The following is a 110,660-nucleotide window of genomic DNA, read 5'->3' as shown; positions in this document are numbered from 1 at the left end:
GCATTTTCTGATGGCAAACCCCGCTTATGTTGCGGTCGATTGGGGCACGAGCAGCTTCCGGCTGTGGCTGATCGGCGCAGACGGCAGCATCCTTGGCGAAAGCCGGAGCGACGAAGGCATGACGACGGCGGCCAGGACAGGGTTTCCCGCCGTTCTCGCAACGCATCTTGCAAAGGTCGCCGCGCCGGACACCACACCGGTGATCGTCTGCGGGATGGCCGGCGCCAAACAGGGTTGGGTCGAGGCCGGATATATCGATGTGCCGACCTCGCTGTCCGCCATTCTCACCGGCGCCGTCGCCGTTCCCGGCCAGAGCCGGGATGTGCGCATTCTGCCTGGCCTCGCCCAGCGTGCCAAGGCAATGCCCGACGTCATGCGCGGCGAGGAAACCCAGCTTCTCGGTGCGCTCGGCTCCGGCAGCAAGGGATCGCAGGCCGTCTGCATGCCGGGAACGCATTCGAAATGGGTGCACGTGACCGACGGCAACGTCACGGGCTTTTCAAGCTTCATGACCGGCGAACTTTTCGACGCGATCAGCAAGCACACGATCCTGGCGCATGCCGTGGCAGGCGCTGACCAGTTGCCGGCGGACACGACCGCGTTCGAAGACGCGGTCCGCGCCGCCTTCGAACGCCCCGCCATGGCGACCAACCTGTTCTTCACCGCCCGCTCGGGACAGCTGTTGCACGGACTGACGGCCACCGGCGCGCAAGCGCGAATTTCCGGCACCCTGATCGGCATCGAGATCGCCGGCGGGCTTTCGGAGGCCGGCAAGGGCGTCAGCATCAGCCTTGTCGCATCGGGCAGGCTGCAGGGCCTTTATGAAACGGCCTTCAAGACACTATCTCTGTCCTACACAACCATTGATGCCGATACCGCGGTGCGCCGTGGCCTTGCGGCAGCCGCCAATGCCATCTGGCCGAATTGAGAAAGCGAAAGAGCGATGAACCGTATCCCCTTCCCCACCATGAAGCGTCCCCTGATTGCCATTCTTCGCGGCATCAAGCCGGAAGAGACAGAAGGCGTTGTCGGAGCGCTGATCGAAAACGGCCTGACGGCGATCGAGATTCCGCTGAACTCGCCTGAGCCGTTCAAGTCGATCGAGATCGCGGCGAGGATGGCCCCGGCTGATTGCCTGATCGGCGCCGGCACCGTGCTGACGACGGAAGCCGTCGATAGCCTGCATTCGGCCGGCGGCAAGCTGCTGGTCACGCCGAACGTCGAGCCCGACGTTATCATCCGCGCCCGCGGCTACGGCATGGTCACCATGCCCGGCGTGTTCACGCCGACGGAAGCGCTGTCCGCTGCCCGCGCAGGCGCCACCGGACTGAAATTCTTCCCGGCCAGCGTGCTCGGTCCATCCGGCATCAATGCGATCCGCGCGATCCTGCCGCCGGAACTGACGATTGCTGCCGTCGGCGGCGTATCGGACAAGAATTTTGCGGATTATACCAATGCCGGCATCATGGCCTTCGGCCTTGGGACCAGCATCTACAAACCCGGAATGACTGCCGCAGAGGTTGCCGAGCGCGCCAAGGCCACCATTTACGCCTACGACGCAGCGGTAGGAGCTTGAGGCGTATGACTGAAATCCATGAGTTCGACGGCAAGACACTTTGCAGCACCAATTCGGTGCTCGGCGAAGGGCCGACCTACGATCCCGATACCAATACCGTCTGGTGGTTCAATATTCTCGGCAAGGAATTGCACGAGCTCAATCTTTCCACGCAGAAAAAGAACGTCCACGCTCTGCCTGCCATGGCGAGCGTGCTGGCGCGCATCGACGCCGATCGGCAGTTGCTGGCGACCGAACAGGGACTTTTCGTACGTGACACGAAAAGTGGCAACCTGACGTTCCATGCCGCGCTCGAAAACGACCGGCCGGAAAACCGTTCGAACGACGGCCGTACGCACCCCTCCGGTGCGCTGTGGGTCGGTACGATGAGCAAGCGCGCCGAAACGCATGCCGGCGCGATCTACCATGTTGCGCGCGGCAAGGTGACGAAGATCTTCAGCGCGATCAGCATTCCGAATTCGATCTGCTTTTCGCCGGATGGTTCGATCGGTTATTACACCGATACCAGGCTCAGCCGTCTCATGCGCGTGATGGTCGATCCCGCGACCGGGCTTCCGGCCGGCGAGCCGATCGTCCTGGTCGACAGCATGGAAGAAGAAGGCGGCATCGACGGCTCGGTGGTCGACGCCGACGGCTATATCTGGAATGCCCGCTGGGGAGGCGGTTCGGTCGATCGCTACAGCCCCGACGGCCTGCGCATCGCCCGCTACAAGGTCCCGACCGCACAGCCCTCCTGCCCTGCCTTTATCGGTCCGAACGCCGACCGGATTGCCGTGACCACGGCCTGGGAAGGACTGGACGATCAGGCGCGCGCGACACAACCTGAAGCTGGCGCGCTTCTCGAACTCGGCGTCACCGTGAGGGGAATTTTCGACCCGGCCTACGTTCTCTGACGCAGGTATTCCAGAGCGTTTGGAAAGGGCGTCGCGGCTGGCGGCGCCCTTTTTCTTTGACCGAGAGGCATCTCCTCCAGAAACCGGTCTTCCGCAAAGTTCCTCTGATATTGTGCGCTTTTCCGTGAATTTTTCTCGGAACCAATAGCCAACCCATTCATTTCAATAGGGAACCGGCCAGGTCATCACGCTCGTTAATGGTGCCAGGCTAGAGGTCACCCAGGAACGTAAAGGTAGGTACGAAATGACACGCAAACTTTTGACCACCGTTGCCGCTGGCGCATTGTTTGCCACGGCCTTCGCACCGGCAGCATTCTCGCAGAGTGCAACCCAGCCGGCAACGCCGGGCGCTCCGGCAACACAGGCTTCCCCGGTCGACCCGGCTGCACCGCCGAAGGCACCGGATGCAATGGCTCCGGCAGGTGACGCGGCCCAGGCTCCTGCCCCGGCAGCAACGACCGATACCGCGCAGGCCGGCGCGGGCACCTATCTGACGGAACAGTCGGCCGACCAGGTCAGCGCGAACACCTATATCGGTCAGTCGGTCTATAACGGCCAGAACGAAAGCATCGGTAGCGTCAACGACCTGATCATGAAGAAGGATGGCGGCATCGTCGCTGCCGTGATCGGCGTCGGCGGCTTCCTTGGCATCGGCGAAAAGAACGTCGCCGTTCCGATGGAAAAGGTTACCATCGCTCAGAACACGCAGGATGGCAGCGTCAAGCTGACAACCTCGGAAACGGCGGAATCGCTGAAGGCGGCTCCCGAGTTCAAGACGCTGCAGATGCTGTCGGCCGAAAAGGCACCGGCACCTGGCGCGATGGACACCACTGCAACCGGTTCCACCACCAACAAATAGGAATGCTGCGTTCGAATACTGCGCAGTAAGTACCGCGTAACCGATAGCGTCCGAAAGGGCGCTATCGGCATTTATGCGATGGCCCGCTCGCCGGCGTCGTAATAATTCTCATGCAGGAAGCGCAATGTCGCGATGCTGTCGGCGGGTTTGCCGAAATGGTAACCCTGGCCCATGCCGCAGCCGAGCATGCGCAGCTTTGTCGCCTCGGCGTAATCCTCGATGCCTTCCGCCACGACTTCGAGATCGAGGCCCTCGCACATCGTCAAGATTGCCTTGATGATGTGTTCGGAGGCGCGGTCCGAATTGATGCGCGAGACGAAGGCCCGATCGATCTTGATCTTGTCGAACATGAAATCGCGCAGGCGCCCGAGGCTGGACTGTCCGGTTCCGAAATCGTCGAGCGAAATGCGGACGCCCGCCTGACGCAGGTCGGCAATGATGCGGTTGGCCGTATCGGCCGAGCCCATGACTGCGGTTTCGGTGATCTCGAGCTCGAGGCGATGGGGATCGAACCCGACACGGCCGAGAATGGAGAGCACGCTGCCGCTCGTGCCCGGATCCATCAACTGGGCCGAGGAGAGATTGAAGGAGAGGAAGAGCTCGCGCGGCCAGGAGAGGGCAGCTTCCGCCGCCTTGCGCAACAGGGCCTCGGAGAGCGCGTCGATGAAGCCGCGCTCTTCGGCAAGGGGCACGAAGACACCGGGAGAAACGAAGCCGAGGTCGGGATCGTTCCAGCGGGCCAGAGCTTCGAAGCCCACGACCTGGCTGTTGGCGAGCGAGACGATCGGCTGGAAATGCACGTCGATCGCATCGGAAATGATGGCGTTTCGAAGCGCCTGCTCAAGCTGCGTCGCTCGTTTCATTTCCTGGGCGATCTCGCGCGAATAGACCGTGATCTGGCTTCGACCGCGGCGCTTGGAACGGTAGAGCGCGGTCTCCGCGCTCTTTGTCAGTTCCTCGAACTCTTCGCCGGCAAAGGGGTAGATGGCAAAGCCGAAGGACGCCGAGAGGCGGACGTTGCGGTCGCCGAGATCGTAGGGGGCGGAGAGGACCTCGCGGATCATCTGCCCGAATTTCTCGGCGCTTGCCCGCTCGAAGATCAGCGGCAGAACGAAGGCGAATTCATCGCCATCGTGGCGGGTGACCAGCGCGCCGTCCGGAATGCATGCCTTGAGGCGATGGGCCACCTGGCAGAGAATTTCGTCGCCGGCGCTGGAGCCGAAGAGATCGTTGATCGGCTTGAACGAATCGAGATTGGCGATGCCGACGGTGAAGGGTGCCGGGTCGCTGGCGCGCTCCGCCGATATCTGCGCCACGCGGTCCCGCATGCGATAGCGGTTGCCCAGCCCCGTCAGCGAATCCGTATAAGCCATCCTCTGAAGATCATTCTGGCTTACGGGCACCAACGGCATATCAGCCAACATCATCGCTCAGACCCAGGAGTTTCCCCAATAGCCGGCAGGATGGCGGGCAAGTCTTAAAAATTCGATATTAGACGACCCTCATTGGAACCGTGTTCACTCCCAAGATCTTGGGAGTTGACGCTGGCGGCTATAGCCTGGCCTGCGCGCTGTCGATGCCGATATATTTCTGGAAGATCGTCTCCAGAATGTCCGGGCTGACGGGTTTCATGATCACGTCGTCCATTCCGGCGTTCGCGCATTCGGTTCGGTCACGCTCGAATGCCTGCGTCAGCACGCCGATGATCGGCGTTCTGGAGGGTCCGCCTTCCTCGACCTGCCGGATCAGGCGCGCCGCCTCGAAGCCGTTGAAGCCAGGCAGCGAGATGTCCATCAAGACGATCCGCGGCTTGTGCTCGGTCCACAGCCGCACGGCCTCATCGCCGCTGGCGGCGATCAGATACCGATAGCCGAGGCCCTCGAGGATCTGCGAGAAGACGATCTGGTTGATGTCGTTGTCTTCCGCCACCAGCACATCCAGCGCCCTCACCTCTTCGGTCGTCGTTATTTCCCACGCGGCGTCGATGCTGGCTGCCGTGCTGCCTCGATTGCTGCGGTTGAAGTGTCGCGCGATCCGGAAGGTCAGTTCGTTGGCAAGCTGAAACCCGTCCATCACCAGTGATGGAATGCCATACTGTTCGGCAAGTTCCAGGCAGCGCATTCCCATTTGATTGTCGACGATCAGCAAGTCCAGCGAGATTCCGGCCGATGTCGCGATCTCCAGGAACTGCTCCTGTTCGTCTTCGCAATGCACCGAACACGCCTCGAAACCATATTTCGCCAGCGTCCTCAGCGCTGCCGTCTCAGCGGCGATGTCGCCGGTCACCACCACGATCTTCCGGCCGGAGAAATTCTCCGGCACGATCGCCTCCATCGCAGCCGGTTCGCGGCGCTCGCCGTTTCCATTGGGAACATAGGCGCGCCGGTAGGAGCTTCTGCTGGACGTCGTGACCGTCGAAGCCAGTTCGAATTCATCGAGATCGGCGCCATCGCGGGGCAGATCCTGCATCGTCGAGACGAGGAAATAGCGTCCCGGCTTGCCGATGCGGTGCTTGCGGGAGACAATATCCCGCTCCGAGCCGTCGCGGGAAACCTGCCGCTGACGCGAGACCGACATCTCTCCGGTGTCCAGGACGTGGCGATCGCTCTCTTCGAAGCGCGCGGCGATCTCGGGCGAAAAGAGATCGGCGCTCTTGCGTCCCAACACCTCGTCCACCGTCGTCTGGAACTTCTCGCAGAAGGCGATATTGACGGCGACGTAATTCAGATTGCGATCCTTCACGAACAGCGGGAAAGGCAGATTGTCGAGGATATCTTCCGTCAACTGCACCCGTTCGAGGTCCAGTCGCCACTGTTCCTCGCGCTTCTTGTCCTCTGAAATGTCCGAGATGACGCAAACGCCGTATCCGCTCGCGAGGCGCCGCTTCTGGAAGCGTATCCAGCAATCGTTGGCGTGCCGCTCGACCGCTTCGAAACGCTCGCGCCAATGCGACGCGATCTTCTGAGACAGCCAATCCTCGCGGCTGATCGCGCCCTTGCTGCCTGTCGACTGGGTGCGGATGCCGCTATCGTAGATGGCGCCCAGAAAGTCGCGAAGCCGTGTGCCGGGCTTCAGCATCGCTGCGGAAATCGGAAAATAGTCCAGAACCTGCCTGCTGGCAAAGACCATATGATCGGCCTTGTCATAGACAATGAAGGCGGAGGAGAGACTTTCGCAAACCGCGTCGAACAGCGCTGTCTGCAGACTGGCTTCAGCCGGCAATTCGCCACTCATAGATGATGTGTCCGCTTTTTCGAAGCCGGCACCCATTCTCACGCGTCCTACATCTGTGCGATTACAATACATTACACCAAATATCGGCATAAAATGACAGGTTTGTCTTAAGGCGTGCTTAACAATAAGCATCCGCACATTTGGGCGGCACAAGCATTGAAGACCGCGCTTTCTCCCTTCCCTCCGGCCCGCGAATCCGCGAAAATGAGCGCATGACGATCAGACAGCTTTCCGAGACACTCATCAATCAGATCGCCGCCGGCGAGGTCATCGAACGGCCGGCGAGCGCTGCCAAGGAATTGATCGAGAACGCACTCGACGCGGGCGCGACCCGCATCGAAATCGCCACCTCCGGCGGCGGAAAGAGCCTGTTGCGCGTTTCCGACAACGGCGCCGGCATGGATGAGACCGATCTCGAACTGGCCGTCAGGCGGCATTGCACGTCGAAGATCTCGGACACGCTTGACGATATCCGGACGCTTGGCTTTCGCGGAGAGGCGCTGCCTTCGATCGGGTCGGTGGCGCGGCTCAGCATTTCGAGCCGCCGCAAGGACGGCGCCGGCGGCAGCGAGATCGCGGTTGCGGGCGGAAAGCTGCTGCATCTGCGCCCGTCTGCGTCCAATCCAGGTACGATCGTCGAGGTCCGCGATCTGTTTTTTGCAACGCCGGCACGGCTGAAGTTCCTGAAGACGGAAAAAGCCGAGGCTGCGGCGATCACCGAGATCGTCAAACGAATGGCGATCGCCTTCCCCGGCGTGCGCTTCGTGCTGTCGGGGACGGACCGGACGACGCTGGAGTTTCCCGCGACCGGCGATGACCATCTGGCGCGCATGTCGCAGATCCTCGGGAAGGAATTCCGCGACAACGCCATCGAGATCGATGCCGTACGCGAAGACGTCGCGTTGACCGGCTTTGCCGGTGTGCCGACGTACAATCGCGGAAACTCGGCGCATCAGTATGCTTTCGTCAACGGTCGCCCGGTGCAGGACAAACTGATCCTCTCGGCGATCCGCGGCGCCTATGCCGAGACCATCCCCTCCGGACGCTATCCCGTCGCGGTCCTGTCGATCGCGATCGATCCGGCTCTGGTCGACGTCAACGTCCATCCCGCGAAATCCGATGTGCGTTTCCGCGATCCTCAGCTGGTGCGCGGCCTGATCGTCGGCGCGATCCGCGAGGCGCTCGCCCGCGACGGCAGCCGCGCCGCGACCACGGGCGCCGACGGCATGCTGCGCTCGTTCCGTCCCGGCTTCCAGTCGCGTCCGCAGCAGCCGTGGTCAGCCGAGACATCGCCTTCGCGTCCCTATCACCAGCCTGCCAACAACGGCTTCGGCGAGCGCCCGCAGGCATCCTTCGACGGCCTCGTGACACCCACAGCGCGCAGTGATGTCTCGCAGCCGACCTGGACTTCGCCGCCCCCAGTGTCCGAAACGCCGGCGCGCTTTCCCCTAGGCGCCGCGCGCGCTCAGATCCACGAAAACTATATCGTCGCGCAGACCGACGACGGCCTTGTCATCGTCGATCAGCACGCCGCGCATGAGCGCCTGGTGTTCGAGGCGATGCGCAAGGCGCTGCACTCCAAGCGGCTGGCTTCGCAGGTTCTCCTGATCCCCGAGATCGTCGATCTGCCGGAAGAGGATTGCGACCGGCTGATGCAATTTTCCGCCGATCTCGGCGAACTCGGCCTTGCCATCGAGCGCTTCGGGCCCGGCGCGATCGCGGTCAGGGAAACGCCGGCGATGCTTGGCGAGGTCGATGCATCCGGGCTCATCCGCCAGCTGGCAGACGAAATTGCCGAATGGGATACGGCATCCGGCCTGTCGGCGAAGCTCGAATATGTGGCCGCGACCATGGCCTGCCACGGATCCGTGCGCTCGGGCCGGCGCCTGAGGCCCGAAGAGATGAATGCGCTTCTGCGCCAGATGGAAGTGACGCCGGGTTCCGGGCAGTGCAATCACGGACGACCGACCTATATCGAGCTGAAGCTTTCGGACATCGAGCGGCTGTTCGGCAGAAGCTGAAAAATGCTGGCAATGGCGTCTGCGCCGGGTTATGGGGAAACGATAGGCCGCAAGGAACGGAGCGAATGAATTTGTTTGAAGGAAATGGAAACCGCGAGGCACAGATAAAGTATCTCGACGCGGACTTTCAGATCCTGTCGCCGGGCTCCTATGTCGTCTGCGCGATCAGCGGCAAGGCGATTCCGCTCGATGAACTGCGCTACTGGAGCGTTGCACGGCAGGAGCCCTATGCCGACGCCATGTCGTCGCTCGAAGCCGACAAGCGCGCGGGCGTGCTGCCGAACCAGAAGCGGTAGCGCGCTAGACCTTCTTCTTTTCCCTCAGCCGACGCTCACGGCAGGCTTCGATGGCACGGTCGACGATTAGGCTCGGCGCGAGGTGATCTGCGAACGCCATCTCCACCTCGATGACCCTGCAGCGCGCGGCAAGCTCCTCGGCCTTGCCGTGATGGCCGGCCAGCCGCACGAAATCCTTCGACGTCGTGACGATCTGAAGGCCTTCTCGCTCGGCGGTCCCGAGAATATCGTCGATCTCATCCTCAGTCAGGTGTTCATGATCGCCGAATGCCTGCTGGACTGCGATATGCGCGCCGACGGATTCCACGGTGCGAAAGAACTTCGACGGGTCGGCAATGCCCGCGAAGGCGAGAACGTTGCACCCGGCGAGATCGGCGCCCGCCGACACCTTCAGGGCTGCGGTAAAGTAAGGCTTCGCGGCACGCGCTGCGATGCGGACGATCTTGTCAGCGGCAGACCCCGTACCGACCTTCAGCAATGCGGTGGCATAACGCAATTGCTGGCGGATCGGCGCGCGAACAGGGCCGCCGGGGACGATATGGCCATTGCCGAGGCCGCGGGTCGCGTCGATTACCAGCAGCGCATAGTCGATTGCGACGCGTGCGCTCTGGAAGCCGTCATCCATGATGATCAGGTCAACGCCTTCCTTGACGAGGCGCTGAGCGCCTTCGATCCGCCGCCGCGAAATGACCGTCAAGGCCTCGCGGGCCAAAAGCAGCGGCTCGTCGCCCACGGCAACGGCGCGGTGATGTGCCGGATCGACGACGGTGGTGACGTCCAGTGATCCGCCGTAACCGCGACTGAGGAAACCGGGCTTCAACCCCTTGGCTTTGGCGGCGCGGGCGATCGTCAGCACCGTCGGGGTCTTGCCCGCTCCGCCGACAGTGAAATTGCCGACGCAGATGACCGGAACGGGCACTGTCGCCCGCTTGCCATTCGCCATGCGATAGCCGGAAATTCGCCCGTAGAGAAAGGAAACAGGATAGAGCGTCCAGGCACGCCAATCGGCCTTCGTCCACCAGAAAGGCGGCGCTTCGGATACCATTCTTGCCGTCCTGCGTTTCGCACCGCGGCGCTGACGCCAGCGGTTCTCATCCCCAACCGGGCAGAAAGAGAAGGCAATTTTCAAGAAAAAGCAAGCCTTTGGTCGGTCAGGCGAGCTGAAGATCGGGCAACAGCCCCTCAAGCTCGGTGATATCGTTGAGGCAATAATCCGACGCCGCGGCGAGCGACTCGCGCGAGCCGGTGCCCGTCAGGACCGCAACCGTCACGCCCGCCTTCGCATTGCGGCCCATATGAAGATCGTGGTTGTTGTCGCCGACAACGGCAATCTCGGTGGGGTCGAGGCCTGTCGCGGCACAGAAGCCAAGCACCATACCCGGCTCAGGCTTGGTGCCGAAGCCGCTATCGTAGCCTGCCACGTAGTCCACGAACTCGGCGAAGCCGAAGCGCTGCGCCGTCTGCCGGATCGAGCGTTCGTTGTCGCTCGACGCTATGCCGAGGCGAAAGCCGCGGGCATGCAGGCGCCGGAAAAACGCCGACAGATCCGTCACGGGCACGGAAAACTCGGCGGCGTTGGAGAAGAGCTCATCGAGCTTGATCGTCAGTTCGACGGCATCGACGCGGGAACCGGCCGCGACCAGCCCGTCAGCGATCTGCCGGGTATTGCCTGCGGCCAGCAGACTGTCGGGAACGATATGGCCGGTTGCCGGATCCATGCCGCATGCCAACAACAGACGATCGGCGAGCCGCGGATCACCTTCGGACGCAATGCGCGCCAATTCGCGGTTCACCGGCAGCCAGCTCTCGTCGTAGTCGAGAAGCGTGCCGTCCTTGTCGAAGAGAATACCTTTGATCGCCCGCATGCCAACCTGCTTTCAGCGTACCGCCGTCTTCGGCAGCAATCTTGCCTTGACCGTCAGCGGGTTGATGTAGGGTTCCAGCCCCTTCACCGTCGCCGTCAGTGCTCCACGCATTTCTTGCACGGCCACGACGCCGGCCTCGATCATATTGCGGCGTGCGTGGTCGTTGCTCAGCAAATAATGAACGCCCTTGGCAAGCATTTCGGTGTCGCGAACCATGCGCGCGCTGCCGCGTCGGGCGAGCGCCTGGTAGGCGTCGCGGAAATTCTGGACATTGCTGCCGGACAGGACAGCGCAACCGAGCATCGCCGGTTCCAGAGGATTCTGGCCACCCTCGCCGAACAGCGAGCGGCCGACGAATGCCACTTCCGTCAGGCGCAGGTAGAGACCCATCTCGCCGATCGTGTCGCCCAGAAAAACATCGACGTCAGGCGAAAGGATATCCTCGCGGGTGCGCCGTGCGACCTTGAGACCCTGCTTGACGAGTTCTTCCTCGACGGCGTCGGCGCGTTCGGGATGACGCGGCACGATGATCGTCAACTGGCCGTCGCGCTCCTTCAGGGTGCGGTGGACGATCCCGGCTGCCTTTTCCTCACCGTCGAACGTAGAGATCGCAGCCCAGGTCTTCCGCTCGCCGATCTGCTTCTTGTAGCGCGCAAAGACGGCCGCATCGTATGACGGCGCGTCGGTATCGACCTTCAGGTTGCCAGACATGATCACCTGGCGGGCGCCGAGATCGCGAAAGCGCTCCGCGTCGACATCCGACTGGGCGATGACCAGCGCCAGATTTTCGAACAAGGCTTCGGCCAGGGACGGCCTGCGGCCCCACCTGTCGAAGGAACGATCCGACATGCGGGCATTGACGAGGATCTGCGGAATGCGCCGCCGGCCAAGCTCCATCACGGTCGCCGGCCAAATTTCGGACTCGGCAATGATGACGCAATCGGGTTGCCAGTAGTTCAGGAAGCGGCTGACCGCCGGCTTCAGATCGAGCGGCACGTACTGATGGATTGCGTCGTTGCCGATACGCTCGGCGGCAAGTTTCGCGGACGTGACCGTGCCGGTCGTCAGAATGACGTGAATGTCGCGGCGCCTGATTTCACGGATCAGCGGAATGACGGCGTTCATCTCGCCGACGCTTGCGGCGTGAAACCATACAAGCGGCCCGGCGGGCCGGTCGGCGCTGGCATAGCCGGAGCGCTCCAACCGGCGCGCGCGCTCTTCCTTGCCCTTGGCGGCACGATAAGCCAGATATCCGCCGACAAACGGGGACAGCAGCGTCCCCGTGGTCTGATAGGCGCCCAGCGCGAACCGCGCCATGCGACCGCTCATCTGACATGTCTCCGATCAAGGATGACCGACATGAACCCATTCCCAATTATCGTTGCGGCCGGAATGACCGATCAGTTTGTTCAGAATGCGTCAGCTGTCGCCTCGGCGACCAGGAGCAGTGCGCCGCGATCTGCGATTACTTGCCCGACCTGTCTTCCGGATCCAGCAGGCGATGCATGTGGACGATAAAATATCGCATGTGCGCATTGTCCACGGTGGACTGCGCCTTGGATTTCCATGCCGTCAAGGCGGAGGCGTAGTCCGGGAAAATACCGACAATGTCCAGGCCGCTGAGATCGCGGAACTGAACGTCGTCAAGACTTTCCAGTTCGCCGCCAAACACGAGGTGCAACAGCTGTTTCTTCTCACCGGAATTCGTCATCGTCGTCTCTTTCGTTGTCTGCTCCTCCGCTGCTTCATCTGAGGGATTTTGACGGAAACGTCAACTGCCTCATCGTGGGCCGACGTGGGTTATCAAGTCGTTCAGACGCAGCTGCGAAGCGGCGCAAAGTTCGCCATGGCGAACCTCCGCCTTGTTGTAGACGAGCTCGTTCCCATCGAGATCGACGAGACGGCCGCCTGCCCTCTCCAGGATCAGATCGGCAGCAGCAAGGTCCCAATCATGGGAGTTGCGCTTGACGAAGGTGCCGTCGATGCTGCCGTCGGCAACCATGGCAATACGATACGCGAGCGACGGCACATGCCTGACGCGCTCGATCCGGCGCCGCAGCGTCTCCGGAAACCCGCCGAGCACATCTTCTGCGATGGCGAAACGGGCGGGCGTTTCGATCGGCGTTACAGATACGGCGATTTGCTTGCCGTTTTTCAGCGCCACACCGCCCGCCGTTGCTTCGTAAAACTCATCCAGTGCAGGCGCATAGAGGACGCCTGCGACCGGCCGCCCCCGATGGACGACGGCAACGCTCACGCACCAGAGGTTCTGGCCGGCCAGAAACGCCCGCGTACCGTCGATCGGATCGACGATGAAGAGCGTTGCCTCCGACAGCCGCTGCGTATTGTCGTCTGTCTCTTCCGAAAGCCAGCCGTAGTCCGGGCGTGCGCCGCAAAGGATCGTCTGGAGCGTTTCGTTCGCCGCGAAATCGGCGGCGCTGACGGGGGACCTGCCCTCGTTCTTCCACCACACCTCGGGCGACCGGTTGAAATGGCTGAGGGCGACGGTGCCTGCCTGCCTTGCGGCATCGGCGATCAATTCCAGATCGCTTTGCCAGCGGGCCATATCCACGTCGCTCATTCCATCAATCCAATCCGTCAGCGGCCAGCAAGCGTCATTCCTTCGATCGCCAGCGTCGGCGCGGCAACGCCATACTTGCGGTCGATGTCGTTTGCCGGCGTCACGCGCATGAACATGTCTTTCAGGTTCGATGCAATCGTTACCTCGGAAACGGCGAAGGTCAGTTCACCGTTTTCAATCCAGAAGCCGGTGGCGCCGCGGCTGTACTCGCCGGTGATCATGTTGACGCCCTGGCCGATCAGCTCGGTGACGTAGAAGCCATTCCCGACGCTTCGGATCAGATCCTCGGGCGATACGTTGCCCGGCTCAAGCGCAAGGTTGGTCGACGCGGGCGTCACCGCGTTGCCGCCGCGCACACCGCGTCCGTTGGTTTCCATTCCGATTTCGCGCGCCGTCGATGTCGACAGGAACCAGTGCTTCAGCACGCCGTCCTCGATCATCACCAGCTTCTCGCCGGAGATGCCCTCGCCATCGAAGGGGCGCGACGACGGGCCGCGCACGATCAGCGGATCATCGGTGATCGACAGCCCCGCCTTGAGGACCTGCTGGCCCATCTTGTCGCGCAGGAAGCTCGTCTTGCGGGCAACGGAGGCACCATTGATCGCGCCTGCGATGTGGCCGACGAAGCCGCGGGCAACGCGCGGATCGAAGATCACGGTGACATTCTTGCCGGTATCGACCTGGCGCGGGCTGAGACGCTTGATGGCCCGCTCGCCGGCACGCCGGCCGATATCCGCAGCGTCATCCAGCTCCGCGAAATAGATGCGGCTGTCGAAATCGTAGTCGCGCTCCATTCCCGTGCCCTCGCCGGCAATGACGCTGACCGAGCGCCCGAAACGAGACGCCATATAGCTGCCTTCGAAGCCATGCGACGTCACGAGGACGAGGCCGCCCCTGCCGGCAGACGCGCCTGCGCCCGACGAATTGGTGACACCCTTGACCGCCAGCCCTGCCGCCTCGGCGGCGAGAGCGGCTTCAGCCAGCTGCTCGGACGAGACCTCGGTCGTGTCGAGCAGTTGCAGGTCGGGATAGGACCTCGCGAGCTTGTCCTCGTCGGCGAGGCAGGCGAACGGGTCTTCCGGCGAAACCTTGGCCATCGCAACGGCGCGCTCGGCAAGCGCCGAGAGGTCGAAGCCGGGATTGGCGGAAACGCTGGCAACGCGCTGGCCGATGAAGACGCGCAGCGAGAAATCGTCGCTTTCGGACGATTCCGTTCCCTCCACCTTGCCAAGGCGCACGCTGACGGATTGCGAGCGGGAGCGCACCACGACCGCATCGGCGGCGTCGGCTCCTGCCTTCCTGGCGAGGTCGATCAGTTGGCTTGCGCGGGAAAGAAGCGTCGAGGAGTCGATTTCAGAGGACATGATTTGGCCTTTCCTTCGCGTTCCATTTATTGTGCGCTACGGAAAGCATCAAGGCCGTGAGCGCCGATTCTTTTCTGCATTGCCTGCAACGTCTTCCCGCCCAGAAAGAATGCCGCACCATGTCCGAGCCCAATGCGCTTTTTACCGAAACGATCCTGCTGCTCGGCGGCGCCGTTGTGTCAGCACCGATCTTCAAGCGCCTCGGGCTTGGAACGGTGCTCGGCTACCTCGCCGCCGGGGTGGTGATTGGGCCTATCTTTCATGGACTTACGGACGGCGAGCAGATCCTGAACGTCGCCGAGCTTGGCGTCGTTTTCCTGCTGTTCATTGTCGGCCTGGAGCTGAAGCCAAGCCGCCTGTGGCAGATGCGGCGCGACATTTTCGGGCTCGGAACCGCTCAGGTCGGGTTGACGGGGCTGCTGCTGACGCTGCTGACCTACCTTTCGGGCATTTTCGACTGGCGTGGCAGCATCATCGCCGGCTTCGGACTTGCGCTTTCCTCCACAGCATTCGCCATGCAGATTCTCGACGATGAAGGCGAGGTGAACTCCCGGTACGGGCAACGTTCCTTCTCGATGCTGTTGTTCCAGGACCTTGCGATCGTTCCGCTTCTGGCGCTGATCAACATTCTCGACACAGGCAAGGGGCACGGCGCGCCGGTTCTCGACTTCGCCCTGGCGATCGGCGCCATCGGCGCGATGATCATCATGGGCCGATATCTGCTGACGCCGCTCTTCCAGATCATCGCCCGCACCGGAGCGCGCGAGGCGATGATCGCCGCCGCCCTCTTCGTCGTCATGGGATCGGCGAGCCTGATGCAGGTTGCCGGACTCTCCATGGCCATGGGGGCGTTTCTTGCCGGCGTGATGCTGGCTGAATCCTCCTACCGGCATGAGCTCGAGGCCGACATCGAGCCTTTCCGCGGGGTCCTGCTTGCTATTTTCTTCATTGCCGTCGGGCTGTCGCTTCAGCTTCACGTGCTGCGGGACAATGCGTTGCTGATCTTCGTCACGGTGCCGATCATCATGGCCGCAAAGGCAATCGTCATCTATGCGCTCTGCCGCCTGACCGGCTCCTCGCACGACGATGCCATCCGTATCGCTTTCCTGTTGCCGCAAGGCGGAGAATTCGGTTTCGTCCTCTTCTCAGCGGCGGGCGCAGCCGGCCTGATGCCGTCGAGCACGGCGTCCCTGCTGATCGCGATCGTAACGCTCTCGATGGCCCTGACGCCGATCGGCACCGTGCTGTCGAAAAGGCTGCTGAAGGGGGAAGAGAAGGAGCAGCTCGACGAGGATTTCGCGGGTGCGGGTGCCGATGTCCTGATGGTCGGCTTTTCGCGCTTCGGGCAGATTTCGGCACAGATACTGCTTGCCGGCGGCCGGGCGGTGACGGTGATCGACGTTTCCGCCGACCGTATCCGCCAGGCCTCATCCTTCGGCTTCCGCATCTATTTCGGCGACGGCACTCGCAAGGACGTGCTGCGGGCCGCCGGCATCGACCATGCCAAGATCGTCGTCGTCTGCACGCAGAAGCGCGAAGTCACCGACAAGATCGTGGAACTCGTGCAGGCCGACTATCCGCACGCCAAGCTCTTCGTGCGCTCCTACGACCGCATCCATTCGATCGCGCTGCGCAACCTCAACGTCGACTACGAACTGCGCGAGACGCTTGAATCCGGTCTGCTGTTCGGGCGTCGGACGCTGGAAGCGCTCGGCGTCAGCGAAACGGACGCCTACGAGATCGGCGAGGATATCCGCCGCCGCGACGAACAGCGCCTTGTGCTGCAGGTCTCGGAGGGATTGCAGGCCGGACGCGACATGCTGTTCTCGCAGCCGGTCAAGCCCGAGCCGTTGGTGAAGCCCAAGCGCGCAACGGAATTCGACGATGACCTTCTGGCGGGCACGGCCGAAGCGACAGCGGACGCCTAGAGCATTTCCGCTTTTCTTCGAATCGCAAAAACGCTCTATCTTTTTGATTTTACGCAATTCCGGACGCAAAACCGCTACGCACTTTTGCTGGAATTGCTCTAGCCTAAGCCTTGAGACGCGCTTCGATCTCGCGATCGAGCGCGTATTTCAGCTCGTCCTTGACGCCGGCCGACATGGTGAGCACGTCTCGCGCCTTCAGGAAATCCATGACGCCGGTGCGGCCGACGACAGGGCGCAGAAAGATATGCGGTGCCTGCAGCCGCAGCTTCAGCGAGATTGCCGTCTGCATCATCAGCTGGCCGGAACCGAAGATACTCTCCATGCGGTTCGGTATATGGGTTCCGTCGCCTTCGGGCGCTCCGACCACATCGATGCCGATCACGATGTCGGCAAGGTCCATCAGGCACTCGTAAGGTACCGGATTGCTGATGCCGCCATCGATCATGACCCGGCCATGCAGGCGAACCGGCATGAAGACGGCGGGTATGGCGGACGAGGCGGCAAGGGCGGGGAAAAGCGCGCCCTCGCTGACCAACACCTCGGCCTGAGCGTAGTAATCGGTCGCGGTTACCGTCATCGGGATCTGCAGATCCTCGAAGCGCTCCGGCAGTTCCGACGGCAGGAAGGCCTTGAGGATGCGTTCGAGGTTGAACTGACCGATGCGAACTCCGTTGGCGACGGCGTCCCGCACCGTTTGCGGGCGCAGCCCCCAGAGCCGGCTGACGACGGCTCCTTTGTTGCCGACGGTCATCAGCGCATGTTCGCGGATGGCGGCACCCGTCATCCCGGCCGCCATCCCGGCGCCCATGATGGCGCCGATCGAGGAACCCGCAATCGCCACCGGGCGGATGCCGAGCTCATCAAGCGTTTCGATAATATGGATGTGGGACAGGCCGCGGGCACCGCCACCGCCAAAGGCGACAGCAACTCTCGGCAAGGATCCGCGCGCGCTATCTGGAGCAGCAGGCAACTCGGTACTGGTCTTTTCGGCCTGCTGCACCTCTACCCCCGCCATAATCCGCTGTTTACTGAGGCTGATAGCGGAAGAAATGAACCCTGGTATCGCCGAAGATCCGGCTTTCCAGGAAAAGATAGGAAGGATCGACCGAAACGGCAACGTCGGCGCGCTCCTCGAGCACGGCAATCGCTCCGGGCTCCAGCCAGCCACCCTTGGCCGCGGCGGCCATCGCCTTTTCACCGAGGCCCTTTCCATAGGGCGGATCGACAAACAGCATCTGGAACGGCTCGAGATTGCCGACGCTGCCGAGATCGGTCGCGTCTCGTCTCAGGATGCGCGTCTTGCCGTGCAGGCCGAGCGCATCGATATTCTCCCAGAGCAGCCCCCTGCCCTCGACGCTGTTCTCGACAAACAGCGCATGACGGCAGCCGCGCGAGACGGCCTCGAGCCCGACGGCGCCGGTGCCGGCAAACAGGTCCAGTATCCGGGTGCCATCGACGCACTCCGGATAGGCATGGCTCAGAATGTTGAACAGGCTCTCACGCGTCCGGTCGGCAGTCGGCCGGATGTCGTTCGATTTTGGTACGGCGAGCGGCCGTCCGCGAAACTCACCGCCGACGATCCGCACCGCGCGTCATTCCCTTCCCTTTAGGTCCACCGCGCGACGGTCCGCCCGAAGGTTTGCCGCCGCCACCCGGCCGATCGCCCGAAGGCTTGCCGGAGAAACTCTTTGCACCAGCCGGCTTTGCACCGCCGGGCTTGCTGCCGAAGCTCTTGCCACGCGGCTTGTCGCCAAAAGGCTTGTCGCCGTAGGGCCGGTCGCCGCGTGGTCTATCGCCGGCTGGACGCTCGGAGCGTGCTTCGCCCGAGAAGCTCTTGGCACGCGGGCGCTCGTCGCCCTCGGCACGCGGACGCCGCGGCTTGTCGCCGAAGGGGCGTGCCGGACGATCACCGGCCGGACGGTCGCTGCGTGCCGGACGGTCACCGAAGGAACGCGGGCGGTCGGCACCCTCTTCGCGCGGCTTGCGCTCGCCACGCGGCTTGTCACCGAACGGACGATCGCCGGCCGGACGGTCGCCATAAGGTCTGTCGCTGCGAGCCGGGCGGTCGCCGTAGGAACGCGGGCGCTCGGCACCCTCTTCGCGCGGCTTGCGCTCGCCACGGGGGCGGTCGCCCGCCGGACGCTCACTGCGGACCGGACGGTCGCCGTAAGGCCTGTCGCTGCGTGCCGGGCGGTCGCCGTAAGAGCGCGGACGCTCGGCACCATCCTCGCGCGGCTTGCGATCACCGCGAGGCTTGTCGCCGAACTGGCGGTCGCCACGCGCGGGGCGATCACCATGGGATCTTTCGCCACGTGCGGTACGATCGCCGGAAGGGCGGTCGCCGCGGGGAGCACGATCACCGAAAGGCTTGTCGCCGCGTGGCGGACGATCACCACGATCACCGGAGCGCTTGCGTCCGCCGTCGTCGTTGCTCACTTCGCTGGAACGGATCCACTCGCCTTCCTCGTCGCGGGCGCGGTTGACCTGGACACGCGGACCGGTGTCGTCGTGGCGGGTCGGCTGCGGCTTGGCGCGGCCGGGCTTCTCGCCGCGCTTGAGTGCCGTCTGGGCGTTCTTCTCTGCCTTGGCGGCTGCCTTTTCGCCGAGCGGACGAGCGCCGGGCGCCATCCACACATTGGCATTGCGACGGCTGCCGAGCGCCGGGCGCTTCGGACGGTCGTCGTCCTTGCGGGCGCCATCACGGCCACCGTCGCGACGGTCGTCACGCTTGTCGTCCCGCTTGGTATCGAGGCGGCTCAGGGCGCGTTCGCGCTTGTCTTCCGGCTTCCACGAGCGTTCGCGGCGCTCCGGCTTGGCTTCGATCTCCTCCTCGGCGGCAAGGGCCGGCGCATTGTAGATCGGCGCGTCGAAATTGGCCTTGGCGTCTTCGATCAGGCGCGGGCCGAGCTGGTCGCGCAGCGTGCGGCCGCGGACTTCCACGACCTCGCGCTCGGGCAGATCGCCGAGCTGGAACGGGCCGTAGGAAATGCGGATCAGGCGGTTGACGTCGAGACCGAGCGCGCCGAGCACGTTCTTGATTTCGCGGTTCTTGCCTTCGCGCAGGCCCATGGTGAGCCAGACGTTGGAGCCCTGGGTGCGGTCGAGCGTCGCTTCGATGGCGCCGTAGAGCACGCCGTCGACGGCAATGCCGTCCTTCAGCTTGTCGAGCGCATCCTGGTCGATATCGCCATGGGCGCGTACGCGGTAGCGGCGCAGCCAGCCCGTCGTCGGCAGTTCCAGCGCGCGGGCAAGGCCGCCGTCGTTGGTCAGCAGCAGCAGGCCCTCGGTGTTGATGTCGAGGCGGCCGATCGACATGACGCGCGGCAGATCGTCCGGCAGATTGTCGAAAACGGTGTGCCGACCCTCCGGATCGGAGTTCGTGGTCACGAGACCGGCCGGCTTGTGATAGAGCCAGAGGCGCGTGCGCTCGATGCCGCGGATCGGAACGCCGTCGACTTCTATCTTGTCCGTCAGCGTGACATTGACCACGGGTGTGTCGAGCGGCTTGCCGTTCAGCGTGACGCGGCCTTCCATGATCATGCGCTCGATGTCGCGGCGAGAGGCAACGCCGGCGCGCGCCATCACCTTAGAGATGCGTTCCGCCTTGGCATCGCCATCGGACGCGCTCGCGTCGGCCCTGGCGAAGGTTTTTGCGGGTTTCGCGCCGGATTTCGGGGCGTCATCGCGCGGAGATGGCTTGCCGCCAGGCCGTTTTGGCTTGTCTTTGAATGTCATTTGTTGTTTGCCTGCCTTTTGGGCCTGTCTATCAGGTCGCGCCCCTGCGGTTAAGTGGAAATTGTCGACTCGTGAAGACAAATCAATTTATGGATCTGGCGCTCGATGAGGCGCGTGCCGCGGGCGCGCGCGGCGAGGTGCCGATCGGCGCCGTGCTGGTGCTCGACGGCGCCGTCGTCGCTCGTTCCGGCAACCGAACGCGCGAACTGAACGACGTCACCGCCCACGCGGAAGTCGCCGTGATCCGCATGGCCTGCGAAGCGCTGGGCCAGGAGCGGCTGACGGGCGCCGATCTCTACGTGACGCTGGAGCCGTGCACGATGTGCGCCGGCGCCATTTCGTTCGCCCGCATCCGCAGACTCTACTACGGAGCCGAGGATCCGAAGGGCGGCGCGGTCGACAACGGGGTACGCTTCTTCATGCAACCCACATGCCACCATGCGCCGGATGTCTACTCAAGCTTGCAGGAGACCGTGGCTGCGGATATCCTGCGGGCATTCTTCGCGCAGAGGAGAGAGACGCAATGATATTGCTTGCCTGCATCGTCCCCGCCATGCTTGCGCTGGCGGGTTTCGCCTACGCCAGGATCGCGCCCGACCGCAGGGCTGTGCCGATGCAATGGTCTCTGTCGGGGAACGTGAACTGGTCCGCGCCGCGCGCCCTGGCTTTCGCCTCGATACCGATGCTGGCGATCGCGCTGATGGCAGTCCTTGCCGTCACCGGGGCCGGGCATGCCAGGGATATCGGGATCGTGGGCATGCTGTTGTTCGCGTGCCAAGCGATGCACATCGGGCTCGTTTCCCGCTGGTCAAAAAGAAAACGGGGCTGACGCCCCGGCCGCCAAACTGAAATATGGAATCAGGTAGAGCGGTGTTTTGCGCACTCTGAGGTAGCGCCGATGATTTCGAAGAGACCGGCCATCGAAACCGACAAGCCTTTTCTCGTATGGCTGGAAGAGGCCTGTATGCGTGAATACGCCGTTGCACTCTGGGGCTCGTGGTCGCCTCATTTGAACGCGCGGAACTCCATTGATGACTGCCAGATCATCGCCAATGACGGCCATGATGTCGGCTGTGTCACCGTCGAGAAGCATAGCGACCACCTATGGCTCGACGAGTTGTTTATAGAGCCTGCATTTCAGCGGCGAGGGATTGGTTCTAAAATTCTCTGGAGCGTTATAGCCGACGCAGAGGGTCTTGAAACGCCGCTCCGCTTGAGCGTTCTGACCACCAATCCGGCCCTGGATTTCTATCTTCGGCACGGCTTTCGAATTCATCAAGAAACCGCGGAAAGGCAGTACCTTGTGAGGCAATGCGACCCGGCAGCAATTCGCGTAGTCACACAGCTATAGAAACGCGCGGTCGCAGGATCCCTCATCACCGCAACAGAATCGGCGCCTCTGAAAACCTACGAATTTGGGGGCCAACGAGCATTCCACATTTCAGTCGGACGGCAGGGCCGACGCCCCGCTCGATCCGGCTACTGAAGAAGATTCCACCACTGCTTGCCGGAACCGGCAACGGCGGCTTCCTTCTTTTTCTTCTTCTGCTTCTTGAGTTCAGGCTCGCCGAGATCGTCGAGCTTCGAAGGATCGTCGGCCTGGCGGTATTCCGTCGGCGGATCGGAAATGGAGCGGCGCTGATCGAGATAGGCGCCCTTCTGGAGGGCGCGTGCGTCGCGATAGGCCTGCGTCTGCTCCTGGGTGGTGCGACGACCGCCCTCGATCGCGTTGCTTGCCAGCGGCGAGCGGAAGCTCGACTTGCCGCTATTGTCGTCCGCATCCTTGACCAGGCGCGAGCGCGTTTCTTCCGGGGATTCGATCCACTGCGGATTGTCCTTGCTGGCGATCGACTGCTGCGGCTCGACGAGCGTATCCTTCTCCGCCGTCGAAGGCAGGACCAGACCCGGACGCGGCGTGTACTTCACGCCCTTGTTCTTTGGTTCGGCACCGGTGAGCGAAGTCGATTTGCCCAGGTCGTCCGTCAGCTGCTGGAACGCCGTCTTGTCTGTGCCGTAGCGCGGGCCGCTGGTGCAGCCTGACATCATCGAGGTGCCTGCCATCGCAACAGTCAGGCAGACGCCCAAATGGAACCAACGCTTCGGTAACATGAAAACCCTTCCAGCAATGCCGGTGCAATCATCGCCCAAAAACCGGACAACCGTCCCCCTGACGGAAAAATCCGGCCATTTTCAGGCAGCTTTTACCGGATGAACCGCGAATGCGCAATTCACCCGGCAATATTCTTCAGTTTTGCACCGCTAGTTCGCGAAGCGCTGCAGCATCGCGGGCAGAGACGTCCGGATATTCGGCATCGGAGCCGACATCGGTCGTGATTCGCCACGAGCGGGCGCATTTCGTGCCTTCGGCGAGCTTCGGCTCGACGCTCACCTGCGGCACGTCTGACAGACGGAACGCATCGGCAGGGCCCTCGGCGCCATCGATCAGGATGCCCGAGGTGATGCAGATCTCCTCGAAGTCCTGACCTTCCAGCGCCTTCAGCAGCGCGGGATCGGCGATGTGCACCACCGGGGCCGCTTCCAGCGACGAGCCGATGCGCTTGTCCTTGCGTTCGATTTCGAGCGCGCCGGTGACGACGGTACGCACGGAACGGATCTTCTTCCACTTTTCCGCCAATGCCTCGTTCCTCCACTCCGCCGGAATGGTCGGGAACTGCTCGAGGTGGACGGAAACCGCCGACGGGTTGCGCGACAGCCAAGCCTCTTCGGTCGTGAAGGGCAGCATCGGTGCCAGCCAGGTCACCATGCAATCGAAGATCGTGCGGATGACATGCAGGCTGGCGCGACGTCGCAGGCTCGACGGCGCGTCGCAGTAGAGCGCGTCCTTGCGGATATCGAAGTAGAAGGCCGAGAGCTCGACATTGGCAAAGTCGATGAGCGCACGGGCGATCTTCTTGAAGTCGAAGGCGTCGTAGTTTTCCCGGACCAGCTGGTCGAGCTCCACCAGACGATGCAGCATCAGCTGCTCCAGTTCCGGCAGATCGGCGAGCGCGATGACTTCGCCCTTGTCGTGCGCGAGGGTGCCAAGCATCCAGCGGACGGTGTTGCGCAGCTTGCGATAGGCGTCGACATTGGTCTGGATGATGGTCTTGCCGACGCGCAGGTCGTCCGCATAGTCCGAGGTCATGACCCACAGGCGCAGGATATCAGCGCCGGCGTCCTTCATGATTTCCTGCGGCGACGTGACGTTGCCCTTGGACTTCGACATCTTCTCGCCCTTCTCGTCCATGGTGAAGCCATGGGTGAGGACGGCGTCGTAAGGCGCACGGCCGCGCGTGGCAGCCGATTCCAGCAGCGAAGAGTGGAACCAGCCGCGATGCTGGTCGGAGCCCTCAAGATAAAGGTCGGCAGGCCATTTCAGGTCCGGGCGGTCTTCCAGCGTGAAGGTGTGGGTGGAGCCAGAGTCGAACCAGACATCGAGGATGTCCATGACCTGCTTCCACGGCTCGTTCGACTTCTTGCCAAGGAACCGCTCGCGGGCGCCTTCGGCAAACCAGGCGTCGGCGCCCTCCTTCTCGAAAGCCTCGAGGATGCGGGCGTTGACCTCGTCGTCCTGAAGGATATCGCCCTGCTCGTCGACGAAGACGCAGATCGGCACACCCCACGCCCGTTGACGCGAAAGGACCCAGTCCGGGCGGCCTTCGATCATGGCACGGAGGCGGTTCTGGCCGGCAGCGGGCACGAAGCGCGTGTCGTCGATGGCATTCAGCGCGCGCGAGCGCAGCGTCGTGCCGTCCGCAAGATTCTTGTCCATATAGACGAACCACTGCGGCGTGTTGCGGAAGATGACCGGCTTCTTCGAACGCCAGGAATGCGGATAGGAGTGTTTCAGGCGACCGCGGGCGAAGAGCGCATTGCGGGCGATGAGCTCCTTGATGACGCGTTCGTTGGCATCGCCCTTCTTGCCGTTGTCGTCGATGACGCGCGCGCCTTCGAGACCCGGGGCATCGGCCGTATAGAAGCCGGCGTCGTCGACGGGGAACGGGATCTTTGTGTCGATGCCCCGAGCTTCCAGCGTGCGGGCAGCCGACGTCCAGGCGTCGAAGTCCTCGCGGCCGTGGCTGGGCGCGGTGTGCACGAAACCGGTACCGGCGTCATCGGTGACGTGGTCGCCGTCGAGCAGCGGAACGTCGAACTCGTAGCCGCCGCCGAAGCCGTTGAAGGGGTGGGCGCAGGTGATGGATGCGAGTTGCTCTGCCGAAACGTCGTGCAAGCGTTTGAACTGCAGCTTCGCCTTGGCGAAGGCGTCTTCGGCCAGCTTGTCGGCCAGGATCAGCTTTTCGCCCGGACGCGGACCGAAATCGTTAGCGGCTTCGGTGACCTCATAAAGACCGTAGGAAACACGCGACGAGTATGCGATGGCGCGGTTACCTGGGATGGTCCAAGGCGTTGTGGTCCAGATGACGACCGATGCTCCCACAAGCAGGTCTGGATTTTGAAAATTACCATCGGCAACCTTAACCGGTCCCACCATCTGCGCCACCGGGAATTTCACCCAGATCATGTCGCTCTCGATGTCATGGTATTCCACTTCGGCCTCGGCCAGCGCGGTGCGCTCGACAACAGACCACATGATCGGCTTTGAGCCGCGGTAGAGCTGGCCTGTCTTGGCGATCTTCAGGAGTTCGCCGGCGATGCGGCTTTCCGAATGGAAGGCCATTGTCGTGTAGGGATTGTCGAAGTCGCCCTCGATACCGAGGCGCTTGAACTCTTCGGACTGGATCTTGATCCAGCCGGCGGCGAAGTCGCGGCATTCCTGGCGGAATTCGTTGACCGGAACCTCGTCCTTGTTCTTACCCTTCTCGCGGTACTTTTCCTCGATCTTCCATTCGATCGGAAGGCCGTGGCAGTCCCAGCCGGGAACATAGTTCGCGTCGAAGCCGCGCATCTGGAACGAGCGGTTGATGACGTCCTTGAGGATCTTGTTCAGCGCATGGCCGATATGGATGTTGCCGTTGGCGTAGGGAGGGCCGTCGTGAAGGACGAACTTCTCGCGTCCTGCAGCGGAAGCGCGCAGCTTCTTGTAGAGTCCCATCTGCTGCCAGCGGGCAACCGTTTCCGGCTCCTTCTGCGGCAGGCCGGCGCGCATCGGGAAATCGGTTTCGGGCAGATAGAGGGTCTTCGAGTAGTCGATCTTTTCGGCTGTATCGGTCATGTCTAGCAATCGTCTCTGGCGCCTCGGGACGGGCGCAACGGGCTTGAAAATGTTTGGCGACGGAGGCGCTCGTTTGCCGGGCGCCAAAAACCCGGACCTTCCGGCCGCTTAGCGCGCGCGGAAGGCCGGGCCGATAATTCGTATCGTGATCGCCAGCCGGAATTTATTCATCGCGCCGGTTCATAGGCGCTTTTGCCCGGAAAAGGAAGAGGGAATTGGGCTTGAAACCGTCGGCGCGAAAGTGCCTGAAAGTCACGGAAAGCAGATCTTGCGGTCCAGCTCGCCAAGCGGCTGCACGCCTGACAGCAGCGCCCTCGCCTCCTCTTCGTCGAGCTTGATCTGCTTGACCAGCGGCTCCAGGCCGTCGAATTTCAGCTCCGGGCGGAGAAAGCCGAAGAAGGACACGCAACAGATCTGGCCGTAAAGATCGCCGCTGAAATCGAAAAGATAGGTTTCGAGAAGCGGTGCGCCGCTATCGGTCACGGTCGGGCGCCGCCCGTAGCTCGCCACCGCATCGTGCAGCGTGCCATCGGCCAGGCGGAAGCGGACGGCGTAGATGCCCGCCTTCAGTTCGACTTCCGGCGGCAATCGCATGTTGGCGGTCGGAAAGCCGAGCTGGCGGCCGAGTTTCTCGCCGTCGATTACCTCGGCCTCGACGGTATAGCGATAGCCGAGCAGGCCGGCGGCCTCACTGACATCTCCGTCCTTCAACCGTTCGCGGATGCGGCTCGACGATACGACGTCGGCATTTTCGTCGCGAAACGCATCGATCAGCGTGACGCCGAAACCGTATTTGTCGCCGGCATCCATCAGGAACGCCGGACCGCCTTCGCGTCCGCGGCCGAAGTGAAAATCGACACCGGTCACGACTTCCGACGCACCCAGCCAATCCTTGAGGATCGAATGGATGAAATCATCGGCCGAACGCTGCGAGAAGGCGAGGTCGAAGGGGTACTCGATGACCGCATTGAAGCCCATGGCCTCGAGAATACGCGCCCGCAGCGGCGCGGGCGTGATACGGAAAACCGGGGTTTCCGGCCGGAAGACGGTGCGCGGATGCGGCTCGAAGGTCAGCACGAGCGCCGGCACGCCGCGCTCCCGGGCAATATCCAGAGCCCGGTTCAGAACCGACTGATGGCCGCGATGGACACCGTCGAAATTGCCGATGGCGATGACGCCGCCGCTGAGGTGGGCGGGCAGGGGATCGCGGGTTTCGTTGCGGTGAAAGACGGTCATCGGCTGGCTTTTCTTATGCGGGCTCTTATGCGAGGCGGGGCATCCACCACTTCGGCGTCGCTCTTTCCCGCTCCAGGTAGGCCGCGAGGATCGCCTCGTCGGTCTCCCCATTCAGCGTGTACTCCTTCGCATGAATGCCGCCGCTGATATAGAGGAGATCAAGGCCGTAATCGAGAGCGCCGCGCACGTCGGTCGGCATGCCGTCGCCTATCGCCAGAACGCGGTCCAGCGGAAAATCGCCATGAGCCTGCAGGGCAACGGACAGAACCTCGTCGTAGATCGGCTTGTGCGGCTTGCCGGCGATGCGGGTCGTGCCGCCAAGCTGCGTGTAGTAGGCCGCCATGGCGCCGGCGCAGGGAATGATGCGGTGACCGCGCTCGACGACGAGATCGGGGTTTGCGCAGATCATCGGCACCTCGCGCTCCCGGAAATCGGTCAGCATTTCGGTGTAGTCTTCCGGGGTTTCCGTCTCGTCGTCGAAGAAGCCGCTGCAGACGACGCAGTCGGCATCCCGGGCGTCGACGCGTTCCACACCGAGGCCTTCGATCAGCGCCACGTCGCGCTCCGGGCCGAGCAGAAAGACCTTCCTGGGGCCTTCCGCAATCAGACGGCGGGTCACGTCGCCGGAGGTCACGATCCGGTCATAAGCGCTGTCCGGTATCCCGATCTGTTGAAGTTGGGTCACCACCTGCGGGGCGATGCGCGGGGAGTTGGTGATAAGGACGACGGTAAGGCCCTCGCCGCGGGCTGCCTCGAGCGCCGCAGCGGCCTTCGGGAACGGATCGATGCCGTTGTGCACCACACCCCATACATCGCAGAACACCGCGTCGTACCGGCTGGTGATTTCCGCAAGGTTCTCGATCCGCTTGGCCATTCCGATGTCCCGATTTGCGTAGAGTGACGGCTGACATCGCAAAGGGATGGCGCGATGGCAAGGCATTTTGCGGCGGGTGATCGCAAAAAGTCCGCCGGGCGGCCGTTACAGGAATATCTCGCCAGCCTTCACGAGCACGCCGGCCAGCGCGCAGAGCGCGAGGATCTTCACAATGCCGACCTTGAAACGAAAGAGCAGCACGCAGGCCGAGAGAAAGAGGCCGAGCGCGGCGACATCGAGCGTTCGCCACTCCGGCCAGGCAAGGCTGACCAGCGGCAGCCCGCCTCCTCGCGTCAGCAGTGCGACACGTCCCACCTCGGCAAACAGCACGTGCAGACCGAACCAGAGCGCCAGATTGAGAATGACGCCGACGACGGCGGCGGTGATTGCCGACATGGCCGCGGAAAGCGTCGCGTTGTCGCGCAGCTTCTCGATGAACGGCGCCCCGGCGAAGATCCAGATGAAGCTCGGGACGAACGTTGCCCATGCCGCGAGCGATGCGCCGAGCAGGCCGCCGGCCAGAGGTGCCATGACGAGCGGGTTGCGGAACCCGGCAAGGAACCCCACGAAGCAGAGCACCAGCACCAGAGGGCCGGGCGTGGTCTCGGCGAGCGCCAGGCCATCCAGCATCTCGCCGGGCTTCAGCCAGGCGTATTGTCCGACGGCGACCTGCGCGACGTAGGACAGAACTGCATAGGCGCCACCGAAGGTGATGACCGCCATCTTGGAAAAGAACACGAAGACGGCGCCGAACACGTTCGTCTCGCCGGTCAGCGTCTCGGCGATCAGGTCTGCCGGCGCATCCAGGCTGCGCACAAGCAGCAGAGGCGACTGCCACACGAGCACCCAGAACACCAGGACGATCAAGGGTTTGGCAATGGAATGCGTCGTCAGCGGCTGGAAATAGGGGCGTCTTGCAGGGTGTGCCGGCGGGTCGTTGCGCTGCCTGTACCGTATCCTCGCGAAGCCGGCAGCACCCGCCAGGATCACGACGAGGGGGAACGGCAGGTTCAGGAGGAACAGAACCAGGAACGAGGCGGCAGCGACATAATGGTGAAAGCGGCTCGTCAGGGCTCGGCGCGCCAATCTCAGCAGAGCTTCGACGACGATGGCGAGAACCGCGGCCTTGAGCCCGAAGAACAAGGCCGAGAGCCAGGTCGCATCCTGAAAATACGCGTAGAGGCCGGAGAGTGCCAGAATGACGGCGAAGCCCGGCAGGATGAAGAGCAAACCGGCCACCAGCCCGCCGCGAATACCATGCATGAGCCAGCCGATATAGGTTGCAAGCTGCTGCGCCTCCGGTCCCGGCAGCAGCATGCAGTAGCTCAGCGCATGCAGGAAACGCTCTTCCGAGATCCAGCGCTTTTCCTCGACGATGACCTTGTGCATCAGCGCAATCTGCCCGGCGGGCCCGCCGAAGCTCAGACAGCCGATCCTCGCCCACACGCGCGTTGCCTCCTTAAGCGACGGTGCCGCCACGACGTCATCGGCCGGGGTCATTTGATTCACGGTCCTCTGCCCCTCGCCCGGCCATCGGCGCAATCGTGTTTCCTCGGCGCCAGCCTGCTCGATATCATTGGCACGGATATGCGACAATCCCAATGCGGTGGCCCAATGCGGTGGCCAAATGCCGTGGCCCGTTGCCCTGGTCGAATGCCGTGGCCCGATGCGACGAGAGATCCGCAGCTTCGGCTGTGCGCCGGGGCAGCCGATAAGCGATTGTTTGTCCAAGACTATCTGAAAAGCTGGATGATTTTTCGCGGGATCGCGCTTTTTGCCATCAAAAAGTTGCACAGCCGCCTTATTGAAAATTGCGACGTTATCCTTGACTCCCCTACGAGCCATCCCTAAATGCAGGCCGCTAGCACTCACAACAGGCGAGTGCTAACATCCATCCGTGCGGGCCGTTTCGGCCCGCGAGTGTCATTTGATCGAGGGATTAGACAATGGCAAGCACCAACTTCCGCCCCCTTCACGATCGCGTCGTCGTTCGCCGCGTTGAGTCCGAAGCCAAGACCAAGGGCGGCATCATCATTCCCGACACCGCTAAGGAAAAGCCGCAGGAAGGCGAAATCGTCGCCGTCGGTTCCGGCGCTCGTGACGAGTCCGGCAAGGTCGTCGCTCTCGACGTCAAGGCTGGCGACCGCGTTCTGTTCGGCAAGTGGTCCGGCACCGAAGTCAAGATCGACGGCGAAGACCTTCTGATCATGAAGGAAGCCGACATCATGGGCATCATCGGCTGATCAGCCGACTGCCTTTCCGACATAGCCGACGGGTCTAAAACCCGGACAACTCGAATTCAGGAGTTTCAATCATGGCAGCTAAAGAAATCAAGTTTGGCCGCACCGCGCGCGAAAAGATGCTGCGTGGCGTCGACATTCTCGCTGACGCAGTGAAGGTAACGCTCGGCCCGAAGGGTCGCAACGTCATCATCGACAAGTCCTTCGGCGCTCCGCGCATCACCAAGGACGGCGTTTCGGTCGCCAAGGAAATCGAACTTGAAGACAAGTTCGAGAACATGGGCGCCCAGATGGTCCGCGAAGTTGCTTCGAAGACCAACGACATCGCCGGCGACGGCACCACGACCGCAACCGTTCTTGCCCAGGCGATCGTTCGCGAAGGCAACAAGGCTGTTGCAGCCGGCATGAACCCGATGGACCTGAAGCGCGGCATCGACCTCGCCGTTGCAGACGTCGTGAAGGATCTCCAGGCCAAGGCCAAGAAGATCTCCACCTCGGAAGAAGTCGCACAGGTCGGCACGATTTCCGCAAACGGCGACAAGCAGGTCGGTCTCGACATCGCTGAAGCCATGCAGCGCGTCGGCAACGAAGGCGTCATTACGGTTGAAGAAGCCAAGACCGCCGAAACCGAACTCGAAGTCGTCGAAGGCATGCAGTTCGACCGCGGCTACCTCAGCCCGTACTTCGTGACCAACCCGGAAAAGATGATCGCAGACCTCGAAGACGTCTTCATTCTCCTCCACGAGAAGAAGCTCTCGAACCTGCAGTCGATGCTCCCGGTTCTCGAAGCCGTCGTTCAGACCGGCAAGCCGCTCCTCATCATCGCTGAAGACGTCGAAGGCGAAGCTCTTGCGACGCTCGTCGTCAACAAGCTCCGCGGCGGCCTGAAGATTGCTGCCGTCAAGGCTCCCGGCTTCGGCGATCGCCGCAAGGCAATGCTCGAAGACATCGCGATCCTGACCGGCGGTACGGTCATCTCCGAAGACCTCGGCATCAAGCTCGAATCCGTAACGCTCGACATGCTCGGCCGTTCGAAGAAGGTTTCGATCTCGAAGGAAAACACCACGATCGTCGACGGCGCTGGCGCCAAGTCCGACATCGAAGGCCGCGTTGCACAGATCAAGGCTCAGATCGAAGAAACCTCTTCCGATTATGACCGCGAGAAGCTGCAGGAACGCCTTGCCAAGCTCGCTGGCGGCGTTGCCGTCATCCGCGTTGGCGGTTCGACGGAAATCGAAGTCAAGGAAAAGAAGGACCGCATCGACGACGCCCTCAACGCGACGCGCGCTGCCGTTCAGGAAGGCATCGTCCCCGGCGGCGGTATCGCTCTCCTGCGCTCTTCGACGAAGATCACCGCAAAGGGTGTGAACGACGACCAGGAAGCCGGCATCAACATCGTTCGCCGCGCCCTGCAGTCGCTGGTTCGCCAGATCGCTGAAAACGCTGGTGACGAAGCCTCGATCGTTGTCGGCAAGGTGCTCGACAAGGACCAGGACAACTACGGCTACAACGCCCAGACGTCCGAGTATGGCGACATGATCGTCATGGGTATCGTCGACCCGCTCAAGGTTGTTCGCACGGCTCTTCAGAACGCTGCTTCTGTCGCATCGCTGCTGATCACCACCGAAGCGATGATCGCCGAACTGCCGAAGAAGGATGCTCCTGGCGGCATGCCTGGCGGCATGGGCGGCATGGGCGGCATGGACATGATGTGATAGGCGAAAGCCTATCGCAGGAATGCCCATAAAGCTTCGCCCATGCACTCGGAATGGTTCAGCGCCTCAAGCGCGCTGAACGGGCGGCATGGACATGATGTGAGACTGAGGTCTCGCATCTGAACCACCGGTTCAGTCAGGAAAGGGCGGTCTTCGGGCCGCCCTTTTTCATTGTCCGATTCGCCGGCACGGCAACCGGAATTCCCTCCGCTTCGAGCGTAAACGTTTCATCAAGCGGAGGAGAAGCACTCGCCCGACGCCAAACTTGCGCCAGGCTTGCTACGTCGCGCTTTTTTTCAACGCTGGATATTTTGAAGATAGCGTCCGATTGTGAGGGCTTGTCGGGTTTGATGGCTGCTGCAATCGTTTTCATTTCATTATTTCTTGGTTATTTAGCGATTTTTTTGAAATTCTGCGTGATTTCGCCCAGGTGGCGCATTGCCCGGACAAAACGTGGGCGTGCAAAAAGCGATTGCCGTTTGCGAAAAAATTCCTATAAATCCGCGCTGCGTTTCACGCCTCGTTGGACAGCGAGATTCCTGCATTACAGGCCATCTCGATCACGCGGCGATGTCGTCAAACTCAGAAATATATTTTCAATATATAAATTATAAGTTGTTTATTTTCTTCCGGAAAAGTGGGCGCGGTGCCGCCAAAAAGGAACCGATCGTCCATACCCCCTTTTCCGGGCTCCCCCGAGCATGACGCACGGGTGGCATAAATCTGTCCATATTTGTCGGGAGCGCAGCAGGGGAATGCTGCCCCCAAAATGGGGAAAAAATTGTTCAAAATCGCCAAGACCACCGCTACCGCTACACATCTGCCGGGATCGCTGGAACTCAACGACAACGACCCTGAGATGCTCGCTCAATTTTCCGTCGCTGAAACATGGGTCGGGGATTTTTCCAGCGGGGTGATCAGCCTCAAGGAGCGCAGCGCCAAACTTCACGGCTTGTCGACGCCGGAATGCGGCCTTCTGAGCCTGATGCGCTGCTATGACCGGAGCGATCACAATCGCATCCTGGAAATCTTCGAACAGGCCGCGACACTGTCGGCGTCCTTCTGTTTTTCGACGACGATCACCATGCCGAACGGATATCGCCAGCCGCTGTTCTGCATGGGTGAATCCAACGGCTATGAAGACGGGTATGGCGGCAGCATGCTTGGCATGTTCGTCTTTCCACGCCTCAAGAACAATGTCGGCGGCGCTTTCGCCCGTCGCCAGTAGGTGCTTGGAGAGAAAGCCGGCCGCGAGGCTGGCTTTCTCTGATCGACCGTGTCAGGCAGGGCGCGATCAGGCAGGACGCGCGGGAATGTTGAGCCCCTTTTCGCTGGCCGGGCGCGCGATGCAACGCTCCAGCCAGTCCATGACGGCCGGAAACTTCGCGTACTCCAATATCTCCCTGCCGCCATAGAAGACGTCGGCGCCGCGGATCCAGGGAAATGTGGTGATATCGGCAATCGTGTAGAGATCACCCATGATCCATTGGCGGCCCTTCAGCCTTTCCTCCAGAATGCCGAGAAGGCGTTTCCCCTCGTCGCGATATCGCTCCACGGGATAGGAATTGTTCGCCACCTTGTCCGCAGCGAACTTGTGGAAGTGGCCGAACTGTCCCAGCATCGGGCCGATGCCGGCCATCTGGAAGAACACCCACTGGATCGTCTCGTAGCGGCCGGCCGCATCCGCAGGAATGAGCTTGCCGGTTTTCTCCGCGAGATAAAGCAGGATTGCCCCCGATTCAAAGAGGCCGATCGGCTTTCCGTCCGGTCCGTTGGGATCGATGACGGCAGGGATACGGCCGTTCGGGTTGAGCGACACGAACTCCGGAGACTTCTGGTCATTGGTACCAAACGAGATCAGATGCGCCTCGTATGGCAAGCCGAGCTCTTCGAGCGCGATCGAAATCTTCACGCCGTTCGGTGTCGGAAGCGAATAGAGCTGGATGATATCGGGATTTTCGGCCGGCCAGCGGCTAGTAATCGGGAATGCGGAAAGGTCTGCCATCGTGTTCTCCGGGTTTCGGCGGCCGACCATAGAAGGGGGCGGCTAGTCATGACAAGCTGCGGCCGTCCGGATTGTTCGTTCAACAATTGCGAACAAAGCGTCTGCGTTCGTTTATCTTTCCAAGACGAGGAAAAAAGGCGACAACGTGTCATCCGAGGTCGACAGTGCCGGGGGCACAAGACCTTAACCACCGTTCAACCGGAGACACCGTCCCATGTCGAATACCAACAACATCGCTATTCTCGTCGCCCGCGTGCTGCTCTCCTTCATGTTCATCATGGCAGGCTTCGGCAAGCTCACGGATCCTGCAGGTACCGCCGGCATGATCGCCGGTGCGGGCCTTCCGGCCTCTGCGGCCCTCGCCTATCTCGCCGGCGCGTTCGAGCTGGTGACCGGCCTTGCAGTCCTGCTCGGCTACCAGACCAAGATCATCGGCTTCCTGCTGGCTGCCTTCTGCATTTTCACCGCGCTGGTCTTCCACCTGCCGGCCGTCAACGTTCCTGATTTCCCTGCCGCGGCAAACGGCTGGATCAATGCCCTCAACCAGATCATGGTCATGAAGAACTTCACGCTGGCCGGCGCCTACATCTTCCTCGCCATCGTCGGCCCGGGCGTCTACTCGCTCGACGCACGCCGCGGCGCCTATGTCGCTGCCTAAGCGATAGGAGCTTCTTCCCAAGCATACGACCCGCCGTCACCAGACGGCGGGTTTTTTCGTTCGTTCACCCATCGCCCTCTGCGCCGGGAAGCGCTGCGATATCGGGCAGCCACGGCACGGCCGAACTGCACCAGACCTGCCTGCGGGGTTCGAGTTCGGCGCGCTGGTCGATGCTGCCCCAGCGAATGCCCCAGACATCCGCGTCCTCCCCCTCACCTGTTGTGAAAAGCGGAGAGCCGCATCGCGGGCAGAAGTGCTGCTCGCGGATTCGGCCGCTGTCGCCGCGCTTGCGATAGATATTTGGCGGATTGCCTGTGAGCTGGATGGCATCCCGACCGACCCGCGCCGTTACGCGAAATGGCGAGCCGGTCAGCCGCTGGCAATCGGTGCAATGGCAGATACCGACCGCAAGCGCGTCAATCACCGCCTGGTAGGTCACGTGACCGCAATGGCATTGTCCGGTGATGCGCATGCCTCATCCCTTCTGACGGGGCGGATGCCGCCATTGACCGATTCCGGACTATGATATCCGCTTCGCGAGCCATACCGTCGCGCCGCCGCATTGCGGATCTTGCGACATCTGCGCGACGACCGCAAAGCCATTTTCCGACAGCAGCGCTGTATACTCCTCGGACGACAGGCTGGCGTGATAGAGCGGCTCGCCGGCGAACTCGCCCATCGCCACGCCGTCGAAATGGCCTGACGTGAACATCAGCGCCGCACCGGGTGCCGCAAGCGCTGCGAAGCGCGGGAACATCGCCCGCTGGTCGTTCTGGTTCAGGTGGAAGAAACTGTGCCAGGCGAGAATGCCGTTATACTTCGCCGGCAGAGAGAATTCCCGCATATCGGCGACGAACCAGGACCGATCGGGAAAGCGCTGGCGGCAGAGACCAATCAGCGTCTCCGACGCATCGACCCCCGTGACACGAAAGCCGTCACGGATCAGGTCGGCTGCAATCGGCTCCGCTCCACCGCAGCCAAGGTCGAGAATATCGCCGCGTGGCGGCACGAGTGAGGTGAACCGGTCCAGCCATGGCCTTTCGAACAGATTGCGGCCGCGAAGTTCGTCGAATGCCACGGCGTTGCGCTCGTAAAGCGAAATGATGTTGTCGTCCTCGCCGCCCATTACAGCGCGGCGCGAACGGCGTCGATCAGCCGTGCGACCGACGGCTGATCGGCGTGGCTCTCCTTGCGGGCGCGCACCAGGCAAGCCTCCGAACGCAGGATGACGCCATCGGAGAGAACCTTCAGATGGTTCGCCCGGAGGGTCGAGCCCGTCGAGGTGATGTCGACGATGATGTCAGCCGAACCGGATGCCGGCGCGCCCTCCGTAGCACCCAGGCTCTCGACGATGCGATAAAGCTGGATGCCGTGCTGGCTGGAAAAGAACTGCTGCGTCAGGCGCCAGTATTTCGTGGCGATGGCCAGGCGACGGCCATGGCGGGCGCGGAAGTCGCCGGCGACATCCCCCAGGTCGGCCATCGTATCGACATCGAGCCAGATCTCGGGTACGGCGACGATGACATCGGCGTGGCCGAAGCCGAGGCGGGCGCAGAATTCCACGCGCTTGTCGGCTTCCGCGAGACCTTCGCGGATCAGGTCCTCGCCGGTGACGCCGAAATCGACGGTGCCGTTTCCGATCTCGCGCGAGATTTCCGACGCGGACATGAATGCGACTTCGACATCATCCCAGCCCTCGACCCGGCCCCGATAGGAGCGATCGTTGCCGACGGCCATGATCGGCATGCCGGCGCGTTCGAAGATGGCAGAAGCGTCTTCCTTCATACGGCCCTTGGAGGGGAGCGCGATGGTAATGGTCATCGGGCGGTCCTCTCGGTTTCGATGCGATCCAGCCAGAGTGAAAAGCCGACGGCCGGAATGCGATCCTTGGCGCCGAGGAGGGTCATCAGCCTGTCGAACCTGCCACCGCCGGCCAGAACCTGCTGCGAACCTTCCACGCCGATCTCGAAGACAAGGCCGGTATAGTAGTCGAGCGGACGGCCGAACGCAGCGCGATAATCGATCACGGAAAGATCGACGCCAGCGTTTGCAAGTGCCGCCACGCGACCGTCGAACCGCGAAAGCGCGTTTCCAAGCTTGAGACCCGCCGCATCGGCAAAACCCGAAAGGGCCGCGGAAGCATTGATGAGCGGCACGTTGAGGGACAGGAAGCTTTCCAGCACGCCGAACGCCGCGTCGTCGAGGCGGGTCTCGGAGAGGATAAGCTTCTCCTTCAGGCGACGCGCGATTTCCTGGGGCGAACGGCTGGCGTTGGAGGAATAGCCGGTCCGGTGCATGGTCGCGTCGATATGGGCCACCAGGGCCGTCTCGTCGTCGGCGCCAACCAGGCGGGCGACATCGTCGTCGAGGCCGGTGACGAATTGGGGACTGACGAGGCTTGCCAGCAGCGTTTCCAGCTGGATCATGTTGCCGAAGGCGTGGATCAGGCGCTTCTGCCAGCCGAGCGGCAGGCCGAGAGCCTGGACGACGGCTTCGAAGACCGCCTGATCGCCGAGCGTCACCGAGAGGCGCTTTCCAGGCAGAAGACGCGAGAGAATACCGGTCGCATCCCCGATCGCACGCGCATCGGCGCTCGAGATGTTGATATCGCCGAGATCCTCGATGCCCGCCTGATAGAATTCGCTGCCGCCTTCACGCCGTTGGCGGAAGACTTCGCCAAGATAGGAATAGCGCTTGGGCGTGCCGGTCGCGGTCTCGATATGCTGCAGGCAGACGGGGATGGTGAACTCGGGTCGCAGGCACAGGCTCGCGCCCGTCTCGCTCTCGGTCATGAAGATGCGGCGGCGAAGGTCTTCGCCGGCAATATCAAGGAAGGGTTCAGCCGGCTGGATGACAGGCGTATCGACCCGCTCCGTGCGGCGCGCGGTGAATTCCGACAGCAACTCGTCGGCAAAGTCGGGGAGGTTGATCAGGGGCATGGTGTCGAGCTCCCGCTTCTCCCCCGCGGGGAGAAGATGCCCGGCAGGGCAGATGAGGGGGACGATGAGTGTAAACGACTGACGTCCTGAGCGGCCAGCGAAGGACAAACCATGCCGTGCCGCCCCTTCATCCGGCCCTTCCGGCCACCTTCTCCCCGAGGGGAGAAGGGAAAATCGTCGCCGGTCGCACTCACGGCTTTGCCCCAGCTCGATTCCGGTCCTCAGCCTGCGCGGCCAGGATTTCCTTCACCTTGGCGACAAGATCGGCCTCTGGAGCGGTTTCCTGCGCAACGCGGGCTTCGCGCCAGCTGGCGTTGTCCTCGATCTCTCCGGACAGGCGCTTGCCCTCGATCAGGTCCTTGATCTGGACGACGCCCGTGGCGCGTTCGTCGCCGCCCTGGATGATGGCGACCGGGCAGCCGCGGCGGTCGGCGTATTTCAGCTGGTTGCCGAACTTCTTCCAGTTGCCCTGGTACATTTCGGCGCGGATGCCGGCAGCGCGCAGCTCCTGCGTCATGCGCTGGTAGCGGCCCATCGCCTCGACGTCGCCGTCCATGACCGTGACCAGAACCGGCTCGATGACGTCGCTCTGGCCAAGCTTGCCGAGGTTCTTCAGTGCCGTCATCAGGCGGGAGACGCCGATGGAGAAGCCGGTCGCCGGAACGGGCTGGCCCATGAACCGTGAGACGAGACCGTCGTAACGCCCACCGCCGCCGACGGAGCCGAAGACCACCTTCTCGCCCTTTTCGTTGGTCACGTCGAACAGGAGCTCGGCTTCGTAGACGGGGCCAGTGTAGTATTCGAGGCCGCGGACGACGGATGAATCAAAGAAAATTCGACCCGGGCCATAGCCAGCTGCGCGACATATTCCCGCCATCAGTTCTAGCTCAGCCACACCCTCGCCACCTGAAGAGGAACCTTCGACGGCTTGATGCCAAAACCCAAACGTCATGGCATCATCAGGAAAAGTGTCTTCTCCTTCGAAATTAAAGATCGGCGAGCTTTCCCCGGCAGCAAGAGCCTTTTCTGTCGTCTCAATAGATCCACTTCGGAAGCTTGTCCCGAGATAGGATGTCAATAGACGCAAAATCTGCTGTTCATTAAGACCGGCGCCCTTGGTGAAATCACCCGACTCATCCTTTCGGCCGGGGCCGAGCAGGAGAGCAACTCCCTCGGGGCCGAACTTGTCGAGCTTGTCGATGGCGCGCAGGACGTTGAGCCGCTGGCCCACCTTGTCGTCGCCGCCGAGGCCGATCGCTTCCAGCACGCCGTCGAGAACCTTGCGGTTGTTGACGCGGATGACGTAGTCGCCGCGTCGGATGCCGAGGGCTTCGAGCGTATCGGCCATCATCATGCACATTTCGGCATCGGCCTGGACGCCCGGCGCGCCGACTGTATCGGCATCGAACTGCATGAACTGGCGGAAACGGCCCGGGCCGGGCTTTTCGTTGCGGAAGACATAACCGGCGCGATAGGTGCGGTAGGGAAGCTGGATCTCGTTGAAGTTTTCCGCCACGTGGCGGGCGAGCGGCGCCGTCAGGTCGTAGCGCAGCGACATCCACTGGTCGTCGTCGTCCTGCAGCGAAAAGACGCCTTCGTTGGGCCGGTCGGCATCCGGCAGGAACTTGCCGAGCGCATCGGTGTATTCGAACAGCGGCGTCTCGACAGGATCGAAACCATAGTGCTCATAGACTTCGCGGATCTTCGCGGTCATCTCGTTGACGGCGCGAATATCGGCCGCCGAGCGATCGACGAAGCCGCGGGGAAGCCTGGCCTTGAGCTTTTGTGGTTTCTTCTGCTTGTCGTTCATTTCCAACGTCTTCCGCTCACTGTGACAGTGGCGGTTTCCTAGCGGATTGGGCCCGGTGCGGCAAGGGCGAAGGCCCTTGATCCGGGACACAGAATCGATTGATCGAAGGATTGGGATCGAATGGCGGGAGCTACATCATGATTGCCGAGGCGCTTGTCTATGCCGCGACCGTGCCGGTGACGCAAAAGGCGCACCGCAAATTCATCCGATACTCTGTCAATCTCTGGTCGCGCGCCGGACGCTGCAGCGGGCCGTGGGCCGAGCACGAACAGAACAGCCGCAACGCAATCCTGCAAGCGATGGCAGGTCTTCGCCAGAAGCGGACGGCGGTCGTTCTCGGCTCCGGACTGCTTCGCGACGTTCCGATCAAGGAACTCGCGGAGGCCTTCGATACGGTCGTGCTCGTCGATCTCGTGCATCTCGCGTCGGTGCGGCTGTGGCTCAAGCTGAGGGGCTATCGCAATGTCCGGCCAATCGAGCGCGACCTTTCCGGCTATGACGAACTGGCCGGCTATGACAAGCTGACGACCGGCAACGCGCCCGAGCCGCTCGGCTTTCTGCGCAGCGTTCCCTATCTCGATTTCGTCGTCTCCGCCAACCTCCTGTCGCAGATCGGCCGTGGCGTGATGCGGCGCTTCGAGGCCGAGGAACAAGGCCGGATGCCCGGCGATACCGTCGCACGGCTGATCGGCGCCCATCTTGCCGATTTGACCGCCCTGCCCTGCCGAACCTATCTTCTCACCGATATTTCCTACGCCGTCATCGACCGCACCGGCAAGGTCCATGACGAAGCCGACCTGCTGCACGGCGTTGCGCCGCCGCCGGCGAAAGCCTGGTGGTCATGGCCAGTGGTGCCGATCGGCGAGGAAAGCGCCGACTACCAGATCGTCCACCGGGTGATTGCCGCCTATTGAATTGCAGGGTACTGTCGATGCAATCAAAGATTTATTGTATCACTTTTATTTTGCGGTATTCTGACTATGGAAATTGTCTGGGATGAGCCGAAACGGCTCGCAAATCGTGACAAGCATGGGCTCGATTTTGCCGATCTGGATGTCGCTTTCTTTCTGGTCGCAATTCTGAGGCCGGCAAAACAGGGACGCATCATGGCGATCGGACGTTTTGCCGATGGAACGATCGCCGTCATCTTTGCCAGGTTGGGCATCGAAGGGGTGGCGATTGTTTCGATGAGACCCGCGCGCAAGAGCGAAAGGAGGCTGTTGAATGACATCCAGGAAAATTGAAGGTCAGGCCGAATTTCGAGAAGGTCGAGGCTATTCCAAGCAGGATTGGGATGATGTTTCCGACAATCCAGAATGGACCGAAGAGGATTTCAAAAACGCCCGGCCCTTTGCCGAGGTCTTTCCCGAACTTGCCGAGAGCATTCGCCGTTCGCGCGGCCGGCCTGCCGTCGAGATGCCGAAGCGGCAGATTTCGTTGCGGCTCGATCCCGATGTGATCGATGCCTTCAAGGCAACCGGCAAGGGCTGGCAGGGCCGGATCAACGATGCGCTGCGCAAGGCGGCGAAACTCTGAAACCGGATACGGGGCGACGCCTGCGGCTGCTCGTCTCACACCTGTTTCTGCCGATCGAATTCCATTTGTCAGGCTGAGGAAGAAAATCGATGTCTCTTCATATCCGTGCCTTTGTTGCAAGCTTGGTCCTATCGACAGTGCCCGCCGTGGCGGAGGACATGCAGATGGACATGACCAAGCCGATGGGCAATCACAGTGCGTCCAGTCATGCCTTCACGGAGGCAAACACCAAGATGCACAAGGACATGATGATCGAGTACAGCGGCGATCCGGACGTCGACTTCGTGCGCGGCATGATCCCCCATCACCAGGGCGCCATCGACATGGCCAGGATCGAACTCGAATACGGCAAGGACCCGGAAATCCGCAAGCTGGCAGAGGGCGTGATCAAGGCGCAGGAGGCGGAAATCGCCGAGATGCAAGCCTGGCTGAAAGCTCGCGGCAAGTGAACACATCAATGTGGGATGCCGGCGCATTCACGCCGGCATCCCACATTGTCAGGCCTTGGGGTCGAATGGCGCCGGGCGCCGCCCGCTGCCCTGTCGTGAAAGCATCCAGCCCGGATATTCCGGTGCAAGGGCGCTTACCTCGTCAAGCTTCGTCAGGTCGTCCGCGTCGAGCGTCAGGCTGACCGCCGCCAGATTCTGGTCCAACTGCTCGACGCGCTTGGCACCGATGATGACGGTGGTGACGAACGGCTTGGCGAGAATGTAGGCGAGTGCCACGGTGGCGACGCCGACCCCGTGTTTAGCCGCAATCTCGCGCATCGCGGCAACGCAAGCCCAGGCGCGATCCGTGTCCACCGGCGGAAAATCGAACGTCGCGCGGCGACCCTCGCCGTTGCCGGGTGCACCCGGCCCGTATTTGCCCGAGAGAAGTCCACCGGCCAGCGGCGACCAGACCATCAGACCGAGCTTTTCCTCCTGCATCAACGGCACGATGTCGCGTTCGAGATCGCGCCCGGCGATCGAGTAATAGGCCTGAACCGTCTCGAAGCGGGCAAAGCCCCGGCGCTCGGAGATCCCCAGCGCCTTGGCGATGCGCCAGGCCTGCCAATTGGACACGCCGACGTAGCGCACGAGACCCCGGGACACGAGATCGTCCAGGGCCCGCAGCGTCTCGTCGATCGGCGTCACCGGATCGGTGGCATGAATCTGGTAGAGGTCGATATGATCGGTCTGCAGACGCTCCAGGCTCGCTTCGACGGAATCCATGATGTGACCGCGAGAGGCGCCGCGATCATTGGGCTTGTCACCCATGACGCCGTAGACCTTTGTGGCGATCACGACATCCTTGCGGGGGACGCCGACGTTTTTCAGGGCCTGGCCAAGCAATCTTTCCGACTCCCCGAAGGAATAGACGTCTGCGGTATCGATGAAGTTCACGCCGGCTGCGAGCGACCGCTCGACGATCCGGTCGGCGGCCTGCTGATCGACGTCGGCGATGGCGCCCCAGGGGCTGCCGGCGTCGGCGGCGCCGAAAGTCATGGTACCGAGGCAAATTTCAGAGACGAACAGTCCCGTATTTCCAAGCTGGTTGTAACGCATGGTCGACGTTTCCTTATGAGGGCCGCGAGCAGAGGCTGGCGGATCGGTGACTTCGATTTTTTGCTATTGGCCTGCGGATGACAGGAGCAACCGGGCGGCTGCATGGATGAGGCAATCTGGATTTAACGCGCAATACCGGTTTTTCAACGGGGCCGCGGGCATGCAATTGGCACTCGCGATCCTCTTGTTTCGCGGCGGCCATCGAATAGATTCACGTCGAATGCCCCGGAGAGGACCGATGACGACCCGCACCCTGACAACGATCGGTTTCGACGCTGACGATACGCTCTGGCAGAACGAACAGTACTACCGGCTGACCGAGGCCCACTTCACGGAGCTGCTGTCCGACTTCGCCGAGGGACCGAAGATTTCGGAACGGTTGCTGGAAGCCGAGAAGCGCAATCTCCGGCACTACGGCTTCGGCATCAAGGGGTTCACGCTGTCGATGATCGAGACGGCGATCGAAGTGACCGAGGGCAAGATTCCGGCCGCGGTGATCGCCCGCATTCTGGACACCGGCCGCGATCTCCTGTCGCACCCGGTCGACACGCTGCCGCATGTCCAGGAGACGCTGGCGGCGCTGTCGGAGAGCTACCTGCTCGTCATGATCACCAAGGGCGACCTCTTCGATCAGGAAAGGAAGCTCGCCCAATCCGGGCTCGGCGATTTCTTCCACGCGGTCGAGATCGTATCCGACAAGACGGCCGTCACCTATCGGCGCATCTTCTCCAGGATCGGCGGCGGACCGGAGCGGGCGATGATGGTCGGCAATTCGCTGAAGTCCGATATCGTTCCGGCCATCGCTGCCGGAAGCTACGGCGTCTTCGTGCCGCACGAACTGACCTGGGTGCTGGAGCATGTCGAGGAACCGACCGGGGCGCCGCGGTTTCGAAAGATCGAACATTTCGGCGAGTTGCGCAGCGTGATCGAGAGCCTCGGCTAGTATCTCCCTAGGGCCGTGCCGGGAAGAGCGGCGATGGCTTGCGTTCCTCGGCCGGCGCCGCAGGGGCCGGCGGCGCCGCTGCCTGCGGCTCCACGAGAATGCTGTAGGGCGCACCAAGACCGCGACGCGGCGAGGCCTTCGAATAGTAGGGACGGAGCAGCCAGGTGGTGCTGTTCTTCACGGTTATGTTGTAGGTTTCCCCGTCTTCGTCCGTGCCGAAGACCGCCTCGTCGTCGGGGGCGGCAAGATCGAATATCGCGAGAAAGGCGAACTTGCTCTTCGTCGAGAAGCTTATTTTCACATGCTGGCCAGCCTTGACGGGCAGCGTATAGACGCGGCCCTTGCCGAATTTCGTCCAGCCCTTCAGCTCCATCGTCGCGGCTGGAAACTGCAGCGTCTCCAACTGCTCGCCCGGCTGCAGGTCGGGCGTCTGGGCGGCTGCCGCGCCGGCCAGCAGCATCAGGGCCGCGGCCATCGCTATCGACTTTCTCATGGACGTACCAACGCGTCGCGCATCGCCTCTACCTCCGAGCGGCAGAAGCAGCCTTCGAAATGATCGTTGACGAGACCCATTGCCTGCATGAAGGCATAAACTGTGGTCGGACCGACAAAGGTCCAGCCGCGCTTCTTCAGATTCTTGGAAATGAGTACCGAGGTCGGCGTGGTGGGGTTGGCCATGATCACGGCGCGGTCGACCACGCCAGGGCGTTCGTTGTGGCCAGGCTCGAAGCTCCAGAAATAACGCGCAAGCGAACCGAATTCCCGTCTGAGCTCGATCGCGCGCCCGGCATTGTTGATGGTCGAGACGATTTTGCCGCGGTGGCGCACGATGCCGGAATCGGCGAGGCAACGTTCGATATCGGCATCGTCGAACAGCGCGACTTTCTCGAAATCGAAGCCGGCGAAGGCGGCGCGGAAATTCTCGCGCTTGCGCAGGATCGTCAGCCAGGAAAGGCCCGACTGGAAACCCTCCAGGCAGACCTTCTCGAACAGGCGGATGTCGTCGGTGACGGGCCGGCCCCACTCCTCGTCGTGATAGCGCATGTAATCCGGCAGATTGGCGTGCCAATGACAACGATGCTTGCCGTCGTCGCCGATGATGATGCCTGTTTCGCTCATGGGGTCCGCTTCGTTTCTCCGCTGCGATTCCGGCTTTACCACTTAGAAACCCTGTTTCCAAACCGAACGATAACCCTGACGAAAAGTTTATTCGACCCTTTGGCCTTTAGTGAATTCGAATTTACCATTCGCTGGCGAGCGCGGTGGCAGCATGATTGCAGGCGGTGTGTGCCGCCAGCGCATTTTCGGCCATTTGTAGAGAGTCCGTCCGATGATGAAATCCGTATTGCTCGCCGCAGCCCTGCTCGGCGTCTTCTCCACGGCCGCCCTTGGCGACGACCGTTATGCGACGCGTCCGCCTGTCGTGCTCAGCCCAGACCTCGCTGCCCCCTGGATCATGCAGCTCGGCGGCGGCAAGGTGCGCCCCGTCGTTTACCAGCGCCCGGTGCAGCAGCGCGGCCTTTTCGCCCCGCGCGCCGTTCGACGCTTCCCTCCTGCGCTCACCCAGCGGGTCTCGGCGATCAATCCCGGGGTTCCCGTGATCCGCCAGCGGCTCGAGCCGCAATTCCTGCCGCAGATCGTCGGTTACGAGACCAGGGAACGTCCCGGCACAATCGTCATCGATACCAACAACCGCTTCCTCTATCTCGTCATGGACGGCGGCAAGGCGCGGCGCTACGGCGTCGGCGTCGGCAAGCCCGGCTTCGAATGGGCGGGCGCGCACAAGATCACCCGCAAGACGGAATGGCCCGACTGGACACCGCCTTCCGAGATGGTAAGCCGAGAAGCTGCAAAGGGGCACTATCTTCCGGCGCGGATGGATGGCGGCCCGGAGAACCCGCTTGGCGCCCGCGCCATGTATCTCGGCTCGACGCTCTACCGCATCCACGGCACCAATGCGCCGTGGACGATCGGCAGCGCTGTCTCGTCCGGTTGCATCCGGCTGCGCAATGAAGACGTCGTTGACCTTTACGAGCGCGTAAAAGTCGGAACGCGCGTAATCGTCATGTAGTCGGACGGGCAATACTGCCACGGAGCAAGAATAGACGCTGCCCGGCGCCGAAATGGCTCCAATCGGCATCCAACACCTTGAATCGGGTCGAAGTTCGGGTAGCTTCGGTCCGATTTTGCTTTGAGGGAATCAGATATGACGAAAATGACGACGGCTCTTGCAGCCGCCGGGCTAATGCTCGCCTTGCTTTCTACCGCCGCAATGGCTCAGCCGAACACACCCGCCCCGCAGGGCACTCCGGTGGTTCGCGTGGCCCAGATGCCGAAAACCGTGAAGCCGCAATTCAAGCGCCAGCGCGTCCGCCTGCTGACGACCGAAGCGCCGGGCACCATCATCATCGACACCAACCACAAGTATCTTTACCTCGTCGAAGGCGGGAACCGTGCGACGCGCTACGGCATCGGTGTGGGTCGCGAGGGCTTCGGCTGGTCAGGCGTCGTGAAAATCGGCCGCAAGGCTGAATGGCCGAGCTGGACACCACCGGCCGAGATGCGCGTCCGCGAAGCCGCGAAGGGCCATATCATTCCTGCATTTCAGGAAGGCGGCGAAGACAATCCGCTCGGCGCACGCGCCATGTACCTCTATCAGGGCGGCAGGGATACGATCTTCCGGATCCATGGAACCAACCAGCCGTGGACGATCGGCCTCAACATGTCTTCAGGCTGCATCCGCATGATGAACCCGGATGTGACGCACCTCTACGATCGCGCGCCTGTCGGTACGAAGGTCATCGTCGTCGGTCCCGGCAACAAGCAGGGCGAGGTCAGTTTCGAGGACCGCGGCATCGACGTCCTGCGCACGATATTCGGCGGCTGAAGCCCGACGATCAACAACGGTGGCGGCTGACGTGTCGGCCGCCTACTTGGAGCCGCAGCTGACCTTGCCGCCGGCGACGACGGGCTTTGCGCCACCTTCAACCACCAATTCGTAGCTCCCGGAGAACGCCGGGGACTTTCCGGGCTGCTCGGCCGCTATCGCGAGGTTCAAGGTCTGCCCGCTCGCTTCATCGCCGCCATCGTAGAAAATCTCGAGCCGCAGCTCACCGCGATGCGACCAGTGGTGCGTCAGATTGGATGACGTGAACACGATCTTCCCGAAGGCCGGCGCGACATCGGCGCTCTTGACCTGGATGGCGCCGCGAAAATGATTGAGCTTATGCCCCTCGTCCGCCTTGAAGCCGCTTTCAATCGTAAAGCGCACATCCTTGTCATCTGCCGAACAGAAGAACCGGCTGTCGGCATGAGCGAGCTCAGTCGCTCCACATAGAACCGTTAGCGCGAGGATTGTGCGACGCATTGCTGAACTCCCGGGACTGCCGGACATCCGGCGGCGCTAACCTAGCGGCAGATCTCTTAATTTTTCCGGTATGTTGCCGCCGTAGGCCCAGTCGAGCAGCTGGACCGTGTGGACGATCGGAATTGCCGTTCCAGATGCGATCTGGGTCATGCAGCCGATATTGCCGGTCGCGATGACGTCAGGCACCGTCGCCTCGATGTTCTTGACCTTGCGCGTTTTGAGCGCCTCGGAAATATCCGGCTGCATGATGTTGTACGTGCCGGCAGAACCGCAGCAGAGATGGCCTTCGGCCGGATCGCGGACGGTAAAGCCCGCGGCCTTCAGGAGCAGTTTCGGTGTCGTCGTGATCTTCTGGCCATGCTGCATCGAGCAGGCCGAGTGATATGCGACCGTCAGGCCCTTCGGCATGTGCGAGGGCAGATCGAGCGTGGCAAGATATTCGGTGATGTCCTTTGCCGCCGCCGATACGCGGGCCGCCTTTTCGGCGTATGCCGGATCCAGGCGCAGCATGTGGCCGTAGTCCTTGATGGTCGTGCCGCAACCGGATGCCGTGATGACGATCGCGTCGAGACCGCCGGTTTCGATCTCGCGTGTCCAGACGTCGACATTGGCGCGCGCGCTCGCGAGGGCCTGCTGTTCCTTTCCCATATGATGAACAAGCGCGCCGCAGCAGACCTCGCCTTGCGGGACGACGACCTCCACGCCGAGGCGGGTGAGCAGCCCGATCGTCGCCTCGTTGATTCCAGGATCGAGCACCGGCTGCGCGCAGCCCGTGAGAATTGCGACGCGCCCGCGCTTTTCGACCGCGGCCCGATGGGTTGCCGGTGTGGAATAGGCGGAGGTGGCCGGTATGCTGCGTGGCGCCAGTGCCAGCATCGCCGCAAACGGCTTGAGCGTCGGATTGCGCCGCAGCAGACCCGCAAACGGCCTTCCGAGACGCGCCAGGCCGAGCGCCAGACGGAAACGGCCGGGATACGGCAGGACCGCCGCGAGAACGCCGCGCGTCAGTCGATTCATGAACGGACGCTTGTAGGTCTTCTCGATATGAACCCGGGCATGATCGACGAGATGCATATAGTCGACGCCGGAGGGACAGGTGGTCACGCAGGCAAGACAGGACAGACAGCGGTCGATGTGGGTGACGACCTCGGCGTCCGCGGCCCGTCCGTTCTCGAGCATGTCCTTGATGAGATAGATGCGCCCGCGCGGACTGTCGAGCTCGTTGCCGAGCGTCACATAGGTGGGACAGGTCGCGGTGCAGAAGCCGCAATGCACGCATCTGCGCAGGATCTGTTCGGACTCCGCCACATCGGGATCGGCAAGCTGGGCCAGCGTGAAGTTCGTCTGCATCGCCTAGGTCCCTGTCATCTTTCCCGGATTGAAGATGCCGGCGGGGTCTAGCTTTGCCTTTACCCTTGCAGACAGCAACTCCACTGCCTCCGGCTGCGGCTGGAAGGCACTGGTTGCCGCCCTAACCTGCTCAGGGGCGCGGATCAGCGTCGCATGACCGCCGCCAAGCGCCTTGAGGAACCGGCGCAGCAGATCGGCTTCGGCATCTGCTTCCATCCGCATCCATACGAGACCGCCCTGCCAGTCGTAGAAGGCGTCCACGCCCGTTTCGAGGCGAAGTGCCGCCACAAGCTGGTGGCCGACGCTCGGGGCAACTGAGACGCGCCAAACGGGACGGGGCGTGCCGTCTGCATATGGCAGGGCATCGCGCACCTCCCGCCAGAGTTGGGTGCTGTCATTGCGATCCAGGTGTGACACACGGCCAAACCCGGCCATTGCGGCAACGAGCTTTGCCGCCCTCGCTTCCACGGGACCGGGCAGGCCTTCTATCCTGAGGACGGTGGCCTCGCTCGGCGGCAGGGTTCCGTCGAGAAACTTCCACGAGACCGTCATCGGCAGATGGGCCGCGGCCGAAACCTCCAGCGGCAGCGCCATCGCCGTCGCCATGGCATTTGCCGCCTCTGCGTCGTTGAGCCCTTCGACGATGATCGTCGTTTCCGCCTTGGGCCGTGGCGGCACCCGGAACGTCACTTCCGTGAGGAGGCCGAGGGTACCGTGCGAGCCCGCCATCAGCTTGACGAGATCGAGGCCGGTGACGTTCTTCATAACCCGGCCGCCGGACTTGATCAGTTCACCCCTGCCATTGACGAAGCGCACGCCGAGCAGGCTGTCGCGCGCCGCACCCGCGATAACGCGGCGTGGTCCGGACACGTTGGCGGCGAAGACGCCGCCAATCGTCGGTTCGCCCTCCGTCGCCATGACCGGCCGGTGGTCCATAGGCTCGAAGGCCATCATCTGGCCGTTTTCGGCCAAGGCTGCCTCGATTTCCGAGAGCGGAGTGCCGGCGCGCGCCGTCAGGACCATTTCGCCGGGATTGTAGGCGACGATGCCTGTAAGGTTTGTGGACCGAAGGCGGCTGACGGCGGTGACCGCGTTGCCAAAGCCGGAACGCGTGTTGCCGCCACAGATCGCAAGCGTCTTTCCCGCCTGTGCGTGCGAGCGAACGATATCGGATGCATCCTCTTCTGTCGTCGGAAAGAGTTCGATCATGCGACAGAGCGTCCATCGAGCGGGAAGACCTTGGATGGATTGAGAATCCAGTCCGGATCGAAGGCCGCCCGCACGGCCATCTGTTGCGCGAGGTCCGCCTCGGAATATTGGTGGCGCATCAGGTCGCGTTTCTCGATACCGACGCCGTGCTCGCCCGTCAGGCAGCCGCCGGCATCGACGCAGAGCCTCAGAATGTCCATTCCCGCAGCTTCCGCCCGCGCCGCATCCTCGGGATCGTTTGCATTGAAGAGGATCAGCGGATGCATGTTGCCGTCGCCGGCGTGAAACACGTTGGCGACGCGCAGGCCGTAATGCTCCACGATTTCAGCGGTCTTCTTCAGGACATAGGAGAGCTGGCTGAGCGGCACGGTGCCGTCCATGCAGATGTAATCCGCGATGCGCCCGGTGGCGCCAAAAGCGGATTTGCGGCCTTTCCAGATCAGCGCCGCCTCGGTTGCCGACTGACATTCTCGCACGGTCTTCACGCCGTGCTTGCGGGCGATCTCGACGATGCTTTTCAGCATGTCGTCCATTTCCTTGTCCGCCCCTTCGACTTCGACGATCAGCAGCGCGCCGACGTCAAGCGGATAACCGGCCTTGGCGAAGGCCTCGCAGATCTCGATGGCCGGCTTGTCCATGAACTCGATGGCAACGGGAATGATGCCCGATGCAATGACATCGGCAACGCAGGAGCCCGCTTCCTCAGACGTTTCGAAGCCGAAGAGAACGGGACGCGCGCCTTCCGGCTTGGCGATCAGGCGGACGGTCGCTTCGGTGACGATGCCGAGCTGTCCCTCGTGGCCGCAGACGAGGCCGAGAAGGTCGTAACCCGCTGCATCGAGCCCCTTGCCGCCGAGGTCGATCACCGTGCCATCCGTCAGCACCATCTTCACACCAAGCAGGTTGTTCGTCGTGACCCCGTATTTCAGGCAGTGCGCGCCACCGGAATTCATGCCGATGTTGCCACCGATCGTGCAGGCAAGCTGCGAGCTCGGATCGGGTGCGTAGAAGAAACCGTCCGCCGAGACGGCTTCCGAGATATTCAGATTGGTAACCCCCGCCTCGACGACTGCAGCGCGGTTGACAAGGTCGATATCGAGAATGCGGTTCATTTTCGACACGCAGACCACGACGGCATCCTCCTGCGGGATCGCGCCGCCCGACAGCGAGGTTCCTGCGCCGCGCGGGACGACGGGAATTCCGTAGCGGTTGCAATACTTCATCACCGCGGCGACTTCCGCCGTGCTGCGCGGCAGCGCCACGGCCAGCGGCACGCGGCGATAGGAGACAAACGCGTCCGTCTCGAAGGGCACCAGTTCGCGCGCCTCGTGCACCAGACATTCCGGCGGCAGCAGATCGACGAGGTCCGCGACGATCTGCCGGCGGCGGGCGATCACATCGGCGCGCGGGGCGAGAAACGGAATGGCGTCGGACATGGCTCTCTCCCTTCGCCGGCGGCGGCGAAAACCGGAGGCGATCCTCCTTGCCGCCGATGGCATCGGCTTAGCACTTTCCCTGATGTGGCGCAAATGCTAAGCACTTAGGATAAAAGAAGAATATATCAGGCTCGCATGACCAATCTGGGTGATCTCGAAATCTTTGCCAAGGTCGCGGCAACCGGCAGCATGTCGCTGGCCGGCCGGGCACTGGGTTTCTCGCCAGCCGTCGTTTCCAAGCGCATCAAGCGGCTGGAGGACAGGCTCGGTACGCGGCTCCTGCAGCGCACGACAAGGCAGATTTCGCTGACCGAGGCGGGCCAAGGTTTCTATGACCGCGTGCTCGGCATCCTAGCCGGGCTGGAGGAAGCGGAGTTTTATATTTCCGGCCGGTCGGCGCAAATGCACGGGACGCTGAAAATCTCGGCACCGACGTCATTCGGCCGGATGCACATCGCCCCGCATCTCAAGGCCTTCATGGATGCGCATCCGGAACTCGCCATCAATCTCGTTCTGAGCGACGAGTTCAGCGACATCGTCGGCGGTGGGTTCGATCTCGCGATCAGGATCGCCGAGCTGACCGATTCCAGCCTTGTCGCGCGGCGGCTCGCACCGGTGCGGCGCGTGCTGTGCGCCTCGCCGGCCTACCTCACAACCCATGGGGCGCCAAGCAGCATCGATGACCTGAAGCATCACCGCTGCCTGCCGGCGCACAACAACGACATCTGGCGCCTGGAAGGGCCGGACGGCGCCTTGTCGATCCGTCCCGACGGAATGCTGATCACCAATTCGAGCGAGGTCATCCGCGAGGCCGTGATCGCCGGGCTCGGCATTGCGCTGCGCTCCACCTGGGATGTCGGCGCCGAACTGAAGACCGGCCGGCTCGTGCAGGTGCTTCCGGCCTATGAGGGCTCGCGCAGCGTGACCCTTTCTGCGGTCTATCCAAGCCGTCAGTTTCTGCCGGCGAAGGTGCGCCTGTTCATCGACTATATCGCCGAGCTGTACGGACCGGTCCCCTACTGGGAGCGCTAGCACGGCCGCTACCGCATCAGATCGAGGTAGGCGCTCGCGACCATCGCATCAATATCCGCCGGCACCGGGACGATGCAGGCTTCGGCGCCGACCTTGCGTCTGGCGACCCTCTCCAGGCAACGTACCTGGAGGGTGAAGCCGAGATCCATCGACTCAACCGAGTTTCCGAGCGGCCGTGGACCTGCAAGATTGGCCATATGGCCGCCGCCGAGAATGTGGATGGCGCGGCCGTCGTTCAGATGCAGCGTCTCGATACCGTCGGCTTCGTATCGGTCGACCCCGATGACATCGGCATGCTGCCTGAAGGCCGCAACATCGATCTCATTGGGAAAATGTCCACCGTTCATCAGGATCGCGCCGTTCCTGATCAATGGCAGGTCATTGGCGGTCACGATATCCGGATGGCCGGTGACGGTGACAAGGACGTCGGCCGATCGGATCGCGTCGACCCGCAACGGCGTCACGAAGCCGTCGAGATGAGCCTCGAGCGCTACCACGGGATCGATATCGACGACGCTGACCTGAGAGAAGGCATTGCGGAAGCAGGCGGCGGTACCCTTGCCGCAGGCGCCATACCCGAAGACCGTCACGCGCTTGCCGTTCGTCGAGCGGTTGGTGAAGCGCATGTAGCTTTCGAACAGGCTCTGGCCGACAGCGTGCCTGTTTTCGGCGAACTGCTTGATCGGGCTGTCGTTGATGACGAGGATCGGCATGTTCAGTGCCTCGCGCATCGGCAGGAGGCGCGTGCGGCCGGAGGTCGTCTCCTCGGTGCCCCCGAGAAGATTGGCATAGGGACGCTCCGCCGCGATGGCGAAGAGATCGCCGCCATTGTCCAGCAGCAGATCCGGCTTTTCGGCGACAACCGCCTCGAGGCTCTGGCGGTGCGCGGCGGGATCGGTCGTCTGCGTCGCGAAAACGGTCATTCCTTCGGAACGCAGGTAATCCACGGTCGAGGGCTGCGTGCTGTTGAGATTGCCGGTGCAGACGAGACGTGCGCCGCCGGCGCGCAACGTCATCAGAAGCGCCACGGTCTTCGGCTCAAGGTGGATGCCGGTGCCGATCGTCAGGCCTTCGAAGGGTCTGGTCTGGCTGAACTCCGCGGCTGTTGCCTGCAGCAACCGGCAACCGCTGCCGATCCAATCGATGCGGGTCGCATGTCCTGTCATGAGTTGGTCCTTTCGCTCTGTCGCATTGCTTAGGCCGAATGCGGCCCCGCGAACACGGACATATTTCTACGATATGCGCAGAAAATCTGCCTGGCCTCCCGACTGAGTGCGACCGAAAAGGAATGTCCGAGGCGCATCGAAACAGCCGCCCCTAATGTTAGCCGGCAATCTTTTTTGTGCATTCCGGACGCACAATCACCACAGTGCCCACTTAACAGTGCACGACATGCCGGCGTCATTGATTGCAACGCGATGGAAGCGCATATTCATTGGTGTCCGGCATGACGGAATCAGAGCATTTGATGACGGTTTCCTTGACCCGAGACCAAAACGAAAGGCTCTATTGGTAATAGATACTTTCGCGAAAGACTGCGACGCATGGATCGCGCAAGCTTTCCATAAGATCTTGATAATATAACAGACCTACGAGACAAACGATAAAGGTGACCCGACCGTTGACTCTTCTTGCCCGCCTGGCCTCCGATGTACAGCTGATGTTCCGGCGCCCACCGCGCCAGCAGTATGCTGCGCTGTGTTACAGGGTGAAGGAGAAGACCGGCGCTCTCGAGGTGCTTTTGCTGACAAGCCGCGACACCGGCCGCTGGGTCATTCCCAAGGGTTGGCCGATGGACGGGCGAACCTCCTACGAAGTGGCTGCACAGGAAGCCTTCGAAGAGGCCGGCGTGCGCGGCACGGTGGAGAGCCAGACGATCGGCTGCTATCACTATCCCAAGATCCTCAAGAACGGGCTGAAAGTGACCTGCAAGGTTCAGGTCTACGCGCTCGAGACCACGACCATCGCCAAGAATTTCAAGGAGAAGGGCGAACGTCGCTTCGAATGGGTTTCCTGCGACGAGGCCGCAAAGCGCGTTCACGAGCCCGAACTTCGCGATCTCTTCCTGCTGTTCAAGCGCCGCATGACGGAGCAGTTGGCAGGACGGTTGCCCAGGCAAATTCCGGCGGAATGAATCCTGCCGTCTTGCGTTGTCGAACGGGACGGCGCTAAAGCAGGATTCAGCCACAAGGAACAGCATGCCGGACCGCCCCACCACACTCACGAAACGAACGCTCGACAAGGATCTCGACAAGCTTACGCAGGTCGAGGACGCGGCGAAGCATGTTTCGCGGAAGCTTGTCGCGCCCGGCATCGGGCTGGTGTTCCTCGGCATTGCCATGCTGTTTGCGGGCGTCTACGTCTTCGATCGACCCGGCGCCGTTCTCGTTATCGCCGCCGCGGCGCTCGCCGCCTACATGGCCATGAACATCGGCGCGAACGACGTGACGAACAACGTCGGCGCGGCCGTCGGCGCACGTGCCATGACGATGGGCCAGGCGCTGGTCATCGCTGCGATCTTCGAGATTCTCGGCGCCACCATCGGCGGCGGCGAGGTGGTGAAGACCATCTCCTCCAGCATCATCGATGCCGTCCAGATGCCGGCCGGCGTGCTGGCGTGGATCATGATGTCGGCGCTGATGGCGGCCGCGTTGTGGATCAATCTTGCGACCTGGATGAACGCGCCGGTCTCGACCACCCACTCGATCGTCGGCGCCGTCATCGGCGCCGGCATCGGTGCCGTCGGTCCGGGTCCGGTGAATTGGCGCGTGATGCTCGAAATCACGTCCAGTTGGGTGACGTCGCCGCTGATCGGCGGGATCATCGCGGCCGGGATGCTCTTCCTGGTCAAGACCTTCATCATCTACCGCGAGGACAAGATCGACGCCGCGAAGCGCTGGGTGCCGGTTCTGATCGCCATCATGGTCGGCGCATTCAGCGCCTACATGATCCTCCAGCTCGAAGCTCCCGGAACGTTCTCCTCTCCATTCATCCTCCTGTTGGGCGTGATCGCGGGGTTCATCGCCTGGATCGTCGGACGACCGCTGGTGCACCGGCGGGCGCGGGGCCTGGAGAACCGCAACAGCTCGCTTCGCGTCCTTTTCCAACTCCCGCTGATCGGATCGGCGGCACTGCTGTCCTTCGCCCACGGTGCAAACGACGTCTCGAATGCGGTCGGACCGCTGTCGGCGATCGTGCGTGTTTCCATCGGGCAGCCGCTCGGCGAGAACGCCCCTCCACCGCTCTGGGTGATGCTGATCGGCGCGCTCGGCATCTCGGTCGGCCTGCTGCTGTTTGGCCCGCGCCTGATCCGGCTGGTCGGCGAACAGATTACCAAGCTCAATCCGATGCGCGCTTATTGCGTGGCGCTCTCGACGGCATTCACGGTGATCGTCGCCTCGTGGCTCGGGCTGCCCGTCAGCACGACGCATATCGCCGTGGGTGCCGTGTTCGGCGTCGGCTTCTTCCGCGAGTGGTATACCCGCCACTCGAAGCGCCGGATCGAATACATGCGCCGAAAGGCGGAGGTCTGGACGGTCGACGAACCGGACGATCCGAATTCGCATGAGGTTCGTCGCCGCTACCTCGTTCGCCGCTCGCACTTCATGACGATCATCGCCGCCTGGATCATCACCGTACCGGCGTCCGCCGCGCTTGCGGCGATGATCTATTGGGCTATGTCAGCGCTCTTTGTTTAGGCAGGACTCTCGATGCGTGCCAATTTCCGGATGCAACGCCTGTTCGTCGACGCGCCTCTCGCCGCAGGGGAAGCTGTCGAGGCCACCGCGGACCAGTTCAACTATCTCGCAAACGTGCTGCGGATGCCTGATGGTGCCGAGATGCTCGTCTTCAACGGCCGCGACGGCGAATGGAAGGCCCGCCTCTCCTTTCCGACCCGCAAGCGCATCCTGCTTGTCGCCGAGGAGCAAACGCGGCCGCAGCCTGGCGCCTCGGATCTGCACTACCTGTTTGCGCCGCTGAAGGTGGGGCGGCTCGATTATCTCGTGCAGAAGGCCGTCGAGATGGGCGCCGGTGCGTTGCAGCCGGTGCTGACGCAGCATGTGCAAGGCAAGATCACAAACCTCGACAAGCTCAAGGCCAACGCCATCGAAGCCGCCGAGCAATGCGGCATCCTCGGGATACCCGCGGTCGCAGAGCCGGTAAGGCTGTTCGATCTGCTCGACGGCTGGTCGCCTGAGCGGCGGATCATTTATTGCGACGAAGGCGATGCCGGGCAGAACCCGCTGCCGCTGCTCTCGAAGATCACCGAGCGCAAGCTTGCATTGTTCGTGGGACCGGAGGGCGGGTTTTCCGAGGAGGAACGCTTGCGCCTGCGCGGTCTCGACTTTGTGACCGCAATTCCGCTCGGCCCGCGGATCCTGCGTGCGGATACGGCCGCCGTTGCGGCCATGGCGGTGATCCAGGCCGCGATCGGCGACTGGAATTGACCCTGGCGAAGGTTCGTCGCGACTAAGTTGGCTATTTTTTTGATGAGCCGTTGAAACATTTTGACTTGCAACATACCTGCCAGCGGTCCTAATCACCCTTCCAATGTCCGCTCCCCCCGGGCGCTTCCCAAATACAGGTTACTTGCATGGCTCGCGACACCACCGACCAGACGCCGCTCTCTTCGGTTCAGGAGCTGACCGATTATCTTGCTGCGGGCAACAAGCCCAAGGAAAATTTCCGTATCGGTACGGAGCACGAGAAATTTGCCTTCTTCCGGACCGACAACAGCCCGGTTCCCTACTTCGGCGAAAGCAGCATCTCGGGCCTGTTGAAGGGCCTGCAGCAGAAGAGCGGCTGGGATCCGATCCTCGACGGAGACAATATCATCGGGCTTGGCGCGCCAAACGGCATGGGCGCGATCTCGATCGAGCCCGGCGGTCAGTTCGAACTTTCGGGCGCGCCGCTGGAAACGATCCACGAGACCTGCAAGGAATCGAATACGCATCTGGCAACCCTCCGCGAAATCGCCGAGCCGATGGGAATCCGTTTCCTCGGCATCGGCGGCAGCCCGAAGTGGACGCTCGCCGAGACGCCGGTCATGCCGAAGTCCCGCTACGAGATCATGACCCGCTACATGCCGAAGGTCGGCACCAAGGGCCTCGACATGATGTACCGCACCTGCACGATCCAGGTGAATCTCGACTTCTCCTCGGAAGCGGACATGCGCAAGAAGATGCGCGTGTCTATGAAGCTGCAGTCTCTCGCGACAGCGCTATTTGCCTCCTCCCCGTTCACCGAGGGCAAGCTCAACGGCCTGCTCTCCTGGCGCGGCGATATCTGGCGCGATACCGACAACCGTCGTTCCGGCCTGCTCGACTTCACGTTCCGCGACGATTTCGGCTTCCGTGACTATGTCGAATGGGCGCTCGACGTGCCGATGTACTTCATCGTCCGTGACAGCCGCTACCATGACTGTACTCACGTCACCTTCCGCCAGTTCATGAACGGTGCGCTGAAGGGCGAGGTTGCCGCCTGGGAGCCGACGATGGGCGACTGGACGAACCATCTCTCGACGCTGTTTCCCGATGTGCGGCTGAAGCGCTTCCTGGAGATGCGCGGTGCGGACGGTGGTCCGTGGCGGCGCATCTGCGGGCTGCCGGCGTTCTGGGTCGGCCTCCTCTACGACGACGCGGCGCTCGAGGCGGCAGACATGCTGACCAAGGACTGGACGTTCGACGAGGTTGATGCGCTGCGCAACGCCGTTCCGGCGGAAGGTCTGAAGGCGAAGTTCCGCGGCCATGCACTCTACGAGACGGCACGCGAAGTCATTGCCGTTTCCAAGGCCGGCCTGAAGGCGCGCGGCAAGCTCAACAAGGAAGGCCAGGACGAGACGATCTTCCTTTCCCCGCTCGATGAAGTCATGGCGAAGAAGGCGACGCTCGCCGAAGATCTGCTGGCGCTCTATCACGGCCGCTGGGGCGGTTCCGTGGAACCGGTGTTCGACGAGTATCAATACTAACCCCTTCTGCAAAAAGCGGTTTGCCCAACCCTTTTTCCGGCTATAGTGACAGGATAATGCGTCGCGAACCGGGGAAAGGGATTTCCATGCTGCCACTCTTCGACATGATGATGCAGGCGCAGAACGGCGCGGCGATGGATGCCGTCTCCAAGCAGTTCAACCTTGCGCAGGAGCAGGCGACGAAGGCGATGGCTGCCCTGATGCCGGCCTTTTCCGCCGGATTGAGGCGCAGCACCAGCAATCCCTACGACTTCATGGGGCTGATGCAGGCGGTTTCGTCGGGCAACTATGCGACGTATTTCGAGGACATGGGCCGCGCCTTCACGCCGCAGGGCATTTCCGACGGCAACAACATTCTTGCGCAGCTTTTCGGCTCCAAGGAGGTTTCCCGCGCGGTCGCCGCGCAGGCAGCCCAGATGACCGGGATCGGCCAGGAAATCTACAAGCAGATGCTGCCCGTCATGGCAGGGACGCTGATGGGCGGCCTGTTCAAGCAGTCGATGGGCCAGATGAGCGCCCCGGTGAACCCGTTCGTGAATACCGCGATGGGCGAAACCATCCAGAAATGGCTGGAGAGCACCGGCTTCGCCCCCAAGCACAATACCGCTCCCGAGCCCAGCATCTTCGACAACCCATTCACGCAGGCCATGCAGCTGATGTTCAGCGCACCGAAGGCGGAGCCCGCGAAGCCGGCCGCGAACCCGTTCCTCGACAATCCGTTCGCAAAGGCATTCCAGGAAATGATGGGCAACCTCGGAAAGCCCGTCGCGCCGGAGCCTGCCGAGCCGCCGAAAGAGGAGGCGAAGGCTGCGACCGAAGGTTACATGGACATGCTGAACACGATGTTCGACAGCGGCCTCGAAGTGCAGAAGAACTATCAGAAGAACATGGAAGCGATCTTCGAGACCTATATGCCGAAGGCGCCTGCGGCCCCTCCTCCAAAGGCATAAAAAAACCCGGAGACGGCTGGGAGGCCGGTCACCGGGCAAGAGGCAGGGCTATTGGCTATCACCCTGCGGGGAAAACTGGGCCGGCCCTACTCCTGGTGGGACCGGGAATTCGAATTGCGTCCGCGATTGCCCACGGTACGCGTCAGGTGGTCCGACGGGTCCTCAAAGAAGGTCGACGCCAGAAACGCCGAGGTCAGATCGGCCCTGCTGAGACCGATATCCTTCAATTGATTGTCGTCGAGTTCGTGCAGCCGATTGATCTCCATACGATTGCGGAACACGCGCAGTACGGATGCCAGCGTTGCAATGCCGTTTGCGAGACGCCGGGAAAACGTCATCGTGGTCTGGCTGCAGTCGAGTTCCAATATCCGGTCTGTCGTGCGCATGGGACGATCCTTTCATGGGCGCGCAACAACCCACCCCTCCCGCGAGGTCAATCGGGAAGAAGTCAGGCTGAAATCGGGGCGGACAGTCAGGGTGTCTGTCCATCACTTTGCTTGATTTGCATCCCGAAGATGCCAAACCCCTATTGATCAGTCCAACGAATGTTTCTAATGATTATCATCAGAGATCGTTATAGGTGAGATCATGGCCGCGCCTCTTGATATTGACCAGTTGCAGACCTTCATCGCAATTGTCGACTCCGGCAGCTTCACCAAGGCCGCCGACCGGGTCTACAAGACACAGTCGGCCGTCTCCATGCAGATGCGACGGCTTGAAGAGCGTGTCGGCAAGCAGTTGTTCATCAAGGACGGGCGCGGCAACAGGCTGACGGTCGAGGGTGAAAAGCTGCTCAACTACGCGCGGCGCATCATCCGCCTCAACAACGAGGCGATCGCGGCCTTCGACGACAACCGCCTCGAGGGCATGCTGCGTATCGGCACACCGGACGACTATGCCGACCGCTATATGCCGGAGATCATCGGGCGCTTCGCCAAGACGCATCCGAACGTGGAGCTCTATATCGTCTGCGAACCTTCGGTGGACCTTGCCGAGCGCATGCATCGCGGCGAGCTCGATATCGCGCTGGTGACGCACAATCCGCGCGAGCGCATGTCCGACGTGGTGCGGACGGAGCCGCTCTGCTGGGTCGGCTCTGCCAACCATCCGATCCGCGACGACGCGCCGGTGCCGCTTGCGGTGGGCCGTCGCGACTGCCAGTGGCGCCAGCTCGCCTGCTCGGCGCTCGATGCGGTTGGCCGCGAGCATCAGATCCTGTTCACCAGCTGGTCCTGCACGGTCGTCGCTGCTGCGGTTCTCGCCGGGATGGCCGTATCCGTCATGCCGGAATCGGCACTGCGCACCGGGATGAAAGTGCTGAGCCAGGCGGACGGCTTCCCTGCCCTGCCCCCGGTTCAGATCGGCATCATGAAGCGGCCGGGCGTTTCGATATCGCTGATGAACGCGATCACGGCGCACATCACCGCATGCCTCGACAACATCACGCCTGCTGTTGTCGACGACAATCTCGAAGCCGACCTGAAAAACGCCTATGGCCGGGGACAGCCCCGGCTGAAGGTCGCGAATACGGTGACCAGCTGGTAAGTTTCAGGCAGCTGCCGTCGAGAAGAACGACGAGCGGACGATGGCTTTCCACTCGCTCAGAATGCGCTTGGCCAGCGAAGCCTCGCTGACGACCGCAAGGCGGATCGATGCACCGATCAGGTGACTGAAGAGGTAGGTGCGCGCCTGCATGTCGACATCGATCAGGTCCGGCGCAACGCGCCGCACCGTATCGTGGAAAATGTCGGCAATTCGGGTGCTGTGTTCGATATTCAGCTGCAGCAGGTCCTGATCTGTCTCCGTCCCCATCCAGATGCCGAGATAGGTGGCGTCGCTGCGGCAATCGTCATAGTGCCAATCGATCGTTGCCGCGAGCACGTCGAGCGCGTGCTCGACGGACTGAACGGACGCAAAGGCTTCCGCTATTCTCGACTGGATGGCGGAAGCATACCGATCGAACAGGGCTTTGACGATCGCAGCCTTTTCCGGGAAATACTGATAGACCGAGCCGATGGGAACCCTGGCCGCGACGGCCAGTTCGGTCATGCGCATGGCGTTGACGCCCTTTTCGGCAATCAGCCCCGCCGCAGCGGATAAAATGAGATCCAATCTCTGGATACTGCGTTCCTGCTTCGGCTTCCTGCGAAGGCCAATGCGATCCAAACCTGCGACGTTCATGTCGTTCCCCATCCACCTTTATTTGCATTCAAATCGGTGCTTTTGGCCGATATGACATGCAGGTCTTCATGGTGGGTAAACGATAACGGTCGGATTTTAACGGTTGCAAAAAGCATATACAAATCGGGGCGATACACCCCGATTTGGTCGTTCTCAGATGGTGGGCCTACTCGGCGGCGGCCGGCTGTGCGCTGATCGTATCGACCTTGTAGCCGTGCAGCTTCTCGAGTGCCGCACGAACCCCCGATTCATAGTCCGGGTGGACCAGCTTGAAGTGTGCGAGCTGGCGCTCGACGATCGCGCCCGGTACGCCGCCCATCGCCGCCGCGACGTTGGAGAACAGGCGGCCCTTCTGCTCGGTATCGAACAGATTGAACAGCGCCCGCACCTGACCGTAGTCGTCGTTGCCGTCGCGATGATTGTAGCGGGCAACGTCACCATCGACCTTCAGTGGCGGCTCCTTGGCGGATGCATCCTCGAAGGGGCTGCCGTTGACGGTGTTCGGCTCGTAGTAGGCATCGGGATTGCCCGTGCGGATGCCGCCATACGTGTTCATCTGGCCATCGCGGTGATAGTGATGAACCGGGCATTTCGGCTGGTTGACCGGGATGTTCTCGTAGTGCGTGCCAAGGCGATAGCGGTGTGCATCGGCGTAGGAGAACACCCGTGCCTGGAGCATCTTGTCCGGCGAGTGGCCGATGCCGGGGACGATGTTCGACGGCGAGAAGGCGGCCTGCTCGATTTCGGCGAAGTAGTTTTCGGCATTGCGGTTCAGTTCCATCACGCCGATGTCGATCGGCGGGAATTCACTGTGAGGCCAGACCTTGGTGAGATCGAACGGATTGTAGGACGTTGTTTCGGCCTGGGCTTCCGTCATGATCTGGACCTGCACCTTCCAGCGCGGGAATTCCCCCTTCTCGATGCCGCCGAACAGGGCTTCCTGGTAGCTTTCGCGGGTCTTGCCGATCAGGTTCTCGCCTTCGGCATTGGTGTAGTGCTTGTGGCCCTGCTGCGTCTTGAAATGGAACTTCACCCAATAACGCTCGCCGGCATCGTTCCAGAACGAGTAGGTATGCGAGCCGTAACCGTTCATGTGCATCGGGTCGATGGGCAGGCCGCGATCCGACATCAGGATGGTGACCTGATGCAGGCTTTCCGGCGACAGCGACCAGAAGTCCCACATCGCGGTTGCCGAGCGAAGGTTGGTCTTCGGATGGCGCTTCTGGGTGTGGATAAAATCGGGGAATTTCAGGGGATCGCGTACGAAGAACACCGGCGTGTTGTTGCCGACAAGATCCCAGTTGCCGTTCTCGGTGTAGAATTTCAGCGCGAAGCCACGAACGTCGCGCTCGGCGTCGGCAGCGCCCATTTCACCGGCAACGGTGGAGAAGCGGGCGAGCATGGGAGTCACGGCGCCCTGCTGAAGACAGCTTGCCTTGGTGTACCTGGAAATATCGCCCGTGATCGTCAGCGTGCCGAATGCACCCCAACCCTTGGCATGGACGACGCGTTCGGGAATGCGCTCGCGGTTCTGGTGCGCCAGCTTCTCAAGCAGCTGGTAATCCTGCAGCATGACGCCGCCGCGCGGACCTGCGGTGACGGAGTTCTGATTGTCAGGGACCGGCGAGCCAGCCGTCGTCGTCATAGTCGGGCGATCGGACATGAAATCCTCCTTCGTGGAAATGCGTTCGGAAAACCTCCTCGGCTTTCGGCATTGCAGTTGTCCCATTGACCTACGATAATTTCCAATCGTATTTATTGCGAACTTCAATCGGAAAAACTTATCATGCTCACCTTTCGGCAGATGCGCTATTTCGATGCGCTTGCGACCACGCGGCATTTCGGCCGCGCTGCGGAGATGGTGCATATCAGCCAGCCGGCACTCTCTGCCCAGATCATGGAGATGGAGGCTTATCTCGGCACCAGACTTGTGGAGCGGACCCGGCAGAACACCTTGCTGACACAGAAGGGTGAAGAGGTGCTTCGCCATGTGCGGTCCATCCTTCACCAGGTCGACCTCTTGGAACAGACGGCGAGGAAGGGCGGCGGGACGCTGGAGGGATTGATCCGCATCGGCATCATTCCGACAGTCGCGCCCTATCTTGTGCCGCAGTTCATCCCGCATCTTCGCGCCACGTATCCGAACGTCGAAGTCGAATTGAGGGAAGCCGTCACCGACCGCCTGATGGCGGATCTCTCCGCCGGCAAGCTCGATGCCGTCATCGCGGCCCTGCCGCTCGACGTCGAGGGCATTCAGACACGACCGCTGTTTGCAGACCGCTTCTTCATGGCGGTGGCCGAAAACGGCGACAACGTCCTGATGTCGCCGCTGACCGAGCACGAGGTGGACGTCGACCGGCTGCTGCTGCTGGAAGAAGGACACTGCCTGCGCGACCAGGCCCTCGCGGTGTGCAGCAGCGGCAAGCGCAGCCTCGTCAATTTCGGCGCGACGTCGATGGCGACCCTGTTGCAGATGGTATCGCACGACATGGGCATGACGCTGATCCCGGAAATGGCCATCGCCACCGAGACCAGCCGCAACTCGATTCGCATCGTGCCTTTTGCCGAACCCCAGCCCTCGCGCGACATTGGCCTCGCCTGGCGGCGGAGCAATCATCGCGGCAAGGAGATGGAGGCGCTGGCGGAGGCGATCATAGCGGTCGCCCCCGTTCCGTACGCCGTGGCGGCCTGATCAGGAGAGATTCTTCTTCAGGAACTCGACCGTGCGGCCCCAGGCGAGATCCGCCGCCTTCTTGTCGTAGCGTGCCGCCGAGGTGTCGTTGTTGAAGGCATGGTTGACGCCGTCATAGACGAAGATCTCGACGTCCTTTCCGTTCGCCTCGAGCGCTTTCTTGTACGCATCGATGCCGGCATTGATACGATCGTCCAGGCCTGCATAGTGCAGCATCAACGCGGCCTTGATGTTGGGCACCTCGGCTGCCGGCGGCTGCGCTCCATAATAGGCAACGCCCGCCTTCAGCTCGGGAGACTTCGTCGCGAAGCTGTTGACAAGCCCGCCGCCCCAGCAAAAGCCGATGGCTCCGACCTTGCCGTTTGCATCCTCCACCTTCGATACATAGGCAAGGCTCGCCTCTGCGTTGGCCACGGTCACGGCAGGATCGAGCTTGCCGAACATCTCTCGCGCCTGATCCTCGTTCTCGGGCGTGCCGCCGGCGGGCGACAGGAAATCCGGCGCAAGCGCGATGAAGCCTTCAAGGGCCATGCGGCGGGCGACATCGCGAATATGCGGATTGAGGCCACGGTTTTCGTGAATGACGATCACCGCGCCGAGTTTCCCCGAAGGGTTCTTCGGCTCGACGAGGTAGCCCTTCATCTCGCCGCCGCTGCCGGGGTATGTGACGTCCCTGGCCATCAACCGTTCGTCGCTGGCTGGTACCATCTCGGCGCTCGCCTTGCTCGCGGCAAGCAGCGGCGCAATCGCGGCGGCGGCGCTGGCGGAACCGGCAAGCTTGGCCAGCTTGTCCATGAAATTGCGCCGATCGAGTGTCAGATGCGTGTACTCGTCGTAGGCGTTTATCATCGCCTGCGTGATTTCGGGCTTGTTCATTTCAGCCTCCTCTTCCCTACCCAGGCATTTGCCTGAAAGAAGATAGGCCAGAGCGAAGTCACGCACGAACAAAACTGCGTTACTTAAGGCTGACGAAGACGTCAGCCGTGCTGACGAAGACGTCAGCCGTTCGGGAAGGCCATCCATACGGCAAGCCAGACCCACATGGCGCCGAGGACAATGTAACCGGCGGCAAACAGCGGACTGCGGTAGCGGATGCGGTTGCTGGTGACATGCACGAAAGCCTGGGCGTAGCGAAGCGCCACGAATATCCAGGCGAGGATCACCGCGACGAGGTTGTCGGCTTCCGTCATGTAGAGAAGAATGCAGCAGGCATAGAAAAGGACCGGCAGTTCGAACTGGTTTGCGATGCAGTTCTTGACGAACAGGCCTTCCGGCGGCTCATCGCGGTTTTCGCGGTAGTTCGAGATCCGGACCTTTCCGGACTGGACCATTTTCCGGCGGCGATAGCTCAGCAGCATGTAGAGGACATAGATCAGCGCCACATGGGCGACGATCGGCCAGAACATCTCGTAACCGGTCATTGCGCTCATATGGTCTTCTCCTTGCCGCTTCCGCTTTGATTTCAGAGCTGTAGAGGAAAAGATTCGGCCTTTCCAGTCCAATGCCCGCCGCTTGTTGCGCGGCGGGCATACCTCGATCAGACCTGCGCGATGCCGCCGTCTGCGAACAGTTCGGCACCCGTGACGAAGCTCGAATCATCCGACGCCAGGAAGAGGGCGGCGCTGGCGATCTCCTCGGCGCGGCCGACGCGACCCATTGGAACCTGCGAACCAAGATAGTCGAGGAGGCCCTGCTGCTGCGCTTTGTCCTTGCCGGCGAGTTCGACCAGGCCGGTCGTTTCGGTCGGGCCGGGGCTGAGCGTGTTGATGCGGATGCCGCGATCCTTCAGATCGAGAATCCAGTTGCGCGCGAAGCTTCGGATCGCAGCCTTGGAGGCGGCATAGACGCTGAAAGCAGGCGTGCCGGTCGAGCCTGCTGTCGAACCGGTCAGGATGACCGACGAACCGTTGCCGAGAAGCGGAAGTGCTGTCTGCACGGTAAAGAGCACACCCTTCACGTTGCGGCTGAACGTATCGTCGAATTGTTCTTCGGTAATCGCCCCCAACGGGACCATTGAACCGCCGCCTGCATTGACGAAGAGGACGTCAATGCGGCCGGCTTCCGCCTTCACGCGGTCGAAGAGGCGGTTGAGGTCGGCAAGCTTGGCCGAATCGGCCTGAATGCCGGTGACATTGCCGCCGATCTCGGCAACAGCTGCAGCCAATACCTCGGCACGGCGCCCCGTGATGAAGAGGCGTGCGCCTTCGGCGGCGAAACGTTTTGCGGTGGCGAGTCCGATGCCCGATGTGGCGCCGGTGATAACCGCGATCTTTCCGTTCAGTCTCCGTGTCATGGTCGTCGTCTCCTTTTGTTCGACTGAAGAGGAGATATGGACGGCGCTATCGTTTCGAAATAGAAAGACATGAAAACCATTGTTGCAGAAATGAAATGATGAAACTGCCCGATTTCGAAGGTTTGGCCATGTTCGCCAAAGTGGCGGAGGAGCGGTCCTTTGCGCGCGCCGCAAAGGCTCTCGGCGTTTCCGTCCCGACCGTCTCACGCGGCGTCGCACGGCTTGAACAACGATTCGGCGCCCGGCTCTTCAACCGCACTTCGCGGCAACTGGCGCTGACGGAATTCGGCCTCAGGCTCGCAGATCGCGCCTCGCGGATCTATTCGGATGCCGAAGAGATCGAGAATGCGGCGCGCGAACTTTCGACCCGACCCCGCGGCTTGATACGGCTGGCGACGCCGATGACATTCGGGGTTCACTGGATCGCGCCCATTCTGCCCGAGTTCTTCAGGCTCTACCCCGACATCAGTATCGACCTTCATATGAGCGACGCCAGCGTCGATCTCGTTGCCGATGGCTTCGATGCGGCGCTCAGGATCGCCGTCCTGCCGGACTCCTCGTTGGTGGCGCGGCGTCTGGCGCCGGTGGCACCCTTCATCCTTGCCTCGCCCGGCTATCTCGAGACAAACGGTTGCCCGCAGCATCCGCGGGAACTGGCCGCACACCATTGTCTCGGTTATGCCTATCGCCCAAAGCAGGACGTCTGGCGTCTGACGAACAAGGCGGGCGACGAGGAAGTCGTGACCCCGACCGGGCCCCTTCGGGCAACGAACTCCGAGGCGCTGGTGCCGATGGCGCTTAGCGGCCTCGGCATCTGCGAGCTGCCGGAGTTCATGGCCAGCGAGTATCTCGCCGACGGGCGGCTGACGGCTATCCTGACGGATTGGACCCTGCCGCGCGGTGCGCTCTATTTCGTGACGCCGTCTGCGCGGGCAAGGCCGACCAAGGTCGAGGTGCTGGCGGAGTTCATGGCGGCGCGGCTCTCGAACCCGCCGTGGCGGTGGCCGCGCTGATGGACTATGGCGCGCCCTGATCGCCTGGCGGCATCAAGCGGACTATAGCAAAGCGGATGATGACGATCAGCGATATGGCGAGGGCCGTGAATTTCAGACTGCTCGCCCATGGCAGGGCGGCTGCGGCGAAGCTCCAGGCAACGCCGTCACCGAAGACGTTCGTCGTCAGCATGTTCTCGGCATAGTCGGCGACAGCGTAGACGAACGGCACCGCGTAAAACGCCCCGATCAGCAGGGGATGCATCGGACGGCCGAAATAGACCCCACCCGGCTGCAGCCCGACGAGAACCGCGATGATCAGCGCCGTCAGCAACGCTGGAAAAACGAGCTCCGGCCCGGCATGCATGCCGAACAGAAGGTCGCGTGCCGCGGGCGTTCTGGCCAATACGCCGCGCATGGCGTCGATGTCGGTCGCATCGTAGCCGGCAACCCGCATTTCGAGCATCCAGGTTCTTGTCATTTCCCGGAAGGGTAGGACAAAACCGAAGACCGACCACGAGAGCACGGCCAGGCAGAGGGCTGCGAGCAGCGCGATAATCCAGAAAGGGATACGGCTGCCCGCGCTTGCCATCAGGCGCCGGAGCCCGGATAGTTCGGGCTTTCGCGGGTGATCGTCACGTCGTGCGGGTGGCTTTCGCGAAGGCCGGCGCCCGAGATGCGCACGAAGGTCGCGCGTTCCTGAAATTCCTTGAGGTCCTTGCCGCCGACATAGCCCATGGCTGCCTTGAGACCGCCGGCGAGCTGGTGCAGCACGCCCGAGACCGGCCCCTTGTAGGGAACCTGCCCTTCGATGCCTTCCGGCACGAGCTTCAGCGTGTCGCGCACTTCCGCCTGGAAATAGCGGTCCGCGGAGCCGCGGGCCATGGCGCCGACGGAGCCCATGCCGCGATAGGCTTTGAACGAACGGCCCTGGTAGAGATAGACCTCGCCCGGGCTTTCATCGGTGCCGGCCAGCAGCGAGCCGATCATGACGGCCGAGGCGCCCGAGGCGATCGCCTTGGCAACGTCGCCCGAGAATTTGATGCCACCGTCTGCGATGACGGGAATGTCCTGTGCACGCGCCGCTTCGACAGCCGACATGATGGCCGCGAGCTGCGGGACGCCGACACCGGCGACGATACGCGTCGTGCAGATCGAGCCCGGGCCGATGCCGACCTTGACTGCGTCCGCGCCGGCATCGATCAGCGCGCGGGTGCCCTCGGACGTCGCCACGTTGCCGGCCATGATGCGCACCGAATTGGAGAGCTTCTTGGCGCGGGTGACGGCTTCGAGAACGCGCGCCGAATGACCATGCGCGGTATCGACGACGAGCAGATCGACGCCCGCCTCGATCAAGCGCTCGGCGCGCTCGAAACCGTCGTCGCCGACGCCGATCGCAGCAGCGGCGCGCAGCCGGCCCTGCACGTCCTTGGAGGCGTTCGGGTTCAGCTGCGACTTTTCGATATCCTTGACGGTGATCAGGCCGACGCAGCGGCCTTCGCCGTCGACGACCAGCAGCTTCTCGATGCGGTGCGTGTGCAACAGGCGCTTGGCTTCCTGCTGATCGACGTTTTCCTTGACCGTGATCAGGCCTTCGCGCGTCATCAGTTCGTAAATCTTCTGTGACGGATCCGACGCGAATCGGACGTCGCGGTTGGTCAGTATACCGACGAGACGGCCGGACTTCTCGACGACGGGAATGCCTGAAATGCTGTAGGTTTTCATCAGCCCAAGCGCATCGGCCAGCGTCGCATCGGGCCCGATCGTGACCGGGTTGACGACCATGCCGCTTTCGAACTTCTTGACCTGGCGGACCTGCTCGGCCTGTTCGACCGGCGACAGGTTCTTGTGGATGACGCCCAGGCCGCCGGCCTGCGCCATGGCGATGGCAAGACGGCTTTCGGTGACCGTATCCATGGCGGAGGAGATGATCGGGATGTTCAGCTCGAAATCGGTCGCGATCCGCGTTGCGACGCTCGTCTGGCCGGGCAGGACCTCCGAATGACCGGGCTGCAGGAGCACGTCGTCGAAGGTCAGAGCGTCCAATCCGGTTGGCGTTTCAATGATGCGAGCCATTGCCAATTTCCTCAATTACGAAAAATGCGACGCCACCCGGAACGAATCGTCCGCACCGGCGGTGTGCAAGGGTTTCTTTGGAAGTTGGCGAGGGCTGGTAACACGTCTATGACACGAAGGGAATAGAAAAAAGGGGGTGTGTGGGGCTGGGACGCAGACGTCGAGAGGACCGATAACGCCCGCTTTATCGGGTCCGATAAACCTGAACGACCGCCGGCCTGCGTTCGGCCCAACCCTTTCAACGCCCTCATCCCTGTGCTCGTCACCGGGATCCGGCGCATCAAGCCATTGAATGCAAAAGACTCTTCCCATGGCGCGGACGCGCCGTCGCTGGTTTTCCGTGACAGGCACCGGAATGAGGGTGGGAGGCGAAGCGATCGCAACATCCATTGAACTACACCTTTCAACCACCGCAAGCACGGGTGCCCGCCGGGCTTGGTATGGCTGCCATGCGGCAGCGTCAAAGGTCGAACTGGTAGCTCTTCGGCACGAAGCGGTATCCTGCCTCGTAGGGCTCGACGAAACCGACGGCCGGGAAAGGCATGTGGTAGCCGAGGAAGGCGATCCTGTCGGTCGCAATCATGTCGAATACCTTTTTGCGCGAAGCGGCGGCCTCGGCCTTGTCCATGTCGAAACGGACTTCCCATTCGGGATTTTGCAGCGACAGTATGTAGTGGTTGGCGGTATCGCCCGTCGTCACGAGACGCTTGCCGTCGGATTCGACGTGGAAGACCATGTGACCCGGCGTGTGGCCGGGTGCCAGCATCGCCGTGATGCCGGCTGCGACCTTGTCGCCTTCGCCGATGAAGGTCGTCTTTTCGGCAAACGGCACGACATTGGCCAGCACCGCCTTGTGCCCGCCCTCCGCCGGCGTGCCTTCTCGCACCTTGCTCGTCCAGAAATCGTATTCGGCCTGTCCGACGACATAGCGGGCATTCCTGAAAGCAGGCGCGCCGCCCTCCATGAGGCCGCCGATGTGATCGCCGTGCAGGTGGGTCAGCGCCACCAGAGTTATATCGTCGGGCGCGTAGCCAGCCGCCTTCAGACCATCGCGCAGCAGGCCGACGCCACGGGCGCGCCCGCCTTCGCCGAAGCCGGTATCGATGAGAATGACATCCGATCCGGTGTCGATCAGTGCCGGCGCATAGGAGTTTACAAATCTGTCGGTCGGCAGAAAGTTCTTCGCCAGCAACGCCTGAACCGTTTCCGGTTTCTGATTGGTGCCGAAGGTTTCATAGGGCTTTTCGAGAACGCTCGCGCCGTCCTTGAACACTGTGAACCTGTAGGAGCCGAGCTTGAACTGATTGAACTGGGGCTGGGTCGTCGCATCCATCTTGGTCTTGTCTCCGCTTGCGGCCATTGCAGCCGTTTGTCTCAAAATCACCGGCGCTGCCAGCAGCCCGATGCCTGCCGCAACGAACGCCCGCCGTCTTATCCCCGTCGACACCGCCATATCCCATCCCTCCCATAACGCACGACACCCTCGCCGCACAGACCCCGCAGCAACCAACCAATGCCTTGTCGTCGCAACATCATTGCAACCAGCCGATGCGGGCATATGTCAATCTTGATCGTCGAAACTGCCGGGCAAGCGGCCTCACGCAGACGTGATGCAAACGTGTTTCCACAGCCGATTGAGGGGTTGGCAGAGACTTATACGAGGACTAGAGAGCAGTGGCTTTCCGAGCCGCCTTCGCCAAGACCTTCAAGGCATTCGTGTATGAACCGCATCGTCCCGCTGATCCTCGCCGTCGCTCTGTTCATGGAGCAGATGGACTCCACCGTCATTTCGACAGCCCTGCCCGCGATCGCCAACGACCTGCATGTCGGGCCGATCACCCTGAAGCTGGCGCTGACCTCCTACATGGTCTCGCTTGCGGTGTTCATCCCGATCAGCGGCTGGATGGCGGACAGGTTCGGCGCCAAGCGGATCTTCCGGTTGGCGATCTGCGTCTTCGTCATCGGCTCGATCTTCTGCGCGGCATCCTCCGGCCTCATCGAGTTCGTCTGCGCCCGATTCCTGCAGGGCGTCGGCGGCGCGATGATGACGCCTGTCGGGCGCCTGGTTCTGCTCAGAACGACAAAGCGAAGCGATCTCGTCTCGGCCATGGCGCTGCTGACAATTCCTGCCCTTGTCGGGCCGCTTGCCGGGCCGCCGCTCGGCGGCTTCATCACAACCTACTTCACCTGGCACTGGATTTTTCTGATCAACGTTCCCGTCGGCATCGTCGGCGTCTGGCTTGCGACGATCTTTCTGCCGGAGGTGGAGGCGATGGCGCCGCCGAAGCTCGATGTCACCGGGTTCGTACTGACCTCGTTTGCCGCCGCAGGCGTGGTCTTCGGCCTGTCCGTCGTCAGCCTGCCGGCGTTGCCGCCGATCATCGGCATCGGCGCTACGGCGATCGGCGTCGTCTGCGGTGTGCTCTATGTGCGCCACGCCAAACGGCATCCCGCGCCGATCCTCAACCTCAAGCTTTTCCGCAATCCGACATTCCGGGCTTCGACGACCGGGGGGACGCTGTTTCGCATCTGCATCGGCGCCATGCCGTTCCTGACGCCGCTGATGCTGCAGCTCGGTTTCGGGCTGACGCCGTTCCAGTCCGGCCTCATCACATTCGCCGGCGCAATCGGGGCGATCACCACGAAATTCATGGCGCGGCGCGTTTTTGCGGCCGTCGGCTTCCGCACGACGTTGCTTTCCGCGGCGGCCGTGACAACCCTGGTGACCGTGACGACCGGATTCTTCACGCCGGAAACGCCGCACCTCGTCATCATCGGCATTCTTCTCATCGGCGGCTTCTCGCGCTCGTTCTTCTTCACGGGCGTCAATGCGCTTGCCTATGCCGATATCGACGATGCACAGGCCAGCCAGGCCACCTCGATGAGCTCGGTGATGCAGCAGATCAGCCTGGCTCTGGGCGTCGCCGTCGCCGCCGCGATCCTGGAAACCTCGATCTATCTGCGCGGCGAACCGCTGCAGGTGGCGGATTTCCACGTCGCCTTCTACGTCATCGCGCTGCTGACCGTGGTCGCCACGATCCCGTTCATCCGGATGGACCGAAGCGCCGGCGCGCTGGTCTCTGGCCACCGCGCGACGCCGACGTCCGCCGCTGCGGTCGAGGCAGAGCAGCAGTCCGTGAAATAGACTATTCCGGCGTTTCGCAGACCGCGCTCAGCTTGTTGCCGTCCGGGTCGCGGACATAGGCGGCGTAGAAGCTCGCGTGAAACGGCCGGAGCCCCGGCTCTCCCTCGTCGGTACCGCCGGCGGCTATGGCAACCGCATAAAAGGCATCGACATCCGCTCTCGTTTCAGCCGCAAGCGCGACCATGGTACCGTTGCCGCTGGAGGCCCTGCGGCGATTGAACGGCGTGACGATCCAGAGCCGGCAACGGGTGTCGCCATCGGCCGCATAGCCGATTTCCTCCTCGGAACTGCGCTGGCGCCTATAGCCGAGCAGCGGCAGCACGACGTCGTAGAAACGCCGGGCCCGGTCGATATCGTTTGTTCCGAGAGTCACGTACAGCAGCATTGTCAGCGGGTCATTCCAGTCCTGGGAAGCTCATACTCCACCCAGAACGGCCCAAAGATCAAGCTTCCGTTGCCTCAGGTTGCGCTTTGCGGCCTTTGAAGCCCTTCGCCAGCAGGAACATCTCGACGGATTCGGCGCGCGACGATGCCGGCTTGACGTGCACCACCTGCCTGAAATGCTGCTTCAACATGGTCAAGAGCTCGCGCTCGGCGCCGCCCTGAAAGGTCTTGGCCAGGAAGTGGCCGCCTTCGCCGAGCACTTCGACGGCGAAATGGGCGGCGACCTCGCAGAGATGCATGGTGCGCAGATGATCGGTGCGGTGGTGACCGGTGGTCGGGGCCGCCATGTCGGAGACGACCAGATCCGGGGTGCCGCCGACCGCTTCCAAAAGCTGGGCCGGCGCCGACGGATCGAGGAAGTCGAGCTGCAGGATCCTGACGCCGGGGATCTGGGCCATCTCGAGAAAGTCGATCGCCGCGACGCGGATATCGTCGTCGGTCGAACCGGTGACCTTGGCGGCAATCTGCGACCAGCTCCCGGGTGCCGCGCCAAGATCGATGATGCGGCGGGCGCCCTTCAGGATGCCGTGCTTCTCGTCGATCTCCAGCAGCTTGAATGCGGCGCGGGCGCGGTAGCCTTCGAGCTGGGCGCGCTGCACGTAGGGATCGTTGATATGGCGCTGCAGCCACTGCCGCGACGACGCCTTCATCTTCTTGTTCTTGACGCGCTGGCCGAGCTTGCGGCCGGTGCGGTTGCCCGCAATCGTAGGCTTGGTCATGCTTGTCCCCTATTTGCCGCGCTGGCCGCGGCGGTTGCGGTTGCGCCGCCAGACGCCGTCGTCGGCCATCATGTCCGTCAGCAGGCCTTCCCTCAAGCCTCGATCTGCAACGCGCATGCGCGGGCTCGGCCAGCGGCGGCGGATCGCTTCCAGGATGGCGCAGCCGGCAAGAACGAGATCGGCCCGATCCGGCCCGATGCAGGGATTGGCGGCGCGGCTCGCGAAATCCCAGGAGAGCAGCTTGGCCTGCATCGCCGAGACCTCGTCGTCGGACAACCATATGCCGTCGACCTTGCGCCGGTCGTAGCGCGGCAGGTCGAGATGCACGCCGGCAAGGGTGGTGACCGTGCCGGAGGTGCCGATCAGGTGAAAGTCTCCCGATGGCCCAGCGTCGATCGCCGGGCAATCGAAACCGGAGAGCATGCCTGCAACCTCCAGCACCATGCCCTCGAACACGTCAGGCGTGACATCGCGGCCGCCGTGCCGCTCCGACAGGGTCACGACGCCGACCGGCAGCGACGTCCAGTGCGTGATGTGATTGGCCAACCTGTTGAAGCGGCTGTCGCCGATGCGGATGACCGCGATTTCGGAGGACCCGCCGCCGATATCGAAGAGAACGACGGAGCGGGTCTCACGGCCGACCAGCGAGGCGCAGCCGGAAACGGCCAGGCGCGCCTCCGTCTCGCGATCGATAATCTCGAGCTCGAGGCCGGTCTCCGCCACCACCCGCTCGAGGAACTGGGCACCGTTGCTCGCCTGGCGGCAGGCTTCGGTCGCAATCAACCGCATGCGGCGAATTTCGCGGTTCTTCAGCTTGGATGCGCAGACGCGCAGCGCATCGACGGCGCGGTCCATCGCGTCGTCCGACAGGCGGCCGCTTGCCGCCAGACCCTCGCCGAGCCGCACGATACGGGAAAAGGCATCGACGACGCGAAACTGGCCCGGCCGCGTCGGCTGAGCGATCAGCAGGCGGCAATTGTTGGTTCCCAGGTCCAGCGCGGCGTAGAGTTCGTCCGGCCAGGGATTTGCGGGGGCGGGCCGCGGCTCGCGCTCGGCCTGACGCGCCCGGTTGTCGTTTTCGCCGATCCGCACATCGTTCGCGACGCTGCGCGCGGCGGGGGCTGGGTGCTGCACTGCCTGGCCGACGGGTTTCGGCTGGGCGAGCGGGCGCCCCTGCAGGCCGCGCTTGCCGCGGTGCTTGCGACGGTTGCGCTTGCTGGAGGCCGACTCGACGTCGTCGCGGGGGGCATGACCCGCCGAAACGGCTTTCGTGCCTTGAGACTGCTTCGGCGCGGCCTCGCCCAGCCGACCGGCAGACCGACGACGGCGCTTGCGCTTGTGCGCTGTGTTTTCGGCGGCATTGTCCGCTGTCGTGTCCAATGGGCGCGCAGCCTCGCCGGCACTGCCGGAGGGGACCTGCGAAGCGGGCTGGCTCGCATTGCGGGATTGCCCGCCACGCTTGCCTTTGCGGCGCCTGGATTTTTTACCATCCCTGCGCCCTGCCGCCGACGCCCCGTCAGATTGCGGCTTCACGCCGCCTTCGGGGTCTTCCACGTTCTTTTTCCATCGCGCCGCGCAAGGTCCCAGGAGGTATGCAGCTGGCGCTCATTCGATTTTGCGTTGCGGCAAGAATATCAGTGCAAGGCGAAATCACCAAATTCTTTTTGTTTGCGCTCCCGAATCCCCTCCGCAAGCCCTGAAATGCACCGGTGATTTTTTTCAAAACAGGTATTTGCAATCCGCGAGCTTTTGGTTATAAGCGCCGCACAGCAGCCAAGCCGCACGCGGCAGCGCCTGTTGGGGAATAGTTCAATGGTAGAACGACGGACTCTGACTCCGTTAATCTTGGTTCGAGTCCAGGTTCCCCAGCCAATTGATTTTGCTCACGTTTTTCCCTCTTTAAAACAGAACATTGTGTGACAGTTGGAAACTCAGTTGGGCGTTTTTGTTCTCCCTTCGAGCTTCCTGATCGCCGTCATCGCCATTGCCACATCACGGTTTAGGTAGTTCGAATCGAGAATTGAGCGCACGTCGCGGAGCGTGTGACCGGTTAGCGTGGCGATTTCTGCCTCGGTGCATCCGGAGATGGCCAGGCGCGTTACCGCCGTTCCACGCAGGTCATTGAAGGTCACATCCGAGATTCCGGCCGCCCGGCACGCTCTACCCCATACGGTGCGAAAACCGTCCGGGCTCCATGGATTGCCGTCGCTGGTCAAAAGCACGTTCCCGGTCTTCTGACGCAGCGGATCGAGCATCGCCTTGAGCGGAGCTCCTACCGGTATTATCACCTGCACCTTAGTCTTTCCTTGCCGAAGGCGGATGAACTCGCCATCGTATTGCATCCACGTAAGCTTGAGCAGGTCACCCTGCCGCTGCCCTGTCCACAGCGCGAGGATCAAAGGCAGGTGCAGATGCGAGGGCGCCGAGGCAAGGAACGCCGCCTCTTGCTGATCACTCCAGACGAACTCATTTCGCGTCGCCCGATAGGTTCGACCGCCCTTTTCGCAGGGATTCACGTCGATCTCACCCCTGTCCTTCGCCCATGCGAGGATAAGCGCCAGAACCTGCCACCAATAATCACCCTGCCGGCGCGACTTGCGGGCATGTTCATCGCGCTTGTCGATGAAGATGGCCCGCGTCCGGCGATCGGAGAGCGCGGCAAGTGGAAAGCTGCTGAAATCAGCCTCGATACGCTTGATCTGCTTGACGTAGTCGCTTTGGGTACGCGCCGCCTTGTCGTCGAAGTCGGAGCTGCGCTGGTAGCCATCGAGCAGGGTCTGCAGCGTCCCGGCGCGAGGCTTTACCTTCGCGAGAACCGCCTCGTTGTAGGCGCGGTCGAATTCCGCCTCTCCCGGCTTGCCCGGCAGTGCCGGGCCGCCCTTAAATGCGTAGTAGTAGAAGACGATTTCGCCGTTCGCCAACGTCTTTTTGACGCGGTTGAGGCCCTTGTAGTTCTTAACTGCGCGCATTTGATTTCAGCCAGTTGTCGAGAGGGTTGGTGTCGGCGGCCGGCGCCGTCTCGCTTGCGGAGACGACGACGATTTTTCCGTTTTCAATTTCCACGCGCCCGATAGCAATGCCGCCGGCCCTTACGGCCTGAACAGCGCGCGTAACGTCGATCTTGCGGAACCCTGAGCGTGTCATTGAACCTCGCCCGCTGGCAGCATTGAATGCAGCAGCTTTCTCATGAGCAATCCATCCGGAGTGTCATTGTCGTTCTGACGCAAGAGTGCCTCGCCGAACGCAGCCTTTAGGAGCAGCATGCGCGTTGAAGTGCACGGCATTTCGCAGATGGCTCTTTCCATCGCCTCCTGCTCATCCTCCAGATCTTGAAGCTCTTCGCTCACCTTTTGGAACCCGGAATCATCGTACCAGTTATCAAGGGACGCCAAGCGCTGGCTATATAGCTCAAGAGCGCGAACGCGGTCACCGGCAACCCGTTTTCTAGCCGGGGCAAAGACGCCAACTTGAAGCAGGCCAATCACGCCGTTAAAGAGGCGTTCAATGGAACCGGGGTTTTTCAGAACGCGGCACAGATATTCGGATGGATAATCTTCGCGGCGCTCTACAACCTCCGCAACGCGAATTTCCGGTTCCGGACGCTCCTGACTATTTTCCCAAATATTATTCCGCTGTTTCAACACCACGGCGAGGCGCATCGAGACGGATGCATGCCGATTGATGGCGCTCATCAAGGCACTCTCCGGGTCTGTCAGCGAGCCGCCTAGAACAACGTTGGCGAGCGTGAGAGCGCGGCCCAGCGAGATGCTTGCAGTCTGACGATGTTCATTGCTATGTTCGATGTGCATTTTGATATCCTTTCCAAATGCATAAAAGGCGAAGTCGGTTTCCTAGGCCGAGACTTCGCCTTTTTCTTTGGATTGCGAGTAGATTTGCTCCAACTGGATAACAATCTCTGCATTCATGGATCGCAGATTCTTGTCAGCCGTCTCCCTGATTTGGTTCCGCAGCCCCTCGGGTAGGCGCAACGCGAACTTTTCACTTGCTCTGCCAATTCTCATTAACCGTATCTCCGGTTTGCCACCACTGAATCAGTAATAGCACGGTGGTCCCAATTGACGTCAAGCGAATAATATCACAGTGGTCCTATCCACAGGGAGAAAGCGCGGTGTCAGCAAAGTCCACAGGCAGAAACTCAGATCAGTTCAACTTGCGCCTCCCCGATGGCATGCGGGACCGAATTGCCGACGAGGCCGGTAAAAGTGGTCGCTCCATGAACGCTGAGATTGTTCACCGGCTCGCGAACAGCTTAGATTTCAATAGGAGTACGCTGGAAGACCAAGGGTTCGACTTTCCTGAGGATTTGAACCTTGATCTGGTAAATACCGCATCTCTCAATCGTCGCTCTGTGATGGAGGAAATCATTGATCGCCTCGATAAATCGTTTCGGTCACAGGGCACGGTTGTCGATCATCTCATAAGGGAAAATAGGCGCCTCAATCGGCGGCTTGACCGGTGGATGGACCTGGCTATTCATCTTTCGCCTGAGGAGCTGCGGTTGCTCGAAGAGCGCGCCGAGCTGGCCGAACAGGTTAAGAAGCGGCACATTGCGCCAGAGCGGTTTACGCGTTTCATGCAGCTCAACCCGATCGGCGACAAGAAACGCATTCACCTCAACCTAACGACTTCGCCGCAGCGCTATGATGTGCTCTTCGAGCACAAGACCTCCCATCGGGATATTGATGAGGAGTAATCGCCAACTCTGTCGGGTGCTGATTATTAACAGAAAAGGGTCTGTAGATTTGCCGACCCTTCATGAGTTGCCAAGCTGGCGACACACGGAAAGATTGACCGAAAATCATTCAAACCAGAGACCCGCCACGCCATGATTTATGAACTTCTCGGCTCGCGCTTCGTTCAGACCCTGCTGGTGACAACAGCCGGCATCATCCTCACCCAGCTCATCTCTGCCAAAGGAAAATTACGGTGGTCCAACCGACACGCCCATGTGTTTCTACTTCCGAACGCGGGGCCAAATGGATCTCAGCTTATCGTTCACACTAAAGAGATTTGGGTCACCAACCCCGGCCGATCGTCCGTGGAAGATGTGGAAATCGTATTTAATTGGAGGCCGCAGCATTTTGAGATTTGGGATCCACGGGCATTTGAACCGGTGGACCATCCTGATGGACGCTTTGCAATTCAGGTGCCAAACTTGGCCGCCAAAGAGTTTTTCTCGGTCTCGATATTATCAGTTGGACCAGGGCAACTTCCAGATATTGTCAACATAAGAAGCAAAGACAGCGTCGCGAAAATGATTCCGCTGTTACCCTCCCGGCAATACCCAAATTGGTTCAACCTCCTTGGACTTGTCCTTTTGATCCTGGGGCTCGCAACTGCGGTCTATGCTGTTCTATCGGTCGTGGCGCTGTTTGCGGACAACCTTCCACCGTCAGCGATCTAACGGCTCGACTGCTAAGATGATGTTGGAAAGCCCCTCATCCGATCGCCACAAAACCCGGATCTCCCCCGCCGCTCTAGCCCGTCGAATCGCGAGGCTTGCCGTCGAACGGCTGACCCCTGCCCGATCGACCATTTCAGCTAGCGACAAGGTGCACCGCCTCCGCTCGCGGATCTCAGCGCGGATCACATCGAGGACGTGGTATAAGTAAGCTCCCGCACTGAACCCTCCGAAAACATCCTCTACTGGAATGTTTTGCACTTAACCGAAAGCGTGGCCAGCGCCGCCTCTTGACCTTGTTATTTTATAGACCACAAATGTGGTAGCAAAAATTAACAAGGTGATTTGGCGATACGAACCGAATACCTCCAGTAGAACGCTTTCCATCAAAATCCGCCACCACCGCTGTTTGCGGGCCTATTCGCGCTCGGCGGCATCGTACGTCCGGTGTTGGCATTCACGTTCGGTCCCTGCTGCTGGCCGAGGCCGTTGATTTTCTTAATTCCGGAAACGATCGCTTCGAGAACGCGGCCAGCTATCGCGGTTGCGACCTGATCACCGGCCGCACTCAGCTTCATAGCCATGGCGTCGCCCGCCTTGGAGCCTGATTGCTCGATCGCGTTTCCGGCATCGCGGCCACCCTGGGCGAACCGCTCTTCGATGCCTTCGAAGGCGTTCGTTCTTGTCGCACCAGACGATGACAGGAAGCTTTCCGAAGCGTGCCGCCCCTCCCCGTATTGCTGGTATTGGGACTGCAAACTCTGGAGCCGATCGTTGACGTTGCCTTGTGTTGGCCTCGGCGTCGGGATCGGAACGGCGTTGGCGGGGATTTTTCCAGGTCGATAACCATGGTCGCCGCCAGGGAACTCTGCAGGACCGGGAGGAGACATTCCATGCGGTCCGCCTGTCGATTGCGCGACCTTGCCCGATGCGTACCGTCGCGCCCAGTATTGCTTCAGAAACTCCGGATCTCGATAGCCGCCCTCGTAGGCGAGTTCCCAAGGTTCGTCGCCTGTCATCACACCAAACGCTCGACGGACGGAACTCCAGCCGCGCTTCTCCATACCCTTCTGCCGCGCCGAGTGAAGGTCCATTTCCTTCGTGGCTTCGTCCATGATCGGGGTAATTACAGGCGCGATCGTGCCACCCAGCGCGTATTTCAGCTGCTGATAACTGGCATTGAATTTATCGATGCTAGCCTGCGTGCCGGCTAGAACGTTCTGCAGGTTCCGATAGGTCGTGCCGTTAACGCTCGGATTGCCCAGCTCGTCCATATAGTGCGCCAGGCGCTCGGCGCTGGTCATCAGGGAGCGCATGCCATTCTGAAGCTGGGTGTCTGCGAAGAGCTGAGGAAGCTTGCTGAGGTCGCCGTTGACGGCTTGCTTCGAAAGGCGAATGAAAGCGGTCAGCGTGTCCTCGCCGTTCTCCTTGGCTTTCTTCATCTCCTTTTGGAGATCGATACCAAAGTTCTTAAATTTGTTGATCGTCTCCCCCGAGAACATCTTCTGAAACACGTTCTCGGCGTTGGTCGCCGCCTCTTCCGAGGATCCGGTGTCTTCGCGGATCGTCTGCAGCACGGCCACCAGCCGTTTCAACCCGTCTTCGCCGGTATAGCCGAGAGCTGAAAACGCGCCAGCAAGGCGCGGAATGGCACCGGCCATATCGTTCAGCTCGTATTGCCCGGCCTGCCCACCTGCGACCATCAGGTCGAAGGCTCGCTGCATCTGGTTCGCCTGTATCTTGAAGGCCGAGGCGGCTTTCAGGCCGGCGTTGGCAATATCCTCGGTGGTCGCGCCAGAGGCCTGCGCCGTCGCGAGCACGGTCGGGAGAAAGGCCATGGCCTCTTTGAGGTTCATGCCGCTTGCCGTCAGTGTGTCGAGGGCGGAAATGGTCTCGCCGAGCGGCAGGGCGAAGTTTTTCGTTTCCTGCTGGAGCTGCGCGAAAGCGGCTTTCGTATCGTCGGCCGATGCACCCGCCGTGTTGCCGATGCGCGCCATCTGGCGCTCGATCGCGGCGAAGTCTACCAGGGCGGTTTTCGCACCGAAGGCGATTGCGGCGGCGCCAGCGGCAATCATCGCGCCAGATCGTTGCTGCACTCTGGCGATGGCGCCGGAGCGCTTGTTGTACTCCTCCGCGCGCGCATTGACGGTAGCCAGCTTGCCGGCGACGGACTTCAGCGCCGCGCCAGTCTTGTCGACGGCCGAGATTTTAAGCCTTGCTTCCACTTCCTTCATTTGCGCGGCGCCTTCTCAATAAAGCCGACACAGCGGCTTGCCCAATGACGAATTTCCGAGGCCGTCATTCCGCCGACGTGATGGGCTGCAAAACCGTAACGGAAGACGAGCCAGTCGGCGGTTTCGGCCACCTCGTCTCCTCCATAAAAAAATCACACACGGCGCTTTCGAGCCGCATCGAGTCCACTGCGGAAAGCTGGCCGATATCCTCGTAAGTAGGCTCGACGAGTAGCACCTTCACATATTGGTCGACGATGTGCGGATAGGTCAGAGACAGCACGCCGCCATTCTTCGCCGGCTGGTAGTCGAATGGCTTGCCGATAGCGTTGATATGCGTTTCTGCGTAGGTAGGCTCACGCAAGGTGATGGTGTCGAACCGCTTGCCATCGGCTTCATAGGATCGGGTAAGTTCTACAATTTTGTCCATTAGAAAAGCCTTTCGAGATGAGAACGCAGCTCCCCGAAAACCCATGAAAACGGGGAGCTGCTGGCAAAAACCGGTAAGGTGGCTACCCCTCGCCGGTTCAAGCGCCGCCGTCAGGAAAACCGGCGGCGATTTTCGCTAGACGCCGGGGTTGAAGTAGGCGGCGCGGCGGTCGTAGACGGCGCAACCAAAGTCCAATTCGCAGCTATAAGCGCGGCCTTGGCGGCCAAATGGGTCTTCCATGCGCATGCGCGGACCTTCGAAACCGTCAAGGTAGCCGTACATCAGGGCAGGTCGGGAGGCTGGATCGCCAAACAACCACCAGCCGGAACCGGTATAGCGGTTTTCGACTGCGACACTGAGCTTCCCCGCGAACGGGTTAGCGTCGGTGACCGTGGTCGCATTGATCTCGGTGACGAACTGCTGAGCCGATGTTTCCAGTTGAGGTCCGACCACCAGTACGGCGGGAACCACACCAGCAGTGCCATTACCACTGACGTTCTTCTGAAGCCTCATTGCCGTGCGGGCCACACTGACGCTGCCGACGCCAAGCGCGGAACCGGCGGCGGCTAGGTTGCCATGGTCCGCATGGAACAGATTTTTTCCATCCGAGAGCTTAACTCCCCCAAAGGAATTCGCGGACAGCAACTGGAAGAGCATATTACCTTCAGTATCGTTCGCAGCATCCGAGAAACCAGCGATGGCGTCGGAAATTACCCCCAGTGCATCGTTGATGAGGAGCTGTCGGGAGAGCGCAATGGCACGTCCGAACGACTGGATAGAGATGCCGTTGTCTTCGTAGTTGACAGTTCCAAACTTTATTTCACCGTCTTCAAGGATCGGCTGGAGTGCCGGCGCTTCCCCAGGTCGAATGAACTTGGAAGGCCGGAAGTCTTGCACGTTTCGTTTTAGCGCCAGCGCTTTGAGGGGGGGAGGCGTCGAGCGGAATCGGGCAATCATCGCCTGAGAAGCCGCATTTTCCAAGATGAACGCGAAATCCGAAGTCGTATGGGCCGCTCTACTGGAAAGCGTGCGGAGCGCTCGCTGATCGCCGAGTGCAGCGTCGGCCAGGTCGATATCGCTAACGCCTCTCGTATTGACGCCTTGCGCCTGGAAGAACCGTTCGATAATTTCGAGCGTCCTCAATCCAGCCAGGGGATTGTTTGCCGTGTCGACGGCGGCACCAAACCGCGAGGCGAGAACATCTGTTGCTTGTCTCTCGATGGCTTCGATCTGGGAGCGCGCGGCGCCACGGGCAGGACTCGTGACCGTCGCGTCTACTCGATCCGCCAACATTTTGAAAACACGGTCCCGCGCGCCGCTGATGGTGCGAACCGTTTCGAATTCGCTATCGACCGCATCCGCCAAGAGACCGGAACTCACAGCCTGGTCACGAAGCTGGTCGAGCTGGCGATTGAAGCTGGCGGAACGATTATTCTCGCGGCCGTCTTCTTCGGTTTCGTCATCTGCGCGGGTATCGAGCAGCTGGTCATCTTCTTCCGTCCGGATCAGAGCGGGGCGGCGATTTTTGTTCCTCATATCTGAGGCTCCTCTAACTGTTGCGTTGGGGTCGGCCGGCACACTGACCAGCGATAGTTCGTACGGCTCCCATTCGGTCGCCGTCAGAAGCACGGAGCCGTTTCGCGCGTCTGTCTCTTTGGCTTTTCGGATCACGTAACCGACCGAAACCTTATTGAGCATGCCTTCCTTCACCAGGTCGAAGGCCTGCCGTCCTCGTTCGCTATCAGCGAATTTGACTGTGGCGATGAGCTGCCGGTTTGCGATCCTGTAATCCGTTACCTGCCCGAGAACCGAAAGGACGCTGGAGCGATCGTGACTATCGATCACCGGGAGCCCCTTAAGGCGGGTGGTAACGATGGCCTCGCTCGTGCAGCGTAAAACCTCATCGCCGTGCCAGCGTACGACCGGCGTTTCCGTCGCCGCGACAACCTCAATGGTTCGGTTTGCCTCATCCAAAGAGCGCGCCGAGAAGACGCTGTCGCGATGATTAGCCTTTTGCTCGGCCTTTCGAAGTGCACGCCGGGACATCAATTCGCGCCCCGCGCTGCCATATGAGCGGCTACCGCCCCTGCAAGATGGGGCCGGAGTTCTTCTGTCAGGACTTCGCAACTGACCACGACGGCAGCGCCGAGGTTCAGCGTGAAGACGGACGCCAGGTCGTGGTAAACCTCAAACTGCATCTCATCGCCTTCGCGGAGCGCGCCGAAAGCGGCGGCGAAACGAACCTCTTTCGATTTTTGCTGCCACTTGTCCCGCGCATTGTCCGGCTCCAGGCGAAACCAAACGAACTGTGCGACGTAGCTGCCGAAGCGAATTGCATCGTTGAGATCGGCCACCAAGCGACGCGAAACGAAAAGCCGCGCCAGAGCGAGTTTGACGACATCCGGAGCTGAATATTTCCAGCGGCCGTTCGGCTGCACTTGGCCGATGCCATCCATGAAACCGCGCCGACGCCAGTCGCGCTGACCGTCTTGCGTGAGACCTGAGAACTTATGCAGTTCGGTCGGGTCAAAGAGGTAATTCATAGGCAAACTCCGTGAGGCTTTCCCACGCTATAACCGTGATGACATCCCACGGTCAAGCGATTTTTTCGGGAAGCGCTACGGTTCGCTTGCTAGGAAATCGGAGATCCAGCTCGAAAAGACTTGAGTTTTCGGCATTCAAGGCCATCTCGGCAAGCTTCTCGGCTATAGATTTTTTTATCTCATTGACAGTCTGCTGCAGGACGGAATGGAATTTCACTTCACCTTCCTCGGCAGCTGAGATCAATCCTTCGATCGGCTGGAGGAGCTTATCTATTTCGCAGAAGGCCGCTTCGGACAGCGTCAGCAAGACGTCTTCGATCGAGTGCCTCCTCCCTAACTCACGGCCCACCGCACGATCATAAGCGGCGAGATCAACGTATCTTTTCCGGCCGACGCCTTCTGAGCGCGTGACGAGAAACCCGCCCCTTTCAAGTCGCGCGACCCGTTCACCAGCAGACTGGCGCGTTATGTTTTTGCGGCGAGCAAGCTCGGCGATCGTGATCCAGATGCCGTCATTCGAGGCGGATATTTTCAGAGGTTCGCTCATCGGAGGTTCCTTGTCAGGTGTTGTCAGTAGTTGTCAGGGGTGTCAGGTCAGGATTTAGCGCTGCGTCACTAGCGAACTCTCGGGCTCGTCCCGGCCCGCAAGGGGTCAGGGTCCGGGAAGGACCCAAAGGGGGGTGGGGGTCAGTGGACCGGTCCATGCCGACCCTCGATGTCTTGCAGTCTGGCGGTTCGCAGGCTCGCGACGATGAACGCTAGCCCACCGCCTCGGCGCTTGACCTCTTCACCTATCGCCGCGTTCAGGCTGGCAGCGTCCAGCAACGCCCACGCGACCTGTCGTACATCAGGAGGTAGGCCCTTGATGGCTTCATCGACACGCCACTCGGCAGCACTCCAGGCATTGCCAGCGCGTGAACTATCCCCGCTTCGGCTCTTCTCCCGAGCCTCGTTGTTTGGGTTTCTCGGCCTTGCCTCCTCATTATTCAAAAGCCCATCTGAAGCTTTCGACACGGTCAGCCCATGAGGTTCCGTCTGAGAGGGTGGGGAGAGATTTAGTTCCTTAGATGAGTTTATTATAATAGTTTGTGGGTCATTTTTGTCCCCACTTGTCGGACATTTCTGTCCCCTTCTGGTGGACATTTCTGTCCCCTTCTCGGTATCCCCATCTGGTCCTTCACCGGTTCTCATTCGGCGCTGGAAGTCAGCGTTTAGATCGCGGAACTTGGACCAGCACGGCTCATAGCTCGCACGCCCTGAGCTGCCGCCGTGGCTTGATTTGGTGAATAGTTGATGCTTTCCGCATAAATCGGCCGTAGCTCGTTTCACGGTCTTTTCCGTCACCCCGAGTATGCGCGCGATCCGGCCAACGCTTGGATCGCACTGGCCGGTTGTCATATTGAGGTGTCCGAGGATAACGCCAGCAACCGCTTTGTCGGCGCTGGAGAGCCCAATCAGCAGGTTAAGGACGTTTCGCGCGATCGATAGGTCAACCTTCTCAGGACGCATCCCGCTTCCCATAGCGGAGAGCATGGCCGCGCTTGGACGCCTCGACGGCATCGAGGACACTTACGCCGAAGCGCGCCATGATTTCGAGAAGGTGATTGCCGCGAATACTGTCGGCATTGAGGCTCATCCACAGAGCGGCTTCAACTACCTTGTCAGGCTGGTTTTCGGTTGGAATTTCTTCCGTAACCCTTTGATTTTCCATTGGGCGATTTCTCCAGATTTGGAGAAAATCGGAAGCAATATCATAGAACAGTTGGGGACTCTGACTCCGTTAATCTTGGTTCGAGTCCAGGTTCCCCAGCCAAGTTTGTTGTTTTCAACAGATTCATCGAGATAACCACCCAGCACCGCGGGTCTGCGGACTAATCTGCGTGTGCCGGCGGGCGTCGGGACGTCGCATGAAACGGGTGGTCGACGTCGGCGTTTTCACATCTAATGCTCCTGTCTCGGAATTCAGGAGCAGGACCATGTCTTCGTTCTTAGCACTGCACGCCATCGCGGCCGGGCGTGGCGAAGGTCTTCTTCCGCAGCTGGTTGAAGCCCTGCGCCATCAGGAAGCAACCGACGCATACGGGCACGCGCCGTTGGCGAACTCTCCCTGCGTACGCGTCGATCCCCTGTCCCCGGTTCTCGCAGGGATGACCTCGCGCGGCGCGCTTCCAGCGCGTTCCCGCCCCCATGGGGGGCGGCCAGCCGGTCTCTAGACCGAAGACCCGATCGGACCGAAGATCGGGCGCGTCCGTATCCGACGGCGAGGCCGCGTCCGCGTCCGGCCATTCGCGGCGGTTCGGACCGCAGCCCTTCGACGCCGCCGAATTGCGCAGGATTCACCCTCCCTCAGCCCCTAGCTGAAATGTGGAACACTTTCTTTCGCAAATATCTGTCGCGAAACTCCGACTTTTGCGAATCGGTTTTGCGACTGGAATTTGCAGGGAAATTCAGTGCTGGCGGCTTTTCGCGAAACTTAGGATCATCGCGATAGATGCGACGCCAGAAAATCGGCGGCGCTCCGGTGCGCTGCCCAGGCGTTCCGGGTTCCCGATCTCAAGAAAAAATCGTGCGATGATATTTAAGCGCATAAACCTAGCTTGTGCATTCCATCGCGAAACTCTCGATTAAAGCGACAATTTTTGTGACTGAATTTTACGACGGCGCAAAAGCGACATTCTGCGACAGGCGAGTTCGCAGAATGCTTCACGACGACATCCTCCGGCAAGTCCATTCCACAGATTCCACATTTCCGATGCGCACCGTCCACCCTCCCCTTCGGCATTTATAGGATTTTTATATTGGCGGCCGGGCGCTCGTCTCGATCGTTTATGCGCTTCGGGCGCATATTGAGGCCCGGAAAGATCGCAGGATCGTTTCCAACATCATGAGGAGCGCGGGAAGCCCCAAGGTCTCCGCGTCGCCTTCAGTTCCGAAACAACAAGAGGAGTGATGATCGATGATCGACGTCGTTCTGCTCGGCATCACGATTTTTTTCTTCGTGCTCTGCGTCGCCTACACCAAAGCCTGTGACGGGCTCTAGCCGGAGATGCAAGCGATGACCCTCGACTATATTCTCAGCGGTGGAGTGACCGTGTTCCTCACCGTCTACCTCACCTATGCCCTCATCCGCCCCGAGCGATTCTGATCTCGCCAGGCGCCGGGTATTGAAAGTTAATCACGATGACCCTCAACGGATGGCTTCAGATCCTGCTTTACTGCGGGATCGTTCTTGCGCTCGTCAAACCGCTCGGCGGCTACATGACGCGTGTCTTCAACGGCGAGCGCACAGTCTTGTCACCGGTCCTCGTTCCGATCGAACGGGGACTCTACGCGATCTCAGGCACCAGCGAGCGGGAGGAGCAGCACTGGACGGCCTATGCCATCTCGATGCTGCTTTTCAACCTTCTCGGCGTACTGCTGCTCTACGGGCTGATGCGCCTGCAGGCCGGGCTTCCCTATAACCCCGCCGGCATGGCTGCTGTCGGTCCCGAACTCTCCTTCAACACCGCCGTCAGCTTCGTCACCAACACCAACTGGCAGAACTACGGCGGCGAAAGCACCATGTCGTACCTGACCCAGATGGCGGGCCTGACGGTGCAGAACTTCGTTTCGGCGGCAACCGGCATCGCCATCGCAATGGCGTTCATCCGCGCGTTCGCCCGCGCCTCGGGCAAGGCGGTCGGCAATTTCTGGGTCGACATGACCCGCGCGACCTTCTACGTGCTGCTGCCGCTCTGCATCGCGCTCACGCTCGCCTACGTCTATCTCGGCGTTCCGCAGACGCTCGGCCCGTATGTCGACGCAACGACGCTCGAGGGCGCCAAGCAGACGATTGCGGTCGGTCCCGTCGCCTCGCAGCTTGCCATCAAGATGCTCGGCACGAACGGCGGCGGCTTCTTCAACGCCAACTCCGCCCATCCCTTCGAAAATCCGGATGCTCTTTCCAATCTCATCCAGATGGTGACGATCTTCGCGATCGGCGCGGCCCTCACCAATGTCTTCGGCCGCATGGTCGGCAACCAGCGTCAAGGCTGGGCGATCCTTGCCAGCATGTTCGTGCTGTTCCTGGCGGGCGTCGCCGTCACCTATTGGGCCGAGTCCGCCGGCAATCCGCTGATGCATGCCTTCGGCCTGCAGGGCGGCAACATGGAGGGCAAGGAAGTCCGCTTCGGCGTGACGCTCTCCTCGCTCTTCGCGGTCATCACGACGGCGGCCTCCTGCGGCGCGGTCAATGCCATGCACGGCAGCTTCACGGCGCTTGGCGGTCTTGTTCCGCTGATCAACATGCAGCTCGGCGAGGTAATCGTCGGCGGTGTCGGCGCGGGGTTCTACGGCATCCTGCTGTTCGTCATCATCGCCATCTTCGTGGCCGGTCTCATGGTCGGCCGCACGCCGGAATATCTCGGCAAGAAGATCGAGGCGAAGGAGATGAAGATGGCCGTGCTCGCCATCCTCTGCCTGCCGCTCGCAATGCTGGTCTTCACGGCGGTCGCAAGCGTGCTGCCATCGGCGGTCGCTTCGGTCGGAACGGCCGGACCGCACGGTTTCTCGGAAATCCTCTATGCGTACTCGTCGGCGGCGGCGAATAACGGCTCGGCTTTCGGCGGGCTGACGGGCAACACGCCCTGGTTCAACGTGACGCTCGGCATCGCCATGCTCGCCGGACGGTTCCTCGTGATCATTCCGGCGCTTGCGATCGCCGGCTCGCTGGTTGCCAAGAAGACGGTTCCGGCCTCGACCGGCACCTTCCCGACGGACGGGCCGCTGTTCGTCGGCCTGCTCACCGGCACGATCGTGATCGTCGGCGGGTTGACCTTCTTCCCGGCGCTCGCCCTCGGTCCAGTCATCGAGCACCTCGTCATGATCTCCGGCCAGACCTTCTGAGGAACGACGATGCTGATCCGGCATTTCAAGCGCCACAAGCTCCCTACCCGCTCCGGATTTCCGGGGCGGACGGCCGCCAGGTCGATGCGCGCCTCCGACATCATCCTCGTGATGCTGGCCGCGCTGCTGGTGGCCGCCGCCGCCTACAGTCTGATTTCGGGCTGACCGGTCTTCCGGTCGCCACATCCTCGTCTCAAACGCTGGAGTTCTCTTATGAGCCAGGCAAAATCCGTGAGCATCCTCGATGCCCGCATTCTCATTCCCGCCGTGGGCGACGCTTTCAGGAAGCTGAACCCGCGCGCGCTCGCCAAAAACCCTGTCATGTTCGTCGTCGCCACGGTCTCGACGCTCACCACCGTCCTGTTTGTCCGCGACCTCGTCAGCGGCGGCAGCGATCTCGCCTTTTCCTTCCAGATCAACCTCTGGCTCTGGTTCACCGTGCTGTTTGCGAACTTCGCCGAAGCGGTTGCCGAGGGACGCGGCAAGGCACAGGCCGATTCGCTGCGCAAGGCGCGCACCGAGACGCAGGCGAAGCTGCTGACCGCCAATAACGGCAGCAGCTATCGCATGGTGCCCGGCACCAGCCTGAAGGTCGGCGATCTCGTGCTCGTCGAAGCAGGCGACATCATCCCGTCGGACGGCGAAGTGATCGAAGGCGTCGCCTCCGTCAACGAGGCCGCCATAACGGGCGAGTCCGCGCCTGTCATTCGCGAATCCGGCGGCGACCGCTCGGCCGTGACGGGCGGAACGCAGGTGCTGTCCGACTGGATCCGCGTGCGTATCACGGCCGCCGCCGGTTCGACCTTCATCGACCGCATGATCGCACTCGTCGAGGGCGCGGAACGGCAGAAGACGCCGAACGAGATCGCGCTCAACATTCTGCTGGCCGGGATGACGCTGATCTTCGTGCTGGCGACCGCGACGATCCCTAGCTTTGCAGCCTATGCCGGCGGCTCGATCCCGATCATTGTTCTCGTCGCCCTGTTCGTGACGCTGATCCCGACGACGATCGGCGCCCTTCTGTCGGCGATCGGCATCGCCGGCATGGACCGTCTCGTCCGCTTCAACGTGCTTGCCATGTCCGGCCGCGCCGTCGAAGCCGCCGGCGACGTCGATACGCTGCTTCTCGACAAGACGGGCACGATCACGCTCGGCAACCGCCAGGCGACCGCCTTCCATCCGGTGCGCGGCGTCACGGATCAGGAGCTCGCCGATGCCGCCCAGCTCGCATCGCTGGCCGACGAGACGCCGGAAGGCCGTTCCATCGTCGTGCTCGCCAAGGAAAAATATGCGCTGCGCGGGCGCGACATGAGCAGCCTGAAGGCGACATTCGTCCCGTTCACGGCGCAGACCCGCATGAGCGGCGTCGATGTGGAGGGTTCGTCGATCCGCAAGGGTGCCGTCGATGCGGTGCTTGCCTATGTCGACGGCGGTGGTCCAATGCTTTCCTCCGGCAACGCCGCCGTTGCGTTGCGCTCGAACACCGAAACCGTGCGTGAGCTTCAGGCCAGCGCCGCCGAGATCGCCAAGAGCGGCGGCACACCACTCGCCGTTGCCCGCGACGGTCGTCTGCTCGGCGTCATCCAGCTCAAGGATATCGTCAAGGGCGGCATCCGCGAACGCTTTGCCGAATTGCGGCGCATGGGCATCCGCACCGTGATGATCACGGGCGACAACCCGATGACGGCAGCGGCCATCGCCGCCGAAGCCGGCGTCGATGACTTCCTCGCCCAGGCGACGCCGGAGAACAAGCTTTCGCTGATCCGCGAGGAGCAGGCAAAAGGCAAGCTCGTCGCCATGTGCGGCGACGGCACCAACGACGCGCCGGCACTGGCGCAGGCCGATGTCGGCGTCGCCATGAACACCGGCACGGTCGCGGCCCGCGAGGCCGGCAACATGGTCGACCTCGACAGCGATCCGACGAAGCTCATCGAGATCGTCGAGATCGGCAAGCAGCTGCTGATGACCCGCGGCGCGCTGACGACGTTTTCGATTGCCAACGACGTCGCCAAGTACTTCGCCATCATCCCCGCGATGTTCCTCACCTTCTATCCGCAGCTGAAGGCGCTCAACGTGATGGGGCTCTCGACGCCGCAAAGCGCGATCCTGTCTGCGATCATCTTCAACGCGCTGATCATCGTCGCCCTCATTCCGCTGTCGCTGAAGGGCGTGCGCTATCGGCCGATCGGTGCGGGCGCGCTGCTTTCCCGCAACCTGCTGATCTACGGCCTCGGCGGCATCCTCGTTCCGTTCGTCGCCATCAAGGCGATCGACATGCTGATCACTACCATCGGCCTCGCCTAAGGAGCAATGTCATGTTGAAACAACTACGCCCCGCGATCGTGATGATCGTTGCAACGACGGCTATCACCGGCCTCCTCTATCCGCTCGGCATGACGGGGGTGGCGCAGGCCATCTTCCCCGCCAAGGCCAACGGCAGCCTGATCGAAAAGGACGGCAAGGTCATCGGTTCGACGCTGATCGGGCAGGCATTCACCAGCGACGTCTACTTCCACGGTCGACCTTCGGCTGCCGGCGACGGCTACAATGCCGCAAGTTCAAGCGGCTCCAACCTCGGGCCGACCAGCCAGAAGCTGATCGATCGCGTGAAGGCTGACTATGAGGCCGCGAAGGCGACCAACCCCGGCGTGGACGTTCCGGCCGATCTGGTGACCGCCTCCGGCAGCGGCCTCGACCCGCACCTCTCCCCTGCCGCCGCCTATTTCCAGGTACCGCGCGTCGCCAAGGCGCGCGGCGTGGATGAGACCAAGGTGAAGGCGCTTGTCGACAACGCGGTGGAGGGCCGAGAACTCGGCTTCCTCGGCGAACCTGTCGTCAATGTTCTTGCGTTGAACCAGAGCCTCGATGCTTCTATGAGTCAGTGAGTTGGCGATTGGGCACGCTTTACACTCTCCTCATCCCTGTGCTCGTCACAGGGATCCAGCAGCGCCGCGTCGGCGGGGCAAAAGGCTTTTTTCACGCGCAAGACCTCGCGTAGCTGGATTCCTGTGACGAGCACAGGAATGAGGGTGGTGGGTGAGACGTGCACATCGCCACAAAGGCATCCTGAGAAAGAGCCAAACCGCATGCCAGACGACAACCGCGACCAGGCCGGCAGGCCCTCGCCCGATGCGCTTCTTGAGAAGGCCAGGGCCGAAACGCGCGGCCGCCTGAAGATATTCCTCGGTGCGGCCCCGGGGGTCGGCAAGACTTACGAGATGCTGGCGTCAGGCCATGCAAAGCTTGCCGACGGCGTCGATGTCGTGGTCGGCGTGGTCGAAACCCACGGGCGCAAGGAAACGCAGGCGCTGCTCGACGGTTTCGAGATCGTGCCGCGCGTACAGGTGGACTACAAAGGCAGGCTGCTGGAGGAAATGGACCTCGACGCCATCCTTGCCCGCAGGCCGGGACTGGTGCTCGTCGACGAACTCGCCCACACCAATGCCGAGGGCAGCCGTCACCCGAAACGCTACCTCGACGTCAAGGAGCTGCTCGATCGCGGCATCGACGTCTATTCGACGCTGAACATCCAGCATGTCGAAAGCCTGAACGACGTCGTGTCGCAGATCACCCGGATCCGGGTGCGGGAGACGGTCCCGGATTCGGTCATCGACATGGCCGACGACGTCGAGATCATCGATCTCACGCCCGACGACCTCATCAAGCGGCTGCATGACGGCAAGGTCTATGTCGCGAAGACGGCCGAGAAGGCGCTGACCAACTACTTCACCCCCGGCAACCTGACGGCGCTGCGCGAACTGGCGCTGCGCAGGACAGCCCAGCGCGTCGACGACCAGTTGCTCACCCATATGCAGGCGCATGCGATTTCGGGGCCATGGGCGGCGGGGGAGCGCGTTCTGGTATCGGTCGATCAGCATCCGAGCTCAGCTTCGCTGGTGCGCTACGCCGCGCGCATGGCCTCCCGGTTGCGCGCGCCCTGGGTCGCGGTCAACGTCGAGACCAATCGCTCGATCAATCTCACGGAAGCCCAACGCGACACGATCGCTGCAACGCTGCGCCTTGCCGAGCAGCTGGGCGGCGAAGCGATCACCGTTCCGGGGCGTGAGACGTCCGAAGAGATCATGCGCTATGCGGCGGCGAACAACGTCACCCACATCGTCATCGGCGCCCCGAAGCAGCCTGCGTGGCGCGAATGGTTCCAACCGTCGACGGCCAGCCTGCTGATCCGCAAGGCGGGCGACATCAGCGTCCACGTCATATCGGGCGAGGATCAGCGGGAGACATCCCGGCGCGGCGTGAAGGCGGCGGCGCCGGCCGCACCGGCGCTCGATTTCCGCGCCTATCTTCTCGCAACTGCCTATGTGGCCATTGCCCTTGCCGTGGGGATCGTGCTCGATCAGGTGCTCGATGTGCGAAACCTCGCCCTCGTCTTCCTGATGGCGGTTCTCACCTCAGCCGTTCTGCACGGACTGCGCCCGGCGCTCTATTCCTGCATACTCGGCGCGTTCTCATTCAATTTTTTCTTCCTGCCGCCGCGGTACACGCTGACGATCAGCGATCCGGAAAGCGTTCTGGCACTGTTTTTCTTCCTCGGCGTCGCCATCATCGCCAGCAATCTGACGGCAACCGTCCAGCGGCAGGCTTCCGCTGCCCGACAAAGGGCGCGGACGACGGAAGACCTCTACCTGTTTTCGAAGAAGCTTGCCGGTACCGGCACGCTGGACGACGTACTCTGGGCCACGGCATTCCAGCTTGCCTCGATGCTCAAGGTCCGTGTCGTGCTGCTGCTGCCGGAGGACGGAACGATTGCCGTCAAGGCCGGCTATCCGCCCGACGACACGCTCGACGACGCCGATATCGCCGCTGCCCGCTGGGCGTGGGAGCACAATCATGCGGCGGGTCGCGGCGCCGACACCCTGCCAGGCGCCAAGCGCCTCTACGTGCCGCTGCGCACCGGCCGCACGGCCGTCGGCGTTATCGGCCTCGACAGCGATCGTCGCGACGGGCCACTGCTGACGCCCGAACAGCAGCGCCTGCTCGACGCACTGGCCGACCAGGCCGCTCTTGCCATCGAACGCATCCAGCTCGTCGCCGCCATGGACCAGGCAAAGCTTGCGGCCGAAGCCGACCGGTTGCGCTCCGCGCTGCTGACCTCGATCTCGCACGATTTGAAGACGCCGCTTGCGGCCGTCCTCGGAGCATCCACGACGCTGCGCGATTATTTCGCGCCGATGTCGGAAGAGGACCGCAGGGACCTGCTCTCGACCATCGTGGATGAATCGGAGCGCCTCAATCGCTTCATCGCCAATCTTCTCGACATGACAAGGATCGAATCCGGTGCGATGGAGCCTAACTATGCGCTGCACGATATCGGCGACATCGTCGGCAGCGCGCTGCGGCGCGGCGCGAAGATCCTCGGGGGGCATGGGGTCGATGTGCGGATCCCCGCGGATCTGCCTGTTGTGCGCGTCGATCCTGTCCTCTTCGAGCAGGTGCTCTTCAACCTTTTGGACAACGCCGCGAAATATGCGCCCGAGGGCTCCACCATCGACATCAAGGGCTGGAGCGGGACCGACACCGTCGTCGTACAGGTCGCCGATGCGGGGCCAGGCATCCCGCCTGGCGACCTCGATCGCGTCTTCGACACGTTCTATCGGGTGCGCAAAGGCGATCAGGTGCGGGCGGGCACCGGCCTCGGCCTCTCCATCTGCCGCGGCTTCATCGAGGCGATGGGCGGCACGATCGCGGCCGGCAACAGGCCCGACCGTACGGGGGCCGTTTTCACCATTCGCCTGCCGAAACCCAATGACATTCTCAAGCTGGATGAGCTCAAATGACCGGTTCGCCCGTAAAAATTCTCGTCGTCGACGACGAGCCCCCTATCCGCAAACTGCTCCGCGTCGGCCTTGCCGCGCAGGGGTACGAAGTGCATGAGGCAGGCGACGCGGCAGCCGCCCGCCGCACCGCGCAGGAAGCCTCGCCCGACCTTATCGTGCTCGATCTCGGCCTGCCGGACCAGCCGGGCCATGACCTCCTGCAGGAATGGCGCGAGCAGGGGCTCGCGACACCGGTCGTTATCCTGTCGAGCCGCACCGACGAGGCCGGCATCGTGAAGGCGCTCGAAAGCGGCGCCGACGATTATGTGACGAAGCCATTCGGCATGAACGAACTCGGCGCCCGTATCCGCGTGGCACTGCGCCACCGCCTGCAGCAGCAGGGCGAAAGGGCCGTGTTTCGCACGGGGGGCCTGTCGATCGACCTCGTCAAGCGCATCGTCAAGGTCGACGATCACGAGATCAAGCTGTCGCCGAAGGAGTACGACATCCTGCGGGTGCTGGCGCAGCACTCCGGCAAGGTGTTGACGCACCAGTTCATGCTCAAGCAGATCTGGGGACCTGCGGCCGATGTGCAGTACCTGCGCGTCTATGTCCGCCAACTTCGCCAGAAGATCGAAGCGAGCCCCGATCAGCCGCAGTACATCACCACCGAGACCGGGGTCGGCTACCGGCTGAGGGAAGCCGACCCCAGCTCGTAAGCACGAAAATGCTTCACGCAGCGGTCGAGGAAGGCTACAGCGGTTATCGGTTGACGCACACGAACTGGACGAGCCCATGACCGACACTGTTACCGATCGTTTCCTTCGCTATGTCGTTATCGACACACAGTCGGATGCAAAGTCCCCGACGCAGCCCTCGACCGAAAAGCAGAAGAATCTTGGCCGGCTGCTGGTCGAGGAGCTGCTGGCGATCGGCCTTTCGGATGCGCACCTCGACGAGCATGGCTACATCTATGCGACCATTCCGTCGAACACCGACAAGCAGGTGCCCGTTATCTGCTTTTGCTCGCACATGGATACGGCGCCCGATTTCAGCGGCACCGACGTCAAGCCGCAGATCGTGCGGAACTACGGCGGTGGCGATATCCGGCTTACCGCCGATCCCCAGCAGATCATCCGGGTCGTCGATCATCCCGCCCTCGAGGATCAGCTCGGCAACGACCTCATCACCACTGACGGCACGACCCTGCTCGGCGCGGACGACAAGGCCGGCATTGCCGAGATCATGACGGCTGCGCAGTTCCTTGTCGCCAATCCCGAGATCAGGCACGGGACAATCAAGATCCTGTTCACCCCGGACGAGGAGATCGGCCGCGGCGTCGACAAGGTCGATCTGGCCAAGCTCGGCGCAAAGTTCGCCTACACCATGGACGGCTCGACCGCCGGTCACATCGAGGACGAGACATTCTCGGCCGACGGCGTGGAGATCCGCATCCAGGGCGTCGCCATCCATCCGGGCTTTGCCCTCGGCAAGATGGAGAATGCCATCAAGATCGCCGGCGCGATCGTCGACCGCCTGCCCAGGGACGTCGCTCCGGAGACGACGTCGGGCAAGGAAGGCTTCGTGCATCCGACCGGCGTTACGGGCTCGATGGAAAAGGCGGCGATCAGCCTGATCGTCCGCGACTTCAGCGATCGTGGCCTCGCGAGGAAGGAGGCCATGATCGAGGCGATCGTCAGGGAGGTCATGGCGGGCTATCCCGGCTCGACCTACACGTTCGAGATCACGAAGCAGTATCGGAACATGAAGGTCGTCCTCGACCGCCATCCGGAAATTGTCGATCATGCCGTCGAGGCTATCCGTCGCGCCGGCATGGAGCCGGTGCGCGGCAGCATCCGCGGCGGCACCGACGGGTCGCGGCTGTCGTTCATGGGACTGCCCTGCCCCAATATTTTCGCCGGCGGCCACGCGTTTCATTCGCCGCTCGAATGGGTCAGCCGCCAGGACATGGAGAAGGCCGTGAAGACGATCGTCGAGCTAGCCAAGGTCTGGGAAGAGCGCGCCTGAGCGGAGTGTTCTAAGGTCAGTGGGATGACGGGGAGCGCCCTTCACCCTCAGCCCTCATTCCTGCTTGTCACAGGAACGAGGGTCAGCGAGAGGGGTATTCGTACCAACGATTAGTCGGCGGCAGGGAGTAACGGACCTCGCGGTCCGGCATCCCTTCTCAGCTGCGCAGGCCGGGCGCTTCCTGGCCGGTGCGTTCCACGTATTCGGTATAGCCGCCGCCGTATTGCTGAATGCCGTCCGGCGTCAGTTCCAGAACGCGGTTCGACAGGGCCGCCAGGAAATGGCGATCGTGCGAGACGAAGAGCATCGTGCCTTCGTACTGCGACAACGCCTTGATCAGCATTTCCTTAGTGTCGAGATCCAGGTGGTTGGTTGGCTCGTCGAGCACCAGCAGGTTGGGCGGGTCGAAGAGCATCTTGGCCATCACCAGCCGCGCCTTTTCGCCACCCGACAGCACGCGGCACTTCTTCTCCACATCGTCGCCGGAAAAGCCGAAGCAGCCCGCCAGTGCGCGCAAGGGCGCCTGCCCGGCCTGCGGGAAGGAATCCTCCAGCCACTCCAGCACCGTGCGGTCGCCGTCGAGAAGATCCATCGCGTGCTGGGCGAAGTAGCCCATCTTGACGCTGGCGCCGAGGGCGACGCTGCCCTCATCGGGTTCGGCGGAACCTGCCACCAGCTTCAGCAGGGTCGACTTGCCGGCACCGTTGATGCCCATGATGCACCAGCGCTCCTTGCGGCGGACCATGAAGTCCAGCCCCTCGTAGATGGTGCGGCTGCCGTATTTCTTGTGAACGTTCTTCAGATTGATCACATCCTCGCCGGAACGAGGTGCCGGCAGGAAGTCGAACGCAACCGTCTGGCGGCGCTTGGGCGGCTCGACGCGGTCGATCTTCTCCAGCTTCTTCACGCGGCTCTGTACCTGCGACGCGTGCGAGGCGCGCGCCTTGAAGCGCTCGATGAACTTGATTTCCTTGGCGAGCATCGCCTGCTGGCGTTCGAACTGCGCCTGCTGCTGCTTCTCGTTCTGAGCTCGCTGCTGCTCATAGAAGCCGTAGTCGCCGGAGTAGCTGTTCAGGGAACCGCCGTCGATCTCGATGATCTTGCCGACGATCCGGTTCATGAACTCGCGGTCGTGCGAGGTCATCAGCAGCGCGCCCTCATAGGTCTTCAGGAATTCTTCCAGCCAGATGAGGCTTTCGAGGTCCAGATGGTTGCTCGGTTCGTCGAGCAGCATGACATCGGGGCGCATCAGGAGAATACGGCCAAGCGCCACACGCATCTTCCAGCCGCCCGAAAGCGCGCCGACGTCGCCGTCCATCATGTCCTGGGTGAAGCTCAGGCCGGCCAGCACTTCGCGTGCACGGCCTTCCAGCGCATAGCCGTCCAACTCCTCGTAGCGGGCCTGGACTTCGCCATAGCGTTCGATGATCCGGTCCATCTCGTCGAGCTTGTCGGGATCGACCATCTCAGCCTCAAGCTCGCGCAACTCGGCAGCGACGACGCTGACGGGGCCTGCACCTTCCATGACTTCGGCAACGGCGCTGCGGCCTTCCATTTCACCGACGTCCTGATTGAAGTAGCCGATGGTGACGCCCTTTTCGGCGGAGACCTGTCCCTCGTCGGGCTGCTCCTGCCCGGTGATCATGCGGAAGAGCGTCGTCTTGCCGGCCCCGTTCGGGCCGACGAGACCGATCTTCTCGCCCTTGTTGAGCGCCGCCGAAGCCTCGATGAAGAGAATGCGATGGCTGTTCTGCTTGCTGATATTTTCGATACGGATCATATGCGGGTGAGGTCCAAAATACGTTTTCGGCGCCCTTATGCCATGCAACGCAGGGCCTGTCGCCCGTTTTTCGCACTGCACCATACGAATGCCGTCGCGACTTTCCCGGTCGCTCCAGTCCCGCGGGTCTTCCAAATAACAGACGGCGCTGATATGTTCCACGTTTGTTCCGAGTCGCCGTTTCCGCTGCGACATCGATGCGAGGGGCTGAAGAATCGATGCAGGCCGCGGCCTATCTTGAAAAACTGAACGAGCAGCAACGTTTGGCCGTCGAGCACGGCGTGGGCAAGGAAGAAGCCGGCGGACCGCTGCTGATCATCGCGGGTGCAGGATCGGGCAAGACCAATACGCTGGCGCATCGGGTCGCGCACCTGATCGTCAACGGCGCCGATCCGCGCCGCATCCTGCTCATGACGTTTTCGCGCCGTGCCGCTTCGGAAATGTCGCGCCGCGTCGAGCGCATCTGCAAGCAGGTGCTGGGGGCACAGTCGGCCGCGATGACCGAGGCATTGAGCTGGGCAGGCACTTTCCATGGCATCGGCGCGCGCCTTCTCAGGATCTATGCCGAGCAGATCGGGCTGAACGTGGATTTCACCATCCACGATCGCGAGGACAGCGCCGACCTGATGAATCTCGTCCGGCACGAGCTTGGCTTCTCCAAGACCGAGAGCCGGTTTCCGACCAAGGGCACGTGCCTTGCGATCTATTCACGCACTGTGAACTCGGAAACGCCGCTGAACGAGGTATTGAAGACCTGGTATCCCTGGGTTTCCAGCTGGGAACCGCAATTGAGGGAGCTGTTTGCAGCCTATGTCGAGGCCAAGCAGACGCAGAACGTTCTCGATTACGACGACCTGCTTCTGTACTGGGCGCAGATGGTCAGCGACGCCGAGCTGGCCGACGATATCGGACGACGCTTCGACCATGTCATGGTGGATGAATACCAGGATACCAACCGGCTGCAATCGTCGGTTCTGATGGCGCTGAAGCCCGGCGGACGCGGGCTGACTGTCGTTGGCGACGACGCGCAGTCGATCTATTCGTTCCGAGCGGCGACGATCCGCAACATCCTCGATTTTCCGAAGACCTTCTCGCCGCCGGCCGACATCATCACGCTCGACCGGAACTACCGGTCGACGACTACGATCCTGGCGGCTGCCAACGGGGTCATCGATCTGGCGCGCGAACGCTTCACCAAGAACCTCTGGACGGACAGGCAATCGACCGAACGACCGAAGCTCCTGACCGTGAAGGACGAGAACGATCAGGCGGGATACATCGTCGAGCAGGTTCTCGCCAATCGGGAGGTCGGCATGACGCTGAAACAGCAGGCAGTGCTCTTCCGCACGTCGAGCCACAGCGGCTCTCTCGAGGTGGAGCTGACACGGCGGAACATACCGTTCGTCAAGTTCGGCGGCCTGAAATTCCTCGACTCGGCGCATGTGAAGGACATGCTTGCCGTCCTTCGCTTTGCGCAGAACCCGCGCGACAGGGTATCGGGCTTCCGGCTGCTGCAGATGCTGCCTGGGATCGGACCGCAGACCGCAAGCAAGATCCTCGACACCATTGCTGCCGATCCGGAGCCGCTGATGGCGCTCGCGGAAATTCCGCCGCCCGCGAAGACCGGCGAGAGCTGGCCGGCGCTGATCCAGCTGCTGGAAGGGTTGCGCAAGTCCAGCGGGCAGTGGCCGGCGGAAATCGCACAGGCACGGGCATGGTACGAGCCGCATCTCGACCGCATCCACGAGGACGCTGACACCCGCAAGGCCGACCTGCTGCAGCTGGAACAGATTGCATCCGGCTATGCCAACCGCGAACGCTTTCTCACGGAACTGACGCTGGATCCGCCGGATGCGACAAGCGATCAGGCAGGCGTGCCGCTTCTCGACGAGGACTATCTCATTCTCTCCACCATCCATTCGGCCAAGGGCCAGGAATGGCGCGCCGTCTTCATGCTCAACGTCGTGGATGGATGCATACCCTCAGACCTCGCGGTTGGAACGACGCATGAGATCGAGGAGGAACGCCGTCTTCTCTATGTCGGCATGACGAGGGCGAAGGACAGCCTGACGCTGATCACGCCGCAACGCTTCTTCACCAGCGGCCAGCATGGCCAGGGCGACCGGCACGTCTATGCCTCGCGGACCCGCTTCATCCCCGTGACCCTGCTGCAGTATTTCGAGACAGCCGCCTGGCCGATCGTCAGCGCGTCGGCCTCGGAGCGAAGCACAAACCAGATCCGTGTCGATGTCGGTGCGCGCATGCGCACCATGTGGCGATGACGGCAACACCGGGTCGACGGGCCTCACGGCTGACGGTGTGCCGTGCGGCCCCCTCACTCCACCCACTCCCCACGGGAGAGGGGGAGGAGGACTGTTGCATTGTGGCTATATAGTCTCCGCTGGAATAAAAGCGTAGCCGCATATTCCTTCTCCCCCCGGGGAGAAGGCGCCGGCAGGCGGATGAGGGGGCGGCCCCCGCCAGTCAGACCGCCAATCGCGTCCTGACATCCTCGGCAATCGCCTGCATCCGGTCGAGCGGCGCATGGCCGATCAGCATGAAGGCGTGCGACGGGCTCGACCAGTAGATGACGTTCATGCCCTTGCGGCCTTCGACCCCAGGCGGCTTCGCGCCGGCGTCGGAGCGAACGATGCAGAGCGCCATCGGCCCGGTTTCCTGATCGAGATAGGCGATCTGGGCAAGCGGCTTATCGTCGTATTGCAGCAGCAAGGCCCGCTTGAAATCGACACCGGGCAAGGCGATCGTTTCCGGCGAGAGCGAAAGGCCAAGTTTCCCCTCGGGAATGGCCAGTTGCGCGGCCTGCGCTTCGCGCGACGGAACCGGACCGGCCAGCGTATCGGGCGTGTAGAGCGCAATGTATTCCGCGACGGCGGCGCGCCACTCGCTGCTCTCGTCCCTGGCGACGAGGCGTCGCTGGAAACCGATGAACGCACGGTCCACGACCGCGCCGGCAACAAGGCAGGCCGCAAGGGCACCGAGAAACCCTCGGCGGCTGGCACGAACCGGTGTCGATATCGGTTTTGTCTCGGCGGACAGATCCTCGAGCATCGCTTGCAACTCCGCCATCGGGGCAGCCGCCAGCATTGGTTCAAAGGCCTGCCCGAAGGGAAGGCTGCTGCGCGACAGGAACGCCAGCCTTGCAGCCACACGCTCGTCGGCATCGAGGATCGCTTCGACGCGCGCTGCTTCATCCGGCGGCAACTCGCCATCGATATAGGCCGTCAGCTGTTCGTCTGTGACGAATATGTTTTCGTTGCTCATCGTACCCCCTCCCCCGAAACATTGCCGGAGAGCTTTGCCCGCGCGGCGGCAAGACGGCTCATCACGGTTCCAATGGGGATTTCCAATACGCTTGCCACCTCCCGATAGGACAGGCCCTCGACATAGGCCAGAAACACCGCCGCGCGCTGCGCATCCGGGAGCGCGTTGACGAGCCTCAGGACCTGGTTTGCCATGACATGCGTTTCCGTCTGATGGGCGCCGTCGAACACGAGCACCCCGTCTGCATCGACGAAACCCTTGCCCTCGCGCACGCGGCGGGTGCGAATTTCGTTGAGCCATATCGAATGCAGGATCGAAAGGAGCCAGCGATCGAGGCGCGTGCCGGCTTCGAATTGCGCCGAACGCTCGAGCGCGCGCACGCATGTCTGCTGCACGAGATCGTCGGCTACGTCGCGACGATGCGACAGCACAAGACCGTAGCGCCAGAGCCGCGACAGGTTTTCCGTCAGGCCGCGCTTTATATCCGCTTCACTTGCGATGGCTGCCTCCGCCACGGGTTTTGCATCAGAACCCGCCGGACCGGCCTGCGGGTTCTGCTTTGAGCGACTATAGGCAGGAAATGTGGTATAGGCGACCGGCATTGGAATATCCCTCTTCAAGAGCGCCCGAACCTCCCGTCCATGGTCCGTCAGATCTTCGAAGGATCGGCGATGGCCTCGTTGAGGTCCTGGTATTCCTCGCAGCCGGTGCCGCAGATCGTCTTGATCGTATTCAGCTGATCCTTGGCGAGATCGATGCGTCCCTTGACGACATAGGCTTCGCCCAGATACTCGCGGACCTTGGCGTAGCCGGGATCGAGCGCGACTGACTTGAGATAGTAGGAGATGCCTTCGTCCGTGCGCCCAAGCTTACGGGTGGCATAGCCACGGTAGTTCAAAGCCTCGGCGGTATTCGGGTTCTTCAACGTATCGAGCATGGCAAGCGCTTCGTCATAGCGGCCGGCCTTGGCAAGCGAGTACGCATATTCCGTGCGGTTCTCGTCCGTCACGTTGGCGCTCGCCTGCTTGACGCATTTCTGCGTCCTCTTGTCATACATCTGCCCCTTCTTGCAGACCGGCGTGGTCGCGCCGCCGCCGTCTCCCCCGCCCACGGCGAAAGCCGATGCCGACAAGGTAGCGGCGGCAATGACGCCACCAAATAGGATGGATGCAATCCGAACAGTTGCGGTCGTCATGGAATATCTCCTTCAATGACAAGGTTGCGGAGGATGAACACCGCGGCGACCCGATTTATTCGGTGGACTTCTTCTTTTTTCCGATCACTGTCTTGTGACAGCCGGCGAGTGAATAAACGGACCTTTTGAGTGTTTGCCCTTTGCGTCGGGCGATAAGGAGCATTCCGTGAACGACACCGTGAAACTACTCAGTCTCGCCGTTGCGGCGCCCGAACACGTCATCACGCAGGAGGAAGCAGCCGAAACGTCTGCCCGGCTGTTTTCCAGCCGGTTGCGCGATTTCCAGCATCTCGCCAGCGTCTTCGGCAATGCGGGCATCCGGACACGCCATGCCGCACGGCCGCTCCGCTGGTTCATCGAGCCACACGGATGGGAAGATCGTATGGCAGCCTATGGCGAGGTTGCGCGCGGCCTGTTTCTCGAAACGGCCACCAAGGCACTCGACCGGGCCGGCCTGAAGGGATCGGATGTCGATTGCATCGTCACGATCACATCGACGGGGATCGCGACCCCAAGCCTCGATGCCCAGCTTGCCGCGACAATGGGGTTTCGTTCCGACGTGGAGCGCGTTCCGGTGTTCGGACTGGGCTGCGCGGCCGGCGTCTCGGGCTTTGCCATTGCCACGCGGCTGGCGAGGAGCCGACCCGGCGCCACCGTGCTGTTTGTCGCGATCGAACTCTGCACCCTCGCCTTCCGGCTGGATGAGCTGACGCGGGCAAACATCATCGCGACGGCGCTCTTCGGCGATGGGGCCGCCGCATGCGTGCTGCGAACCGGCGCGACGGGGAAGGCAGAGGTGGAGACGACGGGCGAACACCTCTTCCCAGATACGCTCGGCATCATGGGGTGGAAGATCGATGACACGGGCTTCGGCGTCGTTCTCGCGCAATCGTTGCCGCCGTTCGCCGAGGCGGAACTCGGGCCCGCCGTGGATGGAATTCTGGCGCGCCACGGGCTTGTCCGCAGCGACATCGGCCGCTTCATCTGTCATCCCGGCGGAACGAGGGTGCTGGCCGCGCTGGAAAGCACATTGTCGCTTCCATCCGGCTATCTCGATCACGAACGCGACGTGCTCGCGGAATACGGCAACATGTCTTCGCCGACGGTGCTCTTCGTGCTGGAGCGGGTGTTGCAGGCTGGACTTCCAGAACGTGCCGCGATGGTGGCGATGGGACCGGGCTTCGCCGCAAGCTGCGTGACGCTGAAGAGGGTCGCCTGATGTGGATCTCGATAGGGCTTCTGGCCTTCGTGACGGCGCAACGCCTTGCCGAGCTCATGCTTGCCCAGCACAATACGCGCGCACTGATCGCGAAGGGCGGGCGCGAAATCGGCGCCCAACACTACCCTTACATGGTTGCGCTGCATGCCTGCTGGATGGCCGGACTGTGGTTTCTGGCACCGGGGCGACCCGTGGAACCCGTATGGCTTGCGGTCTTCGCCGTGCTGCAGATTGCTCGCCTGTGGGTGATCGCGACGCTGAAGGGCCGGTGGACCACGCGGATCATCGTCTTGCCGGACGCACCTCTCGTCAGCACGGGCCCCTATCGGGTCTTCGCGCATCCGAACTACGCCGTCGTCATCGGCGAGATCGCTGTGCTTCCGCTGGCGTTTGGCATGCCTGTCTACGCGGCTGTCTTCTCGGTGCTCAACGCACTGATGCTGGGGGTTCGCATCACGGCCGAGGACAGGGCACTGAAGGCGGCAATGTTTTTGAAATAGAATGCGATTTTTCGTTTGCGCGGCGCTGGCGCGAGGGGCATTTTCGGTCCCAAGGTTGAACTGCCGACAAGGTCGGCCGGGCAACGAGGTTTGGGCAATGGTTTGGACTGCGCGAAAATGACGAAGAACGCGATCGTGCTCGGCGCCGGCATCGTCGGGGTGTCGACTGCAATCCATCTGCAGCGACGCGGGCGGCAGGTTACGCTGATCGACCGGAAAGCACCTGGCAAGGAGACGTCCTTCGGCAATGCCGGCCTTATCCAGCGGGAGGGTGTCGTGCCCTACGGCTTTCCGCAGCAGCTCGGGGTCCTCATCCGCTATGCCTTCAATAATCGCATCGACGCCCACTATCACCTGAAGGCATTGCCGGAGCAGCTTGCCTTCCTTGCACGATATTGGTGGAACTCCAATACCAAGCGGCACGAGATGATTTCGAAAGCCTACGCGCCGCTGATCGAGCACTCGATCTCGGAGCATAACGATCTGATCGAGGCCGCGCACGCCGAGCATCTGATCCGCAAGAACGGATGGATGGAGATCTTCCGGACGTCGGCCAGGCGGGATGCCGAACTGGCCGAAGCCGAGCGGCTGCAGAAGGAATTCGGCGTCGGCCACGAAGCGCTCAGCGCGAGCGACATCGCGCGGCTGGAGCCCGATATCAAAGGCGATTTCGCCGGCGGTCTGCGATGGCGAGATCCCTGGTCGGTTCTCGACCCGCATGGACTGACGGCCGCCTATCGAAGCTACTTCGAAAGCCTGGGCGGAAAGTTCGCCAGCGGCGACGCGAACTCGCTCGGCAGGTTCGGCTCCGGCTGGAAGGTGGTGACGAGCGAAGGCCCGCTGGAGGCGGACGACGCTGTGCTGGCGCTGGGCCCGTGGGCGGCCGTGGCCACGCGCCGGCTCGGCTATTCCTTTCCGCTCGGCGTCAAACGCGGCTATCACATGCACTACGCGGCGCAGGGCAACGCGGTCCTCAACAACTGGACGATGGATTCGGAGAGAGGCTATTTCCTGGCGCCGATGAGCCGGGGCATCCGCCTGACGACTGGTGCCGAGTTCGCGGCAATGGATGCGCCGAAGACGCCGGTACAGCTCGACCGCGCCGAGAAAGTGGCGCGCACCGTGTTTCCGCTCGGCGACAGGCTCGATCCGGAACCGTGGATGGGAGCCCGCCCCTGCACGCCCGACATGATGCCCATTATCGGCAAGGCGCCGCGCCACGAAGGTCTCTGGTTGGCCTTTGGCCATGCGCATCACGGCCTGACGCTCGGTCCGGTGACCGGCCGGGCGCTCGCCGAACTGATCACCGGCGAGGCGCCGTTCATCGATATTTCGGCCTATTCGCCGCAGCGCTTCAACCCGTAGGGCATTCCACGCTATCCCCAACGCAAACCGCTGCGCACTTTTGCAGGAATCAACGCGACATCAACCGACACCGAGCAGGGACAGGTCGCGGAGCGCCGTCTTCGCGATGCCTTCGATCGTATCGTCGATGTCGACCGTTGCAACGCCCGGCTCGCCGGTCGGCACCTCAAGCGTCGCAAGCTGGCTTTCCAACAGCGAAGGGGGCATGAAGTGCCCCTTGCGCTCACCCATGCGCCTGGTGAGCAGGTCCTTCGAGCCATGCAGGTAGACGAAGAAGAGATTGCCGTCGACGGCAGCGCGCAGGCGGTCGCGATAGCTTCTCTTCAGCGCCGAGCAGGAAACGACGATCCCCTCGTTGCGCTCAAGCCTGGCTTTCATCGTCTCGCCGACGACATCCAGCCAGGGCATCCGGTCCTCGTCCGTCAGCGGAATACCGTGCGACATCTTTTCGACGTTGGACGCCGGATGGAGCCCGTCGCCCTCGACGAATTCGACGCCGAGGGCCTCTGATATGGCCTCGCCCACCGAAGACTTGCCGCAGCCGCTGACGCCCATGACGACGACGGCATGGGCGTGCGCACTATTCTCAGTCATCACTGAACTCGCTCATCAAATTCGACACGGGTGGAGAAGCCAATCCTAAGACGCTACCAAAGCCGCATTCTTGCGTGCAAGACGCGCCCTGATGGTCTCGACATCGGCCCGCGGCGTGGCCGCAAACAGTGTCTTGGTATAGCTGTGCTGCGGATCGTTGAACACCTGATCCCGGGTTCCGTATTCGACAGCCTCGCCGAAATACATCACCATGACATCGTCGGCCATGTAGCGGACGACCGAGAGATCGTGGCTGATGAAGACATAGGTGAGGTTCAGTTCGTCCTGCAGGTCCGCGAGCAGATTGAGCACCTGCGCCTGGACCGAAAGGTCGAGCGCCGAAACGGGCTCGTCGAGGACCAGCAGCCGCGGGTTCAGCATCAAGGCGCGGGCAATTGCGATGCGCTGACGCTGGCCGCCCGAGAACATGTGCGGGTAGCGGTTGAAGTGGACCTCCTGGAGGCCGACCTTCTTCAGCATCGCCATCGCCAAAGCGCGCCGCTCGGCAGCGGGCGTATTGGTGTTGATGATCAACGGCTCCATCAGGATGTCGCCGATCTTCTTGCGCGGATTGAGCGACCCGTAGGGGTTCTGGAAGACGATCTGCACCTTGCGGCGCACTTCCGGCGTCAGGTCGCCTGCAGCGATATCGACCTTTTTGCCATCGATGAACAGTTCGCCACCGCTTGCGGGATCGATCATCGTGACGATGCGGGCAAGGGTAGACTTGCCGCAACCGCTTTCGCCGACGATCGCAAGGGTCTTGCCCTGTTCTACCTTGAAGCTTACGCCCTTGACGGCGTTCACGGTTCTCTCTTTCTTGAAGAGGCCGCCCGGCAGATAGTAGTTGCGGACGATGTCTTTTGCTTCGAGGACTGGCGTCATTGGGCCGCTCCCTCCACAGTCTTGAAAATTTCGCCGATGGTCGGCAGGCGGTCGCCGGTCGCATTGTCCGGCAAGGCGGCAAGCAGCGCCCTTGTGTAATCGCTCTTCGGCGATTCGAAGAGCGACAGCACGTCGGCCTCCTCCATCTTGCGACCCTTGTATTGGACGATCACCCGATCGGCCGTTTCGGCGACCACGCCCATATTGTGCGTGATCATGATGAGGCCCATGCGATGCTCCGTCTGCAGGCGCATCAACAGGTCGAGGATCTGCTTCTGAATGGTCACGTCGAGCGCGGTCGTCGGCTCGTCGGCGATCAGAAGCTTCGGATTGCAGGCAATCGCAATGGCGATCATCACGCGCTGGCACTGGCCGCCCGACATCTGGTGAGGGAAATGGCCAAGCCGCTCGGCAGGGTTGGGTATACCAACGGCCTCGAAAAGCTCCACGGCGCGCTTGCGCCGCGCGGCCTTGTCCATGCCAAGGTGGATTCTCAGAACCTCTTCGATCTGGAAGCCGACCGTGAAACAGGGATTGAGGCTGGCGATAGGCTCCTGGAAGATCATCGACATGTCCTTGCCGATGATGTTGCGGCGCTCCCTTGCCGACATGCCAAGCAGATTGCGGCCGTCAAAGACCATCTTGTCGGCGGTCACCTTTGCGGTCCACGGCAGAAGGCCCATCGCAGCGAGCATGGAGACCGACTTTCCGGATCCGGACTCGCCAACGATTGCAAGGACTTCGCCGGCATCTACCTTGAGCGACACGCCATCCACGGCGCGAAACGGACCGGTCGAGGTCTGGAATTCGACGACGAGATTTTCGATTTCAAGAAGTGCCATCTCAGGACCTCTTCAGTTTGGGATCGAGCGCATCGCGCAGGCCGTCGCCCATCAGGTTGATGGCCAGAACGGTGATGAGGATGCAGAGACCGGGGAACGTGACAAGCCAGGGGTTGCTCTGGAGGAATTCGCGCGAATCTGCCAGCATCGTGCCCCATTCCGGCGTCGGCGGCTGCGCGCCTTGGCCGAGGAACCCGAGAGCCGCTGCATCAAGGATCGCAGCGGAGAATGCGAGCGTCGCCTGAACGATCAGCGGCGCCAGGCAATTCGGCAGAATCGTCTTGAACATCAGACGTAACGTGCCGGCACCGGCCACGCGGGACGCCACGACGTATTCCTTCTCGCGCTCGCTCATCACCGCCGCACGCGTCAGGCGGACGAAGTGCGGCTGGTTGACGATCGAGATCGCGATCATGGCGTTCAGCAGTCCCGGGCCGAGCACGGCAACCAGCACCAGGGCCAGCAGCAGCGACGGGAACGCCAGGATGATATCCATGACGCGCATGATGATCGTATCCGTACGGCCGCGGAAATAGCCGGCGACGAGACCGAACAGCACGCCGGCCACCGCTGACAGCGAGGCGACGACAAGGCCGATGAACAGCGAGAACCGGGTGCCGTAGATCAGGCGGGTAAGCATGTCACGGCCAACGGCATCGGTACCCAACGGGTACGCGCTATTGCCGTTTGGCGACCATGCCGGAGGAAGACGCTGGAAGCCGGATGGAATGTTCGGATCGTGCGGCGAGATCAACGGCGCGAAGATCGCCATGAACAGCACGATGAGAAAGACCACGAGGCCGATGACCGCACCCTTGTTGCGGGAGAAATAATACCAGAACTCCGACAGAGCGGAGGGTTGGGCAGACTTGGTGTTTGCCATGCTCATGAGCCGCTCCTAGTGCCTGATGCGTGGGTTGATAAGACCGTACATGAGGTCGACGATCAGATTGACGAGCATGATGATGCCGGCGATCAGCAGCAAACCGCCCTGAACGACGGTATAGTCACGCTTGAAGACCGCATCGACCATCCACTTGCCGATACCCGGCCAGGAGAAGATCGTTTCCGTCAGGATCGCTCCGCCCAGCAGAACGCCGACCTGCAGGCCGATCGAGGTGACGACCGGGATCATCGCGTTGCGCAATGCATGGACGCCGACAACGCGAAGCGGTGCGAGGCCCTTGGAGCGGGCCGTACGCACATAGTCTTCACCGAGGACTTCGAGCATGGCCGAGCGCGTCTGGCGCGCGATAACGGCGAGCGGAATGGTGCCCAGAACGATCGTCGGCAGGATCAGCGACAGGACGGCCGACTTGAAAGCTCCGGCCTGGCCGGACAGCAGGCTGTCGATCAGCATGAAACCGGTGACCGGCTTGAAGAAGTACATCAGGCCGATACGGCCGGATACCGGCGTCCAGTGCAGCGTATTGGAGAACAGCACGATGAGCAGCAGGCCCCACCAGAAGATCGGCATCGAATAGCCGACAAGCGCCACGCCCATGGCACCCTGGTCGAACCAGGTCCCCCGCTTGACGGCTGCGAATATGCCGGCGGGGACGCCGAGCAGGATCGCAAACAGCATGGCGCAGAGCGACAGCTCCAGCGTTGCCGGGAACAGGGTGCCGAACTCCTGCAGAACAGGGCGCTTGGTCACGATCGACGACCCGAGATTGCCCTGCAACACGTTGCCGAGGTAATCGAGGTATTGAACGTAGACCGGCCGGTCGAGACCGAGGTCGTGCATGATTTCGGCATGACGTTCCGGCGCCATGACGCGCTCGCCCGACATCAGCATGACCGGATCTCCGGGCAGCAGGCGGATGAACGAGAAGGCGATCAGAGAAACACCGAGGAATGTGGGAATCAGGACCGCAAGGCGCCCGACAAAAAATCGAAACATGGCATATGTCCATATTAGTCCGGCGGTCAGGTATCAAACCTGACCGCCGGCCGAGCCCGGTCTTGCCGGGCATCTTCGCATAGTTTTGGTTATTCGGCGATATCAACGCCATCGAAGCGGTGAACGCCGACCGGATCCTGCACGTAGCCGGAAACCTTGGCACTCATCGGCACGAACTCGGTGGAGTGGTCGATGGTCGCCCAAGGCGCTTCCTTCTTGAAGAGGACCTGCGCTTCTTCGTAGAGCTTGGTGCGCTCGCCGACGTCGGCAGTCTTCTTGGCCTTCTTCACGAGGGCGTCGAATTCCTTGTTGCACCACTGCGCGCGGTTGTTGCCGCCGACAGCTTCGCAGCCGAGGAGCGTATCGAGGAAGTTGTCCGGATCGCCGTTGTCGCCCGTCCAGCCAAGGATCGCGGCGCCATCGCGGGCCTTGTCCTTGGAGAGCTTCAGGTACTCTGCCCATTCGTGCGTGACGATCTCGGCCTTGACGCCAACCTTTGCGAGGTCGGCCTGCATCAGTTCGGCGGCGCGACGTGCGTTGAGCATGTACGGACGCGAAACCGGCATTGCCCAGATCTTCATGCTGAGATCCTTGACACCAGCGGCTTCAAGCATCTTCTTGGCTTCGTCCGGATTGTATTCGTCGTCCTTGACGGCGTCGTTGTAGGACCACATCGTCGGCGGGATCGGGTTCTTGGCAACCTGGCCGGCACCCTGGAAGACGGCATCGACGATCGCCTGCTTGTTGATCGCCATGTTCAGCGCCCGGCGCACTTCAGCCTTGTCGAACGGTGCCTGCAGCGTGTTGTAGGCGAGGTAGGAAACGTTCAGGCCCGGCTGTTCGAGAACCTTGAGGTTCGAGTCGGCCTTGAGGTCCTTGACGTCCGCGGCGTTCGGGT

111 protein-coding genes and 1 tRNA gene (2 of these 112 cut by a window edge) are annotated in these 110,660 nt (G+C 62.0%); 48 read left to right on the top strand and 64 right to left on the bottom strand.

The window, feature by feature from the left end:
- The 5 genes from ASC97_RS01675 to ASC97_RS01655 all read left to right on the top strand — a co-directional run.
- Positions 1-11: the 3' end of an SDR family NAD(P)-dependent oxidoreductase gene (locus tag ASC97_RS01675; RefSeq protein WP_200959426.1), read on the top strand. It extends 790 nt beyond the left edge of the window; the window shows 11 of its 801 coding nt (coding positions 791-801); the start codon falls outside the window, past its left edge; the stop codon is at positions 9-11.
- Entirely contained in the window at positions 11-928 is a 918-nt protein-coding gene (locus ASC97_RS01670; RefSeq protein WP_057466615.1) for a 2-dehydro-3-deoxygalactonokinase, read from the top strand. The genes ASC97_RS01675 and ASC97_RS01670 overlap by 1 nt, the downstream gene beginning before the upstream one ends.
- 15 nt (positions 929-943) lie before the next feature.
- A complete protein-coding gene (locus ASC97_RS01665; protein WP_057466614.1) occupies positions 944-1,576 on the top strand; it encodes a 2-dehydro-3-deoxy-6-phosphogalactonate aldolase in 633 nt (210 codons plus the stop codon).
- Between the two features lie 5 nt (positions 1,577-1,581).
- Entirely contained in the window at positions 1,582-2,469 is an 888-nt protein-coding gene (locus tag ASC97_RS01660) for an SMP-30/gluconolactonase/LRE family protein (protein WP_057466613.1), read from the top strand.
- Positions 2,470-2,713: 244 nt separating this feature from the next.
- Positions 2,714-3,328, top strand: a complete 615-nt coding sequence (locus ASC97_RS01655; protein WP_057466612.1) for a PRC-barrel domain-containing protein — start codon at positions 2,714-2,716, stop codon at positions 3,326-3,328.
- 71 nt (positions 3,329-3,399) lie between these two features.
- Here the strand turns inward: ASC97_RS01655 and ASC97_RS01650 are convergent, their stop codons facing one another.
- Together ASC97_RS01650 and ASC97_RS01645 are read right to left on the bottom strand one after the other, a co-directional pair.
- Positions 3,400-4,755 carry a putative bifunctional diguanylate cyclase/phosphodiesterase gene (locus ASC97_RS01650; RefSeq protein ID WP_057466611.1) on the bottom strand — a complete coding sequence of 452 codons (1,356 nt, stop codon included), beginning with the start codon at positions 4,753-4,755 and terminating at the stop codon, positions 3,400-3,402.
- A gap of 124 nt (positions 4,756-4,879) precedes the next feature.
- A complete protein-coding gene (locus tag ASC97_RS01645) occupies positions 4,880-6,598 on the bottom strand; it encodes a response regulator (RefSeq protein WP_057466610.1) in 1,719 nt (572 codons plus the stop codon).
- A gap of 176 nt (positions 6,599-6,774) precedes the next feature.
- On the opposite strand from ASC97_RS01645, the gene mutL reads away from it, so the two are divergent.
- The gene (gene mutL, locus ASC97_RS01640) at positions 6,775-8,583 is read left to right on the top strand and encodes a DNA mismatch repair endonuclease MutL (protein WP_057466609.1); all 1,809 of its coding nucleotides are present in this window, start codon (positions 6,775-6,777) and stop codon (positions 8,581-8,583) included.
- A 65-nt stretch (positions 8,584-8,648) separates the two neighbouring features.
- Complete coding sequence (locus ASC97_RS01635; RefSeq protein ID WP_057466608.1) at positions 8,649-8,879, top strand: DUF2093 domain-containing protein; 231 nt, start codon at positions 8,649-8,651, stop codon at positions 8,877-8,879.
- 4 nt (positions 8,880-8,883) lie between these two features.
- On the opposite strand, the gene lpxK is transcribed toward ASC97_RS01635, so the two are convergent.
- The 6 genes from lpxK to ASC97_RS01605 all read right to left on the bottom strand — a co-directional run bounded on the left by lpxK (position 8,884) and on the right by ASC97_RS01605 (position 14,689).
- Complete coding sequence (gene lpxK, locus ASC97_RS01630; protein ID WP_057466607.1) at positions 8,884-9,924, bottom strand: tetraacyldisaccharide 4'-kinase; 1,041 nt, start codon at positions 9,922-9,924, stop codon at positions 8,884-8,886.
- A gap of 106 nt (positions 9,925-10,030) precedes the next feature.
- The gene (locus ASC97_RS01625; protein ID WP_057466606.1) at positions 10,031-10,744 is read right to left on the bottom strand and encodes an HAD family hydrolase; all 714 of its coding nucleotides are present in this window, start codon (positions 10,742-10,744) and stop codon (positions 10,031-10,033) included.
- 12 nt (positions 10,745-10,756) lie between these two features.
- A complete protein-coding gene (waaA, locus tag ASC97_RS01620; protein ID WP_057466605.1) occupies positions 10,757-12,073 on the bottom strand; it encodes a lipid IV(A) 3-deoxy-D-manno-octulosonic acid transferase in 1,317 nt (438 codons plus the stop codon).
- Positions 12,074-12,209: 136 nt separating this feature from the next.
- Complete coding sequence (locus ASC97_RS01615) at positions 12,210-12,455, bottom strand: DUF4170 domain-containing protein (RefSeq protein WP_057466604.1); 246 nt, start codon at positions 12,453-12,455, stop codon at positions 12,210-12,212.
- Positions 12,456-12,524: 69 nt separating this feature from the next.
- On the bottom strand, positions 12,525-13,325 hold the full coding sequence (locus ASC97_RS01610) for a 3'(2'),5'-bisphosphate nucleotidase CysQ (protein ID WP_057466603.1): 801 nt from the start codon (positions 13,323-13,325) through the stop codon (positions 12,525-12,527).
- 17 nt (positions 13,326-13,342) lie between these two features.
- Positions 13,343-14,689 (bottom strand): TldD/PmbA family protein, encoded by a 1,347-nt coding sequence (locus ASC97_RS01605; protein ID WP_057466602.1) that lies wholly within the window; start codon positions 14,687-14,689, stop codon positions 13,343-13,345.
- A 119-nt stretch (positions 14,690-14,808) separates the two neighbouring features.
- On the opposite strand from ASC97_RS01605, the gene ASC97_RS01600 reads away from it, so the two are divergent.
- On the top strand, positions 14,809-16,617 hold the full coding sequence (locus tag ASC97_RS01600; protein ID WP_057466966.1) for a monovalent cation:proton antiporter-2 (CPA2) family protein: 1,809 nt from the start codon (positions 14,809-14,811) through the stop codon (positions 16,615-16,617).
- 103 nt (positions 16,618-16,720) lie between these two features.
- Here ASC97_RS01600 and ASC97_RS01595 read toward each other — a convergent pair whose 3' ends face one another.
- The 3 genes from ASC97_RS01595 to ASC97_RS01585 are packed head-to-tail and all read right to left on the bottom strand — an operon-like array spanning position 16,721 to position 20,352.
- The gene (locus tag ASC97_RS01595) at positions 16,721-17,617 is read right to left on the bottom strand and encodes a patatin-like phospholipase family protein (protein WP_057466601.1); all 897 of its coding nucleotides are present in this window, start codon (positions 17,615-17,617) and stop codon (positions 16,721-16,723) included.
- 25 nt (positions 17,618-17,642) lie between these two features.
- Positions 17,643-18,203, bottom strand: coding sequence for a 16S rRNA (guanine(966)-N(2))-methyltransferase RsmD (rsmD, locus tag ASC97_RS01590; RefSeq protein ID WP_057466600.1), 561 nt, complete (start codon positions 18,201-18,203; stop codon positions 17,643-17,645).
- A complete protein-coding gene (locus ASC97_RS01585) occupies positions 18,184-20,352 on the bottom strand; it encodes a pseudouridine synthase (protein ID WP_057466599.1) in 2,169 nt (722 codons plus the stop codon). The genes rsmD and ASC97_RS01585 overlap by 20 nt, the downstream gene beginning before the upstream one ends.
- 89 nt (positions 20,353-20,441) lie before the next feature.
- Here ASC97_RS01585 and ASC97_RS01580 point away from each other — a divergent pair, with 89 nt between their 5' ends.
- The 3 genes from ASC97_RS01580 (at position 20,442) to ASC97_RS01570 (ending at position 21,703) form a co-directional block, all read left to right on the top strand.
- A complete protein-coding gene (locus ASC97_RS01580) occupies positions 20,442-20,879 on the top strand; it encodes a nucleoside deaminase (protein WP_057466598.1) in 438 nt (145 codons plus the stop codon).
- Complete coding sequence (locus tag ASC97_RS01575) at positions 20,876-21,181, top strand: hypothetical protein (RefSeq protein ID WP_057466597.1); 306 nt, start codon at positions 20,876-20,878, stop codon at positions 21,179-21,181. The genes ASC97_RS01580 and ASC97_RS01575 overlap by 4 nt, the downstream gene beginning before the upstream one ends.
- Before the next feature lie 69 nt (positions 21,182-21,250).
- Positions 21,251-21,703 (top strand): GNAT family N-acetyltransferase, encoded by a 453-nt coding sequence (locus ASC97_RS01570; protein WP_057466596.1) that lies wholly within the window; start codon positions 21,251-21,253, stop codon positions 21,701-21,703.
- Between the two features lie 128 nt (positions 21,704-21,831).
- Here the strand turns inward: ASC97_RS01570 and ASC97_RS01565 are convergent, their stop codons facing one another.
- The 5 genes from ASC97_RS01565 to chrA all read right to left on the bottom strand — a co-directional run bounded on the left by ASC97_RS01565 (position 21,832) and on the right by chrA (position 29,135).
- Complete coding sequence (locus tag ASC97_RS01565; RefSeq protein WP_057466595.1) at positions 21,832-22,461, bottom strand: hypothetical protein; 630 nt, start codon at positions 22,459-22,461, stop codon at positions 21,832-21,834.
- Positions 22,462-22,597: 136 nt separating this feature from the next.
- On the bottom strand, positions 22,598-25,525 hold the full coding sequence (gene ileS, locus ASC97_RS01560) for an isoleucine--tRNA ligase (RefSeq protein WP_057466594.1): 2,928 nt from the start codon (positions 25,523-25,525) through the stop codon (positions 22,598-22,600).
- A 252-nt stretch (positions 25,526-25,777) separates the two neighbouring features.
- Positions 25,778-26,761, bottom strand: a complete 984-nt coding sequence (locus tag ASC97_RS01555) for a bifunctional riboflavin kinase/FAD synthetase (protein ID WP_057466593.1) — start codon at positions 26,759-26,761, stop codon at positions 25,778-25,780.
- A 25-nt stretch (positions 26,762-26,786) separates the two neighbouring features.
- Entirely contained in the window at positions 26,787-27,635 is an 849-nt protein-coding gene (locus tag ASC97_RS01550) for a TIGR01459 family HAD-type hydrolase (protein WP_057466592.1), read from the bottom strand.
- A gap of 105 nt (positions 27,636-27,740) precedes the next feature.
- A complete protein-coding gene (gene chrA / locus ASC97_RS01545) occupies positions 27,741-29,135 on the bottom strand; it encodes a chromate efflux transporter (RefSeq protein WP_057466965.1) in 1,395 nt (464 codons plus the stop codon).
- 446 nt (positions 29,136-29,581) lie between these two features.
- Between chrA and groES the strand changes: the two genes are divergently transcribed.
- Together groES and groL are read left to right on the top strand one after the other, a co-directional pair.
- Complete coding sequence (gene groES, locus ASC97_RS01540) at positions 29,582-29,878, top strand: co-chaperone GroES (protein WP_037059695.1); 297 nt, start codon at positions 29,582-29,584, stop codon at positions 29,876-29,878.
- A gap of 71 nt (positions 29,879-29,949) precedes the next feature.
- On the top strand, positions 29,950-31,590 hold the full coding sequence (gene groL, locus ASC97_RS01535; RefSeq protein WP_057466591.1) for a chaperonin GroEL: 1,641 nt from the start codon (positions 29,950-29,952) through the stop codon (positions 31,588-31,590).
- Between the two features lie 136 nt (positions 31,591-31,726).
- On the opposite strand, the gene ASC97_RS01530 is transcribed toward groL, so the two are convergent.
- A complete protein-coding gene (locus tag ASC97_RS01530; protein WP_057466590.1) occupies positions 31,727-31,963 on the bottom strand; it encodes a hypothetical protein in 237 nt (78 codons plus the stop codon).
- Positions 31,964-32,371: 408 nt separating this feature from the next.
- Here ASC97_RS01530 and ASC97_RS01525 point away from each other — a divergent pair, with 408 nt between their 5' ends.
- Positions 32,372-32,818, top strand: coding sequence for a hypothetical protein (locus ASC97_RS01525; protein WP_113000845.1), 447 nt, complete (start codon positions 32,372-32,374; stop codon positions 32,816-32,818).
- Between the two features lie 66 nt (positions 32,819-32,884).
- On the opposite strand, the gene ASC97_RS01520 is transcribed toward ASC97_RS01525, so the two are convergent.
- Entirely contained in the window at positions 32,885-33,595 is a 711-nt protein-coding gene (locus ASC97_RS01520) for a glutathione binding-like protein (RefSeq protein ID WP_057466588.1), read from the bottom strand.
- A 214-nt stretch (positions 33,596-33,809) separates the two neighbouring features.
- On the opposite strand from ASC97_RS01520, the gene ASC97_RS01515 reads away from it, so the two are divergent.
- The gene (locus ASC97_RS01515) at positions 33,810-34,253 is read left to right on the top strand and encodes a DoxX family protein (RefSeq protein WP_057466587.1); all 444 of its coding nucleotides are present in this window, start codon (positions 33,810-33,812) and stop codon (positions 34,251-34,253) included.
- Between the two features lie 64 nt (positions 34,254-34,317).
- On the opposite strand, the gene ASC97_RS01510 is transcribed toward ASC97_RS01515, so the two are convergent.
- The 5 genes from ASC97_RS01510 to hisS all read right to left on the bottom strand — a co-directional run bounded on the left by ASC97_RS01510 (position 34,318) and on the right by hisS (position 39,002).
- A complete protein-coding gene (locus ASC97_RS01510; protein ID WP_057466586.1) occupies positions 34,318-34,725 on the bottom strand; it encodes a GFA family protein in 408 nt (135 codons plus the stop codon).
- 48 nt (positions 34,726-34,773) lie between these two features.
- Positions 34,774-35,379 carry a class I SAM-dependent methyltransferase gene (locus ASC97_RS01505; protein WP_057466585.1) on the bottom strand — a complete coding sequence of 202 codons (606 nt, stop codon included), beginning with the start codon at positions 35,377-35,379 and terminating at the stop codon, positions 34,774-34,776.
- Positions 35,379-36,074, bottom strand: coding sequence for an ATP phosphoribosyltransferase (gene hisG / locus ASC97_RS01500; protein WP_057466584.1), 696 nt, complete (start codon positions 36,072-36,074; stop codon positions 35,379-35,381). The genes ASC97_RS01505 and hisG overlap by 1 nt, the downstream gene beginning before the upstream one ends.
- Positions 36,071-37,192: an ATP phosphoribosyltransferase regulatory subunit gene (locus ASC97_RS01495; protein ID WP_057466583.1), complete on the bottom strand. Its 1,122-nt coding sequence runs from the start codon at positions 37,190-37,192 to the stop codon at positions 36,071-36,073. The genes hisG and ASC97_RS01495 overlap by 4 nt, the downstream gene beginning before the upstream one ends.
- A gap of 190 nt (positions 37,193-37,382) precedes the next feature.
- A complete protein-coding gene (gene hisS, locus ASC97_RS01490; protein WP_057466582.1) occupies positions 37,383-39,002 on the bottom strand; it encodes a histidine--tRNA ligase in 1,620 nt (539 codons plus the stop codon).
- A gap of 137 nt (positions 39,003-39,139) precedes the next feature.
- Here hisS and ASC97_RS01485 point away from each other — a divergent pair, with 137 nt between their 5' ends.
- The 4 genes from ASC97_RS01485 to copM all read left to right on the top strand — a co-directional run bounded on the left by ASC97_RS01485 (position 39,140) and on the right by copM (position 40,987).
- Complete coding sequence (locus ASC97_RS01485; protein ID WP_057466581.1) at positions 39,140-39,916, top strand: hypothetical protein; 777 nt, start codon at positions 39,140-39,142, stop codon at positions 39,914-39,916.
- Between the two features lie 66 nt (positions 39,917-39,982).
- On the top strand, positions 39,983-40,246 hold the full coding sequence (locus ASC97_RS01480) for a BrnT family toxin (protein ID WP_057466580.1): 264 nt from the start codon (positions 39,983-39,985) through the stop codon (positions 40,244-40,246).
- Positions 40,227-40,538 carry a BrnA antitoxin family protein gene (locus ASC97_RS01475; protein ID WP_057466579.1) on the top strand — a complete coding sequence of 104 codons (312 nt, stop codon included), beginning with the start codon at positions 40,227-40,229 and terminating at the stop codon, positions 40,536-40,538. Before ASC97_RS01480 ends, ASC97_RS01475 begins: the two co-directional genes overlap by 20 nt.
- An 89-nt stretch (positions 40,539-40,627) precedes the next feature.
- Positions 40,628-40,987 (top strand): CopM family metallochaperone, encoded by a 360-nt coding sequence (gene copM, locus ASC97_RS01470; protein WP_057466578.1) that lies wholly within the window; start codon positions 40,628-40,630, stop codon positions 40,985-40,987.
- Positions 40,988-41,035: 48 nt separating this feature from the next.
- Here the strand turns inward: copM and ASC97_RS01465 are convergent, their stop codons facing one another.
- Positions 41,036-42,085 carry an aldo/keto reductase gene (locus ASC97_RS01465; RefSeq protein ID WP_057466577.1) on the bottom strand — a complete coding sequence of 350 codons (1,050 nt, stop codon included), beginning with the start codon at positions 42,083-42,085 and terminating at the stop codon, positions 41,036-41,038.
- A gap of 238 nt (positions 42,086-42,323) precedes the next feature.
- Between ASC97_RS01465 and ASC97_RS01460 the strand changes: the two genes are divergently transcribed.
- On the top strand, positions 42,324-43,028 hold the full coding sequence (locus ASC97_RS01460) for an HAD family hydrolase (RefSeq protein ID WP_057466576.1): 705 nt from the start codon (positions 42,324-42,326) through the stop codon (positions 43,026-43,028).
- A 7-nt stretch (positions 43,029-43,035) separates the two neighbouring features.
- Here ASC97_RS01460 and ASC97_RS01455 read toward each other — a convergent pair whose 3' ends face one another.
- The gene (locus ASC97_RS01455; RefSeq protein ID WP_057466575.1) at positions 43,036-43,521 is read right to left on the bottom strand and encodes a hypothetical protein; all 486 of its coding nucleotides are present in this window, start codon (positions 43,519-43,521) and stop codon (positions 43,036-43,038) included.
- Positions 43,518-44,147, bottom strand: coding sequence for a DNA-3-methyladenine glycosylase I (locus tag ASC97_RS01450; protein WP_057466574.1), 630 nt, complete (start codon positions 44,145-44,147; stop codon positions 43,518-43,520). The genes ASC97_RS01455 and ASC97_RS01450 overlap by 4 nt, the downstream gene beginning before the upstream one ends.
- Before the next feature lie 211 nt (positions 44,148-44,358).
- Between ASC97_RS01450 and ASC97_RS01445 the strand changes: the two genes are divergently transcribed.
- Both ASC97_RS01445 and ASC97_RS01440 read left to right on the top strand, forming a co-directional pair.
- Positions 44,359-45,099, top strand: coding sequence for a L,D-transpeptidase (locus ASC97_RS01445; RefSeq protein ID WP_057466573.1), 741 nt, complete (start codon positions 44,359-44,361; stop codon positions 45,097-45,099).
- Between the two features lie 135 nt (positions 45,100-45,234).
- Positions 45,235-45,915, top strand: a complete 681-nt coding sequence (locus ASC97_RS01440; RefSeq protein ID WP_057466572.1) for a L,D-transpeptidase — start codon at positions 45,235-45,237, stop codon at positions 45,913-45,915.
- A gap of 42 nt (positions 45,916-45,957) precedes the next feature.
- Here the strand turns inward: ASC97_RS01440 and ASC97_RS01435 are convergent, their stop codons facing one another.
- From ASC97_RS01435 to ASC97_RS01420, 4 genes are read right to left on the bottom strand one after another with little or no spacing between them, the layout of a single operon-like run.
- Positions 45,958-46,395 (bottom strand): hypothetical protein, encoded by a 438-nt coding sequence (locus ASC97_RS01435; RefSeq protein WP_057466571.1) that lies wholly within the window; start codon positions 46,393-46,395, stop codon positions 45,958-45,960.
- A 36-nt stretch (positions 46,396-46,431) separates the two neighbouring features.
- Positions 46,432-47,745: a glycolate oxidase subunit GlcF gene (gene glcF / locus ASC97_RS01430; RefSeq protein WP_057466570.1), complete on the bottom strand. Its 1,314-nt coding sequence runs from the start codon at positions 47,743-47,745 to the stop codon at positions 46,432-46,434.
- A 3-nt stretch (positions 47,746-47,748) separates the two neighbouring features.
- Entirely contained in the window at positions 47,749-48,954 is a 1,206-nt protein-coding gene (gene glcE, locus ASC97_RS01425) for a glycolate oxidase subunit GlcE (protein ID WP_057466569.1), read from the bottom strand.
- Positions 48,951-50,390, bottom strand: coding sequence for an FAD-binding oxidoreductase (locus ASC97_RS01420; RefSeq protein ID WP_057466568.1), 1,440 nt, complete (start codon positions 50,388-50,390; stop codon positions 48,951-48,953). Before ASC97_RS01420 ends, glcE begins: the two co-directional genes overlap by 4 nt.
- A 135-nt stretch (positions 50,391-50,525) precedes the next feature.
- Between ASC97_RS01420 and ASC97_RS01415 the strand changes: the two genes are divergently transcribed.
- Positions 50,526-51,422 (top strand): LysR family transcriptional regulator, encoded by an 897-nt coding sequence (locus ASC97_RS01415; protein ID WP_057466567.1) that lies wholly within the window; start codon positions 50,526-50,528, stop codon positions 51,420-51,422.
- A gap of 8 nt (positions 51,423-51,430) precedes the next feature.
- Here the strand turns inward: ASC97_RS01415 and ASC97_RS01410 are convergent, their stop codons facing one another.
- On the bottom strand, positions 51,431-52,588 hold the full coding sequence (locus tag ASC97_RS01410; protein ID WP_057466566.1) for an adenosylhomocysteinase: 1,158 nt from the start codon (positions 52,586-52,588) through the stop codon (positions 51,431-51,433).
- Between the two features lie 455 nt (positions 52,589-53,043).
- Between ASC97_RS01410 and ASC97_RS01405 the strand changes: the two genes are divergently transcribed.
- From ASC97_RS01405 to ASC97_RS01385, 5 genes are all read left to right on the top strand, one after another.
- The gene (locus tag ASC97_RS01405) at positions 53,044-53,556 is read left to right on the top strand and encodes an NUDIX hydrolase (RefSeq protein ID WP_057466565.1); all 513 of its coding nucleotides are present in this window, start codon (positions 53,044-53,046) and stop codon (positions 53,554-53,556) included.
- 64 nt (positions 53,557-53,620) lie between these two features.
- Entirely contained in the window at positions 53,621-55,120 is a 1,500-nt protein-coding gene (locus ASC97_RS01400; RefSeq protein ID WP_057466564.1) for an inorganic phosphate transporter, read from the top strand.
- A gap of 12 nt (positions 55,121-55,132) precedes the next feature.
- Positions 55,133-55,870: a 16S rRNA (uracil(1498)-N(3))-methyltransferase gene (locus ASC97_RS01395; RefSeq protein ID WP_057466563.1), complete on the top strand. Its 738-nt coding sequence runs from the start codon at positions 55,133-55,135 to the stop codon at positions 55,868-55,870.
- Positions 55,871-56,016: 146 nt separating this feature from the next.
- Positions 56,017-57,390, top strand: a complete 1,374-nt coding sequence (locus ASC97_RS01390) for a glutamate--cysteine ligase (protein WP_057466562.1) — start codon at positions 56,017-56,019, stop codon at positions 57,388-57,390.
- Positions 57,391-57,476: 86 nt separating this feature from the next.
- Positions 57,477-58,340 (top strand): DUF937 domain-containing protein, encoded by an 864-nt coding sequence (locus ASC97_RS01385; protein ID WP_057466561.1) that lies wholly within the window; start codon positions 57,477-57,479, stop codon positions 58,338-58,340.
- 86 nt (positions 58,341-58,426) lie between these two features.
- On the opposite strand, the gene ASC97_RS01380 is transcribed toward ASC97_RS01385, so the two are convergent.
- Positions 58,427-58,726 (bottom strand): DUF1127 domain-containing protein, encoded by a 300-nt coding sequence (locus ASC97_RS01380; protein WP_057466560.1) that lies wholly within the window; start codon positions 58,724-58,726, stop codon positions 58,427-58,429.
- Positions 58,727-58,928: 202 nt separating this feature from the next.
- On the opposite strand from ASC97_RS01380, the gene ASC97_RS01375 reads away from it, so the two are divergent.
- Positions 58,929-59,885, top strand: a complete 957-nt coding sequence (locus ASC97_RS01375; RefSeq protein WP_057466559.1) for a LysR substrate-binding domain-containing protein — start codon at positions 58,929-58,931, stop codon at positions 59,883-59,885.
- Positions 59,886-59,888: 3 nt separating this feature from the next.
- Here ASC97_RS01375 and ASC97_RS01370 read toward each other — a convergent pair whose 3' ends face one another.
- Both ASC97_RS01370 and katA read right to left on the bottom strand, forming a co-directional pair.
- A complete protein-coding gene (locus tag ASC97_RS01370) occupies positions 59,889-60,521 on the bottom strand; it encodes a TetR/AcrR family transcriptional regulator (RefSeq protein ID WP_057466964.1) in 633 nt (210 codons plus the stop codon).
- A gap of 166 nt (positions 60,522-60,687) precedes the next feature.
- Positions 60,688-62,184, bottom strand: a complete 1,497-nt coding sequence (gene katA / locus ASC97_RS01365) for a catalase KatA (protein ID WP_057466558.1) — start codon at positions 62,182-62,184, stop codon at positions 60,688-60,690.
- 123 nt (positions 62,185-62,307) lie between these two features.
- Here katA and ASC97_RS01360 point away from each other — a divergent pair, with 123 nt between their 5' ends.
- The gene (locus ASC97_RS01360) at positions 62,308-63,213 is read left to right on the top strand and encodes a hydrogen peroxide-inducible genes activator (protein ID WP_057466557.1); all 906 of its coding nucleotides are present in this window, start codon (positions 62,308-62,310) and stop codon (positions 63,211-63,213) included.
- Here the strand turns inward: ASC97_RS01360 and ASC97_RS01355 are convergent, their stop codons facing one another.
- The 3 genes from ASC97_RS01355 to ASC97_RS01345 form a co-directional block, all read right to left on the bottom strand.
- Positions 63,214-64,089 carry a dienelactone hydrolase family protein gene (locus ASC97_RS01355; RefSeq protein ID WP_057466556.1) on the bottom strand — a complete coding sequence of 292 codons (876 nt, stop codon included), beginning with the start codon at positions 64,087-64,089 and terminating at the stop codon, positions 63,214-63,216. It abuts the gene before it with no gap.
- 122 nt (positions 64,090-64,211) lie between these two features.
- A complete protein-coding gene (locus ASC97_RS01350; protein ID WP_057466963.1) occupies positions 64,212-64,634 on the bottom strand; it encodes an MAPEG family protein in 423 nt (140 codons plus the stop codon).
- A 116-nt stretch (positions 64,635-64,750) separates the two neighbouring features.
- Positions 64,751-65,506, bottom strand: coding sequence for an SDR family oxidoreductase (locus ASC97_RS01345; RefSeq protein WP_057466555.1), 756 nt, complete (start codon positions 65,504-65,506; stop codon positions 64,751-64,753).
- A gap of 95 nt (positions 65,507-65,601) precedes the next feature.
- On the opposite strand from ASC97_RS01345, the gene ASC97_RS01340 reads away from it, so the two are divergent.
- Complete coding sequence (locus ASC97_RS01340; RefSeq protein WP_057466554.1) at positions 65,602-66,519, top strand: LysR family transcriptional regulator; 918 nt, start codon at positions 65,602-65,604, stop codon at positions 66,517-66,519.
- A gap of 4 nt (positions 66,520-66,523) precedes the next feature.
- Here ASC97_RS01340 and ASC97_RS01335 read toward each other — a convergent pair whose 3' ends face one another.
- The 3 genes from ASC97_RS01335 to ASC97_RS01325 all read right to left on the bottom strand — a co-directional run bounded on the left by ASC97_RS01335 (position 66,524) and on the right by ASC97_RS01325 (position 70,027).
- Positions 66,524-67,090 (bottom strand): hypothetical protein, encoded by a 567-nt coding sequence (locus tag ASC97_RS01335; protein ID WP_057466553.1) that lies wholly within the window; start codon positions 67,088-67,090, stop codon positions 66,524-66,526.
- Positions 67,090-68,574, bottom strand: a complete 1,485-nt coding sequence (gene guaB, locus ASC97_RS01330) for an IMP dehydrogenase (RefSeq protein ID WP_057466552.1) — start codon at positions 68,572-68,574, stop codon at positions 67,090-67,092. Before guaB ends, ASC97_RS01335 begins: the two co-directional genes overlap by 1 nt.
- A 460-nt stretch (positions 68,575-69,034) precedes the next feature.
- Entirely contained in the window at positions 69,035-70,027 is a 993-nt protein-coding gene (locus ASC97_RS01325) for an MBL fold metallo-hydrolase (RefSeq protein WP_057466551.1), read from the bottom strand.
- A gap of 267 nt (positions 70,028-70,294) precedes the next feature.
- Between ASC97_RS01325 and ASC97_RS01320 the strand changes: the two genes are divergently transcribed.
- Positions 70,295-71,719 carry an MFS transporter gene (locus ASC97_RS01320; protein ID WP_057466550.1) on the top strand — a complete coding sequence of 475 codons (1,425 nt, stop codon included), beginning with the start codon at positions 70,295-70,297 and terminating at the stop codon, positions 71,717-71,719.
- Between the two features lies 1 nt (position 71,720).
- Here the strand turns inward: ASC97_RS01320 and ASC97_RS01315 are convergent, their stop codons facing one another.
- From ASC97_RS01315 to ASC97_RS01305, 3 genes are read right to left on the bottom strand one after another with little or no spacing between them, the layout of a single operon-like run.
- Positions 71,721-72,104 (bottom strand): VOC family protein, encoded by a 384-nt coding sequence (locus tag ASC97_RS01315; RefSeq protein WP_057466549.1) that lies wholly within the window; start codon positions 72,102-72,104, stop codon positions 71,721-71,723.
- Between the two features lie 58 nt (positions 72,105-72,162).
- A complete protein-coding gene (locus ASC97_RS01310; RefSeq protein ID WP_057466548.1) occupies positions 72,163-72,882 on the bottom strand; it encodes an RlmE family RNA methyltransferase in 720 nt (239 codons plus the stop codon).
- Between the two features lie 9 nt (positions 72,883-72,891).
- Positions 72,892-74,436, bottom strand: a complete 1,545-nt coding sequence (locus ASC97_RS01305; RefSeq protein WP_057466547.1) for a Ppx/GppA phosphatase family protein — start codon at positions 74,434-74,436, stop codon at positions 72,892-72,894.
- Positions 74,437-74,680: 244 nt separating this feature from the next.
- On the opposite strand from ASC97_RS01305, the gene ASC97_RS01300 reads away from it, so the two are divergent.
- A tRNA-Gln gene (locus ASC97_RS01300) sits at positions 74,681-74,754 on the top strand.
- Positions 74,755-74,813: 59 nt separating this feature from the next.
- Here the strand turns inward: ASC97_RS01300 and ASC97_RS01295 are convergent.
- From ASC97_RS01295 to ASC97_RS36140, 4 genes are read right to left on the bottom strand one after another with little or no spacing between them, the layout of a single operon-like run.
- Positions 74,814-75,851 carry a tyrosine-type recombinase/integrase gene (locus ASC97_RS01295; protein ID WP_057466546.1) on the bottom strand — a complete coding sequence of 346 codons (1,038 nt, stop codon included), beginning with the start codon at positions 75,849-75,851 and terminating at the stop codon, positions 74,814-74,816.
- Positions 75,838-76,026 carry a hypothetical protein gene (locus ASC97_RS01290; protein WP_057466545.1) on the bottom strand — a complete coding sequence of 63 codons (189 nt, stop codon included), beginning with the start codon at positions 76,024-76,026 and terminating at the stop codon, positions 75,838-75,840. Before ASC97_RS01290 ends, ASC97_RS01295 begins: the two co-directional genes overlap by 14 nt.
- Complete coding sequence (locus ASC97_RS01285) at positions 76,023-76,691, bottom strand: hypothetical protein (RefSeq protein ID WP_057466544.1); 669 nt, start codon at positions 76,689-76,691, stop codon at positions 76,023-76,025. Before ASC97_RS01285 ends, ASC97_RS01290 begins: the two co-directional genes overlap by 4 nt.
- 42 nt (positions 76,692-76,733) lie before the next feature.
- Entirely contained in the window at positions 76,734-76,904 is a 171-nt protein-coding gene (locus ASC97_RS36140; protein WP_082529849.1) for an Arc family DNA-binding protein, read from the bottom strand.
- Between the two features lie 107 nt (positions 76,905-77,011).
- Between ASC97_RS36140 and ASC97_RS01280 the strand changes: the two genes are divergently transcribed.
- Together ASC97_RS01280 and ASC97_RS01275 are read left to right on the top strand one after the other, a co-directional pair.
- The gene (locus ASC97_RS01280; RefSeq protein WP_057466543.1) at positions 77,012-77,596 is read left to right on the top strand and encodes an Arc family DNA-binding protein; all 585 of its coding nucleotides are present in this window, start codon (positions 77,012-77,014) and stop codon (positions 77,594-77,596) included.
- A gap of 132 nt (positions 77,597-77,728) precedes the next feature.
- Positions 77,729-78,307 (top strand): hypothetical protein, encoded by a 579-nt coding sequence (locus ASC97_RS01275; protein ID WP_057466542.1) that lies wholly within the window; start codon positions 77,729-77,731, stop codon positions 78,305-78,307.
- Positions 78,308-78,690: 383 nt separating this feature from the next.
- On the opposite strand, the gene ASC97_RS01270 is transcribed toward ASC97_RS01275, so the two are convergent.
- From ASC97_RS01270 to ASC97_RS01240, 7 genes are all read right to left on the bottom strand, one after another.
- Positions 78,691-80,538, bottom strand: a complete 1,848-nt coding sequence (locus tag ASC97_RS01270) for a phage tail tape measure protein (protein WP_057466541.1) — start codon at positions 80,536-80,538, stop codon at positions 78,691-78,693.
- A 64-nt stretch (positions 80,539-80,602) separates the two neighbouring features.
- The gene (locus ASC97_RS01265; RefSeq protein WP_057466540.1) at positions 80,603-80,965 is read right to left on the bottom strand and encodes a phage tail assembly protein; all 363 of its coding nucleotides are present in this window, start codon (positions 80,963-80,965) and stop codon (positions 80,603-80,605) included.
- Between the two features lie 135 nt (positions 80,966-81,100).
- Complete coding sequence (locus ASC97_RS01260; protein WP_057466539.1) at positions 81,101-83,011, bottom strand: phage major capsid protein; 1,911 nt, start codon at positions 83,009-83,011, stop codon at positions 81,101-81,103.
- Positions 83,011-83,508: a hypothetical protein gene (locus ASC97_RS01255; protein ID WP_057466538.1), complete on the bottom strand. Its 498-nt coding sequence runs from the start codon at positions 83,506-83,508 to the stop codon at positions 83,011-83,013. The genes ASC97_RS01260 and ASC97_RS01255 overlap by 1 nt, the downstream gene beginning before the upstream one ends.
- Before the next feature lie 52 nt (positions 83,509-83,560).
- Entirely contained in the window at positions 83,561-84,055 is a 495-nt protein-coding gene (locus ASC97_RS01250; protein ID WP_057466537.1) for a MarR family transcriptional regulator, read from the bottom strand.
- Positions 84,056-84,195: 140 nt separating this feature from the next.
- Entirely contained in the window at positions 84,196-85,017 is an 822-nt protein-coding gene (locus ASC97_RS36135; protein WP_057466536.1) for a helix-turn-helix domain-containing protein, read from the bottom strand.
- The gene (locus ASC97_RS01240) at positions 85,007-85,219 is read right to left on the bottom strand and encodes a hypothetical protein (protein WP_057466535.1); all 213 of its coding nucleotides are present in this window, start codon (positions 85,217-85,219) and stop codon (positions 85,007-85,009) included. Before ASC97_RS01240 ends, ASC97_RS36135 begins: the two co-directional genes overlap by 11 nt.
- 265 nt (positions 85,220-85,484) lie before the next feature.
- Here ASC97_RS01240 and ASC97_RS33725 point away from each other — a divergent pair, with 265 nt between their 5' ends.
- The 9 genes from ASC97_RS33725 to pepT all read left to right on the top strand — a co-directional run bounded on the left by ASC97_RS33725 (position 85,485) and on the right by pepT (position 96,197).
- Complete coding sequence (locus ASC97_RS33725; RefSeq protein WP_156390299.1) at positions 85,485-85,721, top strand: hypothetical protein; 237 nt, start codon at positions 85,485-85,487, stop codon at positions 85,719-85,721.
- Positions 85,722-86,563: 842 nt separating this feature from the next.
- Positions 86,564-86,653, top strand: a complete 90-nt coding sequence (kdpF, locus tag ASC97_RS01235; RefSeq protein ID WP_007790938.1) for a K(+)-transporting ATPase subunit F — start codon at positions 86,564-86,566, stop codon at positions 86,651-86,653.
- Between the two features lie 35 nt (positions 86,654-86,688).
- Positions 86,689-88,392, top strand: coding sequence for a potassium-transporting ATPase subunit KdpA (gene kdpA / locus ASC97_RS01230; RefSeq protein ID WP_057466534.1), 1,704 nt, complete (start codon positions 86,689-86,691; stop codon positions 88,390-88,392).
- A gap of 9 nt (positions 88,393-88,401) precedes the next feature.
- Positions 88,402-88,557 (top strand): hypothetical protein, encoded by a 156-nt coding sequence (locus tag ASC97_RS34550; RefSeq protein ID WP_200959425.1) that lies wholly within the window; start codon positions 88,402-88,404, stop codon positions 88,555-88,557.
- 48 nt (positions 88,558-88,605) lie between these two features.
- Positions 88,606-90,696 carry a potassium-transporting ATPase subunit KdpB gene (kdpB, locus tag ASC97_RS01225; protein WP_057466533.1) on the top strand — a complete coding sequence of 697 codons (2,091 nt, stop codon included), beginning with the start codon at positions 88,606-88,608 and terminating at the stop codon, positions 90,694-90,696.
- A gap of 11 nt (positions 90,697-90,707) precedes the next feature.
- On the top strand, positions 90,708-91,277 hold the full coding sequence (gene kdpC, locus ASC97_RS01220; protein WP_057466532.1) for a potassium-transporting ATPase subunit KdpC: 570 nt from the start codon (positions 90,708-90,710) through the stop codon (positions 91,275-91,277).
- Positions 91,278-91,478: 201 nt separating this feature from the next.
- Positions 91,479-94,190, top strand: coding sequence for a sensor histidine kinase (locus ASC97_RS01215; protein ID WP_057466531.1), 2,712 nt, complete (start codon positions 91,479-91,481; stop codon positions 94,188-94,190).
- The gene (locus ASC97_RS01210) at positions 94,187-94,888 is read left to right on the top strand and encodes a response regulator transcription factor (RefSeq protein ID WP_057466530.1); all 702 of its coding nucleotides are present in this window, start codon (positions 94,187-94,189) and stop codon (positions 94,886-94,888) included. Before ASC97_RS01215 ends, ASC97_RS01210 begins: the two co-directional genes overlap by 4 nt.
- Positions 94,889-94,964: 76 nt before the next feature.
- Positions 94,965-96,197, top strand: a complete 1,233-nt coding sequence (gene pepT, locus ASC97_RS01205; protein WP_057466529.1) for a peptidase T — start codon at positions 94,965-94,967, stop codon at positions 96,195-96,197.
- 157 nt (positions 96,198-96,354) lie between these two features.
- Here the strand turns inward: pepT and ASC97_RS01200 are convergent, their stop codons facing one another.
- On the bottom strand, positions 96,355-97,977 hold the full coding sequence (locus tag ASC97_RS01200) for an ABC-F family ATP-binding cassette domain-containing protein (RefSeq protein ID WP_057466528.1): 1,623 nt from the start codon (positions 97,975-97,977) through the stop codon (positions 96,355-96,357).
- Between the two features lie 218 nt (positions 97,978-98,195).
- On the opposite strand from ASC97_RS01200, the gene ASC97_RS01195 reads away from it, so the two are divergent.
- A complete protein-coding gene (locus ASC97_RS01195) occupies positions 98,196-100,259 on the top strand; it encodes an ATP-dependent helicase (RefSeq protein WP_057466527.1) in 2,064 nt (687 codons plus the stop codon).
- Positions 100,260-100,461: 202 nt separating this feature from the next.
- Here the strand turns inward: ASC97_RS01195 and ASC97_RS01190 are convergent, their stop codons facing one another.
- Genes ASC97_RS01190 through ASC97_RS01180 form a run of 3 tightly spaced genes read right to left on the bottom strand, consistent with a single transcriptional unit; the run spans position 100,462 to position 102,454 of the window.
- The gene (locus ASC97_RS01190) at positions 100,462-101,259 is read right to left on the bottom strand and encodes an anti-sigma factor family protein (RefSeq protein ID WP_057466526.1); all 798 of its coding nucleotides are present in this window, start codon (positions 101,257-101,259) and stop codon (positions 100,462-100,464) included.
- On the bottom strand, positions 101,256-101,861 hold the full coding sequence (locus ASC97_RS01185; RefSeq protein ID WP_057466525.1) for an RNA polymerase sigma factor: 606 nt from the start codon (positions 101,859-101,861) through the stop codon (positions 101,256-101,258). Before ASC97_RS01185 ends, ASC97_RS01190 begins: the two co-directional genes overlap by 4 nt.
- Before the next feature lie 47 nt (positions 101,862-101,908).
- On the bottom strand, positions 101,909-102,454 hold the full coding sequence (locus tag ASC97_RS01180; RefSeq protein ID WP_057466524.1) for a tetratricopeptide repeat protein: 546 nt from the start codon (positions 102,452-102,454) through the stop codon (positions 101,909-101,911).
- 166 nt (positions 102,455-102,620) lie between these two features.
- Between ASC97_RS01180 and ASC97_RS01175 the strand changes: the two genes are divergently transcribed.
- From ASC97_RS01175 to ASC97_RS01165, 3 genes are all read left to right on the top strand, one after another.
- Entirely contained in the window at positions 102,621-103,673 is a 1,053-nt protein-coding gene (locus ASC97_RS01175) for a type III polyketide synthase (protein WP_057466523.1), read from the top strand.
- Entirely contained in the window at positions 103,670-104,173 is a 504-nt protein-coding gene (locus ASC97_RS01170; protein ID WP_057466522.1) for an isoprenylcysteine carboxyl methyltransferase family protein, read from the top strand. Before ASC97_RS01175 ends, ASC97_RS01170 begins: the two co-directional genes overlap by 4 nt.
- A gap of 117 nt (positions 104,174-104,290) precedes the next feature.
- On the top strand, positions 104,291-105,538 hold the full coding sequence (locus ASC97_RS01165) for an NAD(P)/FAD-dependent oxidoreductase (RefSeq protein WP_057466521.1): 1,248 nt from the start codon (positions 104,291-104,293) through the stop codon (positions 105,536-105,538).
- A 60-nt stretch (positions 105,539-105,598) separates the two neighbouring features.
- On the opposite strand, the gene ASC97_RS01160 is transcribed toward ASC97_RS01165, so the two are convergent.
- From ASC97_RS01160 to ASC97_RS01135, 6 genes are all read right to left on the bottom strand, one after another.
- Positions 105,599-106,132, bottom strand: coding sequence for a gluconokinase (locus ASC97_RS01160; RefSeq protein WP_057466520.1), 534 nt, complete (start codon positions 106,130-106,132; stop codon positions 105,599-105,601).
- Positions 106,133-106,177: 45 nt separating this feature from the next.
- The gene (locus tag ASC97_RS01155; RefSeq protein WP_057466519.1) at positions 106,178-107,017 is read right to left on the bottom strand and encodes a dipeptide ABC transporter ATP-binding protein; all 840 of its coding nucleotides are present in this window, start codon (positions 107,015-107,017) and stop codon (positions 106,178-106,180) included.
- Positions 107,014-107,859, bottom strand: coding sequence for an ABC transporter ATP-binding protein (locus tag ASC97_RS01150; protein WP_082529847.1), 846 nt, complete (start codon positions 107,857-107,859; stop codon positions 107,014-107,016). The genes ASC97_RS01155 and ASC97_RS01150 overlap by 4 nt, the downstream gene beginning before the upstream one ends.
- Position 107,860: 1 nt before the next feature.
- Positions 107,861-108,748 (bottom strand): ABC transporter permease subunit, encoded by an 888-nt coding sequence (locus ASC97_RS01145; protein ID WP_057466518.1) that lies wholly within the window; start codon positions 108,746-108,748, stop codon positions 107,861-107,863.
- A 9-nt stretch (positions 108,749-108,757) separates the two neighbouring features.
- Positions 108,758-109,762, bottom strand: coding sequence for an ABC transporter permease subunit (locus ASC97_RS01140; protein WP_057466517.1), 1,005 nt, complete (start codon positions 109,760-109,762; stop codon positions 108,758-108,760).
- An 89-nt stretch (positions 109,763-109,851) separates the two neighbouring features.
- Positions 109,852-110,660, bottom strand: the 3' portion of a protein-coding gene (locus ASC97_RS01135; RefSeq protein ID WP_057466516.1) for an ABC transporter substrate-binding protein. The gene runs 787 nt beyond the window's last position; the window shows 809 of its 1,596 coding nt (coding positions 788-1,596); its start codon lies beyond the right edge, outside the window; the stop codon is at positions 109,852-109,854.

Source organism: Rhizobium sp. Root1203 (genome assembly GCF_001424945.1).
Lineage (GTDB): Bacteria > Pseudomonadota > Alphaproteobacteria > Rhizobiales > Rhizobiaceae > Rhizobium.
This window is presented reverse-complemented; position numbering and strand designations above follow the sequence as displayed.

What these genes read in the sequence shown, in the direction of transcription:
- ASC97_RS01670 (WP_057466615.1), top strand. Translation starts at nt 11, where the DNA reads ATGGCAAACCCCGCTTATGTTGCGGTCGATTGGGGCACGAGCAGCTTC.
- ASC97_RS01665 (WP_057466614.1), top strand. Translation starts at nt 944, where the DNA reads ATGAACCGTATCCCCTTCCCCACCATGAAGCGTCCCCTGATTGCCATT.
- ASC97_RS01660 (WP_057466613.1), top strand. Translation starts at nt 1,582, where the DNA reads ATGACTGAAATCCATGAGTTCGACGGCAAGACACTTTGCAGCACCAAT.
- ASC97_RS01655 (WP_057466612.1), top strand. Translation starts at nt 2,714, where the DNA reads ATGACACGCAAACTTTTGACCACCGTTGCCGCTGGCGCATTGTTTGCC.
- ASC97_RS01650 (WP_057466611.1), bottom strand. Translation starts at nt 4,755, where the DNA reads ATGATGTTGGCTGATATGCCGTTGGTGCCCGTAAGCCAGAATGATCTT.
- ASC97_RS01645 (WP_057466610.1), bottom strand. Translation starts at nt 6,598, where the DNA reads ATGGGTGCCGGCTTCGAAAAAGCGGACACATCATCTATGAGTGGCGAA.
- mutL (WP_057466609.1), top strand. Translation starts at nt 6,775, where the DNA reads ATGACGATCAGACAGCTTTCCGAGACACTCATCAATCAGATCGCCGCC.
- ASC97_RS01635 (WP_057466608.1), top strand. Translation starts at nt 8,649, where the DNA reads ATGAATTTGTTTGAAGGAAATGGAAACCGCGAGGCACAGATAAAGTAT.
- lpxK (WP_057466607.1), bottom strand. Translation starts at nt 9,924, where the DNA reads ATGGTATCCGAAGCGCCGCCTTTCTGGTGGACGAAGGCCGATTGGCGT.
- ASC97_RS01625 (WP_057466606.1), bottom strand. Translation starts at nt 10,744, where the DNA reads ATGCGGGCGATCAAAGGTATTCTCTTCGACAAGGACGGCACGCTTCTC.
- waaA (WP_057466605.1), bottom strand. Translation starts at nt 12,073, where the DNA reads ATGAGCGGTCGCATGGCGCGGTTCGCGCTGGGCGCCTATCAGACCACG.
- ASC97_RS01615 (WP_057466604.1), bottom strand. Translation starts at nt 12,455, where the DNA reads ATGACGAATTCCGGTGAGAAGAAACAGCTGTTGCACCTCGTGTTTGGC.
- ASC97_RS01610 (WP_057466603.1), bottom strand. Translation starts at nt 13,325, where the DNA reads ATGAGCGACGTGGATATGGCCCGCTGGCAAAGCGATCTGGAATTGATC.
- ASC97_RS01605 (WP_057466602.1), bottom strand. Translation starts at nt 14,689, where the DNA reads ATGTCCTCTGAAATCGACTCCTCGACGCTTCTTTCCCGCGCAAGCCAA.
- ASC97_RS01600 (WP_057466966.1), top strand. Translation starts at nt 14,809, where the DNA reads ATGTCCGAGCCCAATGCGCTTTTTACCGAAACGATCCTGCTGCTCGGC.
- ASC97_RS01585 (WP_057466599.1), bottom strand. Translation starts at nt 20,352, where the DNA reads ATGACATTCAAAGACAAGCCAAAACGGCCTGGCGGCAAGCCATCTCCG.
- ASC97_RS01580 (WP_057466598.1), top strand. Translation starts at nt 20,442, where the DNA reads ATGGATCTGGCGCTCGATGAGGCGCGTGCCGCGGGCGCGCGCGGCGAG.
- ASC97_RS01575 (WP_057466597.1), top strand. Translation starts at nt 20,876, where the DNA reads ATGATATTGCTTGCCTGCATCGTCCCCGCCATGCTTGCGCTGGCGGGT.
- ASC97_RS01570 (WP_057466596.1), top strand. Translation starts at nt 21,251, where the DNA reads ATGATTTCGAAGAGACCGGCCATCGAAACCGACAAGCCTTTTCTCGTA.
- ASC97_RS01565 (WP_057466595.1), bottom strand. Translation starts at nt 22,461, where the DNA reads ATGTTACCGAAGCGTTGGTTCCATTTGGGCGTCTGCCTGACTGTTGCG.
- ileS (WP_057466594.1), bottom strand. Translation starts at nt 25,525, where the DNA reads ATGACCGATACAGCCGAAAAGATCGACTACTCGAAGACCCTCTATCTG.
- ASC97_RS01555 (WP_057466593.1), bottom strand. Translation starts at nt 26,761, where the DNA reads ATGACCGTCTTTCACCGCAACGAAACCCGCGATCCCCTGCCCGCCCAC.
- ASC97_RS01550 (WP_057466592.1), bottom strand. Translation starts at nt 27,635, where the DNA reads ATGGCCAAGCGGATCGAGAACCTTGCGGAAATCACCAGCCGGTACGAC.
- chrA (WP_057466965.1), bottom strand. Translation starts at nt 29,135, where the DNA reads ATGACCCCGGCCGATGACGTCGTGGCGGCACCGTCGCTTAAGGAGGCA.
- groES (WP_037059695.1), top strand. Translation starts at nt 29,582, where the DNA reads ATGGCAAGCACCAACTTCCGCCCCCTTCACGATCGCGTCGTCGTTCGC.
- groL (WP_057466591.1), top strand. Translation starts at nt 29,950, where the DNA reads ATGGCAGCTAAAGAAATCAAGTTTGGCCGCACCGCGCGCGAAAAGATG.
- ASC97_RS01530 (WP_057466590.1), bottom strand. Translation starts at nt 31,963, where the DNA reads ATGAAAACGATTGCAGCAGCCATCAAACCCGACAAGCCCTCACAATCG.
- ASC97_RS01520 (WP_057466588.1), bottom strand. Translation starts at nt 33,595, where the DNA reads ATGGCAGACCTTTCCGCATTCCCGATTACTAGCCGCTGGCCGGCCGAA.
- ASC97_RS01515 (WP_057466587.1), top strand. Translation starts at nt 33,810, where the DNA reads ATGTCGAATACCAACAACATCGCTATTCTCGTCGCCCGCGTGCTGCTC.
- ASC97_RS01510 (WP_057466586.1), bottom strand. Translation starts at nt 34,725, where the DNA reads ATGCGCATCACCGGACAATGCCATTGCGGTCACGTGACCTACCAGGCG.
- ASC97_RS01505 (WP_057466585.1), bottom strand. Translation starts at nt 35,379, where the DNA reads ATGGGCGGCGAGGACGACAACATCATTTCGCTTTACGAGCGCAACGCC.
- hisG (WP_057466584.1), bottom strand. Translation starts at nt 36,074, where the DNA reads ATGACCATTACCATCGCGCTCCCCTCCAAGGGCCGTATGAAGGAAGAC.
- ASC97_RS01495 (WP_057466583.1), bottom strand. Translation starts at nt 37,192, where the DNA reads ATGCCCCTGATCAACCTCCCCGACTTTGCCGACGAGTTGCTGTCGGAA.
- hisS (WP_057466582.1), bottom strand. Translation starts at nt 39,002, where the DNA reads ATGAACGACAAGCAGAAGAAACCACAAAAGCTCAAGGCCAGGCTTCCC.
- ASC97_RS01485 (WP_057466581.1), top strand. Translation starts at nt 39,140, where the DNA reads ATGATTGCCGAGGCGCTTGTCTATGCCGCGACCGTGCCGGTGACGCAA.
- ASC97_RS01480 (WP_057466580.1), top strand. Translation starts at nt 39,983, where the DNA reads ATGGAAATTGTCTGGGATGAGCCGAAACGGCTCGCAAATCGTGACAAG.
- ASC97_RS01475 (WP_057466579.1), top strand. Translation starts at nt 40,227, where the DNA reads ATGACATCCAGGAAAATTGAAGGTCAGGCCGAATTTCGAGAAGGTCGA.
- copM (WP_057466578.1), top strand. Translation starts at nt 40,628, where the DNA reads ATGTCTCTTCATATCCGTGCCTTTGTTGCAAGCTTGGTCCTATCGACA.
- ASC97_RS01465 (WP_057466577.1), bottom strand. Translation starts at nt 42,085, where the DNA reads ATGCGTTACAACCAGCTTGGAAATACGGGACTGTTCGTCTCTGAAATT.
- ASC97_RS01460 (WP_057466576.1), top strand. Translation starts at nt 42,324, where the DNA reads ATGACGACCCGCACCCTGACAACGATCGGTTTCGACGCTGACGATACG.
- ASC97_RS01455 (WP_057466575.1), bottom strand. Translation starts at nt 43,521, where the DNA reads ATGAGAAAGTCGATAGCGATGGCCGCGGCCCTGATGCTGCTGGCCGGC.
- ASC97_RS01450 (WP_057466574.1), bottom strand. Translation starts at nt 44,147, where the DNA reads ATGAGCGAAACAGGCATCATCATCGGCGACGACGGCAAGCATCGTTGT.
- ASC97_RS01445 (WP_057466573.1), top strand. Translation starts at nt 44,359, where the DNA reads ATGATGAAATCCGTATTGCTCGCCGCAGCCCTGCTCGGCGTCTTCTCC.
- ASC97_RS01440 (WP_057466572.1), top strand. Translation starts at nt 45,235, where the DNA reads ATGACGAAAATGACGACGGCTCTTGCAGCCGCCGGGCTAATGCTCGCC.
- ASC97_RS01435 (WP_057466571.1), bottom strand. Translation starts at nt 46,395, where the DNA reads ATGCGTCGCACAATCCTCGCGCTAACGGTTCTATGTGGAGCGACTGAG.
- glcF (WP_057466570.1), bottom strand. Translation starts at nt 47,745, where the DNA reads ATGCAGACGAACTTCACGCTGGCCCAGCTTGCCGATCCCGATGTGGCG.
- glcE (WP_057466569.1), bottom strand. Translation starts at nt 48,954, where the DNA reads ATGATCGAACTCTTTCCGACGACAGAAGAGGATGCATCCGATATCGTT.
- ASC97_RS01420 (WP_057466568.1), bottom strand. Translation starts at nt 50,390, where the DNA reads ATGTCCGACGCCATTCCGTTTCTCGCCCCGCGCGCCGATGTGATCGCC.
- ASC97_RS01415 (WP_057466567.1), top strand. Translation starts at nt 50,526, where the DNA reads ATGACCAATCTGGGTGATCTCGAAATCTTTGCCAAGGTCGCGGCAACC.
- ASC97_RS01410 (WP_057466566.1), bottom strand. Translation starts at nt 52,588, where the DNA reads ATGACAGGACATGCGACCCGCATCGATTGGATCGGCAGCGGTTGCCGG.
- ASC97_RS01400 (WP_057466564.1), top strand. Translation starts at nt 53,621, where the DNA reads ATGCCGGACCGCCCCACCACACTCACGAAACGAACGCTCGACAAGGAT.
- ASC97_RS01395 (WP_057466563.1), top strand. Translation starts at nt 55,133, where the DNA reads ATGCGTGCCAATTTCCGGATGCAACGCCTGTTCGTCGACGCGCCTCTC.
- ASC97_RS01390 (WP_057466562.1), top strand. Translation starts at nt 56,017, where the DNA reads ATGGCTCGCGACACCACCGACCAGACGCCGCTCTCTTCGGTTCAGGAG.
- ASC97_RS01385 (WP_057466561.1), top strand. Translation starts at nt 57,477, where the DNA reads ATGCTGCCACTCTTCGACATGATGATGCAGGCGCAGAACGGCGCGGCG.
- ASC97_RS01380 (WP_057466560.1), bottom strand. Translation starts at nt 58,726, where the DNA reads ATGCGCACGACAGACCGGATATTGGAACTCGACTGCAGCCAGACCACG.
- ASC97_RS01375 (WP_057466559.1), top strand. Translation starts at nt 58,929, where the DNA reads ATGGCCGCGCCTCTTGATATTGACCAGTTGCAGACCTTCATCGCAATT.
- ASC97_RS01370 (WP_057466964.1), bottom strand. Translation starts at nt 60,521, where the DNA reads ATGAACGTCGCAGGTTTGGATCGCATTGGCCTTCGCAGGAAGCCGAAG.
- katA (WP_057466558.1), bottom strand. Translation starts at nt 62,184, where the DNA reads ATGTCCGATCGCCCGACTATGACGACGACGGCTGGCTCGCCGGTCCCT.
- ASC97_RS01360 (WP_057466557.1), top strand. Translation starts at nt 62,308, where the DNA reads ATGCTCACCTTTCGGCAGATGCGCTATTTCGATGCGCTTGCGACCACG.
- ASC97_RS01355 (WP_057466556.1), bottom strand. Translation starts at nt 64,089, where the DNA reads ATGAACAAGCCCGAAATCACGCAGGCGATGATAAACGCCTACGACGAG.
- ASC97_RS01350 (WP_057466963.1), bottom strand. Translation starts at nt 64,634, where the DNA reads ATGACCGGTTACGAGATGTTCTGGCCGATCGTCGCCCATGTGGCGCTG.
- ASC97_RS01345 (WP_057466555.1), bottom strand. Translation starts at nt 65,506, where the DNA reads ATGACACGGAGACTGAACGGAAAGATCGCGGTTATCACCGGCGCCACA.
- ASC97_RS01340 (WP_057466554.1), top strand. Translation starts at nt 65,602, where the DNA reads ATGATGAAACTGCCCGATTTCGAAGGTTTGGCCATGTTCGCCAAAGTG.
- ASC97_RS01335 (WP_057466553.1), bottom strand. Translation starts at nt 67,090, where the DNA reads ATGGCAAGCGCGGGCAGCCGTATCCCTTTCTGGATTATCGCGCTGCTC.
- guaB (WP_057466552.1), bottom strand. Translation starts at nt 68,574, where the DNA reads ATGGCTCGCATCATTGAAACGCCAACCGGATTGGACGCTCTGACCTTC.
- ASC97_RS01325 (WP_057466551.1), bottom strand. Translation starts at nt 70,027, where the DNA reads ATGGCGGTGTCGACGGGGATAAGACGGCGGGCGTTCGTTGCGGCAGGC.
- ASC97_RS01320 (WP_057466550.1), top strand. Translation starts at nt 70,295, where the DNA reads ATGAACCGCATCGTCCCGCTGATCCTCGCCGTCGCTCTGTTCATGGAG.
- ASC97_RS01315 (WP_057466549.1), bottom strand. Translation starts at nt 72,104, where the DNA reads ATGCTGCTGTACGTGACTCTCGGAACAAACGATATCGACCGGGCCCGG.
- ASC97_RS01310 (WP_057466548.1), bottom strand. Translation starts at nt 72,882, where the DNA reads ATGACCAAGCCTACGATTGCGGGCAACCGCACCGGCCGCAAGCTCGGC.
- ASC97_RS01295 (WP_057466546.1), bottom strand. Translation starts at nt 75,851, where the DNA reads ATGCGCGCAGTTAAGAACTACAAGGGCCTCAACCGCGTCAAAAAGACG.
- ASC97_RS01290 (WP_057466545.1), bottom strand. Translation starts at nt 76,026, where the DNA reads ATGACACGCTCAGGGTTCCGCAAGATCGACGTTACGCGCGCTGTTCAG.
- ASC97_RS01285 (WP_057466544.1), bottom strand. Translation starts at nt 76,691, where the DNA reads ATGCACATCGAACATAGCAATGAACATCGTCAGACTGCAAGCATCTCG.
- ASC97_RS36140 (WP_082529849.1), bottom strand. Translation starts at nt 76,904, where the DNA reads ATGAGAATTGGCAGAGCAAGTGAAAAGTTCGCGTTGCGCCTACCCGAG.
- ASC97_RS01275 (WP_057466542.1), top strand. Translation starts at nt 77,729, where the DNA reads ATGATTTATGAACTTCTCGGCTCGCGCTTCGTTCAGACCCTGCTGGTG.
- ASC97_RS01270 (WP_057466541.1), bottom strand. Translation starts at nt 80,538, where the DNA reads ATGAAGGAAGTGGAAGCAAGGCTTAAAATCTCGGCCGTCGACAAGACT.
- ASC97_RS01265 (WP_057466540.1), bottom strand. Translation starts at nt 80,965, where the DNA reads ATGGACAAAATTGTAGAACTTACCCGATCCTATGAAGCCGATGGCAAG.
- ASC97_RS01260 (WP_057466539.1), bottom strand. Translation starts at nt 83,011, where the DNA reads ATGTCCCGGCGTGCACTTCGAAAGGCCGAGCAAAAGGCTAATCATCGC.
- ASC97_RS01255 (WP_057466538.1), bottom strand. Translation starts at nt 83,508, where the DNA reads ATGAATTACCTCTTTGACCCGACCGAACTGCATAAGTTCTCAGGTCTC.
- ASC97_RS01250 (WP_057466537.1), bottom strand. Translation starts at nt 84,055, where the DNA reads ATGAGCGAACCTCTGAAAATATCCGCCTCGAATGACGGCATCTGGATC.
- ASC97_RS36135 (WP_057466536.1), bottom strand. Translation starts at nt 85,017, where the DNA reads ATGCGTCCTGAGAAGGTTGACCTATCGATCGCGCGAAACGTCCTTAAC.
- ASC97_RS01240 (WP_057466535.1), bottom strand. Translation starts at nt 85,219, where the DNA reads ATGGAAAATCAAAGGGTTACGGAAGAAATTCCAACCGAAAACCAGCCT.
- ASC97_RS33725 (WP_156390299.1), top strand. Translation starts at nt 85,485, where the DNA reads ATGTCTTCGTTCTTAGCACTGCACGCCATCGCGGCCGGGCGTGGCGAA.
- kdpF (WP_007790938.1), top strand. Translation starts at nt 86,564, where the DNA reads ATGACCCTCGACTATATTCTCAGCGGTGGAGTGACCGTGTTCCTCACC.
- kdpA (WP_057466534.1), top strand. Translation starts at nt 86,689, where the DNA reads ATGACCCTCAACGGATGGCTTCAGATCCTGCTTTACTGCGGGATCGTT.
- ASC97_RS34550 (WP_200959425.1), top strand. Translation starts at nt 88,402, where the DNA reads ATGCTGATCCGGCATTTCAAGCGCCACAAGCTCCCTACCCGCTCCGGA.
- kdpB (WP_057466533.1), top strand. Translation starts at nt 88,606, where the DNA reads ATGAGCCAGGCAAAATCCGTGAGCATCCTCGATGCCCGCATTCTCATT.
- kdpC (WP_057466532.1), top strand. Translation starts at nt 90,708, where the DNA reads ATGTTGAAACAACTACGCCCCGCGATCGTGATGATCGTTGCAACGACG.
- ASC97_RS01215 (WP_057466531.1), top strand. Translation starts at nt 91,479, where the DNA reads ATGCCAGACGACAACCGCGACCAGGCCGGCAGGCCCTCGCCCGATGCG.
- ASC97_RS01210 (WP_057466530.1), top strand. Translation starts at nt 94,187, where the DNA reads ATGACCGGTTCGCCCGTAAAAATTCTCGTCGTCGACGACGAGCCCCCT.
- pepT (WP_057466529.1), top strand. Translation starts at nt 94,965, where the DNA reads ATGACCGACACTGTTACCGATCGTTTCCTTCGCTATGTCGTTATCGAC.
- ASC97_RS01200 (WP_057466528.1), bottom strand. Translation starts at nt 97,977, where the DNA reads ATGATCCGTATCGAAAATATCAGCAAGCAGAACAGCCATCGCATTCTC.
- ASC97_RS01195 (WP_057466527.1), top strand. Translation starts at nt 98,196, where the DNA reads ATGCAGGCCGCGGCCTATCTTGAAAAACTGAACGAGCAGCAACGTTTG.
- ASC97_RS01190 (WP_057466526.1), bottom strand. Translation starts at nt 101,259, where the DNA reads ATGAGCAACGAAAACATATTCGTCACAGACGAACAGCTGACGGCCTAT.
- ASC97_RS01185 (WP_057466525.1), bottom strand. Translation starts at nt 101,861, where the DNA reads ATGCCGGTCGCCTATACCACATTTCCTGCCTATAGTCGCTCAAAGCAG.
- ASC97_RS01180 (WP_057466524.1), bottom strand. Translation starts at nt 102,454, where the DNA reads ATGACGACCGCAACTGTTCGGATTGCATCCATCCTATTTGGTGGCGTC.
- ASC97_RS01165 (WP_057466521.1), top strand. Translation starts at nt 104,291, where the DNA reads ATGACGAAGAACGCGATCGTGCTCGGCGCCGGCATCGTCGGGGTGTCG.
- ASC97_RS01160 (WP_057466520.1), bottom strand. Translation starts at nt 106,132, where the DNA reads ATGACTGAGAATAGTGCGCACGCCCATGCCGTCGTCGTCATGGGCGTC.
- ASC97_RS01155 (WP_057466519.1), bottom strand. Translation starts at nt 107,017, where the DNA reads ATGACGCCAGTCCTCGAAGCAAAAGACATCGTCCGCAACTACTATCTG.
- ASC97_RS01150 (WP_082529847.1), bottom strand. Translation starts at nt 107,859, where the DNA reads ATGGCACTTCTTGAAATCGAAAATCTCGTCGTCGAATTCCAGACCTCG.
- ASC97_RS01145 (WP_057466518.1), bottom strand. Translation starts at nt 108,748, where the DNA reads ATGAGCATGGCAAACACCAAGTCTGCCCAACCCTCCGCTCTGTCGGAG.
- ASC97_RS01140 (WP_057466517.1), bottom strand. Translation starts at nt 109,762, where the DNA reads ATGTTTCGATTTTTTGTCGGGCGCCTTGCGGTCCTGATTCCCACATTC.